This window comes from Falsiroseomonas algicola, from assembly GCF_011040385.1.
Taxonomy (GTDB): Bacteria; Pseudomonadota; Alphaproteobacteria; order Acetobacterales; family Acetobacteraceae; genus Falsiroseomonas; species Falsiroseomonas algicola.
Map to the genome: position 1 here is coordinate 332,727 of NZ_JAAIKB010000004.1, position 111,784 is coordinate 444,510.

Annotated in this window: 107 protein-coding genes and 1 tRNA gene (1 of these 108 running past the window's edge); 49 read left to right on the top strand and 59 right to left on the bottom strand. The window is 71.4% G+C overall.

What is annotated here, in order from left to right; translation table 11 throughout:
- Positions 1–822 carry the 3' portion of an Hsp70 family protein gene (locus G3576_RS12930; RefSeq protein ID WP_164694810.1) on the top strand. The gene continues 423 nt to the left of window position 1, outside the view, so 822 of the gene's 1,245 nt are visible here — the last part of the coding sequence; its start codon lies off the left edge, out of view; its stop codon occupies positions 820–822.
- Positions 822–1,580 carry a sulfite exporter TauE/SafE family protein gene (locus tag G3576_RS12935; RefSeq protein WP_164694811.1) on the top strand — a complete coding sequence of 253 codons (759 nt, stop codon included), beginning with the start codon at positions 822–824 and terminating at the stop codon, positions 1,578–1,580. The genes G3576_RS12930 and G3576_RS12935 overlap by 1 nt, the downstream gene beginning before the upstream one ends.
- A 55-nt stretch (positions 1,581–1,635) precedes the next feature.
- Here the strand turns inward: G3576_RS12935 and G3576_RS12940 are convergent, their stop codons facing one another.
- Positions 1,636–2,694 (bottom strand): isocitrate/isopropylmalate dehydrogenase family protein, encoded by a 1,059-nt coding sequence (locus tag G3576_RS12940; RefSeq protein ID WP_164694812.1) that lies wholly within the window; start codon positions 2,692–2,694, stop codon positions 1,636–1,638.
- 118 nt (positions 2,695–2,812) lie between these two features.
- Between G3576_RS12940 and G3576_RS12945 the strand changes: the two genes are divergently transcribed.
- From G3576_RS12945 to G3576_RS12965, 5 genes are read left to right on the top strand one after another with little or no spacing between them, the layout of a single operon-like run.
- On the top strand, positions 2,813–4,039 hold the full coding sequence (locus G3576_RS12945; protein ID WP_164694813.1) for a CoA transferase: 1,227 nt from the start codon (positions 2,813–2,815) through the stop codon (positions 4,037–4,039).
- A 1-nt stretch (position 4,040) separates the two neighbouring features.
- The gene (locus tag G3576_RS12950; RefSeq protein ID WP_164694814.1) at positions 4,041–5,708 is read left to right on the top strand and encodes an acyl-CoA dehydrogenase family protein; all 1,668 of its coding nucleotides are present in this window, start codon (positions 4,041–4,043) and stop codon (positions 5,706–5,708) included.
- Between the two features lie 10 nt (positions 5,709–5,718).
- Positions 5,719–6,669 carry an aldo/keto reductase gene (locus tag G3576_RS12955; protein ID WP_164694815.1) on the top strand — a complete coding sequence of 317 codons (951 nt, stop codon included), beginning with the start codon at positions 5,719–5,721 and terminating at the stop codon, positions 6,667–6,669.
- Entirely contained in the window at positions 6,666–7,577 is a 912-nt protein-coding gene (locus tag G3576_RS12960; RefSeq protein ID WP_164694816.1) for an alpha/beta fold hydrolase, read from the top strand. Before G3576_RS12955 ends, G3576_RS12960 begins: the two co-directional genes overlap by 4 nt.
- Before the next feature lie 31 nt (positions 7,578–7,608).
- Positions 7,609–9,000: an amidohydrolase family protein gene (locus tag G3576_RS12965; RefSeq protein WP_164694817.1), complete on the top strand. Its 1,392-nt coding sequence runs from the start codon at positions 7,609–7,611 to the stop codon at positions 8,998–9,000.
- On the opposite strand, the gene G3576_RS12970 is transcribed toward G3576_RS12965, so the two are convergent.
- The 3 genes from G3576_RS12970 to G3576_RS12980 form a co-directional block, all read right to left on the bottom strand.
- Complete coding sequence (locus tag G3576_RS12970) at positions 8,993–10,021, bottom strand: ABC transporter substrate-binding protein (protein ID WP_164694818.1); 1,029 nt, start codon at positions 10,019–10,021, stop codon at positions 8,993–8,995. The genes G3576_RS12965 and G3576_RS12970 overlap by 8 nt on opposite strands.
- Before the next feature lie 125 nt (positions 10,022–10,146).
- Positions 10,147–11,118: a Bug family tripartite tricarboxylate transporter substrate binding protein gene (locus G3576_RS12975; RefSeq protein ID WP_164694819.1), complete on the bottom strand. Its 972-nt coding sequence runs from the start codon at positions 11,116–11,118 to the stop codon at positions 10,147–10,149.
- Positions 11,115–12,746 (bottom strand): FAD-dependent oxidoreductase, encoded by a 1,632-nt coding sequence (locus G3576_RS12980; protein ID WP_164694820.1) that lies wholly within the window; start codon positions 12,744–12,746, stop codon positions 11,115–11,117. The genes G3576_RS12975 and G3576_RS12980 overlap by 4 nt, the downstream gene beginning before the upstream one ends.
- Before the next feature lie 86 nt (positions 12,747–12,832).
- Between G3576_RS12980 and G3576_RS12985 the strand changes: the two genes are divergently transcribed.
- From G3576_RS12985 to G3576_RS13000, 4 genes are all read left to right on the top strand, one after another.
- Positions 12,833–14,839: an oxidoreductase gene (locus tag G3576_RS12985; protein WP_164694821.1), complete on the top strand. Its 2,007-nt coding sequence runs from the start codon at positions 12,833–12,835 to the stop codon at positions 14,837–14,839.
- A 73-nt stretch (positions 14,840–14,912) separates the two neighbouring features.
- Entirely contained in the window at positions 14,913–15,944 is a 1,032-nt protein-coding gene (locus G3576_RS12990) for an ABC transporter substrate-binding protein (protein ID WP_164694822.1), read from the top strand.
- Between the two features lie 44 nt (positions 15,945–15,988).
- On the top strand, positions 15,989–17,524 hold the full coding sequence (locus tag G3576_RS12995) for an amidohydrolase family protein (protein WP_164694823.1): 1,536 nt from the start codon (positions 15,989–15,991) through the stop codon (positions 17,522–17,524).
- A gap of 42 nt (positions 17,525–17,566) precedes the next feature.
- Positions 17,567–18,571 (top strand): aldo/keto reductase, encoded by a 1,005-nt coding sequence (locus tag G3576_RS13000; protein ID WP_164694824.1) that lies wholly within the window; start codon positions 17,567–17,569, stop codon positions 18,569–18,571.
- Positions 18,572–18,643: 72 nt separating this feature from the next.
- Here G3576_RS13000 and acnA read toward each other — a convergent pair whose 3' ends face one another.
- From acnA to G3576_RS13040, 8 genes are all read right to left on the bottom strand, one after another.
- On the bottom strand, positions 18,644–21,232 hold the full coding sequence (gene acnA, locus G3576_RS13005) for an aconitate hydratase AcnA (RefSeq protein ID WP_166250565.1): 2,589 nt from the start codon (positions 21,230–21,232) through the stop codon (positions 18,644–18,646).
- Between the two features lie 49 nt (positions 21,233–21,281).
- Positions 21,282–22,349 (bottom strand): NAD(P)H-dependent flavin oxidoreductase, encoded by a 1,068-nt coding sequence (locus G3576_RS13010; RefSeq protein WP_164694826.1) that lies wholly within the window; start codon positions 22,347–22,349, stop codon positions 21,282–21,284.
- Complete coding sequence (locus G3576_RS13015) at positions 22,346–22,954, bottom strand: 2-hydroxychromene-2-carboxylate isomerase (RefSeq protein WP_207622799.1); 609 nt, start codon at positions 22,952–22,954, stop codon at positions 22,346–22,348. The genes G3576_RS13010 and G3576_RS13015 overlap by 4 nt, the downstream gene beginning before the upstream one ends.
- 10 nt (positions 22,955–22,964) lie before the next feature.
- Positions 22,965–25,340, bottom strand: coding sequence for a hybrid sensor histidine kinase/response regulator (locus tag G3576_RS32575; RefSeq protein ID WP_207622800.1), 2,376 nt, complete (start codon positions 25,338–25,340; stop codon positions 22,965–22,967).
- A gap of 132 nt (positions 25,341–25,472) precedes the next feature.
- The gene (locus tag G3576_RS13025) at positions 25,473–26,384 is read right to left on the bottom strand and encodes an alpha/beta fold hydrolase (protein WP_164694828.1); all 912 of its coding nucleotides are present in this window, start codon (positions 26,382–26,384) and stop codon (positions 25,473–25,475) included.
- Positions 26,385–26,448: 64 nt separating this feature from the next.
- Positions 26,449–27,999 carry a 2,3-bisphosphoglycerate-independent phosphoglycerate mutase gene (gene gpmI / locus G3576_RS13030; RefSeq protein WP_235951844.1) on the bottom strand — a complete coding sequence of 517 codons (1,551 nt, stop codon included), beginning with the start codon at positions 27,997–27,999 and terminating at the stop codon, positions 26,449–26,451.
- A gap of 54 nt (positions 28,000–28,053) precedes the next feature.
- Positions 28,054–28,911, bottom strand: a complete 858-nt coding sequence (locus tag G3576_RS13035) for an ion transporter (protein WP_164694829.1) — start codon at positions 28,909–28,911, stop codon at positions 28,054–28,056.
- Positions 28,912–28,977: 66 nt separating this feature from the next.
- Complete coding sequence (locus tag G3576_RS13040; RefSeq protein ID WP_164694830.1) at positions 28,978–29,658, bottom strand: NnrU family protein; 681 nt, start codon at positions 29,656–29,658, stop codon at positions 28,978–28,980.
- Positions 29,659–29,747: 89 nt separating this feature from the next.
- Here G3576_RS13040 and G3576_RS13045 point away from each other — a divergent pair, with 89 nt between their 5' ends.
- Positions 29,748–30,122 carry a VOC family protein gene (locus G3576_RS13045; protein WP_164694831.1) on the top strand — a complete coding sequence of 125 codons (375 nt, stop codon included), beginning with the start codon at positions 29,748–29,750 and terminating at the stop codon, positions 30,120–30,122.
- On the opposite strand, the gene G3576_RS13050 is transcribed toward G3576_RS13045, so the two are convergent.
- The 6 genes from G3576_RS13050 to G3576_RS13075 all read right to left on the bottom strand — a co-directional run bounded on the left by G3576_RS13050 (position 30,119) and on the right by G3576_RS13075 (position 35,503).
- Positions 30,119–30,589 carry a 23S rRNA (pseudouridine(1915)-N(3))-methyltransferase RlmH gene (locus tag G3576_RS13050; RefSeq protein ID WP_328729065.1) on the bottom strand — a complete coding sequence of 157 codons (471 nt, stop codon included), beginning with the start codon at positions 30,587–30,589 and terminating at the stop codon, positions 30,119–30,121. The genes G3576_RS13045 and G3576_RS13050 overlap by 4 nt on opposite strands.
- Positions 30,586–31,602: a ribosome silencing factor gene (gene rsfS, locus G3576_RS13055; RefSeq protein WP_164694945.1), complete on the bottom strand. Its 1,017-nt coding sequence runs from the start codon at positions 31,600–31,602 to the stop codon at positions 30,586–30,588. Before rsfS ends, G3576_RS13050 begins: the two co-directional genes overlap by 4 nt.
- Positions 31,602–32,204 (bottom strand): nicotinate-nucleotide adenylyltransferase, encoded by a 603-nt coding sequence (locus tag G3576_RS13060; RefSeq protein ID WP_207622801.1) that lies wholly within the window; start codon positions 32,202–32,204, stop codon positions 31,602–31,604. Before G3576_RS13060 ends, rsfS begins: the two co-directional genes overlap by 1 nt.
- A complete protein-coding gene (locus tag G3576_RS13065; RefSeq protein WP_164694832.1) occupies positions 32,201–33,058 on the bottom strand; it encodes a 2-keto-4-pentenoate hydratase in 858 nt (285 codons plus the stop codon). Before G3576_RS13065 ends, G3576_RS13060 begins: the two co-directional genes overlap by 4 nt.
- Positions 33,059–33,125: 67 nt before the next feature.
- Positions 33,126–34,142, bottom strand: a complete 1,017-nt coding sequence (locus G3576_RS13070; RefSeq protein WP_164694833.1) for an SDR family oxidoreductase — start codon at positions 34,140–34,142, stop codon at positions 33,126–33,128.
- A 95-nt stretch (positions 34,143–34,237) separates the two neighbouring features.
- The gene (locus G3576_RS13075) at positions 34,238–35,503 is read right to left on the bottom strand and encodes a glutamate-5-semialdehyde dehydrogenase (protein WP_164694834.1); all 1,266 of its coding nucleotides are present in this window, start codon (positions 35,501–35,503) and stop codon (positions 34,238–34,240) included.
- A 212-nt stretch (positions 35,504–35,715) separates the two neighbouring features.
- On the opposite strand from G3576_RS13075, the gene G3576_RS13080 reads away from it, so the two are divergent.
- Complete coding sequence (locus G3576_RS13080; RefSeq protein ID WP_164694835.1) at positions 35,716–36,072, top strand: hypothetical protein; 357 nt, start codon at positions 35,716–35,718, stop codon at positions 36,070–36,072.
- A 220-nt stretch (positions 36,073–36,292) separates the two neighbouring features.
- Here the strand turns inward: G3576_RS13080 and G3576_RS13085 are convergent, their stop codons facing one another.
- The 3 genes from G3576_RS13085 to G3576_RS13095 form a co-directional block, all read right to left on the bottom strand.
- Positions 36,293–37,792 carry an ABC transporter substrate-binding protein gene (locus tag G3576_RS13085; RefSeq protein ID WP_164694836.1) on the bottom strand — a complete coding sequence of 500 codons (1,500 nt, stop codon included), beginning with the start codon at positions 37,790–37,792 and terminating at the stop codon, positions 36,293–36,295.
- Between the two features lie 64 nt (positions 37,793–37,856).
- Positions 37,857–38,825, bottom strand: coding sequence for a Bug family tripartite tricarboxylate transporter substrate binding protein (locus G3576_RS13090; protein WP_164694837.1), 969 nt, complete (start codon positions 38,823–38,825; stop codon positions 37,857–37,859).
- Between the two features lie 56 nt (positions 38,826–38,881).
- On the bottom strand, positions 38,882–39,307 hold the full coding sequence (locus G3576_RS13095; protein WP_164694838.1) for an organic hydroperoxide resistance protein: 426 nt from the start codon (positions 39,305–39,307) through the stop codon (positions 38,882–38,884).
- Positions 39,308–39,402: 95 nt separating this feature from the next.
- Here G3576_RS13095 and G3576_RS13100 point away from each other — a divergent pair, with 95 nt between their 5' ends.
- Positions 39,403–39,837: a MarR family winged helix-turn-helix transcriptional regulator gene (locus tag G3576_RS13100; protein ID WP_164694839.1), complete on the top strand. Its 435-nt coding sequence runs from the start codon at positions 39,403–39,405 to the stop codon at positions 39,835–39,837.
- On the opposite strand, the gene proB is transcribed toward G3576_RS13100, so the two are convergent.
- The 6 genes from proB to rplU form a co-directional block, all read right to left on the bottom strand.
- On the bottom strand, positions 39,827–40,969 hold the full coding sequence (proB, locus tag G3576_RS13105; RefSeq protein ID WP_164694840.1) for a glutamate 5-kinase: 1,143 nt from the start codon (positions 40,967–40,969) through the stop codon (positions 39,827–39,829). The genes G3576_RS13100 and proB overlap by 11 nt on opposite strands.
- A 53-nt stretch (positions 40,970–41,022) precedes the next feature.
- A complete protein-coding gene (locus tag G3576_RS31715; RefSeq protein WP_328729084.1) occupies positions 41,023–41,385 on the bottom strand; it encodes a septal ring lytic transglycosylase RlpA family protein in 363 nt (120 codons plus the stop codon).
- A gap of 167 nt (positions 41,386–41,552) precedes the next feature.
- Positions 41,553–43,655, bottom strand: a complete 2,103-nt coding sequence (locus tag G3576_RS32580) for a family 16 glycosylhydrolase (RefSeq protein ID WP_207622802.1) — start codon at positions 43,653–43,655, stop codon at positions 41,553–41,555.
- 253 nt (positions 43,656–43,908) lie between these two features.
- On the bottom strand, positions 43,909–44,934 hold the full coding sequence (gene obgE / locus G3576_RS13130; protein ID WP_164694842.1) for a GTPase ObgE: 1,026 nt from the start codon (positions 44,932–44,934) through the stop codon (positions 43,909–43,911).
- A 118-nt stretch (positions 44,935–45,052) separates the two neighbouring features.
- A complete protein-coding gene (gene rpmA, locus G3576_RS13135; RefSeq protein WP_164694843.1) occupies positions 45,053–45,322 on the bottom strand; it encodes a 50S ribosomal protein L27 in 270 nt (89 codons plus the stop codon).
- 22 nt (positions 45,323–45,344) lie between these two features.
- A complete protein-coding gene (rplU, locus tag G3576_RS13140; protein WP_092963191.1) occupies positions 45,345–45,662 on the bottom strand; it encodes a 50S ribosomal protein L21 in 318 nt (105 codons plus the stop codon).
- A 218-nt stretch (positions 45,663–45,880) separates the two neighbouring features.
- Here rplU and G3576_RS13145 point away from each other — a divergent pair.
- Positions 45,881–45,970, top strand: a tRNA-Ser gene (locus G3576_RS13145).
- A gap of 549 nt (positions 45,971–46,519) precedes the next feature.
- Here G3576_RS13145 and G3576_RS13150 read toward each other — a convergent pair.
- A complete protein-coding gene (locus G3576_RS13150) occupies positions 46,520–47,440 on the bottom strand; it encodes a universal stress protein (RefSeq protein ID WP_164694844.1) in 921 nt (306 codons plus the stop codon).
- Between the two features lie 76 nt (positions 47,441–47,516).
- A complete protein-coding gene (locus tag G3576_RS13155; RefSeq protein ID WP_235951848.1) occupies positions 47,517–47,780 on the bottom strand; it encodes a helix-turn-helix domain-containing protein in 264 nt (87 codons plus the stop codon).
- 122 nt (positions 47,781–47,902) lie between these two features.
- On the opposite strand from G3576_RS13155, the gene G3576_RS13160 reads away from it, so the two are divergent.
- The 11 genes from G3576_RS13160 to G3576_RS13210 all read left to right on the top strand — a co-directional run bounded on the left by G3576_RS13160 (position 47,903) and on the right by G3576_RS13210 (position 60,646).
- Entirely contained in the window at positions 47,903–48,712 is an 810-nt protein-coding gene (locus G3576_RS13160; RefSeq protein WP_164694845.1) for an adenine nucleotide alpha hydrolase family protein, read from the top strand.
- A 144-nt stretch (positions 48,713–48,856) separates the two neighbouring features.
- The gene (locus G3576_RS13165) at positions 48,857–49,555 is read left to right on the top strand and encodes a CBS domain-containing protein (RefSeq protein ID WP_164694846.1); all 699 of its coding nucleotides are present in this window, start codon (positions 48,857–48,859) and stop codon (positions 49,553–49,555) included.
- Positions 49,555–52,293: a cation-transporting P-type ATPase gene (locus G3576_RS13170; RefSeq protein ID WP_164694847.1), complete on the top strand. Its 2,739-nt coding sequence runs from the start codon at positions 49,555–49,557 to the stop codon at positions 52,291–52,293. The genes G3576_RS13165 and G3576_RS13170 overlap by 1 nt, the downstream gene beginning before the upstream one ends.
- Before the next feature lie 18 nt (positions 52,294–52,311).
- Entirely contained in the window at positions 52,312–53,322 is a 1,011-nt protein-coding gene (locus G3576_RS13175) for a 2-hydroxyacid dehydrogenase (RefSeq protein WP_164694848.1), read from the top strand.
- A gap of 151 nt (positions 53,323–53,473) precedes the next feature.
- Entirely contained in the window at positions 53,474–54,991 is a 1,518-nt protein-coding gene (locus tag G3576_RS13180; RefSeq protein WP_164694849.1) for an ABC transporter substrate-binding protein, read from the top strand.
- Entirely contained in the window at positions 54,979–55,920 is a 942-nt protein-coding gene (locus tag G3576_RS13185) for an ABC transporter permease (protein ID WP_164694850.1), read from the top strand. The genes G3576_RS13180 and G3576_RS13185 overlap by 13 nt, the downstream gene beginning before the upstream one ends.
- Positions 55,917–56,729, top strand: coding sequence for an ABC transporter permease (locus tag G3576_RS13190; RefSeq protein ID WP_164694851.1), 813 nt, complete (start codon positions 55,917–55,919; stop codon positions 56,727–56,729). Before G3576_RS13185 ends, G3576_RS13190 begins: the two co-directional genes overlap by 4 nt.
- Complete coding sequence (locus tag G3576_RS13195; RefSeq protein ID WP_164694852.1) at positions 56,726–58,123, top strand: ABC transporter ATP-binding protein; 1,398 nt, start codon at positions 56,726–56,728, stop codon at positions 58,121–58,123. The genes G3576_RS13190 and G3576_RS13195 overlap by 4 nt, the downstream gene beginning before the upstream one ends.
- A 279-nt stretch (positions 58,124–58,402) precedes the next feature.
- Positions 58,403–59,068 carry an acrylate utilization transcriptional regulator AcuR gene (gene acuR / locus G3576_RS13200; protein WP_164694853.1) on the top strand — a complete coding sequence of 222 codons (666 nt, stop codon included), beginning with the start codon at positions 58,403–58,405 and terminating at the stop codon, positions 59,066–59,068.
- Positions 59,050–60,042 (top strand): acrylyl-CoA reductase (NADPH), encoded by a 993-nt coding sequence (gene acuI / locus G3576_RS13205; protein WP_164694854.1) that lies wholly within the window; start codon positions 59,050–59,052, stop codon positions 60,040–60,042. The genes acuR and acuI overlap by 19 nt, the downstream gene beginning before the upstream one ends.
- A 25-nt stretch (positions 60,043–60,067) precedes the next feature.
- A complete protein-coding gene (locus G3576_RS13210) occupies positions 60,068–60,646 on the top strand; it encodes a peroxidase-related enzyme (protein WP_164694855.1) in 579 nt (192 codons plus the stop codon).
- 78 nt (positions 60,647–60,724) lie between these two features.
- Here the strand turns inward: G3576_RS13210 and G3576_RS13215 are convergent, their stop codons facing one another.
- The 4 genes from G3576_RS13215 to G3576_RS13230 form a co-directional block, all read right to left on the bottom strand.
- Positions 60,725–61,888 (bottom strand): M20 aminoacylase family protein, encoded by a 1,164-nt coding sequence (locus G3576_RS13215; RefSeq protein WP_164694856.1) that lies wholly within the window; start codon positions 61,886–61,888, stop codon positions 60,725–60,727.
- Positions 61,879–62,493, bottom strand: a complete 615-nt coding sequence (locus G3576_RS13220) for an MORN repeat-containing protein (protein WP_164694857.1) — start codon at positions 62,491–62,493, stop codon at positions 61,879–61,881. Before G3576_RS13220 ends, G3576_RS13215 begins: the two co-directional genes overlap by 10 nt.
- A gap of 35 nt (positions 62,494–62,528) precedes the next feature.
- Positions 62,529–63,482 carry a Bug family tripartite tricarboxylate transporter substrate binding protein gene (locus G3576_RS13225; RefSeq protein WP_164694858.1) on the bottom strand — a complete coding sequence of 318 codons (954 nt, stop codon included), beginning with the start codon at positions 63,480–63,482 and terminating at the stop codon, positions 62,529–62,531.
- A gap of 231 nt (positions 63,483–63,713) precedes the next feature.
- Positions 63,714–64,520 carry a DUF459 domain-containing protein gene (locus G3576_RS13230; RefSeq protein ID WP_164694859.1) on the bottom strand — a complete coding sequence of 269 codons (807 nt, stop codon included), beginning with the start codon at positions 64,518–64,520 and terminating at the stop codon, positions 63,714–63,716.
- Positions 64,521–64,619: 99 nt separating this feature from the next.
- Between G3576_RS13230 and G3576_RS13235 the strand changes: the two genes are divergently transcribed.
- From G3576_RS13235 to G3576_RS13250, 4 genes are all read left to right on the top strand, one after another.
- Positions 64,620–65,930 carry a GDSL-type esterase/lipase family protein gene (locus tag G3576_RS13235; protein ID WP_164694860.1) on the top strand — a complete coding sequence of 437 codons (1,311 nt, stop codon included), beginning with the start codon at positions 64,620–64,622 and terminating at the stop codon, positions 65,928–65,930.
- Positions 65,931–65,939: 9 nt separating this feature from the next.
- The gene (locus G3576_RS13240; protein WP_164694861.1) at positions 65,940–67,328 is read left to right on the top strand and encodes an MBOAT family O-acyltransferase; all 1,389 of its coding nucleotides are present in this window, start codon (positions 65,940–65,942) and stop codon (positions 67,326–67,328) included.
- Between the two features lie 110 nt (positions 67,329–67,438).
- Positions 67,439–67,741: a hypothetical protein gene (locus G3576_RS13245; protein WP_164694862.1), complete on the top strand. Its 303-nt coding sequence runs from the start codon at positions 67,439–67,441 to the stop codon at positions 67,739–67,741.
- A complete protein-coding gene (locus G3576_RS13250) occupies positions 67,738–68,406 on the top strand; it encodes a hypothetical protein (protein WP_164694863.1) in 669 nt (222 codons plus the stop codon). Before G3576_RS13245 ends, G3576_RS13250 begins: the two co-directional genes overlap by 4 nt.
- Positions 68,407–68,735: 329 nt before the next feature.
- Here the strand turns inward: G3576_RS13250 and G3576_RS13255 are convergent, their stop codons facing one another.
- Together G3576_RS13255 and G3576_RS13260 are read right to left on the bottom strand one after the other, a co-directional pair.
- The gene (locus tag G3576_RS13255) at positions 68,736–69,569 is read right to left on the bottom strand and encodes a hypothetical protein (protein WP_164694864.1); all 834 of its coding nucleotides are present in this window, start codon (positions 69,567–69,569) and stop codon (positions 68,736–68,738) included.
- Positions 69,570–69,770: 201 nt separating this feature from the next.
- The gene (locus tag G3576_RS13260; RefSeq protein ID WP_164694865.1) at positions 69,771–70,409 is read right to left on the bottom strand and encodes an SGNH/GDSL hydrolase family protein; all 639 of its coding nucleotides are present in this window, start codon (positions 70,407–70,409) and stop codon (positions 69,771–69,773) included.
- 474 nt (positions 70,410–70,883) lie between these two features.
- Between G3576_RS13260 and G3576_RS13265 the strand changes: the two genes are divergently transcribed.
- The 15 genes from G3576_RS13265 to rpsO all read left to right on the top strand — a co-directional run bounded on the left by G3576_RS13265 (position 70,884) and on the right by rpsO (position 85,342).
- Complete coding sequence (locus G3576_RS13265; protein WP_164694949.1) at positions 70,884–71,708, top strand: HesA/MoeB/ThiF family protein; 825 nt, start codon at positions 70,884–70,886, stop codon at positions 71,706–71,708.
- A complete protein-coding gene (locus G3576_RS13270; protein WP_164694866.1) occupies positions 71,705–72,079 on the top strand; it encodes a DsrE/DsrF/DrsH-like family protein in 375 nt (124 codons plus the stop codon). The genes G3576_RS13265 and G3576_RS13270 overlap by 4 nt, the downstream gene beginning before the upstream one ends.
- 58 nt (positions 72,080–72,137) lie before the next feature.
- Positions 72,138–72,911 carry a 4-hydroxy-tetrahydrodipicolinate reductase gene (dapB, locus tag G3576_RS13275; protein WP_164694867.1) on the top strand — a complete coding sequence of 258 codons (774 nt, stop codon included), beginning with the start codon at positions 72,138–72,140 and terminating at the stop codon, positions 72,909–72,911.
- Positions 72,911–73,531 (top strand): DUF7002 family protein, encoded by a 621-nt coding sequence (locus G3576_RS13280; protein ID WP_164694868.1) that lies wholly within the window; start codon positions 72,911–72,913, stop codon positions 73,529–73,531. The genes dapB and G3576_RS13280 overlap by 1 nt, the downstream gene beginning before the upstream one ends.
- A gap of 143 nt (positions 73,532–73,674) precedes the next feature.
- Positions 73,675–74,862 (top strand): methionine adenosyltransferase, encoded by a 1,188-nt coding sequence (gene metK, locus G3576_RS13285; protein WP_164694869.1) that lies wholly within the window; start codon positions 73,675–73,677, stop codon positions 74,860–74,862.
- Positions 74,863–74,933: 71 nt separating this feature from the next.
- Entirely contained in the window at positions 74,934–75,647 is a 714-nt protein-coding gene (gene trmB, locus G3576_RS13290; protein ID WP_164694870.1) for a tRNA (guanine(46)-N(7))-methyltransferase TrmB, read from the top strand.
- A gap of 82 nt (positions 75,648–75,729) precedes the next feature.
- On the top strand, positions 75,730–76,215 hold the full coding sequence (locus tag G3576_RS13295) for a hypothetical protein (RefSeq protein WP_164694871.1): 486 nt from the start codon (positions 75,730–75,732) through the stop codon (positions 76,213–76,215).
- A gap of 176 nt (positions 76,216–76,391) precedes the next feature.
- Positions 76,392–77,165 (top strand): imm11 family protein, encoded by a 774-nt coding sequence (locus G3576_RS13300; RefSeq protein WP_164694872.1) that lies wholly within the window; start codon positions 76,392–76,394, stop codon positions 77,163–77,165.
- A gap of 217 nt (positions 77,166–77,382) precedes the next feature.
- Positions 77,383–77,970: a ribosome maturation factor RimP gene (gene rimP / locus G3576_RS13305; protein WP_164694873.1), complete on the top strand. Its 588-nt coding sequence runs from the start codon at positions 77,383–77,385 to the stop codon at positions 77,968–77,970.
- 10 nt (positions 77,971–77,980) lie between these two features.
- On the top strand, positions 77,981–79,624 hold the full coding sequence (gene nusA, locus G3576_RS13310) for a transcription termination factor NusA (RefSeq protein WP_164694950.1): 1,644 nt from the start codon (positions 77,981–77,983) through the stop codon (positions 79,622–79,624).
- Positions 79,593–80,369 carry an RNA-binding protein gene (locus G3576_RS13315; protein WP_164694874.1) on the top strand — a complete coding sequence of 259 codons (777 nt, stop codon included), beginning with the start codon at positions 79,593–79,595 and terminating at the stop codon, positions 80,367–80,369. Before nusA ends, G3576_RS13315 begins: the two co-directional genes overlap by 32 nt.
- Before the next feature lie 123 nt (positions 80,370–80,492).
- Complete coding sequence (infB, locus tag G3576_RS13320; protein ID WP_164694875.1) at positions 80,493–83,480, top strand: translation initiation factor IF-2; 2,988 nt, start codon at positions 80,493–80,495, stop codon at positions 83,478–83,480.
- Between the two features lie 86 nt (positions 83,481–83,566).
- Positions 83,567–84,055 carry a 30S ribosome-binding factor RbfA gene (gene rbfA, locus G3576_RS13325; RefSeq protein WP_164694876.1) on the top strand — a complete coding sequence of 163 codons (489 nt, stop codon included), beginning with the start codon at positions 83,567–83,569 and terminating at the stop codon, positions 84,053–84,055.
- Positions 84,052–85,047, top strand: a complete 996-nt coding sequence (truB, locus tag G3576_RS13330; protein WP_164694877.1) for a tRNA pseudouridine(55) synthase TruB — start codon at positions 84,052–84,054, stop codon at positions 85,045–85,047. The genes rbfA and truB overlap by 4 nt, the downstream gene beginning before the upstream one ends.
- A 22-nt stretch (positions 85,048–85,069) precedes the next feature.
- On the top strand, positions 85,070–85,342 hold the full coding sequence (gene rpsO / locus G3576_RS13335) for a 30S ribosomal protein S15 (protein ID WP_164694951.1): 273 nt from the start codon (positions 85,070–85,072) through the stop codon (positions 85,340–85,342).
- Between the two features lie 165 nt (positions 85,343–85,507).
- Here rpsO and G3576_RS13340 read toward each other — a convergent pair whose 3' ends face one another.
- The 14 genes from G3576_RS13340 to G3576_RS13405 form a co-directional block, all read right to left on the bottom strand.
- Positions 85,508–85,702, bottom strand: coding sequence for a CsbD family protein (locus G3576_RS13340; protein WP_164694878.1), 195 nt, complete (start codon positions 85,700–85,702; stop codon positions 85,508–85,510).
- 84 nt (positions 85,703–85,786) lie between these two features.
- Entirely contained in the window at positions 85,787–87,133 is a 1,347-nt protein-coding gene (locus G3576_RS13345) for an aspartate aminotransferase family protein (protein ID WP_207622803.1), read from the bottom strand.
- A 32-nt stretch (positions 87,134–87,165) separates the two neighbouring features.
- Entirely contained in the window at positions 87,166–88,242 is a 1,077-nt protein-coding gene (locus G3576_RS13350) for a hypothetical protein (protein WP_164694880.1), read from the bottom strand.
- A 26-nt stretch (positions 88,243–88,268) separates the two neighbouring features.
- Positions 88,269–88,649, bottom strand: coding sequence for a RidA family protein (locus G3576_RS13355; RefSeq protein WP_164694881.1), 381 nt, complete (start codon positions 88,647–88,649; stop codon positions 88,269–88,271).
- Entirely contained in the window at positions 88,646–89,776 is a 1,131-nt protein-coding gene (locus tag G3576_RS13360; RefSeq protein ID WP_164694882.1) for a hypothetical protein, read from the bottom strand. The genes G3576_RS13355 and G3576_RS13360 overlap by 4 nt, the downstream gene beginning before the upstream one ends.
- Positions 89,773–91,023, bottom strand: coding sequence for a NupC/NupG family nucleoside CNT transporter (locus G3576_RS13365; RefSeq protein WP_164694883.1), 1,251 nt, complete (start codon positions 91,021–91,023; stop codon positions 89,773–89,775). The genes G3576_RS13360 and G3576_RS13365 overlap by 4 nt, the downstream gene beginning before the upstream one ends.
- The gene (locus G3576_RS13370; protein ID WP_328729074.1) at positions 91,020–92,048 is read right to left on the bottom strand and encodes a DNA recombination protein RmuC; all 1,029 of its coding nucleotides are present in this window, start codon (positions 92,046–92,048) and stop codon (positions 91,020–91,022) included. The genes G3576_RS13365 and G3576_RS13370 overlap by 4 nt, the downstream gene beginning before the upstream one ends.
- 40 nt (positions 92,049–92,088) lie before the next feature.
- A complete protein-coding gene (locus G3576_RS13375; RefSeq protein WP_164694884.1) occupies positions 92,089–92,697 on the bottom strand; it encodes a carbonic anhydrase in 609 nt (202 codons plus the stop codon).
- 63 nt (positions 92,698–92,760) lie between these two features.
- Positions 92,761–94,335, bottom strand: a complete 1,575-nt coding sequence (purH, locus tag G3576_RS13380) for a bifunctional phosphoribosylaminoimidazolecarboxamide formyltransferase/IMP cyclohydrolase (protein WP_164694885.1) — start codon at positions 94,333–94,335, stop codon at positions 92,761–92,763.
- Positions 94,336–94,367: 32 nt separating this feature from the next.
- On the bottom strand, positions 94,368–95,483 hold the full coding sequence (locus tag G3576_RS13385) for a glycosyltransferase family 4 protein (RefSeq protein ID WP_164694886.1): 1,116 nt from the start codon (positions 95,481–95,483) through the stop codon (positions 94,368–94,370).
- 213 nt (positions 95,484–95,696) lie between these two features.
- Positions 95,697–97,367 (bottom strand): heparinase II/III family protein, encoded by a 1,671-nt coding sequence (locus tag G3576_RS13390; RefSeq protein ID WP_164694887.1) that lies wholly within the window; start codon positions 97,365–97,367, stop codon positions 95,697–95,699.
- 10 nt (positions 97,368–97,377) lie between these two features.
- The gene (rpe, locus tag G3576_RS13395; RefSeq protein ID WP_164694888.1) at positions 97,378–98,037 is read right to left on the bottom strand and encodes a ribulose-phosphate 3-epimerase; all 660 of its coding nucleotides are present in this window, start codon (positions 98,035–98,037) and stop codon (positions 97,378–97,380) included.
- A 63-nt stretch (positions 98,038–98,100) separates the two neighbouring features.
- Positions 98,101–98,568, bottom strand: a complete 468-nt coding sequence (locus tag G3576_RS13400) for an Lrp/AsnC family transcriptional regulator (protein ID WP_164694889.1) — start codon at positions 98,566–98,568, stop codon at positions 98,101–98,103.
- Positions 98,569–98,666: 98 nt separating this feature from the next.
- Positions 98,667–99,971 carry an RsmB/NOP family class I SAM-dependent RNA methyltransferase gene (locus tag G3576_RS13405; RefSeq protein ID WP_164694890.1) on the bottom strand — a complete coding sequence of 435 codons (1,305 nt, stop codon included), beginning with the start codon at positions 99,969–99,971 and terminating at the stop codon, positions 98,667–98,669.
- Between the two features lie 48 nt (positions 99,972–100,019).
- Here G3576_RS13405 and G3576_RS32305 point away from each other — a divergent pair, with 48 nt between their 5' ends.
- Both G3576_RS32305 and G3576_RS13415 read left to right on the top strand, forming a co-directional pair.
- Complete coding sequence (locus G3576_RS32305) at positions 100,020–101,699, top strand: ArnT family glycosyltransferase (protein WP_268888534.1); 1,680 nt, start codon at positions 100,020–100,022, stop codon at positions 101,697–101,699.
- Positions 101,696–102,301 carry a DedA family protein gene (locus tag G3576_RS13415; protein ID WP_164694891.1) on the top strand — a complete coding sequence of 202 codons (606 nt, stop codon included), beginning with the start codon at positions 101,696–101,698 and terminating at the stop codon, positions 102,299–102,301. Before G3576_RS32305 ends, G3576_RS13415 begins: the two co-directional genes overlap by 4 nt.
- Positions 102,302–102,468: 167 nt before the next feature.
- Here G3576_RS13415 and G3576_RS13420 read toward each other — a convergent pair whose 3' ends face one another.
- Positions 102,469–102,795 (bottom strand): hypothetical protein, encoded by a 327-nt coding sequence (locus G3576_RS13420; protein WP_164694892.1) that lies wholly within the window; start codon positions 102,793–102,795, stop codon positions 102,469–102,471.
- 41 nt (positions 102,796–102,836) lie between these two features.
- Positions 102,837–103,817 carry a zinc metalloprotease HtpX gene (gene htpX, locus G3576_RS13425; protein ID WP_164694893.1) on the bottom strand — a complete coding sequence of 327 codons (981 nt, stop codon included), beginning with the start codon at positions 103,815–103,817 and terminating at the stop codon, positions 102,837–102,839.
- Between the two features lie 73 nt (positions 103,818–103,890).
- Here htpX and G3576_RS32710 point away from each other — a divergent pair, with 73 nt between their 5' ends.
- A complete protein-coding gene (locus G3576_RS32710; protein WP_407926117.1) occupies positions 103,891–104,187 on the top strand; it encodes a DUF1674 domain-containing protein in 297 nt (98 codons plus the stop codon).
- A gap of 219 nt (positions 104,188–104,406) precedes the next feature.
- On the opposite strand, the gene G3576_RS13435 is transcribed toward G3576_RS32710, so the two are convergent.
- The gene (locus G3576_RS13435; RefSeq protein WP_164694894.1) at positions 104,407–105,579 is read right to left on the bottom strand and encodes an MFS transporter; all 1,173 of its coding nucleotides are present in this window, start codon (positions 105,577–105,579) and stop codon (positions 104,407–104,409) included.
- Positions 105,580–105,684: 105 nt separating this feature from the next.
- Between G3576_RS13435 and G3576_RS13440 the strand changes: the two genes are divergently transcribed.
- Positions 105,685–106,404: an EAL domain-containing protein gene (locus G3576_RS13440; RefSeq protein ID WP_164694895.1), complete on the top strand. Its 720-nt coding sequence runs from the start codon at positions 105,685–105,687 to the stop codon at positions 106,402–106,404.
- Between the two features lie 195 nt (positions 106,405–106,599).
- Here G3576_RS13440 and G3576_RS13445 read toward each other — a convergent pair whose 3' ends face one another.
- The 7 genes from G3576_RS13445 to G3576_RS13475 form a co-directional block, all read right to left on the bottom strand.
- Positions 106,600–106,809, bottom strand: a complete 210-nt coding sequence (locus tag G3576_RS13445; protein WP_164694896.1) for a hypothetical protein — start codon at positions 106,807–106,809, stop codon at positions 106,600–106,602.
- A 102-nt stretch (positions 106,810–106,911) separates the two neighbouring features.
- Positions 106,912–107,499: an alpha/beta family hydrolase gene (locus G3576_RS13450; protein ID WP_164694897.1), complete on the bottom strand. Its 588-nt coding sequence runs from the start codon at positions 107,497–107,499 to the stop codon at positions 106,912–106,914.
- Positions 107,500–107,534: 35 nt separating this feature from the next.
- On the bottom strand, positions 107,535–109,394 hold the full coding sequence (gene ptsP, locus G3576_RS13455) for a phosphoenolpyruvate--protein phosphotransferase (protein ID WP_328729079.1): 1,860 nt from the start codon (positions 109,392–109,394) through the stop codon (positions 107,535–107,537).
- Positions 109,395–109,538: 144 nt separating this feature from the next.
- On the bottom strand, positions 109,539–109,802 hold the full coding sequence (locus G3576_RS13460) for an HPr family phosphocarrier protein (RefSeq protein ID WP_164694956.1): 264 nt from the start codon (positions 109,800–109,802) through the stop codon (positions 109,539–109,541).
- A 107-nt stretch (positions 109,803–109,909) separates the two neighbouring features.
- The gene (locus tag G3576_RS13465; protein WP_164694898.1) at positions 109,910–110,365 is read right to left on the bottom strand and encodes a PTS sugar transporter subunit IIA; all 456 of its coding nucleotides are present in this window, start codon (positions 110,363–110,365) and stop codon (positions 109,910–109,912) included.
- Entirely contained in the window at positions 110,362–111,324 is a 963-nt protein-coding gene (gene rapZ, locus G3576_RS13470; protein ID WP_164694899.1) for an RNase adapter RapZ, read from the bottom strand. The genes G3576_RS13465 and rapZ overlap by 4 nt, the downstream gene beginning before the upstream one ends.
- Positions 111,325–111,326: 2 nt before the next feature.
- A complete protein-coding gene (locus G3576_RS13475; RefSeq protein WP_164694900.1) occupies positions 111,327–111,782 on the bottom strand; it encodes an HPr kinase/phosphorylase in 456 nt (151 codons plus the stop codon).
- Positions 111,783–111,784 lie beyond the last annotated feature (2 nt).

Genomic DNA, 111,784 nt, shown 5'->3' on the forward strand with positions numbered 1-111,784 from the left:
CTGCGCGCCGCCTTCGCCGCGGCCGGGCTGCCGGATGTGCAGGTCGCGCTGGAACCCGCGGCGGCCGGGCAGCGCTTCGCCGCGGGGCTCGACCACCCCGCCACCGTGCTGGTGGCCGATTTCGGCGGCGGCACCAGCGACTTCTCCCTGCTGCGCTTCGACCCAGGCCCGCCGAAGCGCGTCACCGCACTCGGCCATGCCGGCGTGGGCGTCGCCGGCGACGCCTTCGACTACCGCATCATCGACAACGTCATCTCCCCCCTGCTCGGCAAGGGCGGCACCTATCGAGTCATGGGCAAACCCCTGCCCATCCCGCCCGCCTGGTTCACCAGCTTCGCCCGCTGGCACCTGCTCTCCCTGATGCGGGCGCCGAAGACGATGCGCGACATCGAACAGGTGATGCGTACGGCGGACCATCCCGAGCAGCTGGAACATCTGGTGCGGCTGGTGAAGGACGAGGCCGGCTACGCCCTCTACCGCGCCGTCTCCGCCGCCAAGGCCGCGCTTTCCGGCGAGGAGGACGTGGTGCTTCGCTTCAGCCATGACGATCTCGACATCGCCGCCCCCATCCATCGCGCGGATTTCGAGCGCTGGATCACGCCGGAACTGACGCGCATCGCCACGGCGGTCGATGCCGCGCTGGTGGATGCGCGCATCGCGCCCGGGGAGGTGGACCGCGTCTTCCTGACCGGCGGCACCTCCCTCGTGCCTGCGGTGCGGCGGTTGTTCGCGGAGCGCTTCGGGGAGGAGAAGCTGGTGACTGGCGGCGAATTCGTCTCGGTGGCGGAGGGCCTGGCGCTGCTGGGTCGGGAAGCCGCGTGATGGATCCCGCCGCGATGCTGCTGCTCGCGGCGGGCGGCGCGGCCATCGGCGCGGTGGGCGGGTTGCTCGGCATCGGCGGCGGCGTCATCGCCGTGCCGCTGCTGCTGGAAGTGCTGGCCGCGCGTGGCCTGCCGCCGGATGCCGCGACGCCGATCGCCATCGGCACGGCGCAGGCAGTGATCCTGCTGTCCTCGGTCTCCGCCGCGCTGGCGCATCACCGCCGCGGCAGCGTGGACGCGGGCCTGCTGCGTGCCTGGCTGCCCGCGGTGGCGCTGGGTGGGCTGGCCGGGCTGGCGCTGTCGCCCCTCCTGCCCGTGACCTTGTCCCTCGCCAGCTTCGCCCTGGTCAGCCTGGCGCTGGCGATCAGCCTCTTGCGACCCGCGGCTGCCGCGACCGGGACCGAAATCCCCCGCGGCCCCCTCCCCCCCGCCGCCATCGGCCTGCTGTCCTCGGCACTCGGCGTCGGCGCGGGCACGCTGAGCGGGCCTGTGCTGGGGATGCTGGGCGTGCCGCTCACCAGGGCCATCGGCGCCGGTGCGGTCTTCAACCTGGCCGTCGCCACGCCGGCCGCCATCGGCTTCGGCGCCATGGGGATGGTGGACATCCCCGCCACGCTGCTGCTGGCCCTGCCCGCCATGGCGACGGCGCCCGGCTTCGCGAAACTCGCCGCCCGCCTGCCCGTCGGACGGCTGCGCCTGGCCTTCGCGCTGTGCCTGCTGGCGATCGCGGCGCGCGTGGGGATGCGGCTGCTGGGGTGAAGGCGCGCGGCTTCGTGGAAAGGGGCGGAGCCCTTTCCCCCGAAGCGACCTGCCCTCACCCCTTCAGTCGCGACGCCACCGCCGCGCCCGCGGCCGCCGTGCCCAGGCCGCCGCCGATGTCGCGCGTGCATTGGCCGGCGGCGATGGCATCGGCCATGGCCTGTTCGATGGCCGTGCCGGCTTCGACGAAGCGCGGCGCGTCGTGGCGACGGCCGTGCCAGGAGAGCAGGAGCGCGGCCGAGAGGATGAGGGAGGCGGGGTTGGCGATGCCCTGGCCGGCGATGTCGGGGGCGGAGCCATGCGCGGCCTGGGCCATGGCGGTTTCCGCGCCGGCGTTGAGCGATCCGCCGAGGCCGAGGCTGCCCGACATCTCCGCGGTGAGGTCGGAGAGGATATCGCCGAACATGTTGGTGGTGACGATGACGTCGAAGCGCGCGGGGTTGCGCACGACATGCGCCATCATCGCATCGACGATGATTTCCTCGAGTTCGATCCCGGGGTACTCCTGGCCGACTTCCCGGCAGCACTGAAGAAACATGCCGTCGCCGACGCTCAGCACATTCGCCTTGTGCACCGCAGTCACCTTCTTCCGGCGCCGCGCAGCGAGTTCGAAGGCGCTACGCGCGATGCGCAGGCAGGCCGGGCGGGTGATCTTGCGCATGGAGACCACGACATCGGGCGTGACGAGGATCTCGGCGTTGCCCGCTTCCATGTTCCGGTCGGCGTAGAAGCCCTCCGTGTTCTCCCGCACCACCACCAGGTCGAACTGCCCGAGCCGCGCGGGCATCCCCGCATAGGTGCGCGCGGGGCGGATATTGGCGTAGAGGTCGAGCCCCTTGCGGAAGAAGGCAGAGGGCCCGACCTGCTTCGCATCGCCCTTCTTGTAGTCGAGCGTCGAGGTCGGCCCCATCACGAAGCCATCGGCGGCCTTCACGCGGTCCAGCAGTTCCGGCTTCACCGTCGTGCCGTGCAGGCGGAAGCTTTCCAGCCCCACCACGTCATGCTCCATCTCGATGCCGAGCTGGAAGGCCTCGGAGGCCGCGCGCAGCACGCCGGTGGTGGCTTCCGTGATCTCGGGGCCGATGCCGTCGCCGGGCAGCACGATGATTTTCATGGGGGCCTTCCTTCTTGCCTGGCCCCGGGTCCATCACGGGCGGCTGGCGGGGTCAAGGGTGGGCGGCCGCGGGCGGCGCGCTATACTGGCGGGTAGGAACACGCCCGGGGCCCATCGCATGACCAGTGACGCCATCCTTGCCGATCTCAGCGTGGTGGAGGTCTCGGCCTTCGTCGCGGCGCCGATGGGCGGCATGACGCTGGCGCAGATGGGGGCGGAGGTGATCCGCATCGACCCGATCGGCGGCAACATCGACCATGGCCGCTGGCCGCTCGCGCCGAACGGCAACAGCCTCTACTGGGCCAGCCTCAACAAGGGCAAGCGATCCGTCTGCCTGGCGCTGAACACGCCGGAGGGGAGGGAGATCGCGACTGCGCTGATCACGCAGCCCGGCGAGGGCCGCGGCATCCTGCTGACCAACCTGCCCGCCAGCGGCTGGATGAGCCATGCGGCGCTGTCGGCCAAGCGCGCCGACCTCATCATGCTGAAGCTGACGGGCAACCATGACGGCTCCGGCGCCGTTGACTACACCGTGAATTGCGCCAGCGGCTTCCCCATGGCGACCGGGGAAGGCGCCAGCCCCGTCAACCATGTGCTGCCCGCCTGGGATGTCGCGGCCGGTCTCTACCTCTCGACCGGGCTGCTGGCGGCGGAGCGGGCGCGGAAGAAGGATGGCCAGGGGCGGGAAGTGACGCTCGCGCTGTCCGACGTGATGCTCGCGACCGTCGCGAACCTCGGCTACGTCGCGGATGTGCAGGTGAATGGCGCGGTGCGCCCTGCCATGGGCAACGACCTCTACGGCGCCTATGGCAAGGATTTCCCGACAAGCGACGGGCGCCGGATCATGATCGCCGCCATCTCCAACCGGCAATGGAAGGCGATCGGCAAGGCGACGGGCCTCAGCGACAAGATCGCGATGATCGGTCCCATGCTCGACGTGGACCTCGACGACGAGGGCGGGCGCTTCGAGGCGCGGCACGCCATCTCCGCCGTGCTCGCACCCTGGTTCGCCAAGCGCACGCTGGCCGAGATCACCACGGCCTTCGAGGGCAGCGGCATCCTTTGGGGCCCCTACCAGGATTTCGGGCAGCTGGTGCGGGAGGATGCGCGATGCTCCACCGCGAACCCGCTATTCGCGGAGATCGAGCAGCCCGGCATCGGCCGCCTGCTGGCGCCCGCCATCCCGCTGAGCTTCGGCGGCCCCGCGGTGCGCCTGCCGCCGGTGCCGGCGCCGCGGCTTGGCGAGCATACCGACATGGTGCTGGCGGAACGCCTCGGCCTCACCATGTCGGCGATCGGGAAACTGCATGATGCCGGCATCGTCGCCGGGGCCAAGGATCACTGACATGGACGCGATGGTACGGATCGAGGCGCGGGACCTGCTGACGCAGGCCGGCGCCGGGCTGGCGGCGGCGGAACGCCTGGCCGATGTGGCGCGCCGCCAGGTGGCCGCGCTGGTCGCCCCCGGCGGGAAGGTCGATGCCGCGGCGCTGGAGCGCCACCAATTCGCCGCCCATGGCCTGGCCTGGTATGCCACCTATGTCGAGGCGCTGCGGGAGACGCTGCGCTGGGCCGAACGCCTGCAGGAAGCCGGCCGCTTCACGCCGGTGGAGCAGGGCATCCTGCATCTCGGCTTCGCCGAATACCTCGCGCAGCTCGCCGGCGGCATCCCGATGAGCCAGGTGGAGATGGTCCGCCCGCGCGACCTCGGCGTGCCCGCCGAGGATGTGGCGCGCTTCCTGGCGGAACCCGCGCTGGCCGCGCTCTCCGATCCCCGCGCGCTGGAAGCGGTGCGGCATGATTTGGCGCTGTCGGCCGCCGAGGGCCTGTATGGCGCGCCGCATCTGCAGGATGAGTTGCTGGAAGCCACCTGGGACCAGTTCGTGAAGTTCGCCGCCGCCGAGGTCACGCCCTTCGCGCAGGGCTGGCACCAGCGGAACGAGCTGATCCCGCTGGACCTCATCGCCAAGCTCTCGGAGATGGGCGTCTTCGGGCTGACGGTGCCGGAGGAATTCGGCGGCCTCGGCCTCGGCAAGGTCGCGATGTGCCTGGTGTCGGAGGCGCTGAGCGCGGGCTATATCGGCGTCGGCTCGCTCGGCACGCGCTCCGAGATCGCCGCCGAGCTGATCCGCCTGGCCGGCACGCCGGAGCAGCAGCAGAAATTCCTGCCGGGGATCGCATCGGGCGAGATCCTGCCGACGGCGGTGTTCACGGAGCCCGATACGGGATCGGACCTCGGCAGCCTGCGCACCCGCGCGGTGCGGGATGGCGACATCTACCGCGTGTACGGCGCCAAGACCTGGATCACGCATGGGTCGCGATCCGACGTCATGACGCTGCTGGTGCGCACGGACCCGGCCTCCACCGGCTACCAGGGCCTCTCGATGTTCCTCGCGGAAAAGCCCCGTGGAACCGACGACAACCTGTTCCCGGCGAAGGGCATGGCGGGGACGGAAATCCACGTCCTCGGCTATCGCGGCATGCGGGAATACGAGATCACCTTCGATGGCTTCGAGGTCCCCGCCTCCGCCCTGCTCGGCGGCGTCGAGGGCCGCGGCTTCAAGCAGCTGATGGAAACCTTCGAAAGCGCGCGCATCCAGACCGCGGCGCGCGCCCTCGGCGTCGGGCAGAACGCGCTGGAACTCGCGGTGTCCTACGCGCGTGACCGCAGGCAGTTCGGCAAGGCGACGCTCCACTTCCCCCGCGTCCACGGCAAGATCGCCTGGATGATGGCGGAGACGATGATGGCGCGGCAGCTCACCTACTTCTCCGGCCGCCAGAAGGATGCCGGCCGCCGCTGCGACATCGAGGCCGGCATGGCCAAGCTGCTCGCCGCCCGCGTCGCCTGGTCCAATGCCGACAACGCGCTGCAGGTGCATGGCGGCAATGGCTACGCCATCGAATACCCGATCAGCCGCGTGCTCTGCGACAGCCGCATCCTGAACATCTTCGAGGGTGCGGCGGAAATCCAGGCGCAGGTCATCGTCCGCGGCCTGCTCGGCCGCATCAACTGAGGGGATGGGCATGGAACGCGTGACGCTGGGCGGAACGGGCCTCTCCATCGCGCCGCTGATGTTCGGCGGCAATGTCTTCGGCTGGACGGCGGATGAGGCGATGTCCTTCCGCCTGCTCGACGCCTTCGTCGATGCCGGCTTCAACGCGATCGACACCGCCGATGTCTATTCCCGCTGGGTGCCCGGCCATGTCGGTGGGGAATCGGAGACGATCATCGGCGCCTGGATGAAGGCGCGCGGTGCCCGCCACCGCGTCGTCATCGCGACCAAAGTCGGTATGGAACTCGGCCCGGACCGCACGGGGCTGTCGCCGCGCTGGATCGCGCAATCCGTCGAGGATTCGCTGAAGCGGCTCGGCACCGACCACATCGATCTCTACCAGGCGCATCGTCCCGATCCTTCCGTCCCCATCGCGGAAACGCTCGGCGCCTTCCAGCGGCTGATCGAGCAGGGGAAGGTCCGCGCCATCGGCGCCTCCAACTACGACGTCACGCAGCTGGCGGAAGCGCTGGACGTGGCGGAGGCGCAGGGCCTGCCGCGCTACGCCACCTTGCAGCCGAAGTACAACCTCATGGACCGCGCGGAGTTCGAGGCCGCGCTGCAGCCCCTCTGCGTCGCGCGCAACGTCGCCGTCATCCCCTTCTATGGCGTCGCTGCGGGGTTCCTGACGGGCAAGTATCGCAGCGCCTCTGACATCGAGGGCCGCCCGCGCGCCAAGGCGCTGGCGGCCTATGCGAATGACCGCGGCTGGCGCGTGATCGCGGCGCTGGACGCGGTGGCGGCGCGCTTCCGCGCGACGCCGGTGGAGGTCGCCATCGCCTGGCTGCGCACGCGCCCCGCCCTCGCCGCGCCCATCGCCTCCGCGACCTCGCCCGACCAGTTGGCAGCCCTGCTGCGCGGCGCGACGCTGTCGCTGGATGCGGAGGCGCTGGCCGCGCTGGAGGCCGCCAGCGCCGAATGACCGCCGCCGCGATCATCGCGCTGCTGGTCCTGCTGCTCGGCGGCGGCTGGCTCTACACGCCCGACAAGCCGCGCGCGGAGCTGGAGGCGCAGTATGCGCGGCCCGGCGACTTCCAGCCCGTGGCCGGGCTGCGCCTGCATGTGCGGGACACCGGCCCGCGCACGGCGCCACCCGTCATCTTCCTGCACGGCTTCGCCTCCTCCCTCCATACCTGGGAGGATTGGGCGCGGTCCCTGGAAGGCGAATTCCGCGTCATCCGCTTCGACCTGCCAGGCTTCGGCCTGACCGGCCCCGATCCCAGCGGCGACTACACCGATGCGCGCAGCATGGCGGTGATCCTCTCGCTGATGGACCGCCTGGAGCTGCCGCGCGCGAGCCTGGTCGGCAGTTCCATGGGCGGGCGCATCGCCTGGACCTTCGCGGCGACGCATCCCGCGCGCGTCGATCGCCTGGTGCTGATGGCGCCGGATGGCTTCGCGAGCCCGGGCCGCGGCTATGGCACCACGCCCTCCGTGCCCCTGCTGGCGCGCGTGCTGCCCTACACGCTGCCGGCCAGCCTGCTGCGATCCAGCCTCGCCCCCGCCTATGCCAACCCCGCGGTGCTGACGCAGGCGACGCTGGCGCGCTATCGCGACATGCTGCTGGTGCCCGGCAACCGCCAGGCGATCCTGGTCCGGATGGCGCAGGGCGCGCTGGTGGATCCCGTGCCGCTGCTCCGCCGCATCGAGGCGCCGACCCTGCTGCTCTGGGGCCAGGCGGATGCGATGGTGCCCGTCGCCAACGCCGCCGACTACACCGCGGCCTTGCGCGACAGCCGCGTCGTGACACTCCCCGGCATCGGCCATGTGCCGATGGAGGAAGCGCCGGCCGAGACCGTCATCCCGTTGCGGGATTTCCTGCGCCGCTGATACGCTTCCGCAACCCCAGCCGGAGCCGCGCATGACCGACACGCTGATCATCGAGCCGCGCTGGATCTGGGACGCCGCGGGCGGGCTGCGCGGCGACCATTACGTGGTGGTGCAGGGCAACCGCATCGCGGATGTCACGCGCGAACGCCCGACGATGGAAGCGGAGCGCATCACGCTGCCTGACGGGCTGCTCATCCCGGGCTTCGTGAACCTGCACAACCACGCCTTCTCCGCACCGCTCTTCCGCGGCCTGGCGGACGACATCGGCAATGGCGACCTGCCCGGCGACATCGTCTATTCCCTGCTGATGCCGATGGGCGACATCGCGGCGGAGACGCTGTCGCCGGAGGAGATCGGCGATGTCGCGGAGATGGCGCTGCTGGAAACGCTCAAGGGCGGCTCCACGACGATCATGGATGTCTGGCGCCTGCAGCAGGCACCCTTTATCGAACGTGGCCGCCGGCTCGGCCTGCGCACCTATTCCTGTCCCTACCTCTTCTCCACGCCGAAGATGGACATGACGCCCGACGGCAAGCCGATCACGGCCCCGCCCGCCGCCGATACCGGCTTCGACACCGTGCTATCGCTATTTCGGCAATACGACGAAGGGCCCATGGGCCGCACCCGCGTGGGATACGGCCCGCATGGGCTGGACACCTGCACGCCCGAACTCCTGACGCAGATCGGCCGCACGGCGGAAGAGATCGGCTGCCCGCTGACGATCCATGCGGCGCAGAGCCAGGTGGAGCTCGACATCGTGCGCGAGCGCTACGGCAAATCCCCCATCGAGCACCTCCGTGACCTCGGCCTGCTCAAGCCCGGCACGGTGCTCGCGCATTGCGTCATGGCGACGGACGAGGAACTCGCGATCATCAAGGAATACGGCGCCGCCGTCGCCTCCTGCCCCTATGCCTTCGCGCGCAGCGGGCTCGGCGTTCCCTTCGCGCGCTTCCTCGACAGCGGCATCCGCCTCGGCGTCGGCACGGATGGCGTCGGGCTCGACATGGTGGCGGAACTCCGCGCGGCGCAGATGCTGGCGAAGGTCCAGTCCGGCCGTGCGGGCATCGCCTCCGCGGAACGCATGCTGCGCGCAGCGACGGCGGATGGCGCGGCGGCGATCGGGCGCGGAGACCTGGGCCGCATCGCACCTGGCGCCACCGCCGACCTGCTGCTGTTCGACCTCGCGGGCGCACGCTACCAGCCCGTCTGGAACCCCTTGCAGGCGCTGCTGACCAATGGCGTGGCCGCCGACCTGCACAGCCTCTTCGTCGATGGCGTGGCGCTGCTCAGCGACCACCGCGTGGTGGTGGCGGACGAAGCCGCGGTGGTGAAGCGCGGCGCGGCCGCCATCCGGCGCGTCTGGGACACGGCCCGCGCGATGGGCCGCATCCCCAAGGGCGTCGCCGAACGCGGCGCTATATGATCCTGCGATCCGCCGGCAGGAACCGATCCGTATAGGTGAAGTCCATCGCCGGGCGGATCGGGATGCCGAAGGCCTCCGCCACCTGCGCGGCCGACGACTCGAACCGCGCGCGATCCACGGTGGAGACACCATTCGCGCGCACATTCGGCGTCAGCAGCGCGACCTCGTTGATCAGCTCGTTGCGGCTGATCTCGAGTGCCTCATCCACCAGCGCCTCCCGTCGCTTAAGCGAGGCCATCGCCGCCGCCGGCTCCGCCAGCATGGCGCGCAGCCCGCGGATGGTGGCGGCGATGAAGGCGGAGACCGCCTCCGGATTGCGCTCCGCAAAATCCTTCCGCACGACGAGGCCGGAGGAATAGAGCGCCACCCCCCAGCTGTTGTATTGCAGCCAGCCGATATCGCCGCGTGGCACGCCGGCCCCCACCATGTTCAGCGCCGTCGTCGTCAGGAAGCCGAGCGTCGCATCCGCGCGGCGCTGCACCACCATCGTGTCTCGCAACTGCGCCGTCACCGACAGCAGCTCGATCTTCGACATGTCGAGCTGGTTGGCCCGCGCGAAGATCGGGAAGAGAAGCCGCGTCCCCTCCCCATCCGTCACGCTGATCTTGCGGCCCTCCAGATCCTTCGGCTTGGTGATGCCGCTCGACTTCAGGAAGATCGCCGCGTTGGGTGAGGCGTCGTAGAGGACGAAGACGGAGGTGAGCTGCGCCGTCGGGTTCTCGTGGTTGAACTTCAGCAGCAGGTTGGTGTCGGCGAAGCCGATGTCGTAGGTACCGGCGGCCACCTTCGTCATCGTATCGCCGGACCCGAAGCCGCGGTCGATCTGCACGTCGAGCCCGGCCTCGGCGAAGAAGTTGCGGTCCGCCGCCAGCGTCCAGGCGGAATGCGCGCTCTGCCAGGTCCAGTCGAGGCAGAAGCGCACGCGCCGCCGCGCGGCCTGGGCGCGGACGCCGGGCGCGGCGAGCAACCCCGCCGCCAAGCCCGTGGAGAGCACGCTACGCCGTGTCGGTGCACGCATCATGGGCATCCTCCTGCTGTATACGCCGAAGCCGCGACCCTGCGGCACGGAAGCGTGCCGTTGCGATCGCGTTCGGAGCAAGAGGTTTGCAATCCGCGTGCCGCGGTCGGTAAACGGCGTGCCGCGCGTCAGTCCGCCGTCGCGCCCGTCGCCCGCACCACCTCGCCCCACACGCGCACCTCCTCCTCGATGAAGGCCGCGTACTGCGCGGGCGACATGTCCGGCGCATCGGCGGTGAGTTCGTTGTAGCGCTGCCGCACCGCAGGCAGCTGCAGGATGGCGCGGATCTCCGTGTTCAGCCGCTCCACCACCGCGGGCGCCATGCCCTTCGGCCCCGACACGCCGAACCAGGAATAGGACGTCATGTTGGGCAGCCCCTGCTCCCCCAGCGTCGGTACGTTCGGCAAATGCCGGTTGCGCTGCGCATCCGCCACCGCAATGGCCTTCAGCGTGCCGTCGCGCAGATGCGGGATGGAGGAGGGCAGCCCATCGACGAAAAGCCCGACCGTGCCGGCGATGACATCGATCAGCGCCGGCCCTGCGCCGCGATAGAGGATCGGGTTCATCCTGATCCCCGTGGCCAGCCCGATACGCATGCCCAGCAGATGCGTCGTCGTGCCATGGCCCGAAATCGCGAAGTCCAGCCCATCCGGCCTGGCGCGGCCGATGCGGATCAGGTCCGCGATCGACTGCGCCTCATACCGCGGGTTCACGACGATGGCGGTGGAGGTGGTGGCGGCCAGCGCGATATGTGTGAAGTCCGTCATCGAATCATAGCGCACGTTGCGGAACAGCGTGGGCGAGATGCCGTGCGAGGCGCTGTTGGAGACGACCAGCGTGTAGCCATCCGGCGCCGCCTGCGCGACCTGTGCGGAAGCGAGCGTGGCGCCCGCGCCGGGCCTGTTCTCCGACACCACGGGCTGTCCGAGCCGTTCCTGGAGGTTGGCCGCCAGGATGCGGGCCACGATGTCCGTTGTGCCGCCCGGCGCGAAGGGCACCACCAGCCGGATCGGCCGCGCGGGCCAGGCCCCCTGCGCCAGCGCCGGCAGGGGCAGCACCGCGCTCGCCGCCAGAAGGGTGCGGCGCTTGATCACCGTCATGGTTCGTCTCCTTGTGAAGCCTGTGTCGAAGCGTGGCGCGCGGCGAGCCAGCCGAAGGTGACGCCGCGCATGAGCGAGACGCCCGCCTGGTAGCCCGCGCCGGATTCCGTCGGCGCCGCGGCATTGCCGCAGGCATAGAGGCCGGGGATCGGCCGGCCGCGCACATGCTGCACGCGCGCCTGGTCATCCGTCAGCAGCCCCGCGGCGGAAATGCCGCCGAGCCGTATGCGCACGGCGCAGAAGGGCGCCTGCGACAGCGTGCCGAGATTGGGATGCGCGGCATTCGGATCGCCGGCCGTCGATCGCGCAAAGGCCGAGGAGCCGCGGCCATGCTCGGGATCCTCGCCCCTCGCCGCACCCGCGTTGAATCGCGCGACCGTCGCTTCCAGCGCGTCCCCATCGACACCAATCTTCGCACCCAGCTCGCGCAGTGTCGGCGCCTGCGTCACCCAGTCCGGGATCGGCGCGCCAGGCGGCCGCCGCGCGAAGCTGTATCTCGAAAAATACTGGGCATCGAAGAGCATCCAGGCCGGCAGGTTGGGGTGGCGATGCTGGCCGAGGTCGAAGCGCGTCAGCCCCGCCACCACATGCTGGAACTGGCTCTCGTCGCAGAAGCGCTGCGCGGCATCGTTCACGACGATGCTGTGGGGATAGGAGAGGCCGCGCAGCCCCGCGCTGAAGAAGACCTCGCCCTCCATCGGCGCGGGCGCCGGGATCGCGTAGCCCACCAGCATCGCGAGGTTGTTCGGCACGCGCCAGGTGGCGGCGCCGATCTCGCTGCCCATCACCAACCCATCGCCCTCGATGCTGCGCGGGAAGATGTTCATCCAGTCCGGCAGGCCCTCGAAGCGATTGACCAGCGCGTCATTGCCCTCATAGCCACCGGTCGCGAGCACGACGCCGCGGCGCGCGATGATGCGCGTGCCCGCGCCCTCCACGCCCGTCACGCGTCCGCCTTCCACCAGCAGGCGTTCGGCGCGAAAGCCCGCCAGAATCGGCACGCCGGCCGCCATCAGCCGTGCCAGAAACTGCCCGACCAGTGCCGGCCCCGCGGCCAGCAACTGGCCAGCGCGCCGCGCCTCCAGCTCCGCCTCCGGCCAGGTGTTGCGCGCGCCGAGCCCGCCCCAGGCGATCGCATCGCCCCAGCTGACGCCCGCCTCGTTGTAGACGCCTTCCTCCAGCCGATCGCCCCATTCGCCGAGCGCCGCACGCGTGATGGGTGCCGCCTCCACCATGCGCCCGTCGCGGGATGATCCTTCGGCACTCGGGAAGTAGTGATCGGGCAGGCCTCGCAGCAGCCGCAATGCCACGCCGGCATCGGCGAATTCGCGCAACGCGATGCGTGACGCCGTCAGGTAGGCCTCCGTCATCGGCGCCAGCGCATAGCCACCCGACAGGAAGCGCATGTAGCGCCGCGCCTCCTCCAGCGTGTCGGACAGCCCGGCATCGGCCATCAGGTGGTTGTCCGGCACCCAGAGCCCGCCCAGCGACGATGCCGTGGCGCCACCCAACCGATCCGATTTCTCGATGACAGCAACGCGCATCCCGCGCATCACGCCGGCCAGCGCGGCGCCCATGCCGGCGGCACCCGTGCCTGCGACCACCCAATCGACGTCGAGTTCCGACACTCCGCCGTTCCTGTCGTTCCCGGCGATAGTCTTGACGCGCCTCCGCGCGCTGGCAAGGCTCAAGGCAACCAGGAAAGCGAAACGCCATGACCGCGACACCCTACCCGACGCTGTTCAGCCCTCTGCGCCTCGGCCCGAAGGTGGCGCGGAACCGAACCTGGATGAGCGCTCATGCGACGCTGCTGGTGAAGGACAACGTCTTCACCGACGAACACGTCGCCTACTACGCGGAGCGCGCCAAGCACGGCGTCGCCGTCATCACCATGGAAGCGATGGCGGTGCACGAGACCTCCCTCCCCTATCGCGGCAAGGCGCTGTCCTTCGACCCGCGCATGGTGCCGCAGTACCGCAAGATCGCCGACGCCGTGCATGAACACGGCGCACTGCTGCTGGCGCAGCCCTGGCATCGGGGGCGGGAGACGAATTCCGTCGCCTCCGGCCATCCCGTCTGGGCGCCCTCCGCCGTGCCCTGCGCGGTGTACCGGGAGATGCCGCATGTCATGACGGTGCAGGACATCGACGCCATCCGCGAAGGCTATCGCCTGTCGGCGCGGCATGCGCGCGACGGCGGCCTCGATGGCGTCGAGGTGCATTCGATGTCGCATGGCTACCTGCTGAACCAGTTCCTCTCCCCCGCAACGAACCATCGCGACGACGCCTTCGGCGGCAGCCTGGAAAATCGCCTGCGCCTGGTCATGGAGATCATCCAGGCGACGCGGGAGGAGGTTGGCGCCGACATGATCGTCGGTGTGCGCATCAACAGCGATGACGGACATGAGGGTGGGCTGCGCCCCGACGATTGGGCGGAGATCGCCGCGCGCATGACGGCCTCGGGCCTCATCGACTACGTCTCCTGCAGCCACGGTACCTATCTCAACCGGATGCTGATCTACCCGACCTCCCCGGAAAGCCACGGCTTCCAGATGGCGGCGACGCGCAAGGTGAAGCAGGCGGTGGACAAGCCCGTCGTCGGGGTGGGGCGCATCGTGACGCCCGCCGAGGCGGAGAAGCACCTCTCCAACGGCGATTGCGACTTCGTCGCCATGGCGCGCGCGCTGATCGCCGATCCCGAATGGGTGGCCAAGGCGCAGCGCGGGGAGGCCGAGGACATCCGCCCCTGTGTCGGCGCGAACTGGTGCATGTCTTCCATCTTCGCCCAGGCCCCCATCGCCTGCATCCACAACCCCGCCGCGGGGCAGGAACGCGAACTCGGCGCGGGCACACTGAAGCGCGCCGACCGCGCGAAGAAAGTCGCCGTGGTCGGCGGTGGCCCCGGCGGGATGCGCGCGGCGCTGACGGCGCGGCAGCGCGGCCATGACGTGACGCTGTTCGAACGCGGGCAGGAACTCGGCGGGCAGGTGCGGCTCTGGTCCCGCGCGCCCTCGCGCACCGAACTCGCCGGCGTCGCGGATTGGCTGGAGCGGCAGGTGGTGAAGGCCGGCGTGCAGATCCGGCTGCAGACCATCGCCACGGAGGAATCGCTGCTGGCCGATGGCTATGACAGCATCGTCGTCGCGACGGGATCGAAGGGCCTCCGCCATGGCTGGACGCCGCTGCGGCCGGAGAAGTGGAATGGCGCCCCCGTCCCCGGCACGGACCAGCCCCATGTGGTGTCCTACATGGAGGCGCTGCGCGACCGCATCGCGCCCGGCCAGCGCGCGCTTATCTATGACGGCCTCGGCGGGCGCCAGGCCGTCGTCACGGCGGAATACCTCGCCAGCCAGGGCGCGCAGGTGGAATTCGTCACCTGGCTCGGCCAGCCGGCGCCGGACCTCGCCGCCAGCCGCGACTGGGGCAAGACCTATGGCATGCTGAAGCGCATGGGCATGCGCTTCGCGACCGACCTCGAACTGGTGGCGATCGAGGGCCCGGTCGTCCGCCTCCGCGATGTCTATACGAAGGAGGAGGTGGTGCGCGACGGCATCGACACCGTGGTGCTGGCGCTGGGGGCGGAGGCGCAGGACAGCCTGTTCCACGCCCTCGCCCCCCGCCGCGCCGCCGGGCTCGACCTGCGGCTGATCGGCGATGCGCTGGCCCCCCGCCGGGCCGACAGCGCGATCCGGGAGGGGGAGGCCGCGGGGCGGGCGATCTGAACATTACCGGGCGGCAATTTTTGGCCCATCTCTTGCATACCGGGCGGGTCACCAACCCCGAAGGACCCGCCCCATGGCCCTTTCCCGTCGCACCCTGCTGGCCGCCGCCCCGGTGGCGCTGGCGGCCCCCGCTTTCGCCCAAGCGCTGACTCCCATCCGCTTCACGCTGGACTGGCGCTTCCAGGGCATCCATTCCTGGTACTACCTGGCGCGGGAGCGTGGCTGGTTTCGGGAGGCCGGGCTCGACGTGACCATCGACCAGGGCGACGGGTCGGCCAACACCATCACCCGCATCATGTCGAATGCCTATGAAGCGGGCTTCGGCGACATGAACGCGATCATCCAGCAGGCAGCCAACCGGCCGGGCGAGGCGCCGGTGATGGTCTACCAGATCTACAACAAGGCGCCCTTCGCCCTGCTGGTGAAGAATTCGTCGGGCATCCGCAGCATCCAGGACCTGCAGGGAAGGCGCATCGGCGGCTCCACGGGTTCGCCGGCGCTCCGCCTCATCCCGATCTTCGCGCGGCTCAACAACCTCGACATGGCGCGGAACGAGGTGATGAACATCGCCCCCGCGATGCAGGAGCCGATGCTGCTGCGCGACCAGTTCGACATCGGCGCCGTCTTCACCGTCACCGCCTATATCAACCTGCTGGCGCTGGGGCAGAATCCGGACCGGGACTACCGCTTCTTCCTCTTCGCCGACCACGGCATCGACATCTATTCAAACGGCGTCATGGTCTCCCAGCGCATGATCCGCGACCGGCCGCAGCAGGTGCGCGGCATGGTCGCCGCCATCAACCGCGCGATGCTGGAGACGGTGCGCAATCCCGCCGTCGGCGTGCAGGCCATGCAGCGCGTCGATCCCACCTTCAACCAGGAGATGGAGCGCCAGCGGATCGAATTCGCCTGGCGTACCATCATCGCGACGGAGGAAGCGGCGCGCGTCGGCGCCGGCGACCTCGATGATGCGCGCCTGGCCCGCGCCATCGCGCAGGTGGTCGAGGTCTTCGAACTTCCCCGCACGCCGCGACCGGATGAGGTCTTCAACCGTTCCTTCCTGCCGCCGGCGGCAGAGCGCGTGGTGACGCCGGTACGCGCCTGACGCGGCGCGCGGCTTGCAGGGCCTGACGGAGAGGAGGCCCTGCCATGCCCATCGCCCCCGCGCTGCTGATCCGCGGCGCCCGTGCCCTCACCCCGGGATCGGATCCGCATCGCCCGGCGGTGCGGGACGTGCTGGTGGTGGCGGACCGCATCGCCGCCATCGGCGACCCCGATGGCCCGCCCCTGGTCCCGCCGCCGGGCGCCGAGATCATCGATGCGCGCGACAGGCTGCTGATGCCGGGCCTCGTCAGCGCGCATTACCACTCCTACGACGCGCTGCTGAAGGGCCGCTTCGAGGACATGCCCTTCGATGTCTGGGCGCTGCATTCGCAGCCCGCCTATTGGGGCCGGCGCAGCAAGGCGGAGATCAGGGCGCGCACCCTGCTCGGCGCGATGGAATGCCTGCGCAACGGCATCACCACCATCCAGGACATGAACAGCCTGGTGCCGCAGGATGAGGAGACGCTGGACACGATCCTCGCGGCCTATGCGGAGATCGGCATCCGCGTCGTCTTCTCCATCGCGCTGCGCGACCTGCCGGACCTCGACATCGCGCCCTTCATGGCGCCCGACCTATCGGCGGAAGCGGCCGCCATCATCGGCGGCAAGCCCGGCGATCCTGCCGCCGACCTCGCCTTCGTGGAAGCGCAGTTGCGCCGCCTGCGCCCGCTGCCGCCGCGGCTGCACTGGGCGCTCAGCCCCTCCGGCCCCCAGCGATCCTCGACGGCGCTGCTGGAAGGCATCGCGGATCTGTCGGAACGCCACGGCTTGCCGGTCTTCACCCATGTCTACGAAACCCGCGCGCAGCTCGCCAAGGCGCGGCGCGTCTATGGCGCCAGTGGCGGGTCGATGGTGCGGCACATGGCCGCGGTCGGGCTGCTGACACCACGCACCACCCTCGCCCATGCCGTCTACATCACGGAGGAGGAGATCGCGCTGGTCGCGCAATCCGGCGCGGGTGTCGTGCACAACCCCCTCGCCAACCTGAAACTGAAGAATGGCGTCGCGCCCGTCGCCGCCATGAAGCGCGCGGGCGTCCGCGTGGCGCTGGGCTGCGACAATAATTCCTGCAGCGACTGCCAGAACCTGTTCCAGGCCATGAAGATGATGAGCCTGCTCGCCGCCGGCAGCGATGCCGAACCCGCCGGCGTGCTGGCCTGCGATGCGGTGGAGGCCGCGACGACCGGTGGCGCGAAGGCCGTCGGCCTGGCCGAGGAGATCGGCACCATCGCCCCTGGCATGAAGGCGGATCTGCTGCTGCTCGACCTCCACGACCCCGCCTGGCTGCCCTTCACCAGCGCCACGCGCCAGCTCGTCTTCAGCGAGACCGGCCGCGGCGTGGACACCGTGCTGGTCGATGGCCGCGTCGTGGTCCGCCACGGCCGCCTCACCACGTTGGACGAGGCCAGCTACCGCGCCGAACTGGCGGAGGTGATGGAGCAGGTAGAGGCCGACTACGCCCGGCTGGTGCCCCGCCAGGCCCCCGCCATCGCGCCGCTGCTCGACGCCAATGCGCGCCTGGCGGCGCAGGATCTGGGGCTGGACCGCCTCGCCGGCGGCGGATTGCGCCGCGGCCGCTGAGCCACCATCCTGCCCGCCACAACACCGGGCAGGAAGCAACCCATGGACTATCGCAAGCTCGGCCGCAGCGGCCTCAAGGTCTCGCCCTTGTGCCTCGGCGCCATGATGTTCGGCGACGCCACGACGGAAGCCGACAGCCACGCCATCATCGCCCGCGCCAAGGAGCAGGGCGTGAACTTCATCGACACCGCCGATACCTACAATGGCGGCAGGTCGGAGGAAGTCGTCGGCCGCGCCATCGCGAAGGATCGCGGCTGGTGGGTGCTGGCCACCAAGATGGCGAACCCGATGGAGCCCGGCCCCAACGGCCGCGGCCTGTCCCGCTACCACGCCATGCGCGCCGTCGACGCCAGCCTGAAGCGGCTCAACACCGACGTCATCGACATCCTCTATCTGCACAAGGAGGATCACGACACGCCGCTGGCGGAGACGGTCCGCGCGCTGGCCGACATGATCCGCGCGGGCAAGATCCGCTATTTCGGCGTCTCCAACCACCGCGCCTGGCGCGTCGCGGAAATCTGCCGCCTCTGCGACGAGGCCGGCATCGACCGCCCCGTGGTCAGCCAGCCCCTCTACAACGCGCTGAACCGCATGGTGGAGGTGGAGCACCTGCCCGCCTGCGCGCATTTCGGCCTCGGCGTCTTCCCCTACTCGCCCCTCGCGCGCGGCGTGCTGACGGGCAAGTACCGCGCGAATGTCGCGCCGCCGGAGGGCACGCGCGCCGCGCGGCGCGACAAGCGCATGATGGAGACGGAATGGCGGCCGGAAAGCCTGAACATCGCCGCCGACATCGCCGCCCACGCGACGACGCGCGGCGTCTCCGCCGCGCAATTCGCCCTCGCCTGGGTGCTGAACAACAAGCTCATCACCGGCGTCATTGGCGGGCCCCGCACGATGGAGCAGTGGGAGGAGTATGTCGGCGCGCTCGACTACCGATTCACGAGCGAGGATGAGGCGCTGGTCGATGGGCTGGTGACGGCGGGACATCCCTCGACGCCGGGGTACAACGATCCGGCCTATCCGCTGGAAGGGCGCGTCGCGCGCTGAGCCACAGCAGGGGGACGCCGTCCCCCTGCACCCCCTCTGCCAGGGTCCAACCGGACCCTGGACCGGGAGAACTCAAGCCACGGCCTCCAGCGCGGCGTGCAGCACGCCGCCGGCACACATCCAGGCGACCTCGCGCAGCGTGTCCACGCGGCAGGTCAACCCAGCCTCCACGACGGAGCCATCGCGACGCGTCGCGCGCAGCGTCACCGCCATGCCAGGGCGCAGGCCCTCCGCCAGGCCGACCACGTCGAAGCGCTCGCTGCCATCAAGCCCCAGAGTCTGCCGCGTCACGCCCGGCGCGAATTGCAGCGGCAGCACACCCATCCCGACCAGGTTCGACCGGTGGATGCGCTCGAACCCCTCCGCCACCACGGCGCGGATGCCAAGCAGGCTGGTGCCCTTCGCCGCCCAGTCGCGCGACGATCCCGTGCCGTAGTCCTGGCCCGCAACGACGATCATCGGCGTGCCTTCCGCGCGGTAGCGCGCCGCCGTCTCGAACACCGTCGCCACCGAGCCACCCGGCTCATGCCGCGCGAAGCCACCCTCCCGCTCCACCATCGCATTCCGGATGCGCGGATTGGCGAAATGGCCGCGCAGCATCACCTCGTGATTCACCCGCCGCGCGACGAAACTCGAGAAATCCCTGTCCGCCACACCAATCCCGCGCAGATAGTCCGCCACCTCGCCCTTGCGCGGAATGGTCCCGCCCGGGGAGATGTGGTCGGTCGTGATGCCATCGCCCAGCAGCAGCAGCGCCCGCGCGCCCAGGATGTCACCCGTCACCGGCACGGCACCATCGAAGAAGGGCGGCCTCCGGATATAGGTGCTGGCCTCGTCCCAGGTGAAAACCGGGCCGCTGCCGCCGGTGATGGCGCGCCAGGCAGCATCGCCCGCGATATCGGCATAGCCGCGCCGGAAGGACTCCGCCGTGACGAAGCGCGCCATCATCGCCGCCAGTTCCGCCGGATCGGGCCACAGGTCACGCAGGAACACCGGCATTCCGTCGAGATCCTCGCCCAGCGGATCACGCTCGAGATCGCGCAGCACGGACCCCGCGATGGCGCTGGCCACCACCAGCGCCGGCGATCCGATATAGGCAGCGCGCACCTGCGGATGGATGCGGCCTTCGAAGTTGCGGTTGGAAGACAGCACCGCCGCCGCCACCAGCCCGTCCCGCTCGATCGCCACGGAGGCCTGGTCGAGCAGCGGGCCGGAGAAGCCCGCGCAGGTCATGCAGCCGAAGCCTGTCAGATGGAAGCCCAGCGCATCCAGGCTGTCCTGCAGCCCGGACTCGCGAAGGTACTCCGCCACCACGCGCGACCCCGGACTCAAGGACGTCTTCACCCAGGGCTTCGCCCGCAGCCCCCGCCGCACCGCGTTCCGCGCCAGCAGCGCCGCGCCGATCATGGCGGCGGGGTTGGAGGTGTTGGTGCAACTCGTGATCGCCGCGATGGCGACATCGCCATGCTGCATCGGCCGGTTCTCACCGAGTCCCGGCACCGGCGTGTCCGCAACCTGCGGAAACCCCTGGCGCAGACTGGAAGGAATGTCGCGCAGCGCGCGCCGGTCCTGCGGCCGCTTCGGCCCGGCCAAGGCGGGCTCGATCGCCGCCAGGTCGATCACCACCTCCTCGCTGAAGACGACGCCCGCGCGGTCGCTCCCCCACAGCCCCTGCGCCTTCGCATAGGCCTCGGCCAGTGCCACGTCGCGCTCGTCCCGCCCCGTCAGGCGCAGGAAGCGGATCGTCTCCTCGTCGATCGCGAAGAAGCCCATGGTGGCGCCGTATTCCGGCGCCATGTTCGCGATGGTGGCGCGGTCCGGCAGCGGCAGCGTCGCCACGCCGGGGCCGTGGAACTCCACCAGGCAGCCCACGACGCCGACAGCGCGCAGCCGCTGCGTGACGGCGAGTGCCAGGTCCGTCGCCATCACGCCTGGGCGCAGCGCGCCGTCCAGCCGGCAGCCCACCACGCGCGGGATGGGCATGAAGATCGGCTCGCCGAGCATCGCGGCCCCGGCCTCGATCCCGCCCACGCCCCAGCCCAGCACGCCGAGCGCATTCACCATCGGCGTATGGCTGTCCATGCCCACCAGCGTGTCCGGGAAGGCGTGCCACGCGCCGTCCCGCTCCACGCTCCACACCGGCCGCGCCAGGTATTCCAGGTTCACCTGGTGGACGATGCCCGTCCCCGGCGGCAGCACACGGAAATTGTCATAGGCCTGCTGCGCCCAGCGGATCAGCGCGTAGCGTTCCGCGTTGCGTTCGTATTCCAAAGCGAGGTTGCGCGCGAAGGCCTGCGGCGATCCGCTCTCATCCGTCGCGACGGAATGGTCGATGACCAGGTCCACGGGAATGCGCGGGTTGATGCGCCTGGGGTCCGCGCCGCGCGCCACCATCGCATCCCGCATCGCGGCGAGGTCCGCCAGCAGCGGCACGCCGGAACTGTCGGGCATCAGCACGCGCACGGGGTGGTAGGCGATCTCGCCCTCGCCGAAGTCGGGCCAGGCGGAGAGCGACGCGATATCGGCCGCCGTCACGCTCTCCCCATCCTCATGCCGAAGCAGATTCTCCAGCAGCACCCTGATGGAGACCGGAAGCTTGGTCAGCGCGGGGTCGAGCGCCCGGATCGCATAGGCACGATCCCCCACGCACAACTCGGCCATGGCACGCTTCCCCCAACCCGTTGGGAGAAGCCTAGGACCGGCCCGGCCGTCAGGCCAGCAGGCGGCGCGCATCCTCCCACAAGGTCCGCGCCAGTTCGGCGGCGGGCTCCGCGCGGGCCAGCATGGCGGATTGCCCGGCCCAGGCCTGCATGCGGTCGATGTCGCCTGCCTTGGTCGCGGCGTCGCGCATCGCCTGGGTCAGCCCGCGCTGCACGGGGTAGGGCGCGGGCGGCGGTGCCTCCGGCGCGGCGGCCGCCTTCACATAGGCGGTGGCAATCCCCCGCCCCGCGCGGCCGCTGAAGGCGCGCGTCACGGCCGTGCCTTCCGGCGGCGTCGCCGCCAGGGCATCGGCCCAGGGGGCGGGGATGCGCGCTTCGGGGCAGCGCAGGAAGCCGGTGCCGACCTGCACGGCGGAGGCACCCAACGCCAGCGCCGCCGCCACGCCCCGCCCATCCGCGATGCCGCCCGTCGCCACCACCGGCACGCGGACCGCATCCGCCACCGCGGGCAGCAGCGCCATCAGCCCGACCATGGCGGCTTCGGCGCGGCCGGCTTCGAAGGCGCCGCGATGGCCACCGGCCTCCATGCCCTGCGCCACGATCACATCGGCCCCGGCCGCCTCGGCCTCACGCGCCTCCGCCACTGTGCTCGCCGTGGCCCACCAGGCGATGCCGCGCTGCTTCAGCCGCGCGACGAAATCTGCGGGATAGACGCCCATGATCGAACTCACGACCGCCGGCGCCGCCTGCAGCAGCGCCTCGCATTGCGCGGCGAAATCGGGCGGCGCGGCGTCGCCCGCTTCCGCCGGCACCGCCGGGCCCCAGCCGCCGAGAAAATCGCGCAGCGCCGCTTCCCGCGCCGGATCTCGCACCGGCGGCGGGTCGGGGATCCAGAGGTTCATCTGGAAGGCGCCATTCGTTGCGGATCGCACGGTCCGTGCCCAGTCCAGGATGGCCTCCGGCCCCATCAGCAGGGCGCCGCAGGCCCCCATGCCGCCGGCCTGCGCCACGGCGATGGACAGGCTGGGCGGGCAGGCCCCCGCCATCGGCGCCAGCAGGATCGGGATGCGCAGGCCGAAGCGGGTGCAGAAACGCTCGACGCGGGCGGTCACGCTCATCGCTTCACTCGCTCCACGCCCATGGGCAGGGCATCCAGGCGTCGCATCTCGGGATCATCGAACAGGCCGGGGTCGCGGAGGAAGGCCTCCGCCATCGGCATGGCATCCGCCCCCCAGAACAGCTCGTCCCCGATCGCCAGCGTCGGCACGCCGAAGACGCCGCGGGCGATCGCCGCCTCCGTCGCGGCGCGCAGCCGGTCCTTGGCGCCCGTCCCCGCGATCAGCGCGGCGGGGTCCGTCACGCCGAGATGCGCGGCGAAGGCCTCGGCCTCCACCACCGGGTCCCTCCCCTGCCCCCAGATGAAGCCGAAGGCCGCCGTCACCGCCGCTTCCGTCGCCCCCAGCGCCGTCACCAGGCGCAGCGCCTCCAGCGACCGGAAGGGGTGTGCGGGCGGGAAGCGCAGCGCGCCGCCGCCCTGGAACTGCACCTGGCGATAGGTCTGCCGCCGCTTCGGCGCGATCTCGGCGGGGCCGAGTTGCCCCCAATGCGCCAGCACCGCCCCCAGCACGATGGGCTCCAGCCTCACCTTCCGTCCCAGCGCCAGCACCCGCGGCAGCGCCAGATGCGCGAAGGGGGAGACGAGGTCGAAATACCAGGTGAGCATCGCGCCCCCTTCAGCGGCCGTCGGGACCATCCAGCAGGGCCATCACCTTCGCCACCAGCGCCGCCGCTGCATAGGGCTTGCCCAGCAGATGCACCCCCTCGTCCAGCCTGCCGTGGTGGATGATGGCGTTGCGGGTATAGCCGGTGGTGAACAGCACGGGCAGGCCCGGGCGGCGTTCCAGCACGGCGTTTGCCAGCTGCCGGCCGTTCATCGGCCCCGTCAGCACCACATCGGTGAACATCAGCGCGATGTCGGGATGGGCCTCCAGCGCCGCCAGGGCCGAAGGGCCATCGGCAGCGGCCACCACGCGGCAGCCGCCTTCCTCCAGCGCCGTCACCGCGAAGTCCCGCACCAGCGCATCATCCTCCACCACCAGGATGGTGCGGCCGGCGCCATCCCGCGGCGCTTCCGGCACCGTCACCACCGTCGGCGCATCCGCCGGCAGGTCGCTGTCCCGCAGCCTCGGAATATAGAGCTTCACCGTCGTGCCATGGCCGGGTTCGCTGTAGATGGCAGCGTGGCCACCGGACTGCTTGGCGAAGCCATAGACCTGGCTCAGCCCGAGCCCCGTCCCCTTGCCCACGGGCTTGGTCGTGAAGAAGGGCTCGAAGGCGCGGGCGACGATCTCGGCCGGCATGCCGCCGCCGGTGTCGGAGACGCAGATCGCGACATACTGGCCGGGCTTCACCTCCTCCCGCCCCGCCGCATAGGCCTCGTCGAGATAGGTGTTGGCGGTCTCGATCGTCAGCTTGCCACCGCCCGGCATGGCGTCCCGCGCATTGACCGCGAGGTTGAGCAGCGAGGATTCGAGCTGGTTCGGATCAGCATGGGCGCGCCAGAGGCCGCCGGCCAGCACCGTCTCCACCGCCACATCCTCCCCCAGCGTCCGCCGCAGCAGGTCCGACATGCCGGCCACCAGCCGGTTCACATCCACCGCTTCCGGCGCCAAAGGCTGCTGGCGGGAGAAGGCGAGGAGGCGGGCGGTGAGGCTGGCGGCGCGCTGCGCGCCCTCCATCGCGCCGTCGATGCCGCGGCGGATGCGCTCATCCATCCCCGCATCGAGCCGGCGCTTCACCAGCGCCAGGTTGCCCAGCACCACGGTCAGCAGGTTGTTGAAGTCATGCGCCACGCCGCCGGTCAGGCGGCCCACGGCTTCCATCTTCTGCGCCTGGCGCAGCTGTTCCTCCGCCCGCTCCCGCCCCGTGGCGGCGGCAACCAGGCGGGCATTGGTCTCCGCCAGGTCGCGCGTGCGCTCCATCACGCGCATCTCCAGCGCCTCGTTCAGGCGCTTCAGTTCCTCCTCCCGCGCATGCAGGGTGGCGGAGGTGCTGGCCAGCGCATCGCCGATCTGCGCCACCTCCCGGATGCCGCTCGGCACCGCGGGGACGATGGCGCCATCCCCCATGGCGCGGGCGCTGGCCGCCACCTCCTGCAAAGGCGCGGCGATGCGCCGCCCGAAGGCCAGCGCCAGCAGCAGGGAGATCAGGGCGAGCAGCGCGCCGGTCGCGACCAGCAGCAGCAGCGAACGCCGCAGCGGCTCCGCCAGGGCATTGTCCGGCACGCCGACCGCGACGCGCCAATCCGCGAGCGCGGAGCGCGCATAGGTGCCGAGCACGGGACGGCCATCGGCGGTGGTGCCGCGCCAGGTGCCCTCCGTCCCCCGCGTATTGTCCTGCAGGTCGCGCGTGGCCTGGCGGCCGACGAAATCCTCATGCCGCTGGCTGCGGGCCAGGATCATGCCCTGGTCATCCACCACCGCGATGGTCCAGTCCGGCGGGAGGCGCTCGCTCGCCAGCACCTGGCGGATGCGCGTGACGGGCAGGCTGAGGCTGAGGAAGGCCGGGCCCTCGCCCGCCCGCAGCGGCGCGACCTGGATCTCCATGGCGAAGAGCGCCTCGCCCGCCGCCGCCCCCTGGAACAGGCCGGAGATCATGGTCTGCCGCGGCCGCGCGCCATCGGCCAGCGGCGCGGGCAGCGACGTCATCAGCTGCGGTGACCCGAAGGGCACCCGCGCATTCACCAGGCGCCGCCCGGCCGCATCCCGCAGCACGGCGGTGACGCCGAGGCGTTCCTGCAACTCCACCACCTGCGCGTGGAAGCGTTCGAGATCGCCGCTGCGCAGCGGCTGGGACAGGCTGAGCAGGTTGAGCATGGCGGAGAGCCCCGCCAATTCGCGGTCCACCGCGACCGCGGCGCTGCGGGCGGCGTTCAACGCCTCCCCCTCCAGCCGCGCGCGCTCCACATTGCCGACGCGCCACAGCAGGCCCGCCACGAAGACCAGGATGGGCAGCGCCAGCACGGCGGCGAAGAGTGCCAGGTGCCATTGCACCGGCCGGCCCGGCGGCTCGATCCGGGCCGTTGATCGCGCCGATGGCGATGTCGTCACGGCCAGCCCCCGGGGATGGAAGGGTTCATGCGCAGCGGCGCCTCCATGCCTCGCCGCCGGGACGGCGGCAAGGACGGGGAAGCGCCCCTCGTATCGAAACAACGCCCCTTCACCCGGGCGTGATGCAACAGGTCAGGTTGCGAAGAAGGGCAGGATCTCCGCCAGAACCTCCTCCGGCGCATGCTCCGCCAGATAGTGGCCGCTGCGCACCGCGCGGCCGGAAAGCGGGCCCGTCACGTAGTCCCGCCACACCGGCAGCACGTCATCGAACACCGCCTGGGTGTGGGACAGGCGGCCCCACAGGACATGGACGGGGCAGGCCAGGCGCCTGCCCGCCTCGTAATCCGCATTGTCCATGGCGAGGTCGAGCGTCGCGCAGGCGCGGTAGTCGGCGCAGGAGGCGCGGATGGTCTTGGGCGTGAAGCAGCGCACGTATTCCGCGACGGCGCGCGGGTCGAAGATCGACATGCCCATGCCCTTCTTGCCGATCTTGCGCGCCATGAACCAGTCGGCGGGCACGGATTCCATCATCCGCTCCGGCAGCCCTTCCTCCTGCGGCATGAAGACCCAGTGCCAGGACTTCATCGCCCAGTCCTTGGTGACATTCGCATAGACGTGGCGCTGCGGCAGGATGTCGAGGATCGCGGCGCGGATCACGGCATCGGGGTGGTCGAGCCCCAGCCGATGCGTCACGCGCCCGCCGCGGTCGTGGCCGCAGACGTTGAAGCGCGTGTGGCCGAACTGGGCCATGACGGCGACGGCGTCCTCCGCCATGGCGCGGAAGGTGTAGTCGGCGGGGTCGTAATACGGCAGGGAGAGGTCGCCCGGCCCGGTGCTGTCCCCATAGCCGCGCAGGTCGATCGCCACGCAGTCGAAGTGCTTTGTGAGGTCCGGCGCCATGCGGTGCCAGATGACGTGGGTCTGCGGGTTGCCGTGCATCAGCAGCAGGGGCGGGCCGGAGCCGCCTCGGCGGGCGCGGATGCGGGCGCCGCCCGGTGTTTCCACGACCTGGTCGGACCAGCCGGGCAGGAGATCGTCGCTCATGGTGTTTCCCCCCGCCGCGTCGGGCGCGGCGCGGGGGAATGCTGCACCCGCGGCGACGGGCGCGCTACCGCAGCAGCGAGACGCCCGTCATCGCCGCGGGCTGGGGCAGGCCGAGCAGCGCCAGCAGCGTCGGCGCCAGGTCGGCCAGCCGACCTTCCGCCAGCGTCGCCCCTTCCGGCGCGCCCATCAGCAGCACGGGCACGACATTGGTGGTGTGGGCGGTGTGCGGGCCGCCCGTGACGGGGTCCCGCATCATCTCCGCATTGCCATGGTCGGCCGTGACCAGCAGGCAGCCGCCCGCCTCCCGGATGGCACCGGCGATGCGCGCGAGCCCCGCATCCACCGCCTCGCAGGCCTTGATCGCGGCGGGCAGGCTGCCGGTATGGCCCACCATGTCGGCATTGGCGAAGTTGAGCACGATGAGGTCATAGGCGCCGGATTCGATGGCCGTGACCGCCTTCTCCGCCAGTTCCGGCGCCGACATCTGCGGCTGGAGGTCATAGGTCGCGACCTTGGGGGAGGCGACCATGACGCGATCCTCCCCGGGATAGGCCGCTTCCTCGCCGCCATTCAGGAAGTAGGTGACATGCGGATACTTCTCCGTCTCCGCCATGTGCAGCTGCTTCAGGCCCGCCTTGCTGACGACCGAGGCCAGGATGTCCTCCATGGATTGCGGCGGGAACAGCGCGGCCATGAAGGGGTTTAGCGCGTTGCTGTATTCCGTGAGGCCCGCTGCCCCCACGAAGCGCACCGTGGGGTCGGGCGTGAAGCCGGTAAAGGCGGGATCGACCAGCGCCGTCATGATCTCCCGCACCCGGTCCGCGCGGAAGTTGAAGCAGAGAGCCGCATCCCCGTGGCGCATCCCGTCCCGGTCGCCATCGGCGCGAAGGCCGTAGTCACCGATGGCAGCGGCGGGGATGAACTCATCCGTCTTGCCCGCTGCATGGGCCGCGGCGATGGCGGCCTGGGCGGTCGGGTGCCGCGCGCCCTTGCCCGTGACCATCACGTCATAGGCCTGGGAGACGCGTTCCCAGCGATTGTCGCGGTCCATCGCGAAGTACCGGCCGCAGATCGTCGCGATGGTCGCACCCGCCGGCAGCGCGGCCTCGAAGGCCTGGAGGAAGCCCGCGGCGCTGTCGGGTGCGGTGTCACGGCCATCGGTCCAGGCATGGACCAGCACGGTGATGCCCTGCGCCGTCGCGGCCTTGGCCAGCGCCACGGCATGGTCCTGGTGGCTGTGCACGCCGCCCGTGGACAGCAGCCCCATCAGGTGCAGCCGCCCGCCACTTGCCTTCAGCTTGCCGAACAGCGCGGTCAGCGCCGGCAGGGTCGCGATCGAGCCATCGGCGCAGGCCGCGTCGATGCGCACCAGGTCCTGCATCACCACGCGCCCGGCGCCGATGTTGAGGTGCCCGACTTCCGAATTGCCCATCTGCCCCTTGGGCAGGCCGACATCGAGCCCGGAGGTATGCAGGAAGTTGCGCGGCCCGGCCTGCCACAGCGCGTCGAAGCAGGGGGTGGCGGCCTGGCGCACGGCATTGTCCGCCACCTCCTCCCTCCAGCCCCAGCCATCAAGGATGGCGAGCATCACGGGGCGGCGGGCGGGGGTCGGCATGGGGCGCGGTCTCCGGCGGGGGTGGCCGTGCCTACCCTCCCGCGGCGCGGCTGGTCAATTCAGCCGCCCCCGCAGCGCCGCCACTTCCGCGCGCAGGCCGCGGATTTCCTGCAGCAGCATCTGGGTATCCAGATGCGCCTCGCTTCGCGCCGCTTCCGTCGCCACCTGCGCGGCGCGGGCATCGGCGCTCTCCCGCTGCTCCCGCAGCGTCTGGATGCTCTCCACGATCACGCCGATGAACAGGTTCAGCACCACGAAGGTGGCCAGGATGGTGAAGGGGAAGAAGAACAGCCAGGCCAGCGGCACATGCTCCATCGCCTGGCGCACGACATTGCCGAAATCATCCATCGCCATCAGCTGGAACAGGGTGAAGAGCGCGGTCGGCAGGTCCCCGAACTGCTCCGGCATCACGTCGCCGAAGAGCTTCGTGGCCATCACGCCGAAGACGTAGAAGATCAGCAGCATCAGCAGCACGATGCTGCCCATGCCCGGCAGCGCGGCCAGCATCGCCTCCACCACGTTGCGGAGCGACGGCACCACGCTGACCAGCCGCAGCACCCGCAGCACGCGCAGCGCCCGCAGCACGGAAAGCGGGCCGGTGGTCGGCAGCCAGGCGATGCCCACCACGATCAGGTCGAAGATGCCCCAGGGGTCGCGGAAAAAGCGGCCGCGGAAGGCGTAGATGCGAAGCGCGAGTTCCGCGGTGAAGATCCAGAGCAGGATGTGGTCCACCGCGACCAGCAGCCCGCCCCAGGCTGCCATGACGCTGTCCGAGGTCTCGAGCCCCAGCGTCACGGCGTTCAGCAGGATCAGCGCGGTGACGCTGTGCTGGAAGCCGCTGGATAGGATCAGGCGCGCCAGGCGCGCGCGCGGCGAAGCATCGGCGTCAGCCGCCGTCAGGACTTCCTGCATCGAATCGATCACCCCCGGTTGCCGCAGGGAATGGCGGCAGCACGGGGCGATTTCAAGGCATCGTGATCAACCGCCGATCAGCAGCGCCGGCACGCCGAAGATGCCGCGGTGGAAATGCAGCAGCGCCGCCCAGATCAGCAGCCCGACCAGCGGCGGCATCAGCCCGATCTCCTTCAGCACCAGCCGGTTCCGGCCCGCCGCGATGGCGCCGAAGGGCAGAATGGAGGTCTGCTGCGCGAAGCCCGGCCAGCGGTCCGGGTGGCGCGCCGCCAGCTTGGCATCGATGGAGGGCATGCCGACGAAGGCCGTGACCGCGAAGGCGCCGAAGAAGACCAGCGCGGCGGTGTCGCCATTGGCGATCATGTGGATCACCGCCCAGCCGCCGAAGGACCACAGCATCGGGTGGCGGGTGATGCGCTGGATGCCGCGCGCCTCCTCCCCCAGCCCCTTGTTGCCGAAGGCCGTCGGGTTCCGCTTGTGGCTGGCCATGAACAGGATGAAGACCGGCAGCATCAGGAAGGCCAGCACCCAGCGCAGTTCAGCCGGCGCAGCCCAGAGAAAGGTCGTCTCCGACCGCCGCCAGGCGAAGACCATGGCGAAGATCAGCACGAAGGACAGGATGGAATAGACCAGGACGAACCGCTTCTCCCCCATCGCGGCGACGAGGCGGCCCCGCATGGTGGTGCCTGCGATGCCGACATGGACTCCGACCCAGGCGATGGCGAGAAGGATCAGCAGGACGAACATGCGGGCGGCTCCGACGCGGTGTCGCCGCGGAGGGTAGCCGAAGCGCGGCGCCGCGGGCAGGTTGAACCGCAACAGCGGGGCCGAAAGCCATGGATGACGAGACGATGCGCCCCTTCGCCTATGTGCTGGCGGTGAAGGACCTGGACGCCAGCGCCGCCTATGCCCGGGATGCGCTGGGCTTCACGCTCGGCTGGGCGGAGATGAAAGGCTGGCGCCTGCTGACGCGGGGGTCCGTGCGGCTGATGATGGGCCATTGCCCGGACGCCTTGCCGGCCGCGGAGACCGGCGACCACAGCTGGTTCGGCTACCTGGAGGTCGATGACATCGACGCGCTGCATGCCGAGTTCTCGGCCAAGGGCGCCCTGATCCTGAACCCGCCGAGCGACCGCCCGCACGGAATGCGGGAGATGGTGGTGGCCTTCCCGGAGGGCCACCGGCTGATGCTGGCGCAGGCCCTCGATTAGGGCCGCCAGGCCCGGTGGTAGGGGTGGTTCGTCCGGATCGCCTGGGCCCGGAACAGCTGCTCCGCCAGCAGGCCGCGGACCAGGAAATGCGGCCAGGTCAGGGGGCCGAGGGACAGGCGGTGGTCGGCGCGGGCCAGCACGGCGGGGTCCAGCCCCTCCGCGCCGCCGATCAGGAAGGTGATGGGCCGGGCCAGGCCCTCCCACTTCTCGACCAGCGCGGCCAGCGCCTCGCTGGTCGGTGCCTGGCCGCCGAGGTCCATGGCCACCGCGAAGGCCTGGGCGGGGAGAGCGGACAGGATGGCCTGCCCCTCCCGCCGCCGGATCTCGGCGGCATTCGCCCCCTGTCCTTCCGGCAGTTCCGTCACGGCCATCGCCGGGCGCAGCCGCGCGGCATGCTGGTCGAACAGCGCCTTCTCCGGCCCGGGCTTGATGCGCCCGATGGCGACGAGCGAGACGCCCCGGCTCACTCTTCGTCGTCGTCCTCGATGCCGGGTTCCGGCACGCTGCCGTCATCCGGCAGCGGCGTACGATCCAGCGTGGAGGCGCCGGGGCTGTCCGGACCCCACATTCGCTCCAGCGCGTAGAGCTGCCGCGCCTCCGGCTTGAAGAGGTGGATGACCAGGTCGCCGGCATCGATCAGCACCCAGTCGGGGGAGGCCTGGGTGGCATCGCGGCGGAGCTTCAGGCCCTCCTTCTCGAAGGCGTCCTCCAGGTGGCTGGCCATGGCCTGGATCTGGCGGTCGGACAGGCCGGTCGCGATCACCAGGCGGTCGGCGTAGTCGGCGCGGCCGGTGACGTCGAGAACGGCGATGTCCTCCGCCTTGTCCTCGTCGAGCGACTTGCGCGCCGCCTCCACCAGCCGGTCGAGCAGCGCCAGCGGCACCTTCTCCCGCTTCGCGGCCTTGGCGCGGGCGGGGCGGGGTGCCTTGGGGGCGGCGGCCTTGGCCGGGGCCTTCGCAGCGGTGGCCTTGGGCTTCGCGGCCGCCTTCGCCGGGGCTTTCTCAACCGCCGCCTTGGGCTTCGCAGCCGCCTTCGCCGGCGCCTTCTCAGCCGCGGCCTTGGGCTTCGCAGCGGCCTTCGCCGGCGCCTTCTCAGCCGCGGCCTTGGGCTTCGCGGCAGCCTTGGCGGGCGCCTTCGTGGCCGTCGCCTTGGGCGTCGCGCTCGCCTTGGCCGGGGCCTTCTCGGCGGTCGCCTTGGGCTTCGCAGCAGCCTTGGCGGGTGCCTTTGCCGCCGTGGCCTTGGGCGCCGCGGCGGCCTTGGCCGGGGCCTTCGCGGCGGTCGCCTTGGGCTTCGCGCTCGCTTTGGCGGGCGCCTTCTCGGCCTTCGGCTTCGCCGCGGTCTTCGTCGTCGCGGCCGCCTTGGCAGCGCGCTTCGGCTTCACATCCTCCTCGGCGGGCGCCGCGGGGGTCTTGGGCGTGCGGGCGATGGCCGCCTCCTCTCCAGAACAGGTTTCAACAGCACCTAGCACATCGGCCACCATCACGCCGCGCGCATCGCCGCCCGGATCGCGGTGGCGGAGGCAGCGTGCTCGGTCGCCGGCACGAAGGACCAGGGGGCATGCGCCGGGCGAGGCCCCGACAGTAACGCCGCGGGGCGGCGCCGGTGGCGCGCCATCCGATGCGCCGCCTTGCCCGCCAGCGCCACTCTTGTCCAGCCCGGCCGCGGCAGCACGGCGATCGGCGTGCGCGACACCAGCGCTTCCCACCCCCGCCAGCGCGGCAGTTGCACCAGATTGTCCGCGCCGATGACGAAGACGAAGCGGGACCGCGGAAAGCGCCGCCGCAGCGCCGCCAGCGTCGCGATGCTGTAGCGCGTGCCGAGCCGCGCCTCGATATCCGTCGCCACGATCCGCCGCCCATCGGCGATCCGCCGCGCGCTGGCCAGGCGCTGCGCGAAGGGTGCCATCCCCGCGCGCGGCTTCAGCGGATTGCCCGGGGAGACCAGCAGCCAGACCTCATCCAGCCGCAGTGCCCGGCGTACCACCCGGGCGACATGGGCGTGCCCCTCATGCGCCGGGTTGAAGCTGCCGCCCAGCAGCCCGATCCGCCGGCACCGCCGGTCGCCCCAGGCATTGATCGTCAACGGATGCGCACCGTCACGCTGACCGGCTGGCCCGCCAGCCCCGCATAGGTCGCCGTGTAGGTCCGCCCCGCCTGCACCGGCAGCGCGGGGGAGAAGCCGCCCAGCGAGACGATGTCCCCGGCCCGCAGCCGCCGGCCCTGTTCGCGCAGGTCCTTCACCAGCCAGGCCAGCGCGTTCAGGGGATGGCCGAGCAGCGCGCTACCCGGCGCGCGGGACAATTCGCGCGTGTCATCCGCCAGCGTCACGGTCATGGAGGCCATCGCCGCGGCGAACTCCGGCGTGGCCTGCGCGGGAATCTCCTCCCCCACCACGCCGAAGCGGGCGCCGACATTGATGGAGATCAGCAGCGGCCCGGACCAGGGCGCGTTGCCGCCATGGACCAGGTCCGGCAGTTCGATGAAGGGGATCACGGCATCGAGGTGGCGGAGCAGCGCGACGGGATCCTCCCCCGCCTCGTTCACCCCCTCATCCCGCACCCGCACCAGCAGGTCGCTTTCCACCGCGGGCACGATCCCGAAATTCGCCGGGAACTCGGCGCCGGAGCGGGCACGCAGCGTGCCATGGAAGATGGCGCCGGCGACGGGATGCGGCACGCCGAAGCGCGCCTGGGCGGCGGGGTTCGTCAGGCCGACCTTCCAGCCCACCTGGTCGCCCCAGGGCTGCGCCAGCACCGCCACCAGCCGGTCCCGGCCGCAGAGCGCATCGGCCATGGTGAGCGGCCCCTCCGGCAGCGGCGCCGGCCGGCGGTCCAGGATGGCGGAGGCCAGCCGCGCCACGCTCGGCACGTCCGGGCAGGCGGCCAGCGCCGCGCCCGGCAGAAGGGCAAGGGCCAGGGCAGCCAGGCTGCGGAACATCGCGCGTCTCTCCCCGACAGGATGGTTGGCGCCATCCTAGCGGGGATCCGACGCGCCTTGCAGCCTGTTAGCTGCTCGGGCGACCGCCGGTGGCACCCTGCACGTCGCCCGTCGTGTAGCTCGCCTCCGCGGAGGCGAGCAGCACGAAGGTCGGCGCCAGTTCGGCCGGCTGGCCCGGGCGGCCCATCGGGGCCTCCGCGCCGAATTGCGGCAGTGCCTCCGGCTGCTGACCGCCGGAGGGCTGGAGCGGCGTCCAGAACGGCCCCGGCGCCACGGCATTCACCCGGATGCCCTGCGCCGCCAGCTGCTTCGCCAGCGACCGCGTGAAGGCGATGATGGCGGCCTTGGTGCCGGAATAGTCGAACAGCGCCGCCGGCGGGTCATAGGCGACGACGGAGGCGGTGTTGATGATCGCCGATCCGGGCCTGAGATGCGGCAGCGCCGCCTTGGTCAGCCAGAACAGCGCGTAGAGGTTGGTCTTCATCGTGCTGTCGAACTGCTCGGTCGTGATGTCCGCGATCGAGGTCTGCGCCGTCTGCCGCGCCGCATTGTTCACCAGGATGTCGAGCCCGCCGAGATCCCGCGCCGCCTGCTCCACCAGCCGCGCGCAGAACTCCTCCTGCCGGAGGTCACCGGGGATCGCGACGGCCTTGCGACCGGCCTCGCGGATCAGGCGCACCACCTCCCGCGCATCCTCCTCCTCGGCCTCGAGGTAGTTGATCGCCACATCCGCGCCTTCCCGCGCATAGGCGATGGCGGCCGCGCGGCCGATGCCGCTGTCGCCGCCGGTGATCAGCGCGCGGCGTCCCGCCAGGCGGTTGCTGCCGCGGTAGCTGGTCTCCCCGTGGTCCGGCTTCGGGTCCATGCGGGAGGCGAGGCCCGGCCAGGGCTGTTCCTGCCGCGGGAAGGGCGGGCGCGGGTATTTCTGGCGCGGATCGGCCAGCACCGCGGGCCCGGTCTGGGTCGGCGTCGCCGGCTGGCCCTGTTGCGCCTGGCCTTGGGCCTGCGCCAGCGTCAGCGGCACCGCCGCACCGGCGGCGCCGAGCACGAGGCGTCGGGCGAGGCTTCTCTGTTCGTCGGTCATGCGGGCTTCCCCCCTGTGTGTCAGGGCAAGAAGACCGTGGCGCCCGAAGGGTTCTGATCGACAGCGAGACTGTCGGCCGCGTTACGGTCGCGCCGCTACGGTCGCGTCTGGCCCGAGCCGATCACCTGGTACCGCCAGGTGCAGAGCTGCTCCGGCCCCACGGGCCCGCGCGCATGCAGGCGGCCGGTGGCGATGCCGATCTCCGCGCCGAAGCCGAATTCGCCGCCATCGCAGAACTGGGTCGAGGCATTCCACATGCCGACCGCGGAGGCGAGGCCGTTGAGGAAATGCGTGGCGACGCCTTCATCCTGCGTGACGATCGCCTCCGTATGCTCGCTGCCGTAGCGCCGGATGTGGTCGAGCGCCTGCTCGACGCCCTCCACGACCTTCACGGACAGGATCGCATCCAGCCACTCCGTGCGGAAATCCTCGTCGCTCGCCGGCGGCAAATCCGCGACGATGGCGCGCGCGCGGTCATCGGCGCGGAAATCGCAGCCCAGCGCGCGAAGATCGGCCACCAGCAGCGGCAGCAGGGATGGCGCGATGGCGGCATCGATCAGCAGCGTCTCCGTCGCGCCACACACGCCGGTGCGGCGCATCTTCGCATTCGCGAGGATCGTCCGCGCCATGGCGGGATCGGCGGCTGCGTGGATGTAGGTGTGGCAGAGCCCCTCCGCATGCGCGAGCACGGGCACGCGCGCTTCCTGCTGCACGCGCGTCACCAGCCCCTTACCACCACGCGGGATGATGAGGTCGATGAGGCCCGCGGCGCGCAGCATCGCGGCCACGAAGGCGCGGTCCGCCGTCGGCGCGATCTGCACCGCGGCCTCCGGCAGCCCCGCCGCGCGCAGCCCTTCCACCATGCAGCCATGGATCGCCGCGGCGCTGCGCGTGCTTTCGCTGCCGCCGCGCAGGATCACCGCGCTGCCGGCCTTGAGGCACAGCGCGGCGGCGTCCGCACCGACATTCGGACGGCTTTCATAGATCATGCCGATGACGCCGAGCGGCTGCGTCACGCGCTTGATCACCAGGCCATTCGGCCGCGTCCATTCCGCCAGCACGCGGCCCACGGGATCGGGCAGGTCGGCCACCTCCTCCACCGCGCGCGCCATCGCCTCCACCCGCGCGGGATTCAGCAGCAGGCGATCACGGAAAGCGGCGGAAAGGCCGGGCGCACCCTCCACATCGACAGCGTTGGCGGCAATCACCACATCAGCGCGCGCCCGCAGCGCGGCGGCTGCGGCCCTCAGCGCATCATCGCGTTGCGGTCGCGGCGCGGTCGCCAGCACGGCCGAAGCCTCGCGCGCAGCGCGGGCAGCGGTATCGAGCAGCTGGGCAACGTCGTCGGCGATCGCGTTCATGCGGATGACCCTCCGCGCGCATGGATAGCGCTTCCGACCCCTGCAAGGGAAGCGCACGGAAGCGTGCCATCAGCATGGCGAATATCGGCGATGCGGTTGTGCGATTGGCGTGAAGGACGGGCCGGAACCATCTTGGGCTCAACAACGAAGCCCTGGATGACGGACCCAACGATCCGCCCCGCTTCGTCGATAGCAAGTAAGGATAGAGTATCATGAGCACCATCAACCGCATCGCTGCCGCCGTGATCGCCGTGGGCGCCATCGCCGCCTCCCCCGTTCTGGCGCAGGATGTCTCCTACCCCCGCAGCGTCGGGACCGGCGAGAACTCCTCGGTCGAGTACGGCCCTGCCGGCAGCAGCAACATCGTCGGCGGCGGCCGCGTGGCCGTGCAGTACAACAGCCGTGGCGAGGGCAGCGTGAGCTATCTCGACCAGACCACGGCGCAGGCGCCGCGGGCGGGCCAGGTGCCGGTGCAGGTCGGCACGGGCGAGAACTCGGAGACGGTGTGGGTGCCGGCGACGGGCAACGCCTACATGACGCGGCTCCAGGCCTTCGGCGCGCGTGGCTGACGCGGGCGGTCACTGGAGAGGGGCTGCTCGCCCCTCTCCAGACCTCACCCCAGCCAGGGTCCAACGGGACCCTGGACCGCGGGCATAACGACGATGGGGAGGGGGCTCAGGCCCCCTCCCCATCGTCGTTCTATCTCAAAGGGTTCCCAAGCGCCCGCTGGCCCTTGGCAGGGTTGGGGTATCGGGGAAGGGACGGCGTCCCTTCCCCGGGCCACCCGCGCTACCGCGGCAGCCGTAGCCCCGCCAGCCGGATGATGCCGTCCGGGCTGGATTCGAAGCCTTCCATGCCCGCGCGCATGGCCCAGAACCAGCGGTAGTGGAACAGCATCATGTGCGGCCGCTCCGCCATCCAGATCGTCGCGGCCTCGCGGTAGAGCGCCTGGCGCTGCGCTGTCTCCGTCACGCCGCGCGCACGCGCGAAGAGCGTGTCGAGGCGCGGGTTGCTGTACTTGCCCCAGTTGAGGAAACCGTCGGAGGCCAGCCAGAAGCTGATGTTGCCGTCGGGGTCGGGGCGTCCCGACCAGATCGCCATCGCGGCCTCGTAGTCGCCGCGCACCGTGCTCGCGACCATCGTGCTGGCCTCGAGGGTTTCGATGCGCATGTCGAAGCCGCCTTCCGCCGCCATGGACTGGATGATGGTGGCGATCTGCGTTTCCATTGGCTGGTTGGCGACCTTCAGCGTGAAGGCCACGCGGTCATGCCCCGCCGCACGCAGCAGCGCGCGGGCGCGGGCGGGATCGCGCGCGGGCGCCGCGAGGTCGGCGAAGTGGTAGGGCGTACCGGGCGCTTCCGGCTGGTTGTTCGGCGTGAAGCGCCCTTCCATCGCGACCTGGTTGATGATGGCACGATCGATGCTGAGTTCGAAGGCTTCGCGCACGCGCGGATCGCTGCCGATCGGCCGCTGCGCCAGCGGGCCGCCAGCGACGTTGAAGCTGATGGTCTGGTAGGCGATCGAAGGCCCCACCACCACGCGGATGCGCCGATCGCGCTCCGCCGCGGGAAGATCGGAGGGCGCCACGCGCTCGATCAGATCGAGCTGCCCGCCGCGGAGGTTCAGCAGGCGGACATTGTTGTCGGGGATCGGCAGGAAGACGAGGCGATCGGCGTGCATGTTCGCCGCGTTCCAGTGCCCCGCATGCTTCTCCATCTCGATCCGGTCCTGCGCCACGCGACGTGTCAGTCGATAGGGGCCGGAGCAGACGGGATTTTCTCCAATTCGCTCCGCCAGGGGGAGCACGGAGGGTGCGAGCATCATCCCCGCGCGGTCCGACAGCACGGAGAGCAGCGGCGCGAAAGGCTCGCTGAGCACGAGGCGTACGGTGCGGGGATCGACGACGACCACCTCGCCCACCTGGCGCAACTCCGTCCGGCGGCGGCTTTCGCGCGCCGTGCGGTAGCGATCGAGATTCGCCTTCACCGCCGCCGCATCGATGACGCTGCCATCATGGAAGCGCGCGCCGTCGCGCAGCGTGAGCGTCAGCGCCAACCCATCCGCGGACCAGGCCCAGGCGGTGGCGAGTTCCGCGCGGAAGGAGAGGTCGGGCGCGACATCGACCAGCTTGTCGCAGAGTGCCGAGAAGACCACGCGCTCCACGAAGCTGCCGCTCTGCGCGGGATCCAGCACATTCGGATCGGCGCCGATGCCGATGCGCAGCGTGGTCTGCGCGAAGGCGGGCGCGGCCAGCAGTGACAGCGCGGCAGCGAGGTGAAGTGGGCGCATCGGCATTCTCCCGTCCAGGCGCGGGATGGTCGCGCCACGGGCCGGGCTGCGCAAGGCGATGCGCCTATTCGATCCGGATGTTGCCGGACCGGATGATCGGCTCCCACTTCACGCGCTCCGCCTCCCACGCCGCGGCGAATTGCGCCGGCGTCGTCGGCATCGGCTCCAGCCCGTTGCGGTTCAGCGTCGCCGTCACCTCCGCATCCGCCAGCGCCTGGCGCATCGCCTCCGACAGCCGGTTCACGATCGGCTCCGGCGTGCCGCGCGGCGCGGTGATGGCGTACCAGGACGCGACATCGAAGCCGGGCACGCCGCCTTCCGCCACCGTCGGCACGTTCGGCAGCAGGCGGGACCGCTGCGCCGTCGGCACGGCGAGTGCGCGCAGCCGCCCCGTCTCCACCTGCTGCATCACGGAAGGCGCCGTCGCGAAGGAATAGTCGATGCGGCCGGAGAGCAGATCCGTCGCCACCTGCGCGCCGCCGCGATAGGAGACACCGATCGTCTCGATCCCGCCGAGCCGATCCAGCATCAGCCCCGAAAGATGTGGCGATCCCCCGATGCCGCTATGGCCCCAGGACAGCGTGCCGGGCGCCGTCTTCGCCGCGGCGACGAGGTCCGCGACGCTGCGCCAGGGCCGGTCCATCGGCACGACGAGGATGTTGAAGAGATCAACCGCGATCGAGACCGGCATCAGGTCCCTCAACGGATCGACCGGCATGCGCATGACCATCGGGTTGATCACCAGCGTGCCGATGGTGCCAAGCAGCAGCGTGTGGCCATCCGCGGGGGCGCGCGCCACCGCCTCCATCGCGATGTTGCCGCCCGCGCCGGGCCGGTTCTCCACCACGATGGACTGGCCGAGGATCTCCCCCATGCGCGGGCCGAAGGCGCGCACCGCGATATCCGTGGCGCCACCGGGCGTGAAGCCGACGACGATGCGGATGGGACGGTTCGGGAAGCCGTCCTGCGCCAAGGCGGGCATTGCCAGCGGCAGGCTGGCGGCAATCAGGGCACGGCGCGTCAGGCCCGGCATGGTCGTTCACTCCCTTGGTTGCCTCCCTTGTAGGGGAGGCAACCAACGGGATGAAGTCAGGCGACGGTCAGCCCCACATCCACATTGCCGCGCGTGGCGTTGGAATAGGGGCACACCTGGTGCGCCTTGGCGACCAGCGCCTCGACATCCGCCTTGTCCCAGCCCGGGATGCTGATGGCAAGGTCGGCCGTGATGCCGAAGCCACCCTCGCTGCGCGGGCCGATGCCGACCTTGGCCGTCACGGTCGCATCATCCGGCACCTTCCTGCGGTCCTGCGCCGCCACGAACTTCATCGCGCCGAGGAAGCAGGCGGCGTAGCCGGCCGCGAAAAGCTGCTCCGGGTTGTTGCCCGGGCCACCCGCGCCGCCGAGTTCCTTCGGCGTCGCCAGCGTCACGTCCAGCGCACCATCGGCAGTGCGCGAACGGCCGTCTCGGCCGCCATTGGCGGTGGCTTCGGTGCGGTACTTCACATCGACGGGCATGGGGCCCTCCTTGCTGTTGCCATATTCATAGCGTCCTATTTGATCGTGCACAATAGAATTGGACGCGAAAAATCTGCCATGGTAGAGGGATCGTGATGACGGACCCCAAGCGTTGCCGGCGGCTGGAGGAGAATCTCTGCTTTGCCGTCTACCAGGCGAACCACGCCTTCACCGCGGCCTATCGCCCGCTGCTGGAGCCGCTCGGCCTGACCTATCCGCAGTATCTCGTGCTGCTGCTGCTCTGGGAGCGCGATGGCCTGGCGGTGAAGGAGATCGGGGCGCGGCTCGGCCTCGATTCCGGCACGTTGACGCCGCTGCTGAAGCGGCTGGAGGGTGCGGGCCTCGTGGCACGCGCGCGGAATGCGGCGGATGAACGTCAAGTACAGGTCACGCTGACGCCGAAGGGCCGCGCGATGGAGGCCGAGGCCGCCGCGATCTTCCCCGCCCTCGCCTGCCGCGCCGGCGATGACGCGGCGGCGCTGCGGGACAGGCTGCTGGAACTGGCGGAGCGGCTGCGCCCTACGCCGTAGGCGCCAGCACCACGAGGTCGTCCCGGTGGATGATCTCGTCGCGCCCCCGCCAGCCCAGGATCTTCTCCAGATCCTCGCTGCGGTGGCCGGCGATCAGCCTTGCCGCGTCCACGTCATAGGCGGAGAGGCCGCGGGCGAGTTCGTGCCCCGCCTCGTCGCGGACGGAGACAGGGTCGCCGCGGCCGAAGCTGCCTTCCACGGCGCGCACGCCGGCCGGCAGCAGGGAGGAGCCGCGCGCGAGCGCCCGCGCTGCGCCAGCATCCACCACCAGCACCCCGAGCGGCGCCAGGCTGCCGGCGATCCAGCGCTTGCGGGCGGAACGGCCCTCGCCTTCCGGAAGGAACCAGGTGCAGCGCGCGCCCTGTTCCATGGCGGCGAGCGGGCGGTCCTGCTTGCCGAGCGCGATCGCCATGGCGCAGCCTGCCCCCGTCGCGATCTTTGCGGCGATCAGCTTGGTGCGCATGCCGCCGGAGGAATAGCCGGGTGGCGGCTCCCCCCCCATGGCCATGATCTCCTCCGTGATGTGGGGGACCACGGGCAGGTGGGCGGCGTCCGGGTTGCTGCGCGGATCGGCGGTGTAGAGGCCATCGATATCCGACAGCAGCACCAGCGCATCGGCCTCCACCATCTCCGCGACGCGCGCGGCCAGGCGGTCATTGTCGCCGAAGCGGATCTCGGCCGTCGCCACCGTGTCGTTCTCGTTGATCACGGGAATGCAGCCGAGCGAGAGCAGCGTGCCGAGCGTGGCCCGCGCATTCAGGTAGCGGCGGCGATCCTCGCTATCCTCCAGCGTCAGCAGCAGCTGCGCGGCATTCAGCCCGACGGCCGACAGCGCCTCCGCCCAGGCGCCGGCGAGCCTGATCTGCCCGACGGCGGCGGCGGCCTGCTTCTCCTCCAGCCGCAGCTTCTTGCGCGTCAGGCCGAGCGCCCGGCGTGCCAGTGCGATGGCGCCGGAGGAGACGAGGATCACCTCCACGCCCCGCGCCCGCAGCGCCGCGACATCCTGCGCGACGCCCGAGAGCCAGGCCGTGCGCGGCGCGGCGGTGCGGTCATCGACGACGAGGGCGGAGCCGATCTTGACCACGACGCGACGCGCGGCGCGGAGATCAGGAGCGTGGGGTGCGGCCTGCATGGTGGCCTTCGCCTAGCATGGGCGCCGCGGGGCGGGGAGGTCCCGCCCCTTCCTCAGCGCTGCGCGACCCGCGTATTGCCCACGGGGCGGATTTCCACCGGCACCACGCCCGTCTGGAAGCCGATCTCCCGCGCCGCGCGGGGGGAGAGGTCGATGATGCGGCCGCGCGTATGCGGCCCGCGATCAGTGATGGTGACGGTCGTGGTCGCGCCCGTGCGCAGGTTCGTCACCTGGGCGCGGGTGCCGAGAGGCAGGTGCAGATGCGCGGCCGTGGGGGCCTGGGTGTCGAATCGGGCGCCATTGGCCATCGGCCGGCCCTGGAAGCGCGTTGAATAAACTGCCGCGTCCCCGCGCTGAGGCTCGAAGGCCTGGGCGTTGAGGGGGACGAAACATGCGAGGGCCAGGGCCGCCGGCAGGAGCCGGAACCCGAGGATCGATGTCGTCATGCCCCCACCAAAGACCCGGATCGGGGCGCTTGGCAACCCCGACAGTGGCAGAGCGAGGGGCCCTCTTCGCACGGGCCAAGGGCGTGGGAGCGCCCTCGGCCCGGCTTTTCAGGGGCTTTCGCCGCCCCGCTGCGGCGTCACGCGAAGACCATATCGGCGGCGGCGAGCTTGGAGGTGACGCCCTGGAGGAACATCTCGTCCCCCCCGCCGAGCTGCACCGCCAACCCCGCCATGCCCCAGCGCGTCTCCAGCACCTGCGTCACGTCCCCGGGCGCATAGCCTTCCAGCCACAGCCGGTCCTCGCCCCGGGTGAAGTCCACCACCCAGTCCTGCCCATCGCCGCGCGCGAAGGCGAAGACATCCGCCCCCGCGCCCCCCGTCAGCCCGTCATCGCCGCGGCCGCCGCGCAGCACGTCGTTCCCCGCGCCGCCCTGCAGGTCGTCCGAGCCCGCGCCGCCGTTCAGGTAGTCCGCACCCGCGCCTCCCTTCAGCCAGTCATCCCCGGCCGTGCCGGTGATCGTCGCCGTCGTCGCCGGCAGCACCGGCGTGCCGCCCGCGGCGAAGCTGCCCGACATGCCAAGCTGCTTCGCCGTCGCCGCGCCGACGCCTTCGAGGAACAGCGAGGTGCCATCCGTCATCGTCAGCATCAGCCCGGAGATACCGGACACCGCCATGACCTTCGCCGTGATCTCCGCCGCCGTGACGCCGGACAGCACGACCTTGTCCACGCCGAGTTCGAAATCCGTCACCCGGTCATTGCCATCGCCCTTGGCGATGTAGACGCGGTCCTTGCCGGCGCCCGTGGTGATGACGTCGTTGCCCGCGTGGCCGCGCAACTGGTCGTCCCCGTCCCCGCCCAGCAACACGTCATTGCCATCATTGCCCAGCAGGACGTCGTTGCCTGGCCCGCCGGCCAAAGTGTCGTGCCCGGCGAAGCCTTGCAGGTAATCGTTCCCCGAGCCGCCGGAGAGGCTATCCGCCAGCGCCGCGCCCTTCAGCGTGTCGTCGCCCGCCGTGCCGGCCAGCACCCGACCAGGCACCGCCGGCACCGTCACCGGCACATCGAGCAGCACCATGTCGGCGGTGCCGAGCTTGCTGACACCCTGGAGGAAGATCTTCTCGCCATTCGGCAGCAGGACATCGAGCCCGGCCATGCCCCAATAGGTGGCGGCCTTGGTCGTGACCTCGCTGGCAGCGAAACCGCGCAGTTCCAGCTTGTCCGTGCCCGGCGTGAAATCCACCACCCAGTCCTGGCCATCGCCCTTGCGGAAGACGACCGTGTCCGCGCCGTCGCCGAGCGTCAGGCCATCATTGCCGCGGCCACCCTCCATACGGTCATTGCCGGCGCCGCCATGCAGGTCGTCATCGCCCGCGCCGCCGGTGACGGTGTCTGCGCCCGCGCCGCCGACCAAGGTGTCATTCGCGGCCGTGCCGGCCAGCGTCAGGTTCGTCACCGGCGTGGGCGTCGTTGGCTTGGGCTGCGTCGGCGTGGTCGTCGTGCCGCCGGTGTATTGGGACACGCGCACCCAATCGACGCTGATGTCGACGCTGTTGATGCCCGACCCGTTCGGCGACCCGTACCAGCCATCATAGGCCGTGCCGACATGGCCCTGCAGGCCGACCGACATCGGGATGTTCGGGATGTTCGACTTGGTCTCCGCGACCTTCACGCCGTCCACATAGAGCGTCAGGCGATCGGGGAGCCAGTCCAGCGTGTAGGTGTGCCACTGGCTGTGGTCGAGGTTGAAGAACTGGCTGTCATAGCCACGCCCGTCCTCGCCGCCGCCCGGGCCGGGCCAATGGACGGTGAACATGCCCTGGCCGCCGGCGGGCGTCTCAAGGATGTCCACCTCGGGCGGCCAGCTGTTGTCGGACGGCCAGAGCAGGAAGCAGGGCCCGGCGCCCTCCACCTCGACCGAGGTCTTGGCGCGGATCTCGACGCGACCATAGGTGAAGCTGTGACCATGGCCGGCCGGCGCGCCCTCATAAGGCATGGTGGTAAGGCCGCCGACGGACCAGATGCCGTTGGACTGCTTGTCCATGCCGATGGTCAGTTCGCCGTTGCCGACCGAGATCTGGCTGCCATCCCAGTAGAAGGCGTTGTTCCAGTACATGGAGCCGCCATAGGTGACCGGCCACTTCTGCCAATCCAGCTGCGAGCCATTGAACCCGTCGAAGAAAACGGTGTTCCAGCCCGTCATGTCGAGCGGCGTCGGATTGATGTCGGTGGTCGTGCCCATCGGGTGGTCCTCATCCTCTCACGGCGGCGTGATCTGCTCGCGGGAGTGTGAGGCCACAACTCACGGTAGTGTGTCTAGTATAAAAGTATGCAATGTAAGTTTGCGCGATTATCCAATAGGTTGCGCATCGCTGTTAAGGTATCAAACCGGCCCTGTTCCATCATAAACGGCGCCGCCAACGGCGGCTGAAGCGCCATACGGCGCCTCCGTGAGCCACGGCTTGCACCGCTGCAGCCGCAGGCTTAGGCGCCGTTCAGCGCTGGCGATGCGCCTGGATGGCATCGAACAGCGCCTTCAGCACCGCCGGAACACCATCGCCGGTTGCACCGGAGACCAGCAGGGCGGGTCTGCCCGCCGCGCGCGACAACGCCTTCAGCCGCGACGCCGTCGCCTGCGGGGTCATGGCATCGGTCTTGTTCAGCGCCACCACCTCCGGCTTCTCCGCCAGGCCGCCGCCATAGCCCGCCAACTCCCGCCGGATGGTGCGGTAGGCGCGTGCAGGATCGGCCGCGGTGCCATCCACCAGGTGCAGCAGCACCGCGCAGCGCTCCACATGGCCCAGGAAGCGGTCGCCGAGCCCCGCCCCCTCATGCGCGCCCTCGATCAGGCCGGGGATGTCCGCCAGCACGAATTCCAGTGATCCGTCCGGCGTCGGCCGCCCATCCGGCTGCAGCCGCACCACGCCGAGCTGCGGGTGCAGCGTGGTGAAGGGATAGTCGGCGATTTTGGGCCTGGCGGCCGAGACGACGGAGAGGAAGGTGGATTTGCCCGCATTGGGCAGCCCGACCAGGCCGCTATCTGCGATCAGCTTGAGGCGCAGCCAGATCGACCGCTCCTCCCCCGGCCAGCCCTTGTCGGCGCGGCGGGGAGCGCGGTTGGTGGAGGTCTTGAACATGGCGTTGCCATGCCCCCCATCGCCGCCGCGGGCGATGACCACGCGCTGGCCGACCTCCGTCAGGTCCGCCAGCAGCGTCTCCTTGTCCTCATCCAGGATCTGGGTGCCTACCGGCACCTTCATGATGACGTCGTCGGAGCCCGCGCCGGTGCGGTCGCTGCCCGCGCCATTGCCGCCCTTGCGCGCCTTGAAGTGCTGGGCGTAGCGGTAGTCGATCAGGGTGTTGAGGCCGTCCACCGCCTCGATGATCACGTCCCCGCCCTTGCCGCCATTGCCGCCGTCGGGGCCGCCGAATTCGATGTACTTCTCGCGCCGGAAGGCGATGACGCCATCGCCCCCGTCACCGGCCTTCACGTGAACCTTGGCTTCGTCGAGGAACTTCATGGCGGTTCTTCCCGGCGCCTGGCCTGATCAGCCGGCGCCGTGCGGCCGCCATCCCCCGGACATGCGAACGGGGGCCGTCAGGCCCCCGTCCAGAACCTCGCCGGGATGGCGGGGGTGATTACTCGGCGGCGACCGCGAGCGGCGTGACGGAGATCTGCACGCGGCCTTCGGCCTTGCGTTCGAACTTCACGTGGCCGTCGACGATGGCGTGCAGCGAATGCGTGCGGCCGACGATGACGTTGGTGCCGGCCAGCATCTTCGTGCCGCGCTGCGTCACCAGGATGTTGCCGGCCTGGACAAGCTGGCCGTCGCCCCGCTTCACGCCGAGGCGCTTGCCGGCGGAGTCGCGACCGTTGCGGGACGAACCGCCTGCCTTCTTGTGTGCCATGAGGGTGCTTCCTGTCTCTTGCTCAGGCCGCGGCGATCGCGGAGATGCGGAGCACGGTCTGCATCTGGCGGTGGCCGTTCTTCCGCCGGCTGTTCTTCCGGCGGCGCTTCTTGAAGATGATCACCTTGTCGCCGCGGGTCTGGGCTTCGACCACCGCGGTCACGGTGGCGCCCGGCACGGTCGGCGCGCCGACGGTCAGGCCGGCATCGGTGCCCAGCGCCAGAACGTCGTGGAAGGTGATGGTGGCGCCCGGCTCGGCCTCGAGCTTCTCGACGGTCAGGACGGCGTCAGGGGTGACGCGGTACTGCTTGCCGCCGGTGCGGATCACTGCATAGGTCATGTTCGCGCTCGGGCTTTCGGGGTCCGGTGCTTCTGGGCGGTGACGCCCGGAGAGGTGGTGACGCTGCGGCCATGTCTGACCGCCGGCGGCCCTGGGGTGTGACCCGGAACGCCGGAGGGCGCAGCGTATAGCGGCGTGTCCGGCGGAGAGTCAACGGGAAGGCGCAGGCCGGGTGTTGCGCGCCGCGCCCATGCTGACTATAGGGCGCCACCGCCTGCGGAGAGGTGGCGGAGTGGTCGATCGCGTCGGTCTCGAAAACCGAAGTAGGTGCAAGCCTACCGTGGGTTCGAATCCCACCCTCTCCGCCAGAACCCGCACCCTGCATCCCAGATCCTTCGCCACCGCCCCGAAGGTCGTTCGTTTTCCCTTCGATAGCCATGTCTTCCGCCAGGCAGACCCCTGCCTGCGCCCGAACCTGTTCACCGGCCTCCACGCCGCGCTGTGGGGAGGATTGGCGGTGCCTCGACCATCCCGGCAGGGATGTCGGGACGGACGGCCAAGCTGGCGGCAGGGCTGACGGCCCCGGCCTTACGCCCCTCGTGGAAAAGGCGGGCACCGCCGCCTCGATCCTGCAACAGCAGCGTGACCGGGAGCGGCGCGACATGGGCCTGCGCGCCAGCCGCAGGGCGCAGAACACAGCGCCTCGCGCCCCGCCCGACATTGTCCTGCCACGGCACTCAGCATCCGAGCGAGCCGTGCCAGGTCCACGCGAAGGTCGGGCAGGCGTCGGACACGCGGCGGAGTGGCCGCACCGAGTCCTCGACGCCGATGTGCACGTCGCGGCCGAAGCCTGGTCCATGGCGCCATCCGCCGTCACCAACCGACCGCGTGTCGCGGCTTCCCTCAGAGCGCCGTCGTCACGCCGGCGCACCGCGCGTGGCGCGCAGGGCCGGAAGGGAGCGTGGCTCGCGCACGACCAGCACGTCACAGGGCAGGGTCTCCAGCAGACGCTCCGCCGTGCTGCCGATCAGGATGTCGAAGGCACCGCTGCTGCCATGCGTCCCGACGACGGCAAGATCAACCTCCTTGTCCCAGACATAGGTGCCGACCAGCTCGTCGGGCGATCCGTATTCGATGAGGCACTCCAGGCGATCGCGCTGCTCCTTCGCAACGGGCATCGCCGCCAGGAAGGCAGCGCATTGGCGCTCCGCCTCGCCCTGGATCTCGCCGCGGTTGGCCTCCTTGCTGATGAAGCCTTCGAAGGGCACCCGGTACGCGTGCAGCAGCGTCATGCGCGCATCCGGAAAAAGCCGGAGCGCCTGCTGGGCCGCCTGCGCCGACGATGGAGAGAAGTCGGATGCCAGCACGACGTGATCATAGGCGCGACCGGCGCGGTTCTTGACGACCAGCACCGGCATGCGCGCGCGGTGGATGAGCCGGTCCACGGTGGTTCCCAGCAAAGCCCGGGTCAGCGTCTCGTCCCGCGCGATCCCGGTGACAATCAGGTCGCTGCCCAGTTCCTCGGCGGCCTGCAGGATCTCATCGGCCGCGCTTCCGCGCCGCAGAACCACCTCCGCTTCGACAGCACGGTCCTGGATAGTGGCGCGCAGCTGCCGTTCTGCGAGCAACTCCCGGGCGGAACGCCCGCGCTGCCAGGATGAACCTCCCTCCTCCTGCCCGTGCTCCAGCACATGCAGCAGATGCAGCGTCGCTCCCCATCGCTCGGCAAGCCATACGGCGCGGTCCTGCGCGCGGTCGCAACGGCAACTGAGGTCCGTCGCCAGCAGGATCCGTCGCGGCATGGTGCCCGGGCCGACCGCCTGGTTCCGATCACTCATCGTCTCTCTCGCCTTCCACGAATACGCGTGCATCTGGACTGCAGCCGGTCGCCGGTGGCTCTGCGGCGCGAGGGGATCAGCGTGTCCCTGGTTCGCCAGCGGCTTCCGCAGGCGGTACGGCAGGCGGGAATGTTGCATGACGCTCGAGGAACGCCTCGAGGTCGCGCGGAATGATCCGCCATTCGCGCCCGACATCGATCGCGCGCAAATCGCCATCCTTGATCCAGTGGCGCACCGTCGCCTCGCCCACCTGCGCGAGCTCGGCCACCTCGCGCACCGTCATGAACTTCCGTGTGAGCATGTCTGCCTCAACCCAGCCTCGCACATCGCTGTCGAGCATAGCTGAGCGTGGTTCGGCGCAGATTGACGCAAATCAATGTGCGCGAGATCGGCGAAAGGCAGTCTGCAGACAAGGACGGCCGGTGATCGAACCGAGCTGGACCAAAGCCGGGAAAGACATCGATGACGATCACGACGATCACGACTCAGATCGAGCCTGCTGATCCTGAGGCGCTCGACGCGGCGCTGGAGCTGCCCTTCGCGCTGGCGGAGACCCACGCTGCGCAGCTCACCGTCCTCGTGTTCCCCGTCGAGACGGCGCTTGCGGAAGCCTCCACTCCAGGTTGGGAATTGGCGGAGCGGGAGGAGGCCTCGGTCGCGCGGGTTCGCGCGGCCGCGCAGCGGCGCGGCATCCGGTGCGAGGTGCGGGCGCGCAGCAGCTTCGCCTACGGTGCCGGCGAGGTGATGGCGGACCATCTGCGCGTGAGCGACCTGGGGCTGCTGGCCCTGCAGGGCGCCGCTGGCGCAGGGCAGCGCATGATGGTCGGCGCCGCCGTGTTCGACAGCGGGCGTCCCGTGCTGCTCATTCCTGCCCGCGCGCCGCTGGCGGTGCCGCCGGCCCGTGTCGTCGTGGCATGGGATGCGACGCCGGCCGCGGTCCGCGCGGTGCATGGGGCCCTGCCCTTCATCCGTGACGCGGCAGAGACGCTCGTGGTCACCGTCACCGACGACAAGGACCTCCGGTCCGGCCAGTCAGGCATCGAGCTTGTCCACCTGCTCGCGCGTCACGGCGCGCGTGCGAGCTTCGCTGCCGTGCCGCGGGCCGGGCGAAGCGTGCTCCAGGCACTTGCCGCGAAGGCCGGAGAGGTCGAGGGCGCCATGATCGTGATGGGCGCGGTCCGCCACGCGCCGATCCACAACATCGTCTTCGGCAGCGCGACGAGCGACCTGCTCGACGCACGCCCTCGGGTGCCGGTGCTGCTCGCGGCCTGAAGGCCGCACCGCTCCATCGCCGACGGCAAATCGTCCCGCGGCCAGCACGGCCACGGCGCGACGCGGCTTGACCGCGTCGTGATCCCGGCACGCCGGCCGGCCGCGCAGTTTCGGATGCTTCTTGAGAACGAGGGAGAGAGGGCCATGCGAGCCAAGGACCTGATGACCACCACGGTCGTGACCGTCGCGCCGGAGGCGCGCCTCGCGGATGTCGCGCACCTGTTGGCCGACCGCGGCATCTCCGCCGTGCCCGTGCTGGGTCCCGGGGGCGAGGTGCAGGGCATCGTGACCGAGGCCGACCTGGTACGGCAGCTGGCGAGTGAGCCGGCGGGCCGACCGCGCGGCTGGTTCCGCGCCCTGCTCACCCAACGCGCGGCCGACACCGCCAAGGGCTTCGCCCGGCTGCATGGCCAACGGGCCAGGGACGTCATGACCACCGAACTCGTCGCGGTGGAGGAGGATACGCCAAGCGAGCAGATCGCGCAGCTGATGGAGGAGCGCGGGGTCAAGCGTGTCCCGGTGCTGCGCGATGGCAAGCTCGTCGGCGTCGTCTCCCGCGCCGACCTGCTCGGCCTCGCCTTCGGCACCGCCGCGCCGCCGGACGTGGCCGTGTCGGACGCCCGCCTCTTGCGGGACGTCGAGCGCGCGATGCGCGAGCAGCCCTGGGCCGACGCCTATCTGGTCTTCCCCTCGGTCGAGGACGGCGTGGTCACCTTCCACGGCTGGTGCCGCTCGCCGGACGTGCCGCGCGCGCTGCGCGTGCTGGCCGAAAGCCTTCCAGGCGTGAAGGACGTGCAGATGGACCTGCGCGAGCCGCCCGGCTTCCTGCTGGGGGTCCCCTGATGCCGGAAGCGCGGGACGGGGCGGTCTCCGCGCAAGGGGCGGTCACTGGCACGGCCTGGCATGCCCTGCCGGCCGAGGCGGCGCTGCAAAGCCTCGCCTCCACGGCGTCGGGCCTCGCTGCCGGCGAAGCCGCCCGGCGTCTGGCGGCGCACGGGCCGAACCGCCTTCCGGCCGCCGCGCCGCGCAGCGCCCTGCGGCGCTTCCTGGCCCAGTTCGCCAACCTGCTGATCTACGTCCTGCTCGGCGCCGCGGGCATCACGGCGCTCCTCGGCCATCCGACCGACGCCGCCGTGATCCTCGGCGTGGTGGTGGTGAACGCGATCGTCGGCTTCGTGCAGGAAGGCCGGGCCGAGCAGGCGCTGGACGCCATCCGCGACATGCTGACCCCGCACGCCTCGGTGCTGCGCGATGGCAGGCGCCTGACCGTGGACGCGGCCGACCTGGTCCCGGGCGACATCGTCCTCCTCGAGGCCGGGGATCGGGTGCCGGCCGACCTTCGCCTCACGCGCGCCCGCGGTCTTCGGCTCGAGGAAGCCGCCCTCACCGGCGAGTCCGTGCCGGTGGAGAAGTCCGTCGCTCCCGTCGCCGCGGAAGCCGCCCTCGGCGACCGCACGTCGCTCGCCTTCTCCGGCACGCTGGTCGCCGCCGGCCAGGGAATGGGCGTTGTCGTCGCCACGGGCACGGCGACGGAGCTCGGCCGGATCAGCGGGCTGATCGGCGGCGTGCAGCAGCTGGCCACCCCGCTGCTGCGCCAGATGGATGGCTTCGCGCGCCGCCTGACCGGCGTCATCCTGGGTCTTGCGGCGGCCATCTTCGCCTTCGCCTGGCTGGTCCGCGCCTATGACGCCGAGGATGCGTTCATGGCCGTGGTGGGCATTGCCGTCGCCGCCATCCCGGAGGGCCTGCCCGCCGTGCTGACCATCACGCTGGCGATCGGGGTGCGCCGCATGGCCGCGCGGCGCGCCATCGTGCGGCGCCTGCCGGCGGTGGAGACGCTCGGCGCCGTCTCGGTGATCTGCTCGGACAAGACCGGCACCCTGACGCGCAACGAGATGACGGTCGCCGCGGTGGAGACCGGCTTCGGCCGCTTCGCGGTCGCCGGCGCCGGCTACGCCCCGCAGGGCAGCGTGACGCGGCACGGCGAGCCCGCCGGCGCGGAGGGCGCAGCCCTGCTCTCCGCGCTCGCGCGCGCTGCCGCGCTCTGCAACGACGCGGCGCTGAGAGACGAGCCGGAGACCGGCTGGATGGTCGCCGGCGATCCCATGGAGGGCGCGCTGCTCGCCTTCGCCGCGCGGGCGGGCGTGCCGCCCGAGACGGTCCGGCTGCGCCATCCACGCCGCGACGAGATCCCCTTCGACTCACGCCACCGGTTCATGGCGACGCTGCACGCCGGGCACGACAGGGCCTTTGCCTGCGTCAAGGGCGCCCCCGAGCGCCTGATCGGCATGTGCGACCACCAATGCGGGCCGGCGGGCGAGGAGCGCCTGGACGCAGCCGCCTGGCATGCGCGCGCGGAGGCGCTCGCGGCGGACGGGATGCGGGTGCTCGCCGTCGCCACGCGCGACCTGCCGCACGGCGCCGGGACGCTGGCGCCAGCCGATGTGGAGCACGGCCTGGTGCTGCTGGGCCTGCTCGGGCTGATCGACCCGCCGCGGGAGGAAGCCGTGGCCGCCGTGGCGGAGTGCCAGGCCGCGGGCATCCGCGTGAAGATGATCACCGGCGACCACGCCGCGACGGCGGGCGCCATCGCGCGCCAGGTGGGGCTGCGGGGCGCCGCCTCCGTCGTCACGGGCGCGGAGCTGGATACGCTGGACGATGCCGCGCTCTGCGCACGCGCGCGCGAAAGCGACGTCTTCGCCCGCACCAGCCCGGAGCACAAGCTGCGCCTCGTGGAAGCCCTGCAGGCCGATGGCGCCGTGGTCGCCATGACCGGCGACGGCGTGAACGATGCCCCTGCCCTGAAGCGCGCCGATGTCGGCGTGGCCATGGGGCAGAAGGGCACGGAGGCAGCCAAGGAGGCTGCGGAGATGGTCCTGGCCGACGACAACTTCGCCACCATCACCGCGGCGGTGCGCGAAGGGCGGACGGTCTACGACAACGTCCAGAAGGTGATCGCCTGGACGCTGCCGACCAATGGCGGCGAGGCGCTGATCGTCGTCGCGGCCATCCTGCTCGGCCTGACGCTGCCGCTGACGCCGGTGCAGATCCTCTGGATCAACATGGTCACGGCGGTGACGCTCGGCCTGGTGCTCGCCTTCGAGCCGCCGGAGGCCGACCTCATGCGCCGCCCGCCCCGCGCGCCGTCGGAGCCGCTGCTGTCGGGCTTCCTGGTCTGGCGCGTGCTCCTCGTCTCCGTGCTGTTCACCCTCGGCGCCTTCGCGATCTTCGCCTGGTCCGAATGGCGCGGCCTGCCGCTGGAGGCCGCGCGGACCGCGGTGGTGAATGGCATCGTGGTGCTGGAGATCGCCTACCTCTTCAGCGTTCGCTACCAGCGGAGCACCTCCTTCACCTGGCGCGGCGCGCTGGGGACCCGGCCGGTGCTGATCGGCGTGGGGTCGGTGGCGCTCCTGCAGGTCGCCTTCACCTACGCCCCGCCGATGCAGGGGCTGTTCGCGACGCGCGCCCTGGACCCGGTCGCGGACGGGCTGCCGATCCTGCTCGCGGGCGTCGGGCTGATGCTGGTGCTGGAAGGGGAGAAGGCGCTGCGACGCCGCCTCGCGGCCGGCCGGCGCGGGTGAATGGCAAGGAGCAACGAGATGCAGGTCGCCGTCTTCAGCACCAAGCCCTATGACCGCCGCTTCCTTGACGCCGCGAACGCTGCGGCCGGCGGGCACCACCGCCTGCTCTACCTGGAACCGCGGCTCTCGGCCGAAACGGCGGTGCTGGCGCGGGGCGCGGGCGCGGTCTGCGCCTTCGTCAATGACGTGGCGGACGCCGCCGTGCTCGGCGCACTGGCCGGGATGGGCGTGCGGCTGCTCGCCCTGCGTTCGGCCGGCTTCAACAACGTGGATCTCGTCGAGGCGCGGCGGCTCGGCATCACGGTCGCGCGCGTGCCCGCCTATTCGCCGGAGTCGGTGGCGGAGCACACGGTCGCCATGATCCTCGCGCTGAACCGCCGGATCCACCGCGCCTACAACCGCGTGCGGGAGGGCAATTTCGCGCTCGACGGGCTGATCGGCTTCGACATGAAGGGGCGGACGGTCGGCGTGGTCGGCACGGGGCGCATCGGCGTTGCGCTGGCGCGCATCATGCTGGGCTTCGGCTGCCAGGTGCTGGCCCACGATCCGCGGCCGGATGCGGCGCTGCAAGCCGCCGGCGCGGCCTATGTGTCGCTCGACACGCTGCTCGCGGCATCCGACATCATCTCCCTGCACTGCCCGCTGACGCCGGAGACGCATCACCTGATCGATGCGGCCGCCGTGGCGCGCATGCGGCCCGGCGCGATGCTGATCAACACCAGCCGTGGCGCCATCGTCGACACGCTCGCGGTCATCGCGGGGCTGAAGGCGGGGCGCATCGGGCTGCTCGGCCTCGACGTCTACGAGGAGGAGGCGGACCTCTTCTTCGAGGACCTCTCCGGCCGGGTGATCCATGACGACGTCTTCGCGCGGCTGCTGACCTTCCCGAACGTCCTGGTCACCGCGCACCAGGCCTTCTTCACCGAGGAAGCGCTGACCGCCATCGCCGAGACCACCGTTGCGAACATCACCGCCTTCGAGGCGACGGGCCAGGCATTGCATGAGGTCTCGACGGAACGGATCGCGTGACGCCGGCGGACCGGTCACTTGACCGGTCCAGGCGCCTGGATGGAAGCCGCGACAGCTGCGTCACGCCCCGGGCGCGCCTCCGGCAGGCCGGGTTGCCGCGAACGAATGCAACGTTATAACGTCACTCATCGAACCCCAAGGCCAAGCCACGATGCGCCGACCCCCACTGCTGCTCCTCGCCCTGACGCTCTGGCCCGGACTCACCCTGGCCCAGCAGCCGCTGCGCGTGGTGGCGCCCTTTCACGTCGAGTCGATGGAGCCGAGCCGCGACGGCTTCAACTTCACCCGCATGCGCGTCGCGGAAACCCTGGTCGGCGCCGACGATGGCGGGCTGCCCGTGCCGCAGCTGGCCTCCGGCTGGACCCTTTCCGACGACCGGCTGACCTGGCGCATGACGCTGCGCGCCGGCGCCACCTTCCATGACGGCAGCCCCGTGACCGCGGAGGCGGTGGCGGCTTCGCTGCGGCGCGCCCGGGCGCAGCCCGGCCCGCTGGCCAACGCGCCGCTGACGAGCATCACGGCCGACGGGCCTGGCGTGGTGGAACTGCGCACCTCCGCCCCCTTCACGCCGCTGCTGGCCTTCCTGGCCGAATCCTCCAGCCAGATCCTCGCCCCCGGCTCCTGGGACGAGACCGGTGCCGTGCGGCGGCTGATCGCGACCGGCCCCTACCGCCTCGTCGGCTTCCAGCCGCCCTTCCGCTTCGAGGTCGAGCGCTTCGAGGCCTGGAACGGTGGCCCGGCGCCGGCCATCGCGCGCGCCGTCTACGAATCGGTGGCCCGCGGCGAAACCCGCGCCCTGATGGCGGAAAGCGGTCGCGCCGACCTCGTCTTCACCCTCGATCCCGCCGGCACCGACCGTCTGCGCCGCTCGCCGCGCGTCGAGGTGCGGGTGATGCCCATCCCGCGCACCCAGACCCTGAAGCTGAATGCCGGCCTGCCCCAGTTCTCCGACCTTCGCACGCGGCAGGCGGTGAGCCTCGCCATCGACCGCGACGGCATCGCGCGCGGCATCCTGCGATCGCCCGCGGCGGCCGCGACGCAGCTCTTCCCGCCGACACTCGCGGAATGGCATGTCGCCGGCCTGGCACCGCTGCGGCGTGATCCGGCGGCGGCGCGGCGATTGCTGGCCGAGGCCGGCTGGACCAGCGGCCCCGATGGCATCCTGACGCGAGAGGGGCGGCCGTTCCGCTTCACGCTGCGCACCTTCTCGACGCGCCCGGAACTGCCGGTCGTCGCGGCGGCCATCCAGGAATCCCTGCGCGAGGTCGGCATCGACATGCAGGTCGCGGTGGTGGTGTCGAGCGAGATCCCCGCCGGCCATCGCGACGGCACGCTCGAGGCCGCGTTGATGGCGCGCAACTTCTCCCTGGTGCCCGATCCCATCGGCACCCTGCTGGCCGATTTCGGCCCGCGCGGCGGCGACTGGGGTGCGATGGGCTGGGCCTCGCCCGAGCTGATCGAGATCCTGGCCACGCTCGGCCGCAGCACCGAAGCGGCGGAGCGCGCGGCGCTGCGCGGCCGGGCCTCCACGATCCTCCAGGCGGAGCTGCCGGTGATCCCGGTCGTCTGGTACGACCACCGCGTGGCCATCTCGCGCCGCCTGGCAAATGTCAGCGTGGACCCGCTGGAACTCTCCTACCGGATCGAGGCGATGCGATGGGCGGAGTAGTGCGCGCCCTGCTGCGGCGGGCCGTGCAGGCGGTGCTGGTGACGGTGCTCGTCAGCGGCTTGTGCTTCACGCTCGTCCGCCTGCTGCCGGGCGACCAGGCGCTGCGCGTCGCGGAAGGCCGCTACGGCTATGACCGCGTGACCACGGCCAGCGCCGACGCCGTGCGCGCCGAGCTCGGCCTGGATCGCCCGGCGGCGGAGCAGTTCATGGCCTGGGTCGCCCGGCTGGCGCAGGGCGATCTCGGCGTCTCGCTCGTCACCGGCGACAGGGTGGTGGAGGAGGTCGCCTATCAGCTCGGCCACACGCTGCTGCTCTCCCTCGCCGCGCTGTCGCTCGCGCTGCTCGCGGGGCCGGCGCTGGGCCTTTTCGCGGGGCTGCGGCCGGGGGGCGTGCTGGACCAGGCGGGCATGGTCGGCGCCGCGGCGCTGCGCGCGCTGCCGGTCTTCGCGCTCGGCATCGGGCTGATGCTGCTGTTCGGCGTGACGCTGGGCTGGCTGCCCGTCGCCGGCTTCCATGCGACGGAGAACCTCGTCCTGCCGGCGCTGGCGCTCGGGCTTGGCCTCGCCGCCGCCTCGGCGCGGGTGGCGCGGGACGCCACCGTCGCGGCCACCAGCGCGCCCTTCTTCGGCTTCGCGCTGCTGCGCGGGCTGACCCGCGCCCAGGCGGTCCGGCAACACGTGCCGCGCAACGCCGCGGTGCCCGTGCTCGCCTATCTCGGCGTCAATCTCGCCCTGCTGGTCGAAGGGGTCGTGGTGGTGGAAAGCCTGTTCGGCTGGCCTGGCATCGGCCACGCCCTGTCGCATGCGATCGCCGCGCGCGACGTGCCGATGCTGCAGGGCACGGCGCTGTCCCTCGGGCTGATCTTCGTGGCGCTGAACGCCTTCACCGATCTGGCGATCCTGGCCGCGGATCCGAGGCGGCGCGGATGAGGGGCCTGCGGCGGATTGCCGCGCGCGGTCATTCACCCGCGCGGCTGATGGGCGGCACCCTGGTCGGCCTGGTCGTCCTAATGGCGATCCTCGGGCCGCTCCTCGTGGAGGGCAGCCCGACGCGCCAGGATCTCTCGGCGGTGCTCGACCCCCCTTCGGCCGATGCGCTGCTCGGCCGCGACCATCTCGGCCGATCGGTGCTGGTGCGGCTCGTGCACGCGGCGCGGCTGTCGGTCTCGCTCGGCGCCGCGACGGTGGTGGCGGCCGCGGTGCCCGGCATCCTGCTGGGCCTGCTGGCCGCCTGGGCCGGCGGGTGGACCGACCGCGTGCTGTCGGGCCTGGGCGATGCCGTGCTGGCGCTGCCCGGGCTGCTGCTGGTGCTGCTGGTCGTGGCACTCGCCCCCGGCGCCTTCTGGCCGCTGTTCCTCGGCCTGTCCCTGGCCATGTGGGTGGAGTGGTTCCGCGTGACCCGCGCCGCATCCGGCGCGTTGCTCGCCTCGCCCGCGGTCGAGGCCGCGCGCCTGCTCGGTTTCGGGCCCTGGCATGTGCTGCGCCGGCATGTGCTGCCGGAGATGGCGCCGCTGTTCGGCACCCTCGCGGCCTTCGGCTTCGCCGGCGCGGTGCTGGCGGTCGGCGCGCTGGGCTTCATCGGCATCGGCCTGCGCCCGCCCACGGCGGAATGGGGCCTGATGATGGTGGAGCTGCTGCCCCATTACGACGAGGCGCCGCTTGCGATGCTGGCGCCGGCGCTCTGCCTCTTCGCGCTGGTGCTCGGTCTGCAATTGCTGGCGGGACGCGACCCCCGATGACCCCATCCCTGACCATCGAGGATCTGCGCGTCAGCGCCGGCGGCGTCGCCCTGGTGCGGGGCGTGTCCATCCGCGTGGCCCCCGGCGTGCCCCTGACGATCGTGGGCGAGACCGGCTCGGGCAAGACGCTGGTGGCGGAAGCCGCGATGGGCACGCTGGCGCCGGAACTGGTCGCCTCCGGCCGGGTCGTGCTGGGGGACGCGGCATCCGAAGCGGGTGACCGCGCCGCGCGGCGGCATCTCTGGGGCCGGGGCATCGCCATGCTGCCGCAGGAACCCTGGCTCGCGCTCGATCCCACCATGCGCGTCCTGCCGCAGGTCGCGCAGGGCCACCGCTTCGTGCGAGGCCTGAGCATGGCGGAGGCCACCGCCCGCGCGCGGGAGGATCTTGCGGCGCTCGGCCTGTCGGGTGCCGCCACCCGCTTCCCGCACCAGCTTTCCGGCGGCATGGCGCAACGCGTGGCGGTGGCTGCGGCGCGCGCCGGCGGAGCGCCCCTGCTGCTGGCCGATGAACCGACCAAGGGGCTCGACTCCGATCTGCGCAGCGCCGTCGTCGCCTTGCTGCGCGGTGCCCTGCTGGCGGGTGGATCGCTGCTCTGCATCACCCATGACGTCGCCGTCGCCCGGGCGCTGGGCGGGGAGGTGATGGTGATGCTGGATGGCGAGGTGGTGGAGCACGGTCCCGCGGAGACGGTGCTGACCGCGCCGTCGCACGCCTATACCCGGCGCCTGCTGGCGGCTGAGCCGGAAGCCTGGGCCAATGACGCAATCCCCGGCGCGGGCGAGGAACTCCTGTCCGCCACCAGCCTCGCCGCCGAGCGCGGCGGGCGCCGCCTGTTCGAGGCGCTGGACCTGGCGGTGGGTGCCGGCGAGTGGGTCGCGGTCACCGGCCCCAGCGGCTGCGGCAAGACCACGCTCGGCAATGTTCTGCTGGGGCTGCTGCGCCCCGCGGCCGGGCAGGTCCGACGTCGCGCCGGCCTGGCGCGCACGCGCTACCAGAAGCTCTACCAGGACCCCGTCGCCACCTTCGCGCCGCGCCTCGACCTCCGCACCGCGCTGGCCGAGGCGGCGGCGCTGCATGGCGTGCCCTGGTCGCAGCTGGCGGCGATGCTCGCCCGGCTGCGCGTGCCCGATGCACTGCTCGACCGGCGTCCGGACCAAGTCTCGGGGGGCGAATTGCAGCGCATCGCCATCGCGCGGGCGCTGCTGGCCGATCCGGTCTTCCTGTTCGCCGATGAGCCCACCTCCCGGCTCGACCCCATCACGCAGCAGGAGACGATGGCGGCGCTGCGCGAGGTGTCGCGCGAGCGGGGGCTGGCGGTGCTGCTGGTGACGCATGACCAGGCGATGGCGCGCAAGGTGGCCGGGCGGCAGATCGCGCTGCGCGCCGCATAGCGGCCATGGGCCCTATACCGCCGCGCCCATGTCGTGACCTGCGGCCCACACTGTCGGCCGAGGCCGCGAATGCGGCCCGCCGCTCATGCGGCGAGCCAAGGCGGCGGATGCCGCCGCCCGTCACGCCGCAGGCGTGCCTTCGGCACGACGCGCCTGAGGGCGGAAATGCGTCAGCATTTCTGCAAATCGGCATGAGGCGAGGCCACGTCGCCCGGTGCCTTCCTGGCCCGTCCCGGCCCCGCCTTGCCTTATCGGAGACAACCGGTCTAAATTCACCCCATGGATCTTCCCGTCGCCGCACCCCGCCGTCGCGGTCGCCCGCCGCGGGATGGCCGCGCGCTGGCGGATACGCGCGAAAGGCTGGTCCGCGCCGGCGTCGCCATCCTGACGGAAAAGGGCTTCGCATCCGTGGGGCTCGAGGAAATCCTCGCCGCCACCGGCATCCCCAAGGGATCCTTCTACCACTACTTCCCGGGCAAGGACGCCTTCGGCCTGGCGCTGATCGACGCCTATGCCGCCTATTTCGCCGCGAAGCTCGATCGCCATTTCGCGGATGAGACCCGCGCCCCGCTGCAGCGCCTCATCGACTTCATCGCCGATGCCCGCGCCGGCATGGCCCGCCACGGCTACCGCCGCGGCTGCCTGGTCGGCAATCTGGGGCAGGAGATGGGCGTGCTGCCCGAAGCCTTCCGCGCGGCGCTGCACGGCGTCTTCCTCGACTGGCAGGCGCGCACCGCCCGCTGCCTGGAAGCCGCGCGCGAGAAGCGTGAGATCGCCACCGACACGGATTGCACGGCAATGGCCGCCTTCTTCTGGATCGGCTGGGAAGGCGCGGTGCTGCGCGCCAAGCTGGAACGCGCGCCCGAGCCCCTCGACCTCTTCGCGCGCGGCTTCCTCGCCGCGCTGCAACCCGGAAGGAACCCCGGATGTTCGACGCCATCCTGATCGAGAAGACGGAGCAGGGCTCCCGCGCCACGCTCACGCAACTCGATGACAGCCGCCTGCCCGCCGGGGACGTCACCATCCGCGTCGCCTGGTCGACGCTGAACTACAAGGACGGCCTCGCCATCACCGGCAAGGGGCCGGTGGTGCGCAGCTTCCCCATGGTGCCGGGCATCGACCTCGCCGGCGTGGTGGAACACTCCGACAGCCCCGCCTATGCGCCCGGCGACAAGGTGGTGCTGAATGGCTGGGGCGTGGGGGAAGCGCATTGGGGCGGCCTCGCCGGCAAGGCGCGGCTCAAGGCCGAGTGGCTCGTGCCGCTGCAGGCGCCCTTCACGCTGCGCCAGGCCATGGCGATCGGCACCGCGGGCTATACCGCCATGCTCTGCGTCATGGCGCTCGAACGCCATGGCGTCACGCCCGGCAGCGGCGATGTGCTGGTCACCGGTGCCGCGGGTGGCGTCGGCAGCGTCGCCGTGGCGATCCTGTCGAAGCTCGGCTACCGCGTCACCGCCATGACCGGCCGGGCGGAGGAAGCGCCCTTCCTCACCGCGCTCGGCGCCGCCGCCATCATGGACCGCGCGGAATACGCGCAGCCCGGCAAGCCGCTGGCGCGCGAACGCTGGGCCGGCGCCATCGATGTCGCGGGCGGCCATGTGCTGGCGAATGTCTGCGCCGCCATGAAGTATCGCGGCACCGTCGCCGCCTGCGGGCTCGCCGCCGGCATGGCGCTGCCCGCCACCGTCGCGCCCTTCATCCTCCGCGGCGTCACCCTCGCCGGCGTGGACAGCGTCATGTGCCCGAAGGAGGATCGGCTGGAGGCCTGGCGCCGCCTGGCGCGGGACCTCGACCCCGCCATGCTGGAAAGCCTGACGCAGGAAATCCCGTTGGCGGAAGTGATCCCCGCCGCCGGGCGCCTGATGGAAGGCCAGGTGCGCGGCCGCCTGCTCGTGCCGCTCGATCCCACCATCGCCTGAACGAACAACGACGAAAGCCAGTCCCATGTCCACCACGACGACGCCGCCCCTCGGCCGCTTCCCCGTGCCCACCTTGGAGGAGATGCCGGAAGACATCCGCGCCCGCCTGCTGACGGTGCAGGAGAAGGCCGGCTTCATCCCCAACGTCTTCCTCGTGCTCGCGCACCGGCCCGACGAATTCCGCGCCTTCATGGCCTATCACGACGCGCTGATGGACAAGCCCGGCGTGCTGACCAAGGCGGAGCGGGAAATGATCGTCGTCGCCACCAGCAACGCCAACCAGTGCCAGTATTGCGTGGTCGCCCACGGCGCCATCCTGCGCATCCGCGCGAAGAACCCGCTGGTCGCGGACCAGGTCGCGATCAACTACCGCAAGGCCGACATCACGGCCCGGCAGAAGGCGATGCTGGACTTCGCGATGAAGGTGGCCTTCGAAGCCTTCGCCGTCGGCGACACGGATTTCGCGACGCTGGCGGAACACGGCTTCACGCTGGAGGATGCCTGGGACATCGCCGCCATCGCCTCCTTCTTCGGCATGTCGAACCGCATGGCGAACGTCACCAGCATGCGGCCGAACGACCAGTTCTATACGATGGGGCGGTGAGCCTCGGGGAAGGCCTTGCCTTCCCCGGACCCCATCCCCCCCAAGGGTCCATGGGCCCGGGACGGGCCTGGACCGTCTTCAGGCCCGGGCCTCCGGCAGCCGGTCCCGCACCAGCCGCACGAAATACGCGACGCCATGCGGCAGCGCCGCGTCGTTGAAGTCGTAGCCGGGATTGTGCAGCGGCGCCGATGCCTTGCCATTGCCGATGAAGGCGAAGCAGCCGGGCGCGTGATGCAGGAAGCGCGCGAAATCCTCGGACCCCGTATGCGGCGCCGCAAGCTCCGCCACCTGCGCCTCCCCCATCACGGCACGCGCCGCCTGCATGGCGGCGGCGGTGGCCTCGGCGTCGTTGAGGGTGGGGATGAATTCGCGCGAGTAGGTCACGTCGCATGCCAGCCCGTAGCTGGCTGCGGTCCCGGCGGCGATGCGGCGCATCTCGGCCTCGATGGTCGCGCTCACGGCAGGGTCGAAGCTCCGCGCATCGCCCAGGATGCGCGCCAGGCCGGGCAGCGCATTGCGCGTGCCATCCGTCAGCAGTTCGGTCACGGAAACCACCGCCGTCTCCGTCGGCGCCACGCGCCGCGCGACGATGGTCTGCAGGTTCATCACCAGCGCGCAGGCCGCGACCAGCGCCTCCCGCCCCTCCTGCGGGCGGGAGGCATGGCCGCCCAGCCCGCGCAGCACGATCTCGAAATTGTCTTCCGCCGACATCACCGCGCCCGCGCGGGTGCGGAATTCGCCGACCGGGAGGCCCGGCAGGTTGTGCAGGCCGTGGATCTCCTCGAAGGGGAAGCGCTCCATCAGCCCGTCACCCAGCATGGCGAGCGCGCCGCGCCCCCATTCCTCCGCGGGCTGGAAGATGAAGCGCACCGTGCCCTCGAAGCCGCCCTCCGCCGCCAGGATGCGCGCCGCGCCCAGCAGCATGGTGGTATGCCCGTCATGCCCGCAGGCATGCATCACGCCGGGGCTGCTTGAGGCGTAGGGAAGCCCCGTCGCCTCGGTGATCCGCAGCGCGTCCATGTCGGCCCGCAGCGCGATGGAGCGGTTGCCGCTGCCGCGCGTCAGCGTCGCCACCACGCCGGTGCCGCCGACGCCCTCCGTCACCTCCGTGATGCCGAAGCCGCGCAGCTTTTCCGCCACCAGCCGCGCGGTCCGCCGCTCCTCGAAGCCGAATTCGGGATGGGCGTGGAAGTCGCGTCGCCAGGCGCGCAACTCGGCCTGGAAGCCATCCCCTACCGGCATGCGCCCTCCGTCCAGCCCAGCGCCACTGCCTCCCCCCAGGGGTCCCGGAAGCACCCCGCGGTCCAGAGGCCGCTCCGCACCACGCCCCCCAGCACGGCGCGGCCATAGCCATGCGGCTGGTCGTCCTGCCAGCCTCCCTCGAAGCGGTCGCCATTGGACAGTGTCTGCGTGCCGAGCCCGCGGCGCCGGCCATCCCGCCACTCGCCCTCGAAATGGTCGCCATTGGCGGCGGTCAGGATGCCGAAGCCATGCGGCAGCCCGTTCCGCCATTCCCCGGCATAGCCATCGCCCGCGCTGGCGCGGGCCTGGCCGAAGCCGTCCGGCCGCCCGTCCCGCATCATGCCGATGTAGCGCAGCGCGGTGCCGTCGGGCGCCAGGAACTCGGCGCTGCCGCGGCCTTCCGCCGGGCCTTCGGGGCAGGCGCCGAACCAGCTGGCCGTCTCGCCCTCCCGCGGTGCCGGGTTCCACAGCCAGCAGCCCTGCCGCGTCTCCACCATCCAGCCGGGCCGGCCGGGCGCCGCCAGCGCCTCGGGCGAGGGCAGGCGGGGTTGCGCCCCCGCCGGCATCGCCGCCAGCAGCATCACCGCCCCGATGAGTGACCGCATGGTCATCCCCCTGTCCCGGCAGCCTGGCCAGCCGCCTATTGCGGCTGCAGCCCCGCGAGCCGCACGGCCTCCGCATATTGCGCGCGTTCGTTGCGCAGGAAGTTGCCGAAGGCCGCCGCGTCCTGCCCCGTCGGCTCGATCCACAGCTCCCCGAAGCGCGCCCGGACCGCGGGCTGCTCCAGCGGTGCCCGCACCGCCGCCTCCAGCCGCGCGCGCTGCGCCTCCGGCACCGCGGCATTGGTGAAGAAGCCGAACCAGGAGTTGGAGGCGAAGTCCGCCATGCCGAGTTCCGCGAAGCTCGGCACCTCCGGCGCTGCCGCCACACGCCCGGCATGCGCCACCGCGATGGGTGTCAGCCGCCCTTCCCGCACCGGCGGCACCACCTCCGCCAGGATGCCCAGCACCATGTGGACGCGGCCCTCCAGCAGGTCCGGCAGCCACTGCCCCGATCCGCGATAGGGCACATGGGTGAAGTCCCCCCCCGTCCGCGCCTTCAGCAATTCCGTGCTCAGGTGGTTCGACGTCCCGGTGCCATAGGTGGCGTAGCTGAGCCCGCCGGGCCTGCGCTTCGATGCCGCGACCAGCCCCGCCAGATCCCGCGCGCCGACGGAGGGATGCACCACCAGCATGTGCGGCAGCACCGCCACATGCGCGAGCGGCGCGAAGTCCCGTTCCCCGTCATAGGGGAGGTTGCGCTGGATGAAGGGGTTGATGGTGAAGGAGTTGGAGGCCATCAGCAGCGTCGTGCCATCCGGCGCCGACCGTGCGGCTTCCTGCGTCGCGATCACGGTGCCGCCGCCCGGCCGGTTGTCGATGACGATGGGCGCGCCGAGCTGCTGCCCGATGGTCGGCGCGAAGAGCCGCGCCACCAGATCCATCGTCCCGCCGCCGGGGAAGGGCACCAGGATCCGCACCGGCCGCGCCGTCTGCGCGATCGCCGCCACGGGCAGGCAGGACGCCGCCGCCAACAGGCTCCGTCGCCGCATCATCGTCCCTGCTCCCTCATGCTGTTCAGGCAATGATGGGAGCCCGCCGGATCAGCGGCAAGCGCGTGTTCAGAGACCGTTTGAGAATGCCGGCGGCTGAGGATCCGCAGGGGATTTTTCGTTGCTGCCAGGAAGCGGACGCGGCCGATGCTGGTTGCATCGGCAAGTTCGCTGACGCCGCAGCGGCGGAAAAGACCCGCGGAGCCGACCCGTCCGGTGTTCTCAGGCGGTCTCTCAGGCCTCGCTGACGCGGCCCAGGCAGGGGGCGAGTTCGGGGAAGCGCTGGCCGGCGGCATCGAAGAGCAGGCTGGCGATGCGGCGATAGCCGAAATGGGTGAAGTGCACCCCATCCTCCGCCCGCATCGTCTGGGTCGATCGTTCCAGCGCCACCGCCGGCATGTAGCGGCCCTGCGCGTCGCTGGTCGCTTCCCAGGTCGGCAGGAACACCGCGCCCGCCGCTTCGGCCGCCGCCTGCTGGATCGCGTTCAGCTGCCGCGCCGCGCCCGCGAACTGCGTCTCCCGCATGTTGGGCAGGCCGAGCCAGACCGCCCGCGCGCCGCCCTGCACCGCGTTCCCCACCATTTCCGCCACGCGCTGGCCGTAGAGTTCCGCGAAGGCCGCGGTGCCGAAGGGGTGGCGGGCGCGCAGCGCGCGGACCACCATCGGCCGGAAGTCGTTGGCGCCGATCCAGAACACGACCAGGTGCGGCTGGTGCCGCTGCACCAGGTCCCGCGACACGGCGGTCCAGTCATATTCGTCGCCGCGGGTCACGCCGGTGGCGTGAAGGGTGCCGTTGATGATGCGAAGCCGCTCCCGCCGCCGCATGGCGGGTTGCAGCGACAGGAACATCCCCTGCGCCAGGCTGTCGCCGCAGAACAGCAGGTCCACCCGCTGCGGCGCGCTGCGTTCGCTTCCCTCCGCCGGCGCGGCGCCTTCGGTCGCCGCCGCGCGCGCAAGGCCCGGCAGCGAAACCAGCCCTGCCGCCGCGCCGAACAGGACATCACGCCGCGAGGTGAAAACCCGGCACCGACCAGCCCGCATGCAGGCACTCCGAATTCGCAGGAATCGGATTCGGGTATATCATGCAGAGGGTTAATGGGTAAGGACCAGCCAACCGCAATGTTCGCCCGACGGCGCCTGATGACGACCTTCGGCCTCGGCGCGATGCTGGCCGCCTGCGGCCGGGACGGGGCCGAACGCCCCCCCTCCCCGGCCGAGACCGCGCGCTGGGCCGAAGGCCTCGCCCTGCCCCCCGACCCGGCCTTCGAGGCCCTGCTGCCCGCCTCGGCCGGCCCCGATCCGTTCGCCCCCATCGGCACCGCGCTCCGCGCCCTGGAAGGCGGCGCGGAGGGTCGCGCCCTGGTCCTGCTGCTGGGCGACAGCCACAGCGCCGGCCCCATCCTGGCGGAGCGGCTGCGGGAGTTGTTCCAGTCCCGCTACGGTGCCATCGGCCCCGGCCGCCTGCCCCCCGCCCGCGCCCAGCGCTTCTGGAACCCCTCCGGCCTCTTCATCGCGCAGAACGGGGAATGGGAGGCGCGGAACGCGCTCCGCAGCACCAGCCCCGGCCCCTTCGGCCTGACGGGCTACCGCCTGACCGGCGCGCGCGCCGGCGACACGCTGACGCTCCGCACCACCGACCCGCGCGGCTTCGACCGCATCAGCCTGACCGTCGCCACCGGCCCCTCCTCCGGCAGTTTCCGCCTGCTTGCCGCCGGCACGCCGGATACAGCCCATGCCACCGCGACGCCGGCGCCCGATCTCCGCCAGATGCGCTACCTCGTCTCCCCCGGCACCAGGGAGATGGCGCTGGAACTGGTGGGCGACGGGCCCATCGACCTGCTGGGCTGGGGGATCGAGCGCCGCGGCCGCGGCGTGCTGGTGGAGGCCTTCGGCATCAACGGCGCGACGCTCGCCACCCTCGACAACCGCGACCCTTCCATCCTCGCCCGCGAGCTTGCCGTGGCGCCGCCCGCCTTGGTGATCCTGGAATACGGGACCAACGAGGCGACGGACCGAGACCTGGATGCGGACGCCTACGCCGCCGCGCTCACCCGCCGCATCCGGACGCTGCGCGCCGCCCTGCCGCGCAGCGGGATCATGCTGATGGGCGTCCCCGATGCCGGCCGCCCCACCCGCCCGGCGCCCGCCCGCCGCGGCCAGCCCGCCCGCGCGCCCTCGGGCTGCGGGGGCGTGACGCCGCTCGTGTCGCTGGCCACGGTCAAGGCCGCGCAGCGCCGCGCGGTGGCGGAAACCAGGGTCGGCTTCTTCGACTGGTCGGCGGAGGTGACGCAGGATGTCTGCCGCCTGCCCGGCCTGGCCGCCGGCGCCCAGCCCCTGATGCAGCGGGACCTCGTGCACTTCACCGCCGAGGGCTACCGCCTGACGGCCGAGCGGCTGCACGCCGCCATCCTGCGCGGTGCCGGCCTGGCCGGCGCCTCCCCCGGAGCCTGACCACCCGCCATGCTCTTCCCCACGGGCGTCTTCGCCCTGTTCTTCGCCGCGGTCTTCGCGATCCACTGGACGCTGGTCCGCCTGGCCCCCGCCGCTACCCGGCCCTTCCTGCTGCTCGCCAGCCTCTGCTTCTACGCCTTCTGGAGCATCCCCTTCTGCGCGGCGCTCCTGGCCGTGGGCCTCTTCGCCTGGGCCATCGGCCTCAAGGTGCGGAGCGACGAAGGTTGGCTGATCGCAGGCGTCGGCGGGATGCTCGGCTGGCTCGCCTACTTCAAATACACCGGCTTCCTGCTGCGGGAGGCGACGCCACTCGCGGTCGCCATCGGCCTGCCGCCCCTGCCCGCGCCGGAGATCCTGCTGCCCGTCGGCATCAGCTTCTACTGCTTCCAGGCCATCTCCTACATGGTGGATGTCAGGCGGGGCGATGTCGCGGTCGAACGCTCGCCGCTCAACGTCCTCGTCTACCTCACCTTCTTCCCGCACCTCGCCGCCGGCCCCATCGTCCGCGCGGCCCACTTCCTGCCCCAGGTCGCGGCACTGCCGGACCGCTGGCGGGTGCCGCTCGCCATGGGCGGGCTGCTGATCCTGGGCGGCCTCTTCAAGAAGATGGTGCTGGCGAACGAGATCGCGACGGGCATCGTGGACCCGGTCTTCCGCGATCCCGCCTCCTACGGCGCGCTCGACATCGCCCTCGCGGCCTATGGCTACACCATCCAGATCTGGTGCGACTTCTCCGGCTATTCGGACATGGCGATCGGCCTCGCGGCGCTGCTCGGCTACCACTTCCCCAAGAATTTCGACCAGCCCTTCCGCGCCCTCTCCCTCTCGGACTTCTGGCGGCGCTGGCACATCTCCCTGTCCACCTGGCTGCGGGACTACCTCTACAAGCCGCTCGGCGGCAGCCGGGGCACGGAAGCGCGCACCGCCCGCAACCTGATGCTGACCATGGTGCTGGGCGGCATCTGGCACGGCGCGGCCTGGACCTTCGTTGCCTGGGGCGCCCTGCACGGCGCGGCACTGGTCATCGAAAGGGCGCTGGGATTGCGGGATTCACCGACCAGTTGGGCCGGCCGCCTGCTGCGCTGGGCCATCACCTTCCACATCGTCGTCGCCGCCTTCGTGCTGTTCCGCGCGCCGGACCTGGCGACGGTGGGCGCCATGGCGTCCGGGCTGATCGACCTGGAGACGCCGAGCGAGGCCTGGACCTGGCGGCTGGTGGCCTTCGTCGGCCTCGGTCTCGGCCTGCACTTCCTGCCGGCCGACCTCCGCCAGCGCAGCGAAGCGGCGCTGGCGCTGCTGCACCCGATGGTGCTCGGCCTGGTCTTCGGGGCGCTGCTGCTGGGCATCCTGCTGGCGGCGCCGGAAGGCGTGGCGCCGTTCATCTATTTCCAGTTCTGATGCAGGCCGCCGAGCCAGACGACATGGCAGGAGGGCTCCGCCCCCCTGCACCCCCCGCCAGGGGCCTCGGGCCCCTGGACCGCGAGGTTTTGGGACCGATGGAGTAAGCGATGCGCCAGCCCTGGCTCCAGCCCGCCGACACCCCCCCGCCCCGCGGCGTGCCGGACGACTTCTCACCCCGCAGCGCCACGCGCACCGCAGGCGGCGCCGCGCTGGCCCTCGCCCTCGCCCTGCTGGTCATGGCCGCCGGCCGATCCGCCGAAATCCTGGACGCGGCCTACGGCCTACCCGTCGTGACCGGCACCGAAACCCTGATCGCGGTCGCGGAAGCCTGGGACGGGGCGATGCAGGCCATCGGCGTGCCGGCCGCGGTGGACGCCGTCCGCGCCATCCTCTCGGCAGGCCGCGCATGACGACCGGGCCGCGGGGGATGCTGGCCATCTGGAGCGACGTCGCGCCCGAGGCGGCGACGGACTACCTCCACTGGCTGACCCGCGAACATACGGAGGAACGCGTCTCCACACCCGGCTTCGTCGGCGTCCGGGTCCTTCAGGCCGGGATACCCGGCACGAACCGCTTCCTGATGCTCTACGACCTGGCCAGCCCCGCCGTGGTCGGCAGCGCGGCCTACCTCGCCAGGCTGAACGCCCCCACGCCCTGGACGCGGCGCATCATGGCCGGGGTCACCAATGTCGCCCGCGGCGGCGGCGCGGTGGTGGCTGAGGCCGGGCGCGGCCAGGGCAGCTGCGTCATGGCCCTGCGGCTGGACGAGCCACCCCGCCCGGACCAGGACTCGCTGCGCTCCCTCATCGCCGGGGACCGCATCTGCGCCGCGCGCCTGATCGAGGTCGATGCCGCCGGCACCGGCGTCGCCACGGCGGAAAAGGCGCTACGCCGCGGCGATGGACGCTTCGCCGGGCTGCTGCTGCTGGAGGGGCTGAATGTCCCCGCCCTGGAGGCCGCGCTGGCGACAAACCGCCCGGCCCTCGCGGCCCTCGGCGCGGCGGATGCGGAGGCGGTCCCTCACCGCGTCATCTTCGCGCTGACGGGGGCGGAACTGGCCAGCGGTGCCTGTTGACCTCCGAGAGGCCAGCGCGACCCGGGATGCTGATCGGGTTGGCTTGGCGCTTGCCATGGCATAGACGCCAGGCCCGACCGTGGAGCGACCGGCATACCCGACGGCTTGGCGGTCGTCGTCAATCGCCGTAGCCTGCTACCCGCGCTTCAGTAGGCTCTCAACGCCACGAATCTTCCGAGCGACCTGCATCAGCGGCGGTGTCAGGGCGGTCGTCAGAATGGTGGCCAGCGCTTTCTCAGGCGATGCTGGCGTGGTGGCCACCGGAGCAGCAGGCGAAGCGGCTGGCGCAGCCGGTGGCCGCCCTCCGCCGGAAGCGGGCTCAGCCATCCCTAAGGTCCTCCTTCTCGAGAACCGCTGCCAGGACTCGGCTCTCGGTCGTGCCGCTCCACCAGCCCTTCTTCACGACGCGCATCGCCGGAGGTTGCACCTGGGCTGGGTAGGCGCGGTTGCTGGGTGGCGACACCTCCGTGCTCCCCCTCTTCTGGCCGGACGGTTCGCCCGTCATCCCGCCGTCGCGGTTCGGGGTGGATGCCATGGGACTGGGCTCCTGCGTGGTCGTTATCCGCGACGCTGATATGGGCATGCACAGTAACGCCAACCAGTATGAGCGTGGCAAGGACAGACGCCAGCATGCAGAGGCCCGCCCAGGCACGGCGGGTCGCCCGCCGCTGGTTGATCAGCCGGTTGTTATGCGTCGCGACGGCATATTGCCGTGCCATTTCGTTCTTCAGGACCGTCAGGCCATCGGGCGGGGGTGGGCCCGCTTCCGTCTGGCCTGTCGCCGCGCGCTGCGCCGCCTCCGCCGCGGCCAGGCTGAGCGCGTAGGTACGAAGATCGGGCTCCGGGGCAAGGTAGCGGAACCTGGCTGGGGCGATCGACGCCGCGAGGAAGCCGATCGTGGCAAGGCTGGAGAGTGCGACACAGCCGAGCAGGGTTGCGACGGCCCACCACAGCGCGGCGGTCAATGCGGGAAGGTTGCTCGCCAAGCCAACGATCGCAGCAAGCTGCAGGGCAAGGCTCGCCGCGAAGAACGGCAGCGATCGCCAGATATTCTCCTCCTGGTCGATCTCCTTCCGGTAGTTGTCCCCGAACGCCTTTTCGACATGATCGAGCAGCTTGTCCGTCAACAACCCTGATGCCGGATCGCCGGAATCGCTCGCCATGGTGCCAAGGAGCCTCCGACACGCCACAACTCGTTTCGTATCGAATACCGCATGGGCATTCGGAACTCGACTGCTTTTCCCGCTGTCCGCATCGCGGGCGGCGGACCGGTCGACCAGGCAAGGGCCCGATCGGTCACGCAACCGCGCCGACGGCCTTGCACCTGGTTCCGCGAGGACACTCCCTCGCGGAACCAAGCCTCCCTACCGCACCCCGGCGACCTGCGTCCGCTCCATCGACCGCATCAGCCCGGTCCACCAGTTGCGGTACCACTCCGCCGTCGGGTGGACGCCGTCATGCGAGTCATAGGTGCAACGCGCCTCCCGCCCGCGATTGATCGCGGGCAGGTGGCGCAGCGCGTCATCGGCCTGGTTCACGCGGCGCGCCAGCATCCGGTCCAGCGCCGTGCTGCCCTGTTCCAGCTGGGCGTCGCGGTTGAAGCAGCCGGGCGTCGCCCAGATGATGCGCGCGGCCGGCCAGCGTTCCATCACCGCGCTGATCTGGCGGAGATAGGAATCCGCCTCCTCGTTCCGCATGCCGCGGAGGTCATTGGTCCCGAAGACCAGCACCAGGCGACGGGCGCAGCGGGGTTCCTGCTGGCGCAGCCAGGTGATGCCGGCACCGCCACGGGCGATCACCTGGAATCCCTGGGCCTGGGCGAAGGGCGCCATGCCGACCGCCAGGCTGTCGCCCAGCAGCACGTCCGGGCAGCCATTCTGGGCGGCGGCGGGCGCGGGCGCGCCCATCAGCCCGGCCAGCAGCGGCAGCAGCAGCGTCCAGCGACCATGGCTCCGCACGCGGCCCATCGAGAATCGGCCGTCCAGCCCAAGGCGCTTCCGCATGCGCATGCTCCGCCATCACCTCCTGCGATCGCCGGCGCATGTGGCGCCGGGGTTGCTACCATGGCGTTAACCCAGGACGGGCCGTGCCGTTCAGGACCTGCGGTCCCAGCCGCGCCGGCGGGGCCGGGGCGCGCAACCCCCGCGGGCCCTGTTGGCGCGCGGCGGGGGAGCCCGTCCGAGGGGGCGGGGCCGGGGGCATAACCCGCGCGGCGCAGCGCGCCAACCCCGGCAGGGGTTTTCGAGCTTTCACGAAAATGATGGCGCAACGGAATATGTTCGCGGTATGTTCGACAGATCAGGCGCCCGGACTCCGCGCGCCCTGGATCGCCCATCCCGCCCAACCACCCCGTGAAAACGGTGCTAAACGTGCATAAGAGGGTAAATCGGCTTTAGATTTATGTGACCTGAAGGCCACAGCCCGCCCACGCAGGCCCCAGCTTGCAGCCGGCCCCGACCCGCGCCCATATCACCCGCATGGACCTCGACTTCACGGATGCGGAGCTCCGCCGCTACTCCCGGCACATATTGCTGGAGGAAGTGGGCGCCATCGGCCAGTCGCGGCTGCGATCGGCCCGCGTGCTGCTGGTCGGCGCCGGGGGGCTCGGCTCGCCGCTCGCCCTCTACCTGGCCGCGGCGGGCGTCGGCACGCTCGGCATCATCGATGATGACCGGCTGGAACTGTCCAACCTCCAGCGCCAGGTCGCCCATGTCACCGCCCGCATCGGCCGCAACAAGGCGGACAGCGCGGCGGAGACGATCGGCGCCCTGAACCCCGAGGTGAAGGTGGAGGTCCATGCCAGGCGGCTGGATGCCGCCTGGGCGTGGGAGAACGTGCCGAAATACGACCTCGTCTGCGACGGCACCGACAATTTCGCCACCCGCTTCCTGCTGGGCGATGCCTGCCACCTGCTCGGCCGGCCGCTGGTCTCGGCAGCCGTGCTGCGGTTCGAGGGCCAGCTCTCCGTCTTCAAGTCGCATCTCGGGCATCCGCATCCCTGCCACCGCTGCCTGCATCCGGAACCGCCGCCGGAAGGGCTCGTGCCGACCTGTTCGGAGGCGGGCGTGCTCGGCGCTGTCACCGGCGTCATGGGCACGCTGCAGGCGACGGAGGCGCTGAAGCTCATCCTCGGCATCGGGGAGGATCTGTCCGGCCGCCTGCTGCTCTGGGATGCGCTGGATGCGCGCTTCCGCGCCGTGAAGCTGAAGCGCGACCCCGCCTGCGCCCTGTGCGGGGAGGCGGCGACGATCCACGACCTCTCGGCCCATGCCGAGACCACCGCCCCGGCCTGCGCGATTTGACCCAGCCCCTCGGCATCCTGCTGCGGCACGGCGACCATGAGGCCGCGCATTACGCCCTGGTGCTGGCCACCGGCGCCGCGGCGGTCGGGCGCGACGTCACCCTCTTCGCCACCAATGGTGGCTGCCGCCTGTTCCTGGCGACCGCGCCCCTGGTGGAGGAGGCGCGGGAGGCCCTGCTGGAATCCCGTGGCGTCGCCGGCATCGCCCCCCTGATGGAGGCCGCCCGCGAGCTCGGCATCCGCCTCATCGCCTGCGAGGCCGGGCTCAAGGCCGAAGGATTGGCCGCTGCCTCCCTCGCCCCGGGGGTGGAGGTGGCGGGGGTCATCACCTTCCTGGCGGCCATCGGCGCGGGGCAGGTCATCAGCCTGTAAACCTTGACCCCTCCCCCGGCGCGGGCGAAGCCTGTGCGATCGGGAAACGGGGGTTCGCATGGTCCGCATCGGCATCTGTGGCATCGCCGGCCGCATGGGGCGGCTGCTGGCGGAGGAAGCGGTGCAGGCCGGCGCGACGCTCGCCGGGGGCATCGACCGTCCGGGCGCCGACCCCGCCGGCCTGCCCGCCCCCCTGCTGCCGGATGCGAGCGCGCTGTTCGCCGCCAGCGACGTGGTGATCGACTTCACCCACGCCTCCGCCGCCGCCGGCCACGCCGCCGCCGCCGCCGCCGCGGGCCGCGCCTATGTGCTGGGCACCACCGGCCTGACCTTGGAGGAGGAGGCCGCCGTCACCGCCGCCGCCGGGCGCGCGCCGATCTGCTACGCCGCCAACTACTCCACCGGCGTGAATCTGGTGCTCGCCATCGCGGAACGCATGGGCGCCACCCTGCCGCCCGAGCAATACGACGCCGAGATCCTGGAGATGCATCACCGCCAGAAGGTGGATGCCCCGTCGGGCACCGCCATCGCCATGGGCCGCGCCGTCGCCAAGGGGCGGGGGAAGACCCTGGAGGAGGTCGGGATCGAGTCCGGCCGGGATGGCCATACCGGCGCCCGCAAGACCGGCCCGATCGGCTTCGCCGCGCTGCGCGGAGGCCAGGTGGTGGGGGAGCACACCCTTCTCTTTGCCAGCGGGACGGAGCAGATCGCCCTCACCCATCGCAGCTTCGACCGGCGTTCCTACGCGACGGGCGCGATCCGCGCGGCGCTCTGGCTGCAGGACAAGCCCGCCGGCCTCTATTCCATGATGGATGTGCTCGGCATGCGCTGATGCCGGGCAATTGGGACGCTGCGGCGCTGGTGGCCGAGACCGGCGGCGTGGCCTGGCACCTGACAAGCCGCGCCGCCCTGCCGATGCTCCGCCGCCACGGCCTGCTCAGCGCCCAGGCCCTGGTCGCGCTGTTCGAGGTGGCGGAACCGGCGGCCACCGAATTGCTGGAAGCCAATCGCGACCGCTTCGTTGCCCTGCACCACCCGCGCCATGGCACAGTCGAATTGCGGCGGCAGCAGATGTGGGACAGCAAGCTGGTCCCGGCACTGGAAGGCAGTGGCAGCACGGCCGCGCAATGGCGTCGTCATATCAACGGCCATGTCTTCTTCTGGCTCGACCCCACGCGGCTGGAAGGCCTTCGCAACGCGGATCCGGCCCGCCCGCAGGTGGCGCTGCGGATTGACTTGCGGCGCCTGCTGGATCGCCACGGCGCGGCTGCACGGCTGACCCCCATCAACACCGGCGCCGTCCGTCATCCCCGCCACCGGCGAAGCCTGGCGGATTGGCACCCCATCGGCGCCTACGCCGATCCGCGCGGCAGGCCGCCGGTGGAACTCGCCATCCCGGGCGCGGTGCCTGACCTTCAAGGGCTGCTGCTCGACCCCTGGCCACAACCCTGACGCGATCGAAACCCCTCGCGGCTGCCCAACTGCCTTGACCCCGCCATCTTGCACTGCGATACGCGCCCGTCCCGGATCCGCCGGGCCAATCTTGCCAGGCCGGGGCAATCCGGCTCTCCCGCGACAAGAGGCCGAACCAAGCCATGCGCGATAAGGGCGAATATCTCTTCACGTCTGAAAGCGTTTCCGAAGGCCACCCCGACAAGGTGGCGGACCGCATCTCGGACACCGTGCTCGACGCCTACCTCTCGGCCGATCCCTATTCCCGCGTGGCCTGCGAGACGCTCTGCACCACCAACCGCGTGGTGCTGGCCGGCGAGACCCGCGGCCCCGGCAGCGTGACGCCGGAGCTGCTGATCCACCTGGCCCGCATGGCGATCCATGACATCGGCTATGAGCAGGACGGCTTCCACTGGAAGAACGCCCAGATCGAGTGCCACCTGCATGCCCAGTCCGCGCATATCGCGCAGGGCGTCGACGCCGCCGGCAACAAGGACGAAGGCGCCGGCGACCAGGGCATCATGTTCGGCTATGCCTGCCGCGAGACGCCGGAGCTGATGCCCGCGCCGCTCTACTACGCGCACCTGATCCTGCGCCGCGTGAGCGAGCTGCGCCGCGCCGGCGACGTCTCCGTCAAGGGCCTGCTGCCGGACGCCAAGTCCCAGGTCACGCTGCGCTACGTCGATGGCAAGCCGGTGGGCGCCACCTCCATCGTCGTCTCCACGCAGCATGAGGAGCAGCTGGACCAGGCCGAGATCAAGCGCATCCTGCGCCCGATCGTGGAGTCCAGCCTGCCGAAGGGCTGGATGTGCCCGGACAACGAGTTCTACGTGAACCCGACCGGCACCTTCGTCATCGGCGGGCCGGACGGCGACTGCGGCCTGACGGGCCGCAAGATCATCGTGGACACCTATGGCGGCGCGGCGCCCCATGGCGGCGGCGCCTTCTCGGGCAAGGACCCGACCAAGGTCGACCGTTCCGCCGCCTATGCCGCGCGCTACGTGGCGAAGAACGTCGTGGCCTCCGGCCTCGCGGATCGCTGCACCATCCAGGTCTCCTACGCCATCGGCGTCTCCAAGCCGCTCTCGGTCTATTTCGACCTTCACGGCACGGGCAAGGACGTGGATGAGGCGAAGCTGGCCAAGGTGATCGACGGCATGGTGAACCTCTCCCCGCGCGGGATCCGGGAGCACCTGCACCTGAACCGCCCGATCTACGTGCCGACCTCCGCCTATGGCCATTTCGGCCGCACGCCGGATGCGGAGAAGGGCACCTTCACCTGGGAGAAGACGGACCTCGCCGACGAGATCCGCCGCGCCTTCGGCCGCTGATTCCAGGCCTTGCTTGACTTGGGGGCGGTGGGCGCAGGCCCGCCGCCCCCTTTTTCGTTCAGGAACCACCGATGACCGCCGACCGTCCGCCGCTTGCCGAGGGCGTGCCCGACCGCCTCTATGGCCGCCGCCGCGGCCACCCGCTGCGGCCGCGCCAGCAGCGCCTGCTGGACGTGACCCTGCCGCGGCTGCGCCTCTCCCCCGACCAGGCGCGGGACCCGCTCTCGGCCTTCGGCATGCCGGGCGCGAAGCTCTGGCTGGAAGTGGGCTTCGGCGGCGGCGAGCACGCGCTGGAACAGGTCGCGGCGCATCCGGAGGTCGCCTACATCGCCTCCGAGGTGTTCGAGAACGGCCTCTGCTCCCTGCTGACGCGCCTGGTGGCGGAGGGGGAGGAGGGCACGGGCGCGCTGCCCGCCAATCTCCGCCTCTGGCCGACCGATGCCCGGCACCTGGTGCAGGCGCTGCCGGAGGGCTGCCTCGACCGGCTGATGCTGATGTTCCCGGACCCCTGGCCGAAGTCCCGCCACGCCAAGCGCCGCTTCGTGCATCCGGAACTGCTGACCCTCGTCGCCCGCGCGCTGCGGCCGGGCGGCGAATGGCGTATCGCCAGCGACGACCCGACCTACCAGGCCTGGGTGGAGGAGGTTTTCGCCGGCACCAGCCTCTTCACCCAGGCCGAGCGCCATGCGGCAGAGCGCCCCGCCGGCTGGCCGGGGACGCGGTACGAGGCCAAGGCAAGGCGGGAAGGCCGGCAGCCGATCTGGTGGATTTTCCGCAAGGTCTGATCGCGCGTCCCGCGCCAGATCGCGATTGTGTGATTGTATAATTCACGCTATCGTGAGGCCCTCGCCATTCGGGGCCCCTGCCATGTTGCCGCCGCCCGCCAATGATCTTCGCCCGCGCCGCCTGCGCCGCCCGGAGGATTTCGCCGGTGAGCGCGGCGGTTATGCCCCCTGGTGCGGCCCGACCGCCGTCGCGACCGCCGCGGGCCTCGACTATGCCAGCGCCTGCGACCTGCTGGCCCGGGTGGCGCCGGATCGCTACCCGCCGGGGCGGGAGGTGGTGACGGCCTGGTGGCGCGACCTGGTCGGCGCGCTGGACCTCGCCGGCGTGACTGCCGAGCCCCATCCGGTCGAGGGCCGCAAGACGCTCACCCGCGCGGTGCGGGAGGGCCTGCCCGAGGGCTGGTGGCTGGCCCGCGTCACCGGGCATTTCTGCCTGGTGGAAGTCGCCCGCGGCGGCGCGAGGGTCTTCGACAACCGCCTGCATGGGGAGAAGCTCTCCCCCCGCGCCCATGGCCGCCGCCGCGTGACGCATCTGGCCCGGGTGCCGACGCCGCCCGGCGCGGAGTAGCGCGCGCCCGCCCGCCGATGGTTCCGATACGGCATCGGATGTCGTAGGGAGTCGTCAGCAGACAGGGGCGGAGGGTGCATGTCTCGGCTGATGGCGATGGTGATCCTGGCCGACAGGGCCGCCCGCATCCCAGCGCTCCAATGGGCGGTCGAGGCTGCCACGCCGGGGAACGCCACATGAGCATCGCCAAAGACGCCTATGAGGAATTGTGCCGCGCCCGTGACGCCCTCGATGCCGGGCCCGATGAGGGGGAGGAGCGCGGCGAATTGTTCCGCCGGTACCTCAAGACCCGGATCACGCAGTACAATCGCGCAGAGAGCGTGCGTCCGGTCATTGATCCGGTCCCAGCGATGAACCGCCGTTTCTTCGTCATGCAGCGAAGGGTGACGTCGCAGGTCGTATTCGCACCGGGCGAGGCCTCCCCAGCTTACGACGCCGGGGATGGCAGAGGGTGGGAGCCCATGCGGTCCCGCCCGGCCCCCCGCTTGATGTTGGGCCCCGGGCTCTCCTTTCGTCGCATGACCACGGTGCTCGATTGCCCGTGCTATTACGGCACCCACATCCTGCCCCGCTCGCTGCTGGACATCTGGCTGCGCTTCGATGCCGCAGCCCTGGACGTCCTGCCCATTCATCTCGAAGGCCGCCGCAAGCAACCGGCACCGCAGGACTATTTCTACGTCGACATCATCCGCCGCCTCCCGGCCTTTGACCTGGATGCCATGGGTGTCTTCCTGTTCCGTCAGCCGAAGCCGTATGCCAACAGCGTCGAAATCTTCCCCACACCCCGCGCCTTCGCACTCCGGGACGATCTGCCGGTTGACGGCGTGCATTTGTTCCGCGACGCGAACTGGCGAGAGACCTACTTCGTCTCCACGCAGCTTCACCAAGCCTGCCTTGACGCAGGCTTCACCGACCTTCCGCTCGCAGCGCCGGAAGCGCCAGAGCGGTGATGGCCCGTGACAAATCGGACACTGGCCCACCTCGGCCGCGTCATCGGCCGGATGCGCTGATGGCCCGCTGCACGCCCAGCTTGCAGCCGCCACGGCCCAGGTCTATATGACATCCGAGAGATCGCTTTCCGACGAGACCGGGAGGTGGCCCCGAAACGGGCCGCCTTTTTTGTTGGCCGCTTCCTGTGGCCCCGGGCGCGTCGGCCTGGAACGCGCAATGGACGAAGACCTTCCGCATCATGAGGGCCTGGAGGCCCGCATCGCCACGGCGATCCTGCCGACGCTGGGTCAGCTCGGCTACGAACTCGTGCGGGTGCAGGTCAGCGGCAAGGAACGGCCGGTGGTGCAGATCATGGCCGACCGGGCCGACCAGGCACCCTTCACCGTCGATGACTGCGAGACCATCAGCCATTCCGTCGGCGCCGTGCTGGACGTGGAAGACCCGATCAAGGGCGAATGGATGCTGGAGGTGTCCTCCGCCGGCATCGACCGCCCGCTGACCCGCGCCAAGGACTGGAACCGCTTCGCCGGCCACCTGGCGACCGTCGAGCTGGTCGTGCCGCAGGATGGCCGCAAGCGCTTCCGCGGCCTGGCGCTGGGTGCGGATGCGGAGACGGCGCGGCTGCGGCTGGAGGATGGCACGCAGCTCGACCTGCCGCGCGGCAATATCCGCCGCGCCAAGCTGGTGCTGACCGATGAGTTGATTGCGGCGACCACCGTGCCGGCCGAGGATGCCGAGCCGGAGGCCGTCGAGGAAAAGGCCGAAGGGGCGCCCCCCCGCGGCCGCAAACCCAAGAGGAACTGACGCCATGGCGATGGATGTCGCGATCGCGCGCCCGGAACTCCTGCAGGTGGCCGATGCGGTCGCGCGGGAGAAGATGATCGAGCGGGACGAGGTGCTCGAGGCGATGGAGCAGGCCATCCAGAAGGCCGGCCGCGCCAAATACGGGCATGAGAAGGACATCCGCGCCACCATCGACCGCAAGAGCGGGGAGGTCCGCCTCTCCCGCTGGACGGAGGTGGTGGAAGCCGAGCCCGTGGAGAACGAGGCGACGCAGCTCTCCTTCCGCATCGCCCAGAAGATCAAGCCCGGCATCCAGATCGGCGAATTCATCGTCGATCCGCTGCCGCCGATCGATTTCGGCCGCATCGCCGCCCAGACCGCCAAGCAGGTCATCGTGCAGCGCGTCCGTGAGGTCGAGCGCAGCAAGCAGTACCACGAGTACAAGGACCGCGTCGGCGAGATCATCAACGGCGTCGTCAAGCGGACCGAATACGGGAACCTGATGGTCGATCTCGGCCGCGCGGAGGCCCTGCTGCGCCGCGACGAGACCATCCCGCGCGAAGCCTTCCGCAACGGCGACCGCGTGCGCGCCTACATCTACGACGTGCGGGAGGAACCGCGCGGCCCGCAGATCTTCCTCAGCCGCACCCATCCGGGTTTCCTCGCGAAGCTTTTCGCGCAGGAAGTGCCGGAAATCTATGACGGCATCATCGAGATCAAGGCGGTGGCGCGCGACCCCGGTTCCCGCGCCAAGATGGCCGTGATCTCCCGCGACAGCTCCATCGACCCCGTCGGCGCCTGCGTCGGCATGCGCGGATCGCGCGTGCAGGCGGTGGTGCAGGAACTGCAGGGCGAGAAGATCGACATCATCCCCTGGTCGCAGGACCAGGCGACCTTCATCGTCAACGCCCTCGCCCCCGCCGAGGTCACCAAGGTGGTGCTGGACGACGATGCGCGGCGCGTGGAAGTCGTGGTGCCGGACGACCAGCTCAGCCTGGCCATCGGCCGCCGCGGCCAGAACGTCCGCCTGGCCTCCCAGCTGACGCGCTATGACGTGGACATCCTGACGGAGGCCGAGGAATCCGAGCGCCGGCAGGAGGATTTCCGCAAGCGCTCCGGCCTCTTCGTCGAGGGCCTGGACGTCGATGACGTCATCGCCGGCCTGCTGGTGACCGAGGGCTTCGGCTCCATCGAGGACATCATCAACGTCGATGACGAGGAACTCGCGGGGATCGAAGGCTTCGACGAGAATGTCGCGGCCGAGTTGAAGCGCCGCGCGCAGGCCTTCCTCGACAAGCGCGACCTTGAACTGGACGAGAAGCGTCGCGAGATGGGGGTGGAGGACGCGGTCGCCGAGGTCGGCGGCTTCTCCCCCGCCATGCTGGTGGCGCTGGGCGAGAAGGGCGTGAAGTCGCTCGACGACCTGGCCGACCTGGCAGGCGACGAGCTGATCGAGATCCTGGGCACGGATGCGGTGGACGAGGATACGGCCAATGCCGTGATCCTGGCCGCCCGCCAGTCCGCTGGCTGGTTCGGCGACGAGGATGTGGTCGGCGCCATGGCGGCGCAGGCGGAAGCCGAGGGGGCTGACGCCGAGGCGGATGCCGAAGGCGCCGAGGAAGGTGCCGAAGAAGGCGCCGCGGATGAGGAGCAGGGCGACGAGCGCAACGCCTGACACGACGCCGCAGCCGATCGAGGACGCGGCGCCGGCTCGGCTGATCGAGGATCAGCCCGCCCTGGCGGCGACCGAACCCGGCGAGGACGGGGCGGATGACGCGGAGGAGCCCGAGAAGGGCCCGCTGCGCCGCTGCCTCGTGACGCGGGAGCGGTTGCCGAAGGAAGCGATGCTGCGCTTCGTGCTGTCGCCGGACCGGCTTGTCGTCTGCGACCTCGCGGGACGGCTGCCGGGCCGGGGAATGTGGTTGAGCGCGAAGGCCGATGTGATAGAACGGGCCGCGACCCGTGGGGCCTTCGCCAAGGCCGCGCGTGGTTCGGTGCACGTGCCCCCCGACCTTCGCGCGCGGATCGAGGACGGCCTTCGGGGGCGCGTCCGCGACCTCATCGGCTTCGCCCGTCGCGCCGGGCAGGCCGTCAGCGGCTGGCAGGCGGCGCGGGAGATGTTGCAGGCCGGCAATGCCGGCCTGGTGGTCCAGGCTTCCGATGGCAGCCTGGCGGAACGTGAGAGGCTCGTCGGCTTGCGGCGGGTCGCCTCGGTGGCGCCGCTGAACGCGGCGGAGCTGGGGGCGCTGTTCGGGCGGGACCGGGCGGTGCATGTTGTGATTGCGCCAGGGAAGCTGGCGGACGGGATCGCGGCGGAAGCCGCACGGCTCGTGGGCGTTGCCGCCGCGGGGCCAAGACAGGGGGACGCGCCGGGCGCGCCGCCCGAGGCAACACCCCCCCCGGCCAAGGCCGGGGACTGAATACCGCGTCCCGGGTTGCCGGGGCGGGGACCGACTTCACCCGCGCTTGCGCGGACTGCACAGGGTGCCGCGTTCAACACGCGGCGAGACATGACGGACGAGAGATCGGGTTCGGATCGGCGGATGAGCGACCAGAACGACCAGGATGCGGCAAAGGGCCGGCTTTCCCTACGGCCCGGCGGCCGCCTGGAGCTGGGCAAGACGGTGGACGCTGGCAGCGTGCGCCAGTCCTTCAGCCATGGCCGCAGCAAGGTGGTGCAGGTGGAGGTGCTGAAGAAGCGCGCCCCCACCGCACCCGTGGCCCCGGCCAAGCCGGGTGCGACGCCAGCGGCGGCCGCGCCGGCCGGCGCCCAGCCCGGCGGGCCTCGCCCCGCCGTGGGCGGGCCGCCGCGCACCGGCAATGCCACGCCGGCGGGCAAGCCGCCCGCCGCGGCCGGCCGCCCGCTGACGCAGGCGGAAGTCGCCATGCGCCAGCGCGTGCTGGAGGAGCAGCGCCGCGTCGAGGCGCAGCGCCAGCGGGAGGAGCGGGAGCGCCAGGCGCTCCAGCTGCGCTCCGCCGCCGAGGAAGCGGCCCGCCGCGCCGAGGAGGAGCGTCGCCGCGCCGAGGATGAGGAGCGCCTGGCCGCCGAGGAGGCGCGCCGCGCCGCCGAGGAAGCGCGCCGTGCGCCGCCGCCCGCCCCGGTCGAGGAAAGCGCGCCCGTGGCCGCCGCCCCGCAGGCGCCGGCCCCGGCACCGGCCCAGCCCGTGGCTCCCCCCCGCCCGCAGGCCCCGCCCGCGCCGATGGCGCGCCGGCCGGAGCCCTCCGGCCCCGCGCCCCGCCGCGATGGCCCGCCGCCCCGCCAGGGTGATGGCCCGTCCCGCGACGGCGGCCCGCGCCCGGGTTTCGGCGCTCGCCCCGGCTATGGCGACCGCGCCGGTGGCCCGCCGCGCCCGATGGCGCCGCCGCTGCGCACCGGCCGCCCCGGCCCGGTGCCGACCTCCATCGGCCCGCGCCGCCCGGCCGGCCCGCCCGGCGCCCCGCCGAACGTGCCGCCCAACGTGCCGCCGCCGGATGCGCCCGCCGCCAAGCTGACGCTGAAGGCGCGCTCGCCGCGGGAGGATGACGAGGAATCGCGCCCCGTCCGCCGCCCCGGCATGGTCGGCCCGCCCGGCGCCAAGAAGCCCGTCGCGCCGCCGCCGAAGAAGACCCTCGCACCGTCCGACCGGCGCCGCGAAGGCCGCATCGACGTCAATGCGGCGATCGAGGGCGAGGATGAGCGCACGCGCTCCATCGCCTCCGTCCGCCGCGCCCGTGAGCGTGAGCGGCGGCAGCAGGAACTGGCGCGCCTGCGCTCCGGCGCCGAGCGCGTGGTCCGCGACGTGGTGGTGCCGGAAACCATCACCGTGCAGGAACTGGCGAACCGCATGGCCGCGCGTGGCGGCGAGGTGGTGAAGGCCCTGTTCCGCATGGGCGTGATGGCGACGCTGACGCAGTCCATCGACGCCGACACGGCGGAGCTGATCGTCCAGGAATTCGGCCACCGCGTGAAGCGCGTGGCGGAAGGCGATGTCGAGATCGGCATCGAGGGCGACGAGGACACGGATGTCGACCTGGAGCCGCGCGCGCCGGTCGTCACCATCATGGGCCATGTCGACCACGGCAAGACCAGCCTGCTGGACGCGCTGCGCCGCGCCGATGTGGCGGCGCACGAGGCCGGCGGCATCACCCAGCATATCGGCGCCTACCAGGTGACGATCCCGACCGGCGAGAAGGTGACCTTCATCGACACGCCGGGCCACGCGGCCTTCACCGCCATGCGCGCCCGCGGCGCCAGCGTGACCGACATGGTCGTGCTGGTCGTGGCGGCGGATGACGGCGTGATGCCGCAGACGATCGAGGCGATCAGCCACGCCAAGGCGGCCGACGTGCCGATCATCGTGGCCATCAACAAGATCGACAAGCCGGGCGTGCGCCCCGAGCGCGTGAAGCAGGAACTGCTGCAGCACGAGATCGTGGTGGAAAGCCTGGGCGGCGAGACGCAGGAGATCGAGGTCTCCGCCACGCAGAAGCTCAACCTCGACAAGCTGCTCGAGGCCATCACGCTGCAGGCGGAAATCCTGGACCTGCGCGCCAATCCGGACCGCGCGGCCGAAGGCACCGTGATCGAAAGCCGCCTCGACCGCGGCCGCGGTCCGGTGGCGACCGTGCTGGTCCAGAAGGGTACGCTGAAGACGGGCGACATCGTCGTGGCCGGCGCCGAATGGGGCCGGGTGCGCGCGATGCTGGACGACAAGGCACGCCAGGTGAAGGAAGCCGGCCCATCCCTGCCGGTCGAGATCCTGGGCCTCTCGGGCGTCCCCACCGCCGGCGAGAACTTCGTCGCGGTGAAGGACGAGACGCAGGCGCGCGAGATCTCCGAATTCCGCACGCGCAAGCTGCGGGAGAAGCAGGTGGCGGCGATCAGCGCCGGCCGCGGCAGCCTGACCGACATGCTGGCGCGCATCCAGGCGGGGCAGCAGAAGGAAGTGGCCGTCGTCTGCAAGGCGGACGTGCAGGGCAGCGCGGAAGCCATCGGCGTCACCCTCGGCAAGCTCGGCAACGACGAGGTGCGGGTCCGTGTCCTGCACAGCGCCGTCGGCCAGATCACCGAGAGCGACATCCAGCTCGCCAAGGCTTCCAACGCCGTCATCGTCGCCTTCAACGTCCGCGCCACCACCCAGGCGCGGGAGATGGCGCAGCGCGACGGCGTCGAGATCCGCTACTACTCCATCATCTACGAGGTGGCGGACGACATCGAGGAGCTGGTGCGCGGCAAGCTGGCGCCGGTGCAGCGGGAGAAGTTCCTGGGCTACGCCCAGATCCTGCAGGTCTTCGAGGTCAAGCGCATCGGCAACGTGGCGGGCTGCCGCGTAACCGAAGGCGTGGTCAAGCGCGGCTGCGGCGTCCGCCTGCTGCGCGACGGCACTGTCATCCACCAGGGCGAGCTCAGCACGCTGCGCCGCTTCAAGGATGACGTGAAGGAAGTGACCAACGGCTACGAATGCGGCATGTCCTTCGTGAACTACAACGACATCCGCGTCGGCGACCAGATCGAGTGCTACGAGACCGAGACGGTCGCCGGCACGCTCTGACGCCCTAACGGCTCGGCAGCAGGGGGCGCGGCGGAGACGCCGCGCCCCCTTTGCGTTGGCCGAGACTTCTTGAAGGAATGACCAGCATGGCCCGCCGATCCGGGAATGCACCGCCCACCGAGGCGCGGCGCGAGAGCCGCCCCTCCCCCCGCCGCGAGGGCCCGCAGGGCCCCTCCCAGCGCCAGCTCCGCGTGGCGGAGGAGGTGCGCCACGCGCTCGCCGCCGTCTTCGCGCGGGAGGAATTCCGCGACCCGGACCTGCACGGGCTGCATGTGACGGTGACGGAGGTCCGCGCCTCCCCCGACCTCAAGCACATGACGGCCTTCGTCAGCGGGCTCGGCAAGGATTTGACGCCGGCGCAGTTCGCCGGCCTCAGGCGCGTCTCGCCCTTCCTCCGCACCCAGGTCAGCCGCGCGGTGCGGCTGAAATTCGCCCCCGACCTGCATTTCCAGCCGGACACCGCGCTCGACTACGCCATGCACATCAGCAAGGTCATGCAGCGGCCGGAGGTGCAGCAGGATCTGCAGCCGAAGCCCGCCACGACCCCCGAACGCCAGGACGACGACGCAACGTGAGCCCGCCCAACCGCCACCGCCCCAACAGGAAGCCCAAGGGCAGGCCGCTCGATGGCTGGCTGATCGTGGACAAGCCGTCGGGCATCGGCTCCACGGATGTCGTCAACAAGGTGAAGCGCGCCTTCCAGGCGCAGAAGGCGGGCCATGGCGGCACGCTCGATCCGCTGGCCACCGGCCTGCTGCCGGTCGCCTTCGGCGCCGCGACCAAGACCGTCCCCTATGTGATGGACGGCACCAAGAGCTACCACTTCACCCTGAAGTTCGGGGAGGCGCGGGACACCGACGACGCCGATGGCAAGGTGACCGCCACCAGCGACGTCCGCCCCACGGATGCCGAGATCGAGGCCGTGCTGCCGCGCTTCCGCGGCGACATCATGCAGGTTCCGCCCGCCTATTCCGCCATCAAGATCGGCGGCGAGCGCGCCTATGACCTGGCTCGCGAGGGTCAGCTGGTGGAGATCGCGCCGCGCCCCGCGCGGATCGACCGCTTCGACCTGATCGCGCGGCCGGACATCGACACCGCCATCTTCCATGTCGAGAGCGGCAAAGGCGTCTATATGCGCTCCCTCGCGCGCGACGTGGCGCAGGCCGTGGGCTCGGTCGGCCATATCACAGCCCTGCGCCGGCTGCGGGTCGGACCCTTCCGGGAAGCGCATGCGATTTCCCTGGACAGCCTGCTCGGAACCGGCGATACGCCGTCCCCTTCCCCGGACCTCCTTCTTCCCGTGACGACCGCGCTGGCCGACATCCCGGCACTGGCCGTCAATGGAGAGGAGGCCACCCGCCTCATGCAGGGCCAGGCGATCAGCCTGGTGGACCTGATGGGCAGGATTCCCCGCGAGGCGGACCCCGAAGGGGGCCTGCTGCGCGCGATGGCGGGGGAGCGTCTCCTCGGCCTGTGCCGGCTGGAAGGCGGTTGGATGCAGCCCGAGCGGCTGATCCAGCTCGGCCATCCCGACGGCCCTTGGATCCAGGTCAGGGACGAAGCTTAACCCACACCTGGAAGGATCGATGATGTCGACCATGACGGCAGAGGCCCGCGCGGCCCTGATCAAGGAATACGCCACCAAGCCGGGCGACACCGGCAGCCCGGAGGTCCAGGTCGCCCTGATCTCCGCGCGCGTCGCCATGCTGACGGAACACCTGAAGGCCCACCCGAAGGACTTCCACAGCCGGCGCGGCCTGCTGGTGCTGGTCGGCCAGCGCCGTGGCCTGCTGGACTATGTGAAGCGGAAGGATGTGAAGCGCTACGAGAGCCTGATCGGGCGCCTCGGCCTGCGCCGCTGAGTCGTGCCGTAAGGCGCGCGAACAGCAATTTCCGCCGCGAGGCGGGCATGAGAAAGGCCCGGGGAGGAAACTCCCCGGGCCTTTTTCGTGGAAAGGAAACGGGGAAGGCGCTGCCTTCCCCGGGCCCCATCCGCCAGGCCCGAGACGGGCCTGGACCGTCATCGGTCAGACGCGGTCCTTGCCGTCAACGGCATCGCGCGCCGCATCCTTGGCGCCGCCCACGGCGCTCTGCGCCTTGCCCTTCGCCTTGTCGGCCATGCCCTCGGCCTGCAGCTTCGCGTCGCCGGTCAGCTCACCGACGCCCTGCTTGATGCTGCCCTTCACCTGGTTGCCGGCACCGGCGATACGATCCTTGTCCATGGTCGCGTTCTCCTCTTGCCCGACCACGATGGCCGGTTCGGGGGCAAAAACGCGCGTTGAAGCGGGCGGTTCCGGCGTTACAAATCAACCACCAGGAGGCAAGCTGGCGATGGCGGCATCAACCGCATCGCCGAAGCGCGCAACGATCGCCTCGATATCCGCCGCCGTCGCGATGTAGGGCGGCGAGAGGATGACATGGTCGCCCCGCTTGCCGTCGATCGTGCCGGCCATGGGGTAGCAGGCGAGGCCCCTCTCATAGGCCTCCCGCTTGATGCGCTCGTTCAGCTTGAGCGCGGGGTCGAAGACCGCCTTGCTGGCGCGGTCGGCGACGAACTCCGCGCACCAGAACAGCCCGCGGCCGCGGATGTCGCCGACATGGCGATGGTTGCCGAGCCGCTCCGTCAGCCGCTGTTCTAGCAGCGCGCCCATGGCGCGGACGTTGTCGAGCAGCCCCTCCTCCCGGATCACCTGCTGCACGGCCAGCGCGGCGGCGCTGGCGATGGGATGCGCCTGGTAGGTGTGGCCATGCATGAAGCCGCCGGAGCCATCCCGCAGCGCCTCGATGATGCGCCCGCCGATCATGATGCCGCCGATCGGCTGGTAGCCCCCGCCGAGACCCTTGGCGACGACCTGGATGTCAGGGGGCACGCCCTCCTGCTCCCACGCATGCATGGTGCCGGTGCGGCCCATGCCTGACATCACCTCGTCCAATATGAGCAGCGCGCCGTGGCGGTCGCAGATGGCACGGACGGCCTGGAAATAGCCGGGCAGCGCCGCGACGCAGCCGAGCGTGGCGCCCACCACCGGCTCCGCGATGAAGGCGGCGACGGTATCGGGGCCGAGCGTCTGGAACTCCGCCTCCAGCTCCGCCGCCAGGCGCGCGACATACTGCGCATCGCTCTCATCGTCGCGCCGGTCGCGATAGGCGTAGCAGGGCGAGACGTGGTGGAAGGCGTCCGACAGGATCGGCTGGTAGATCGCGCGCCGCATCATGTTCCCCCCGGCCGCCAGCGCGCCGAGGGTGTTGCCGTGGTAGCTCTGCCGCCGCGCGATGAACTTTCTTCGGTTCGGCTGGCCGATCTCGACGAAATACTGGCGCGCCAGCTTCAGCGCGGCCTCGACGCCTTCGGAGCCTGACGAGCACAGGTACAAATGGGTCAGGCCGCCCGGCTCGCCTTCCAGCACCAGGTCCGCCAGCTGCTCCGCGGGCTCGCAGGAATAGAGGGCGGTGTGCGCGTAGCTCAGGCGGTCCATCTGCGCTCGCATCGCCTCCAGCACGCGGGGATGACCATGGCCGAGGCACGCGACGGCGGCGCCGCCGGAGCCGTCGATGACGGCGCGGCCGTTGGAATCGTGGATGAACATCCCCTGCCCCGTCAGGGCCAGCGGCGGATCGACGCGCAGATTGCGCTGGAGGAGGCGGGAACGCATGGCGGCATGTGACGCCGCGCAGCCGCCAGGCGTCAAGCCGACCGGGCTTGCGACTCCCATACCACGAAGAACGCCGCCTGCGCGGCCTGGGGATCACGGAGGCCCGTCAGGCCCAGGCGGACGGGCCGGCCATTCTCGACATCCACGTCCCACAGATGCTCGAGGATCAGACCACCCCCTGGATAGGCACCACGAAGGCTCACGCTGGCGATGGCGCCGATCGGCCAGGCCCAGAAGACGCCCACAAGCGGTGCGCGGCTGGGGGCCAGGACGCGGCGGTCAGTGATGGCGTAGGCGCCCCGCCGCGCCCGCAGCCACACCATGAAGGGGGTCAGCAGGAGAAAGGCAGCAAAGACCAGGGCGGAAGGGTCGGCCGTCCCGCCACCGCGGAGTTCCGCCAGCAGCGGCGCGGCCATGAGCAGGCCGAGGAGCGATACGGGCGCGCTCGACCACAGCAGCGCGCCACCGATCGGCCGGGCTGCCCAGATCACGCGCTCCCCAGGCTGGAGCCTGTCCTGCAGCGGCGCGACGGCCGAGGGATCGGGTGACACCGCCGGACCACCTGGCTGCAACGACCGCGGCGCGGCGCGCAGCGCCTCGATCGCGTCGCGCGCGGCGGCGGCGGCCTCGAAAATGCAGGATATCTCCGCCAGCGGGTGGGCACCTCGGTCGCCGTCATCCGAGGGAAGGCGACGCAGCAGGCGCAGCGTTGCGAGAGGGCGATCGTCAGAGTGCACGGCAATGCTGGCGATGCGGTCCGCCGGCACTGTCGTGACGCCACCCAGCCAGGACCAGCGATGAACCTGGATCACGCGCTGGTCGGTCACGGCCGTCAGGGGCCAGCGCGCCGCCAGCAACGCGATGGGGAACAGGGACATCAAGCCGATGCCGAACAGCAGGGGCAGCAGCGTGACCAGAAGCTGCGCGAGCGGATCCTGGACCGGGACGTCATTGATGGTGACGCCACCATGACGGCCAGTGACGATCCTGGTGACCATGACACAGGTAATGAAGGCGCCAAAGGCGACGATGACCCAGCCGATCACGCCGATGCCACCACCACCGGCGGGAGCCCCGTGCCATCGCACCGTCTCGCCGGGCAGCAGCACGCGGCGGAGTTCCTCCGGCAGCGGCGTCACGCACCGGCCAGGGCGATGCAGGAGAAGGCGACGCGCGCCTCGGTCGGCACGCCGAAGCGGGCGGTGTGACGCGCGGGCAGGCCGTTCGGGAAGTGCTTCACATATTCCGCGTTGAGCGCGGCGTAGTCGGCGGGGTCGGTGATCAGCATTGTCACCTGCACCACGCGGTCGAGGCTGGACCCGGCCTCCGCCAGGATGCGCGCCACCTCGGCCAGCGCGTTCCGCACCTCCTCCGCCGGCGTCGCGCCGCGATGCACCCCGCGGGCGGGGTCATGCGGCGCGGAATGGCCGGAGACGAAGACCAGGCCGCCGGCGCGCGTGGCGCGGCTGAAGGGGCGCGGGCTGCCGGGTTCGGGCTGTTCGATAAAGGAGATCATGCCAGGGCATCCTGGCGCGATCGCGCGGCCTCGTCACGCCTTGGTCCGTCGAGCGCCACGAACAGCGCGGCCTCGGCCGCCGCGGCATCGGGCAGGGCGCGCAGCACCAGCCTGGCGGGATGGCCATCATGATCCGGCCGCCGCCCGTCGCGCAGCGCCAGGCTGCCGCTGCGCCCCTTTGGCGGGCTTCGATGGATGCTCTCGATCGCCGCCAGCGGCCACGCCACCTCGCCCGTCCGACGCTTCCGCCGCTGCTGGATGATGACGCGCTCCGTCGTGATAGCGAAGACGAGGCGAGCCGCGTCACGCCAGGCCAGGACGGGCCCGGCGGCCACGACGGCGGCGAGGATGAGCATGAAGGGATCGAAAACCGACCCCGTGAGGAAGGCGACGACGAAGGGCGCGAGGAACAGCGCCATCACAAGGGCAGGCACCAGCGCACCCAGCGCATAGCGCGCCCGGTCGGGCTCCGCCGCCCAGACAAGCCGCTCGCCAGGCCGCAGGCTCCAGTGCAGGGACGCAGCCAGGCCCTCTGGCCGGACGATGGCGGCAGGCCGGTGGCCGATGAGCGCGCGAGGCGCCGCGACCAGCCCATTGATGGCGGCCTGCGCGCCGATGTCGTCGCGGATCTCGGAGAACTCCACCAGCCATTCAACCGCCCTGTCCCGCTTCTGCCGCGGCTTCGCGCGCAGGATCAGCAGGCGGCCGATGGCATCGGCGCTCGGCTTGTCCGGCCGCTCCGTGCCCCAGATGCTCCGGGGCGGAAAGCTCTGCACGCTCGGCGGAAGGCCGATGCCAGCCAGCACCAGAACGCGGCGATCGGTGACGGCGTAGATGGTGCTGAGCCGCCGCAGTACCCTGTACGGAAAGAACAGGGTCGTCGCCGTCGCGACGGCCATGAACAGCAGCCGCATCGTCCACCGCGTCGCCGGATCATGGACGGGCACGTCGTTCATCGTCATCGCGGCGGTGCCACCCGACCTGGCGATGAGCAGCAGCAGCAGAAGGCCGAACAGCGACACGAAAACAGTCCAGCCGATCCCCGCGATCGGATGGGGACGGCCGTGCCACAGGACCTCCTCCCCCGCCAGCAGCGCCTGGCGGAGCGCGGCCGGTGGCTCCGTCACGGCGCCACCAGCATCCCCACCACGGCCCCCGTCATGCAACAGGCGATGAAGGCCGCGACCAGCGATGGCAGCCCCAGCCGCACGATATCCGCCCGGCGTTCCGGCACCATCGCCGTCATGCCCCCCAGCATGATGCCGACGGAGCCGAAGCTGGTGAAGCCGCACAGCGCATAGGTCAGGATCAGGCGCGACCGCGCATCCAGCCCCTGCCCGCCACTCGTCGCGAGCTGGAGATAGGAGACGAATTCGTTCACGACGACCTTGATGCCGAGCGACTGCGCGACGGTCGGGACGTGGTCCAGCGGCACGCCCATGGCGAAGGCGACGGGCCAGAACAGCCAGCCGGCGATCACCTGCAGGGTCAGGCCCGTGATGGGCTCCACCACCATGTTCACCAGCGCCACCAGCGCCACGAAGACGATCAGCATGGCCATGATGCCGAACAGCAATTGCAGCCCGTCCATCGTGCCGCGGACCACCGCCTCCATCGCGCTGTCATAGAGGCGGGGCGCGTCGGCGGCCTCGGCCTCGTCCGGCACCTCCCCCGGCCTTGGCGGGATCATCAGCAGGGCGGCCACGATGGATGCCGGCGCGGCCACCAGGGACGCCACCAGCAACTGCCCCGCCGCATCCGGCACCACGGGCGCGATCATCAGCGCATAGACCACCAGCATGTTGCCGCTGATGGTGGCGAGCCCCGCCGTCATCACCACGAACATCTCGCTGGTCGTCAGCCGTGCCAGCCAGGGGCGGATCAGCAGCGGCGCCTCCACCATGCCGACGAAGACATTGGCGGCGACGGAAAAGCCGGTGGCGCCACCGATGCCGAGGGTGCGCGTCAGCACCCGCGCCATCCCCGCCACCACCACCGGCAGGATGCGCCAGTGGTAGAAGAGGGCGGAGAGCGCGCCGACCACCAGCACCAGCGGCAGGCCCTGGAAGAACAGGATGAAGCCGGCGCCGGGGAAGGGTTCTGCGAAGGGCAGCGGCCCGCCGCCGAGATAGCCGAAGACGAGCGAGGTGCCCTGCCGTGTCGCGGCCGCCAGCGCATCGACGACGCGGCCGAGCAGCGCGAAGGCCTCGCGCAGCGGCGGGATGTGCAGCAGCGCCGCCGCCAGCACGATCTGCAGCGCGAGGCCCGCCAGGATCACCCGCCACGGCACGCCGCGCCGGCACCCGCCCAGCACCCAGGCGAGCAGCGCGAGCGCCAGCAGCCCGACGCCTGATTGGATCTGCAAGGCACTCATTCCGCGGCCTTTCGGGGAATCTCGTCGGGGATGTCGAGGGCGCGGATCGCGTCGCCGCGGCGGGCGATCTTCTCCGCCGTCACCTCGATATCGCGCATGTCCTGCGCCATGGCGGCGTAGTGGCCGCGCAGCGCGCCGACGCGGCGTTCAAGGCGCGAAGTCTCCTCCGCCAGTGCCTCCACCTGCTGGCGGATGCGCCGCGCCTCGTCCTGCAGCCGCGCGTCGCGCAGCAGGCCGCGCATGGTGTTGAGCACGGCCCAGAAGGAGGAGGGACCCACGATGTGCACGCCGCGCCGCGCGGCGTCCGCGAAGAGGTCGCCGTGGTTCGCGAGAAGCGCCGCGTGGATCGCTTCGGACGGCAGGAACATCAGCGCGCCCTCCGCCGTCTCCCCGGGGATCAGGTATTTGCGCGCGATATCGTCCACGTGCCGGCGGATGTCGGCGGCGAAGCGCCGGGCAGCGAGGTTGCGCGCCGCGGCGTCCGGCGCCTCCTGCATCGCGGCCCAGGCTTCCAGCGGGAACTTGCTGTCCACCGCGATCGGGCCCGGCGGGAAGGGCAGGCGGATCAGGCAGTCGCAGCGCGTGCCGTTGGACAGGGTGTGCTGCCAGGCGAAGCCCGAGGGCGGCAGCCGGTCCTGCACCAGTTCCCGCAGCTGCACCTCGCCCAGTGCCCCGCGCGCCTGCTTGTTGCCGAGCACGGCGGCGAGCGAGGTGACCTGCCCGCCCAGCGCCTCGATGTTCTGCCGCGCACTGTCGATGACGGAGAGCCGCTGCTGGATGGCACTCGCGGTCGCCTGGGTGCGTTCGGCGGCGACGTCGAGCCGCTGGCCGAGCGCCCTCTCCTGCTCCCGCAGCCTTTCATCGGTGCGGGCGGCCAGGCGTTCCTGCGCGGCGGTGATGGCATCGAGGGTCGCGGCAATGCGGTCCATGCGCTCCGCCGCGCGGCCGCGCAGCGCCAGCATCAGCAGCAGCGCCGCGAGCGCGGCGACGCCGGCGATCAGCGCGATGGGCAGCCAGTCCGGCACGGGATCCCCTCGATTCGGGCGTGCCAGTCTCGCATGCCGGTCACGCCGGCAGGAATCGTCCTTCGCGGTCCATCAGCACCAGCCGGCCGGTGGCGACGCCGAAATGCGCGCCGTGCAGCGCCAAGCGCCCGCCTGCCACCGCCTCCGCCACCCAGGGGAAGGTCATGAGGTTGGCGATGGAGATGCGCACGGCCTCATGCTCGCAGGCCTCCTGCGCAGCCTCCGGCGTGTCGCAGGACAGGCCCGCGAGGCGCGCCCGGGCGGCGATGTTGATCCAGCCCGCGATGAAGTCCCCGGCTTCCGGCGGCACGCCTTCCCGCAGCGCGCGGATGCCGCCGCAAAGCGCATGGCCCATCACCACCAGGTCCCGCACCTGCAGCACGCGCACCGCGAATTCCACCGCGGCACTGGTGCCGTGGAAGGCGGCGTCCGGCATGTAGGGCGGCACGAGGTTGGCCACGTTGCGGACGATGAACAACTCCCCGGGCCCGGCCGAGAAGATCATCTGCGGGTCCACGCGGCTGTCGGAGCAGGCGATGATCATGGTGCGCGGGCGCTGGCCCTGCGCGGCCAACTCCTCGAACCGCGCGCGCTGCTGGGGCCAGGTATCCTCCCGGAACCGGTGGTAGCCATCGAGGAGGCGCTGCATCCCGCAATCCCTGCTGCTGATCCCCCCGGTTGGGAATCCCCGTCGCATGACGGGGACGGGTGATCAATGCCGGAAGTGGCGCATCCCCGTGAACACCATCGCGAGCCCGGCCTTGTCGGCGGCCGCGATCACCTCGGCATCCCGCATGGACCCGCCGGGCTGGATGACGGCGGTCGCCCCTGCCGCCGCCGCCGTCTCCAGCCCATCCGCGAAGGGGAAGAAGGCGTCGGAGGCGACGACGGAGCCCTGCGCCAGCGGCGCATCGAGCCCCGCCGCCTTGGCCGCCGCTTCCGACTTCCACGCCGCAATGCGGGAGCTCTCCACGCGGTTCATCTGCCCCGCGCCGATGCCGACCGTCGCCAGGTCCTTGGCATAGACGATGGCGTTCGACTTCACATGCTTGCAGACGCGGAAGGCGAAGAGCAGATCGCGCAGCTCCTGCGCGCTCGGCGCGCGCTGCGTGACGACGCGCAGCCCCGCCTCCGTCACGCGGCCATTGTCGCGGGACTGCGCGAGGAAGCCGCCGGCCACGGACTTGATGAGCCGCCCGGGCGCGGCCGGATCGGGCATCGCGCCCGTCAGCAGCAGGCGAAGGTTCTTCTTGCGGGCGAAGACGGCCTTCGCGGCGTCATCGGCATCCGGCGCCACGACGACTTCCGTGAAGATGGCGGCGATCTTCTCGGCGGCCGCGGCGTCCAGCGCGCGGTTGGCGGCGACGATGCCGCCGAAGGCGGAGACGGGGTCGCAGAGCAGCGCGCGGTCCCAGGCCTCCGCCAGCGTCGCCGCCGTGGCCACGCCGCAGGGATTGGCGTGCTTGACGATGACGATGCTGGGCTCGTCGAATTCGGCGACGCATTCGAAGGCGGCGTCGGTGTCGTTCAGGTTGTTGTAGGACAGCTCCTTGCCCTGCACCTGCTTCGCCGTCGCCAAGCCCGGGCGATCCGTGCCATCGGTGTAGAAGGCCGCCTGCTGGTGCGGATTCTCGCCATAGCGGAGCCCTTGGCGTAGGACGCCGGCGACCGCCAGGCGCTGCGGGAAGACCTCCCTGTTCTCGCCCGCGAACCAGGTGCTGATCGCCGTGTCATAGGCGGCCGTGCGGGCATAGGCGGCCTGGGCGAGGCGCCGGCGCAGCGCCAGCGTCGTGCCGCCCTCCTCCAATTCCACCCGCACCTCCGCGAGCTGGTCAGGTTCGGTGATCACCACCACGGACGCGAAGTTTTTCGCGGCGCTGCGGATCATCGCGGGGCCGCCGATGTCGATGTTCTCGATGCAATCCTCGAACGCGGCGCCCTTCGCGACTGTCGCCTCGAAGGGGTAGAGGTTCACCGCCACCAGGTCGATGGGGGCGATGCCGTGCTGTTCCATCTGCGCGAGGTGATCCGCCAAGTCCCGCCGGCCGAGCAGCCCGCCATGCACCTGCGGCACCAGCGTCTTCACGCGCCCGTCCAGGATCTCCGGGAAGCCGGTGTGCTCCGACACGTCCTTCACCGGGATGCCCGCCGCGCGGATGGCGCTGGCGGTGCCGCCGGTGGAGAGGATCTCGGCGCCCTGGGCGACGAGGAAGCGGGCGAACTCCACGATGCCCGTCTTGTCGGAGACGGAGAGGAGCGCGCGGCGGACGGGGAGGGTCTGGCTCATGCGGCGCGGCATAGACCCCTCCCCCCGCGCCATCAACCGCGTTGCGTGCCTTCCAGCAATGCAATGGTGCGGGACACGACCTTGGCCTCGTCGAAGAGGTCGAGCGCGCGGGCCCGCCCGGCTTCGCCCATCGAGGCGCGCAGCGCGGGATCGGCGGCGAGGCGCGCCAGCGCCTCGGCCAGCGGCGCCACCGTCGCGGGCGGCACCAGCAGGCCGGTCTGCCCCTCCACCACCTGTTCCCGCGGGCCGCGGATGTCGGTCGCGACGACAGGCAGGCCGGTCAGCATCGCCTCGATGATGGACATGGGCAGGCCCTCGAAGTGGGAGGGCAGGCAGAAGACATCGGCGGCCGCCATCAGCGCCGGGATGTCGTGGCGGTAGCCGAGGCGCCTCAGCCGCGGGCCCAGGACGTCCGCCGCGCGGGCGAAATGCGGCTCGAGGTCCTCCCCGTGGTCGGAGGGCAGGCGTTCGCCGACGATCCAGAGCGTGCAGCCCGGCGGCGCCGCTTCCAGCAATTCGGGGATGCCCTTGTGGCGGACGAGGCGGGAGACGGCGATGACGACGCAGTCCTCGGGCCCCGCGCCGAGTTCGGCCCGCAGCCGCGCGCGCGCTTCGGCGTCCGGGTGGAAGCGGGCGGGATCGCGCCCGTTCAGCACGGCGGTGGCGCGTGGATGGATGCCGAGCCGCCGCGCATCCTCCGCCTCCTCCGCGCTCACGGTGAGGAAGGTGTCGGTGATGCGGCCGGCGGCGCGTTCCAGGTTGAGCGCGAGGGCACCGCGCCACCACGGCCCCGGCTGGTTGAAGAGGAAGCCGTGGCAGGTATAGGCGATGCGGGGCACGCCGGTGATGCGCGCCGCCGTACGGGCCAGCAGGCCGCTGATCGGCATATGGGCATGCACCAGGTCCGGCTTCTCCGCCCGCATCAGCGCGACCAGCGCGGAGAGTGCGCGCGCCTGCGCCACCGGGTTCAGGCTGCGGGCCATGGGGACGGGCGCGATGCGGAAACCCTCGGCGCGGGGCAGGTCAAGCAGCGGACCCTCGGCGCAGACGCCGACCACCTCGTGCCCCCGCTCCCGCAGGCCGCGCATCAGCGGCAGCAGGAAGTGCCGCAGCGAGAAATCGACGTTGGTGACTTCAAGGATTTTCATCGGCCAACAGCCTGTGGCACGGCTCCCTCCCCCGCGCTTGCGGGGGTAGGGGTCGGTGGAACCCCGGCAAGACCCTAAAGGCCCTGGTGACCGAGGGATTGCGTAGCTCGGCAGGATTGGCGCTACCCCCACCCCGACCAGCCCTTGGCGTTGCGGCAGTGCCGCAACCCCCCGCAAGCGCGGGGGAGGGAGAAGCGGGCGCCCCGCATGTCCCTACTCCTCCTCCGCCTCCGCCCCGCCCGGCTGGCCCATGCTGACCCGCACGATCGCCCATTGCAGGCTGTTCGCGCCGGGCTCGGCATAGAGCGCCACCTGCTGGCTGCGGCGCGGCTCCGCGGCCAGGTAGATGCTCTCCTCGATCGCCACGCGGGCGCCCTTCACCCGCAGCCGCCAGCCCACACCCGATGGCAGGCGCAGCAGCACGCCCTGCTCATCCTGCTGCAGGCTCGCCACCACCGCGGGGTGCAGGTGGAAGCGCACCGCGAAGCCGGGGACGGAGACGTCGCGCTCCGCCTCCAGCACATCCTCGCCGCGCAGATCGTCGCCGGATTCCGAGAGGTACAGGCGCCGGCGGTGGCGCAGGCCGAATTGCCGGACCCAGCCATCATGGCTCGCTTCCAGCCATTGCGCGCCATTGGCCTCCTGCCGGTCGGCCTCCACCTGCTCCACGCGGCGGCCGAGGCCCTCGGGCTTCAGCTCGCTGGAGTTGGTGTCGGCGAGAACCAGGGTGGAATGGGCAGCGGTGGCGCGCAGCGCGTCGCGCCATTCGCCCTCGGCCGCCGGGGCGGCGCCGCAATTGACGATCAGGCGGTCGCGGCCCACCGACATCTCGAAGGCCAGCGTCCCGGCATGGGCGTGGCGATCGGCGCCGCGCGGCAGCCCGCCCGGTGCGGCATCCCGCCGCGCGGCCGGCGGCGCGCCGCAATCCACGATCACCAGCGTGCGGCTGGCGGTCAGGCGCTGGAAGCCCGTCTCCGGCAGGTGGCTCGGCGCGCGGCCGCGGGACTGGCCCTGGGTCAGCACCAGATCGATGATCGCCGCCTGCTCCTCCCGCGTCCCGTTGAAGGAAGCGAGGCCGCCATCGGCGTGGCGCAACAGCCGCAGCGCCGGCGCGGCGCGATCCAGCGTGCCGGCGAGTTGCGGTGGCGCCTCGATCCCCGCGCCATGCAGCAGGTTGCGGATCTCGATCAGGTCCTGCAGCGCCTGGAGCTGCGCGCCCGGGCTGCGCTCCACATGGCCGCCATCCGGGTTGAACTGGCGTTCCAGCTCCTGCGGCAGGAAGCGGACGCAGCGGGCGAGCCAGGTCTCCTCCTCCAGCGCCACCGCCGCCGCCATGCCGCCCTTCAGCGCCACCAGCGCGCCGCGATGCGCGGCCTCCGCCGGCAGGCCGGCGACGACGCCGCGCGCATCCTGCGCCAGCCGCTGCATCAGCTGCTTGCGGAACCCGTCCTCCGCCGTGGCCGCCAGGAAGTCCCAATGCCCGAGCCAGGCGGAGATGCGCGCACCAGCGACTTCCGGCGCCTCCGCCAGCGCCTCATGGCTGGCGAGTGCCAGCCAGTCGGCCGTCAGCGCGCGGCCGCGCAGCCGGGCGGCATCGGTGCCGAGCGCCCGCAAATCCCGCAGCCAGGCAAAGCCATGCGCCGCGGCGCGCCAGGTCGGCGATCCGCCGCCGCCGCCCCAGTCGCCGGGGCCGCCCTCGGCTTCCTGCGGGCGGAGGGGACGGACCGTGCCCATCACCTCGAACTCGCCCCGCAGCAGCCGCGCCCCGCGGGCGGCGTCGCCCGGCCAGAGGTCGCGGAAGGACCGCGCCGGGCCATCCGGCACCTTGATCGGTTTCAGATTCGCCAGGATGCGGCGCGCGCCGCGAAGGACCCCCCCGATCATGGCGTCTCCCTTATCCCCGCAGGCCGGCGATGGCGGCAGCGTAGTCCGTCGTGCCGAAGACCGCGGTGCCAGCCACCAGCACATCGGCGCCGGCCGCGATGCAATCCTTCGCCGTCACGGCGGTGACGCCGCCATCCACCTGCAGCGCGATGTCGTGGCCGGAGGCCTCGATCATGGCGCGCAGCGTCGCAATCTTGTTGAGCTGGCTGCGGATGAAGGATTGGCCCCCGAAGCCGGGGTTCACCGACATGACCAGCACCAGGTCCACCAGGTCGATCACCTCCGCCACCACCGCGACCGGCGTCGCCGGGTTCAGCACCACGCCGGCCTTCTTGCCGAGGCCCCGGATCGTCTGCAGCGAGCGATGGAGGTGCGGCCCGGCCTCGGGATGCAGGCTGATCAGGTCCGCGCCGGCTTCCGCGAAGGCGGCGAGGTAGGGATCGGCCGGCGCGATCATCAGGTGCACGTCGAAGGGCATGCGGGCGTGCCTGCGCAGCGCCTTCACCACCGAGGGCCCGAAGGAGATGTTGGGGACGAAATGGCCGTCCATGATGTCGAGGTGGAGCCAATCGGCACCGGCGGCCTCGATGGCAGCCACTTCCTGCCCCAGCCGCGCGAAATCGGCGGCGAGGAGGGAGGGCGCGATGCGGATGGGGCGTGAAGCGGGCATGACAGTCCCGCTTCTACCCGCCACGGCCCCGCGGGGAAACCGGGCGCGGCCCGCCGATCACGGTCAAATCGGCAGGGCGGTCGTGCTTTTCACGCGTTCCATGGCGAAGCGGCCGGTCACTTTGCGAAGCGATGGCACGGCGGCAACGAAACGGCGGTAGAACGCATCATAGCCCGCCATGTCCGGCACCACGACGCGCAGCAGGTAGTCGACATCGCCGCCGAGCCGCCAGCACTCCACGATCTCCGGCAGGCTCTCCACCGCCGCGGCGAAGCGGGCGATCCAGTCGGCGGAATGGTCGCCGGTCTCGACCGAGACGAAGACGGAGATCGGCAGGCCGACCGCCGTCGCATCCACCAGCGCGACGCGGCCGGTGATGACGCCCGCCTCCTCCATCCGCTTGATGCGCTTCCAGCAGGGCGTGGGCGTCAGCCCCACCTCCTGCGCGATCTCCGCCAGCGAACGGGCGGCGTCCTGCATCAGCAGGCGGAGGATCTCACGGTCGATGCGGTCGAGTTCGGCGGCGGCCATGCCTAGGGTGTCCCGGGTAACGCTGCCGGAACTTAGAACAAATTTTTTCTGCCCGCGCCAGAGGGCGGGGCAATGAGAAAGATTTTCCGCCCTGGAGACTAAAGGCGCCGGAACCTTGCCGCGAAGAAGCCATCGAGCCCGCCCCGGTCGGCCCAGAGGTCGGGGCGCGTGCGCAGCGTCCCGCGGGGCGTCACCGCCTCCTCCAGCCCCGGCAGCTCGGTGGGTGCGATCGGGTCCGGCACCAGGCCCAGCGCCTCCGCCCGCGCCAGATGCGCCTCCCCCTCCTCCGGCTGGAGGGAGCAGGTGGCGAGCACCATGCGCCCGCCGGGTCGCAGCAGGCGGATCGCCTGTTCCAGCAGCCGCGCCTGCGTCTCCGCCAGGGAGGTGATGTCGGATTGCCGCTTGAGATGCGGGATGTCGGGGTGGCGGCGGATGATGCCGGTGGCGGAGCAGGGGGCGTCCAGCAGCACCGCGTCGAAGCCCGCGCCATCGGGCTGCCAGGTCGCGGCATCCGTCTCCAGCACCACGGCATCCAGGCCGAGCCGCGCCAGATTCTCCCGCAGCCTTGCGGCGCGGCGGGGGTCGCGTTCCACCGCCGTGACGGCGGCGCCGGCGGCGGCCAGCTGCGCGGTCTTGCCGCCGGGCGCGGCGCAGAGGTCGGCCACGCGCTCCCCGGGCTTCACGGCCAGCAGCTTGGCCGGCAGGGCGGCGGCGGCGTCCTGCACCCAGAACTGGCCCTCCGCCAGGCCGGGCAGGTCCGCGGCGCGGGTGCCAGCGGGCAGGCGCCAGCTGCCGGTGGGCAGCTCGACCGCCCCTTCAGGCGGCGTCACGCCGGGCTTCAAGGAAATGTCGAGCGGCGCCGGCACTTGGTGGGCGCGGGCGATGGCGCGGACCGCAGGGCCATAGGCGGCGTGCCAGGCCGACCAGAGCCAGGGCGGCGTGTCCAGCCGCTCGGCGTCCAGGCCTTCCAGCGAGCCCTCCGCCGCGACCTTGCGCAGCACGGCGTTGACCAGCCCCGCGAAGGGGCGCGGCACCACCTCCACCGTCGCGGCGACGGCGGCATGGGCCGGGGTGCCAAGCAGCAGCAGTTCCGCCGCCCCCATGCGCAGCGCGGCCCGCACCACCGGCGGCGGCTCCCGCCGCAGGAAGGGCTCCAGCACCGCGTCCAGGCTGCCGGCGCGGCGCAGCACGGCGGCGGCGATGCGGTGGGCGGCGCCACGGTCCCGCGCCTCCAGCGTGGAGGGCAGGGCATCCAGCGCCTCCTCGATCGGGCGGCGGCGTTCGAACACGGCGGCGAGCAGCGCCAGCGCGGCATTGCGCGTCAGCACGCCCGGCGCCTGGCGGCCGGGGCTGGCGCGTTGCGGGCTTCGTTGCAGTGCGGCAGTCGGGGGACGGGGGGGCATGAGCGCCGCTTTATGGCCCCCCGGCCCTCGCCGTGCTAGGGCCGCGCCATGCAAGCGCTGCGCGATTTCCTCGACAGGCTGCCGGAGACGCGCCGCCCGCTTCCCTGGCTCGCGCTGCTGTGTCTGCTGCTCTGGCTGCCCGGCTTCTTCACCCTGCCTGCCGGGGACCGGGACGAAAGCCGCTTCGCCCAGGCCAGCCGACAGATGGTGGAAAGCGGCGACTATGTCCGCATCCGCTTCGGGGAGGTGGAGCGCAACAAGAAACCCGCCGGCATCCACTGGGCGCAGGCGACGGCGGTGCATGTGGTGGAGGGGCTCCGCCTCGGCACGCGGGCCGATATCTGGGCCTATCGCATCCCCTCGCTGCTCGGTGCGCTGCTGGCGGTGCTGGCGACGGCGCATTTCGGGCGGTCCCTCGTCGGGCGTCGCGCGGCCTTCCTCGGCGCGGCCATGCTGGCGGGGTGCTTCGTCCTCGGGGTGGAGACGCATATCGCCAAGACCGATGCCGCTTTGCTCGGCACCATCGTCGTCGCGATGGGGCTGATGGGGCGGGCCTATCTGGCGCCGGGGCAGTTCACGGCGAAGCAGGCCGCCGGCTTCTGGCTGGTGCTGGGCGGCGCGGTGCTGCTGAAGGGGCCGATCGGCCCGGCGGTACCGCTGCTGGCGGGAGTCACCCTGTTTGCCGCGGATCGCGGCTGGCAGGGCGGCGCGCCCTGGCTGCGGGCGCTGCGTCCGGGCTGGGGCATCCCCCTCCTGGTGCTGGCCGCCGCGCCCTGGTTCATCGCCGTCACCATCGCGACGGAGGGCCGCTTCCTGGCCGAGGCCCTGGGCGGCGACATGCTGTCCAAGGTCGGCGGCGCGGATGAGAACCACTGGGGCCCGCCCGGCTACTACTTCCTCAGCTTCGGCGTCGCCGCCTTCCCCGCCGCCTTCCTGGTGCTGCGCGCCGCGCCCGGTGCCTGGATGGACCGGCTGCAGCCGGCGACGCGCTTCCTCTTCGCCTGGGCCGTGCCGGTCTGGCTGATGTTCGAGGCGGTGACGACCAAGCTGCCGCACTACGCCATGCCGGCCTACCCCGCGCTGATGCTGCTGGCCGCGGCCTGGGCGCTGGACCCGCTGCGCCGGCAGCCGCCGCGCTGGCTGTCCCTCTTCTCCCTCGTCGTCGCCATCGCCGTGGCCTTCGGACTGGCGGCGGTGGCGGTGGCGCTGCCGGTGCTGGCGGATGGGCGCATCTCCCTTGTCGCCCTGCTGGCGCTGCCGGCGGCGGCGCTGTTCTCGGCCGGCGTCTTCCTGATGCTGCGGGATGGCGCGCCGGCGCGGGCCGCGCTGCTGGCGGTGCTGCTGGCCGTGCCCCTGCAGGCCGTGGTGCTGGGCGGCGTGCTGCCGCGGATGACGGCGCCCTGGATCTCCCCCCGCCTGGCGGCGCTGGTGAACCAGGCGGCGCCCGGCCTGCCGGATGAACGCTTCGGCATCGCCGGCTACCACGAGCCCTCCCTGATGTTCGCGCTGGGCTCGGAAATCCGCCTGCTGCGGGGCGGCGAGGAAGCGGCGCGCTTCCTGGCCGGGGAACCCGGACGCCTCGCCGCCGTATCGGACCGGGAAGAAGCGCGCTTCCGGACGGAAGCCGCTTCGCTCGGCCTGGCGCTCCGCGAACGCGGGACGGTGGCGGGCTTCAACTATTCGCGCGGACGCCGCGTGGCGATCGTGCTGTATGGAGTGGGTGGATGATCGAGTGGGTGACGAACACGGTAGCCGCCGGCGGCTGGCCCGGCGTGCTGTTCCTGATGTTCCTGGAGAATCTGTTCCCGCCCATCCCGTCGGAGGTGATCATGCCCCTGGCCGGCTTCGCCGCCGCCCGCGGGCAGATGTCCTTCACCCTCGCGCTGATCGCCGGCATCGTCGGCACGCTGCTCGGCAACGTCTTCTGGTATGAGCTGTCGCGCGCCATCGGCGCGGACCGCATCCGCCCGCTGGTCGGCCGCTATGGCCGCTGGTTCGCGGTGGGGGAGGAGGATCTCCGCAAGGCCGAGGATACGCTGCGGAAATACGGCCCCTTCGCCCTGTCCTTCGGCCGGCTGCTGCCGGGCATCCGCACGGTGATCTCGATCCCCGCCGGGCTGATCCGCATCCCGCGCGGCCTGTTCTACTTCTACACCGCCATCGGCAGCACGGTCTGGACGACCTTCCTGATCTGCGCCGGGTACTTCATGGAAGACCATTATGACCAGGTGGAAGGGTGGCTGGAGCCCTTCTCCTACGTCGTGGTCGCGGGCATCGTCGGCACCTATCTCTGGCACATCTGGTCGACCCGCATCCGCAAGCAGGGCTGAGAGACCCTTTGAGAATGCTGGCGGCTGAGGGTTCGCGAGGGATTTTTCGTCCCTGGCAGGAGCCGGGCGCGGCCGATGCTGGTTGCATCGGCAAGCCCGGCGACGAACCAGGGGCGGAAAAGCCCAGCGAAACCGACCCGCCAGTGTTCTCAAACGGTCTCTGAAGCTCAGCGCCGGACGGGCACCGGCACCAGGACAGCGGCGGGGGCGCGGTTGCCGCCGCCCGGGCGGCGCGGCTTCTCCGGCCGCTCCGCCAGCAGCATGGTCGCGGCGCCGATCTGCACGCTGCCAAAGGTGAGGCCCAGGAAGAACCACAGCACCACCACCGGCCACCAATGCCCGGCCGCGTTCAGCAGGATGCCACCCGCACCGTTGGGGTCCGCCAGCACGAAGGCCGCGGTGAAGACCGCCGAGATCCCGAAGCCGATCAGGGCGTGGGAGAGCAGGAAGCGCACCAGGATCGGCAGGCGGTTCCACCCTTCGCGGCTTGGCATGTCCGGCGATCCTTGGTCGGGATGCCGGGGCCAACGAAGGATCAGCCCCATGGGTTCCGCCGCCCACCGGGGTTGGACCAGGGCCCGGGCTGCACGGCCGGCCGGGGGCCGCCCGCCTGGGGCATCCGCCGCGGCGGTGCGGCCATGCCGCCGCCCCCCGGCGGCGGACCGATGCGCCCCGCCAGCGCCTGCAACGCCGCCACCCGGTTCGCCGTGCTGGGATGGGTGGAGAACAGCCCATCCATCCGCAGGCCTGACAGCGGGTTGATGATGAAGACATGGGCGGAGGCGGGGTTGGCCTCCGCCGCCTCGTTCACCCGCCCTTCCTTGTAGGCTTCCAGCCGCATCAGCGCATTGGCGAGGCCTTCAGCGTCTCCCGCGATCTCCGCGCCGACGCGGTCGGCCTCGTATTCCCGGGACCGGCTGATCGCCATCTGCACGATCATGGCGGCGATGGGCGCCAGCACCACCAGCAGGATGGCGCCGATCGGGCCGAAGGGATTCTGGCGGCCATCCTGCGTCCGCCCCCCGAACAGGAAGCCGAACTGCGCCAGCATGCCGATGGCGCCCGCGATGGTGGCCGTGATGGTCATGATCAGCGTGTCGCGGTTGCGGATATGGGCGAGTTCATGCGCGATGACGCCCGCCACCTCCCGCTCCGGCATCAGGTCGAGCAGGCCGGTGTTCACCGCGACCGCCGCGCGGTCCGGGCTGCGGCCGGTGGCGAAGGCGTTGGGCTGATCCTCATGGATCACGTAGAGCGCCGGCATGGGCAGCCCGGCGCGCGCCGCCAGCGCCTGTGTCATCGCAAACAGCCGCGGCGCATCCGCGGGGCCGATGGGCTGGGCGTTGTGCATGCCGAGCACGACTCGGTCGCTGTTCCACCAGGCGAAGACGTTCATGCCGCAGGCCACCAGGAAGGCGATGACCATGCCCTGCTGGCCGCCGATGACGAAGCCGACGCCCACGAAGATCGCCGTCATCGCCGCCAGCAGCAGCGCTGTCCGCACATATCCGCCCATGCGTCACCGATCCTTTCGCCTTTCGTCCGCGCCGCGCGTTCCAGGGGTCCGCATCAGCAGGAGGAGGTCCTACATGTGGGGCATGAGCAACGCCAATCACGGGCCGATGGCCCAGCAGCTTCCCATCCCGCCGAGCGAGCCGCCGGGGCCGCCGCCGGGCCAGCCACCCTCCCAGGACCCGCCGGTGATCCAGCCGCCGCCGGATGGCGACATGCCCCTGCCGGGCGAGCCGCCGCCCGCCCCGGTCGGCGACCCGCCGAGCGAGAAGCCCATCCGCATGACGCTGCCGAAGGAGATCGGCGGGCCGAAGGGGCCGGAGCCGACGCGCTTCGGCGACTGGGAGCAGAAGGGCCGCGCGACGGATTTCTGAGTCGCCTCAAGGCGTTCCGCGACTCGGGCCCGACTCGGGGAACGCGATTGTGCCGCGAATCGGAACGTGCCCCCCAGATGTTGGGGGGCGCGAACATCCGGCCCCGGTCAGCGATTCGTTCCGCCGACTCGGGTCAGCACATTGATTCCAGGACAGGTTCGATGGCCCTGCCCTGTTCCGATTCACCCTGTGTTCCGATCACGGGGCGAATCGCGAACCTCAGCGCGTTGTCGGGCGCCCCGACCGGGCCAGGAACAGGCCAAGACCGGCCAGGCCAGCGGCCGCGATGAACAGCGGCGGCTCCGCCCCCAGCGCCCCGCGGCCGAGCCCCATCACGGCGGGGCCCAGCGACTGGCCCATGAAGAAGCAGAAGGCATGCATGGCCACCGCGCTGCCGCGGGCCTGGGGTGCGACCTCCGTCACCCGCGTCTGGATGGCGCTGTGCATCATGTAGAAGCCGAGCCCCAGCACCAGGCACCCCGCCACCAGCACCCAGGCGCTGGGCGCCAGCGCCTGCGCCACCATCCCGGACGCCGCGACGAAGCCGCCGAAGCGGAGCGTCAGGCGCTGCCCGCCCCATCGCAGCATGGCGGGCGCCAGCGCGGCGAACAGGAAGCCGCCGCCGGCGAAGGCCGCGACGGCGAGGCCAGCCTCCCGCTGCCCGCCCAGGCCACGCTCGATCACCAGCGGCGCGATGAACGGGAAGATGCCGAAGACCAGCATCCCCTCCATGAACACGCTGCCATAGAGCACCCGTGCCGCCCGCAGCGACCAGAGCTGGCGGTAGCGCGCCAGCGCCTCCCCCAGGTTCAGCCGGCGCGGTGTCACCGGCGCCTCGCCGGCCTCCCGCCGCAGCACCAGCACCGCCCCCGCCGCGGCGACGGCGCAGACCAGGCTGACGCCTCGCCAACCGAGATAGGGCTCCAGCGCCGCGCCGAGCAGCGCGCCGGCCGCGGAGCCCGTTAGCCCCGCCACCAGCAGGCGGGAGAGCGCCAGCTGCCGGTCCTCGATCCGCACGCGGTCGCCGATGGTGGCGATGCAGAGCGGAAAGGTCCCGCCCGCGGCGCCGCCGGCGATCATCCGCAGCACGGCGAGCGTGGCGAGGTCCGTGACGAAGAGGTGCGCGACCAGCGCGAGGACCAGCACCACCAGGCAGGCGCGGATCACGCGGCGCTTGCCCACCGCATCGCCCACCGGCCCCAGCACCGGCTGCACCAGCGCATAGGGCAGCGAGAAGGCGGTGGAGAGCAGCGCCACCGTCTCCGGCGGCCGCAGGAACTCCCCGGCCAGCACGCCCACCAGCGGGTCGAGCGAGCGCATGGCCAGGTTGGCGGCGAAGCAGGCCAGGCCGAGGATCAGGATCAGTCGGCCGGTGCCGGCGGGGGATGCCATCGCCCGGATGTGCGGCGCGCGGCGACGATGCGCAACCCGGCGATACGGAAGCGCCGGCCGGGACGCTGGCGTGCCTGCACGATCTGTGGAACAGACTAGCGAATCGTGATTCCGCCCTTCGCCATCGCCTTCCAGCCCATCGTGGACGTGGAAACCGGCCTGACCATCGCGCAGGAAGCGCTGGTGCGTGGGCGAGAGGGGCAGTCCGCCGGCAGCGTGCTGGCGGCCGTGCCGGTGCCGGCCCGCTACCGGGTGGATGCGGAGATCCGCCGCGCGGCGCTGGAGGAGGCGCTGCGGCTCGGCCTGCCGGCCACGACGGCGGCGCTGACGCTCAACCTCTATCCCGGCTGCGTCGCCGACCCGGATTTCGGCGTCCGCCGCACGGCGGATGACGCGGCGGCGCTGGGTTTCCCGATGGACCGGCTGGTCTTCGAGATCAGCGAGCTGGAACCGGTGGAGGACCCCGAGGCCCTGGCGGTGGAGCTGACCGCCCTGCAGCGCCGGGGGCTTCGCATCGCCCTCGATGATGTCGGCACCGGCCATGCGCGGATGCCGCTGCTGATGGTCTGGCGGCCCGACGGCGCCAAGATCGCGCGGGAGGTCATCATGGGCCTCGACCTCGACCCCCAGCGGCAGGAGCAGGTGCGCCTGACCCTGGCGCAGCTCAACGCCTTCGGCCTGGTGCCGGTGGTGGAAGGGGTGGAGACGGTGGGCGAGATGCGGGCCCTGCGGGCCATGGGCGTGCGGGCCATGCAGGGCTACCTCTTCGCCCGCCCGGGGGTTGGCGTCCTGCCGGTGCCGGTGGTGCCGGACGGGGCGGCATGAGCCCGGCAATACTGCGGCTTTAGGACTACCAGGCCTTTAGCCGTTTAACCCGGTTTAGGACGTTTAGTCGCGATTCCGGGGCGCTTTGGGACAAATTCAGCCCCCGATCCGGGCGCCGGCCATCCGGACGGCATTCGCCCGATGACGACGCGAACATAGACGGAACATCCTGGCTGGCGCCAGCCGATTCAGCGCCTACTCCGTCCTGTCCGTCCCGGCGTCCCCGGCGGCGCCGGGGCTGCGGCGCTGGCGCTCCCGCCAGGCCTCCAACGGGGCCTGGCCGCGCGACTCCCCGGCCGGCAGGGCGGCTTCCGTCGGCGCGGTCGGGCCGCCGGCCTCGGCCGGCAGGGGCGAAAGCCACAGGGCGAGCAGCCCGGTGGCGGCGGCGCGGCGGATGGGCGGCATGGCGATCCCCTTTCCGTGGCAGTCCGCGAAGCCTCGCCATGGCGCGCGGCGCCGGGGAGGCATGATCGCGGCGGGAAAGCGGCGAAAGCCTCCGCCGGATCATCAACCCGTGAGGTCGTGCGGCGCGGCGGCGTGGGCGCAGAAATCCAGGATCAGCCGGCAGGCCGCGTCCCAGTCGGGCGCGGCGAGACGGAGCCGGTGGTCGGCCTCCAGCGCCTGGACCTGGATATGGGGTGACAGGGGATGGAAGCGCGCCGCCGTGGGGGTGCCATAGGCGTCGCTCGTGCCCTGCAGGATCAGGGTCGGCACCGCCAGCCCCGACAGATGCGCGAAGCGCGCCGGTTCCAACGGCCCGCCTGGCCGGCGGAAGGGGTAGCCAAGGCAGATCACCGCCTGCACCGGCCGGCGGCAGGCGACCTCCGTCACCACCCGCGCGCCGGAGGAACGGCCGATCAGTACCACGCGCCGCAGCGCCGGGCCCTCGGGCAATGCGGCTTCGAGCTGCGCGGCGCGGGCGGCAATGGCGGGGTCGAACCCGCCCGGGATGTCTGCCAGCGCCGCCTGGCCGACCCAGCCGTCGAAATGGGGGCCGAGACGCGGGGCGAGCGCGCGTTCGACACCGACATCGTCCGGGAAGGAATCACCGGCGAGGTAGAAGGCGGGCCCGGGGCGGCCGGCAGGAACGATCATGCGAAAGGTCGGCGCAACCTGGCAGGCGTTGACGGTCAGCCCCGCTCCGTCACCCCGGTCGCGAAGCCATCGACCAGTTCGCGGATACGGGCGGGGTCGGATTGCTCCATCACGCGGCGGGCGAAGCGGGCGCAATCGCCGATATCGAGCGACCGGACCGCCTGCTTCACGCGCGGAATCGCGCTGGCATTCATGGACAGGCAGCGGATGCCAAGCCCCAGCAGCAGCGGCACCAGGCGCGGATTGCCGCCCATCTCCCCGCAGACGGACACGGGCATGCGCAGCCGGAGCGCGGCTTCGGTCGCGAACTGCATCAGCCGCAGCACGGCGGGGTGCAGGGGGTCGTAGAGGTGGGCGACCTCGGCGTCGCCCCGGTCCACCGCCAGCGTGTACATCGCCAAATCGTTGGTGCCGATGGCGAAGAAATCGGCCTCCAGCGCGATGGCGTCGGCGGCCAGCGCGGCGCCCGGCGTCTCGATCATCGCGCCGAGTTCGGGCAGCTTCTCCGGTAGCTTCTCGCCGCGGCGGCGGAGACGCCGCGCCACGCGGTCATAGACCTCCCGCGCCGCCTTCACCTCGGTCGGGATGGTCACCATCGGCAGAAGGACGCGCACCGCGCCCTCGGGCGCCTTCCCGGCGACGCGGAGGATCGCGGCGAATTGCGCCTCCAGCAGTTCCGGGCGCTTCAGCAGCATGCGGATGCCGCGCAGGCCGAGCGCCGGGTTGGCGCTGGTCTGGGCGGGGACGCCGGCGGCCAGCGCCTCCATCTCCTTCTCGCCGCCCCAGTCGAGGACGCGGATGGTGATGGGGTCGCCGGCCATGGCCTCCACGATGGGCGCATAGGCGGCAACCTGCGCATCCTCGTCCGGCAAATCCTCCCGGTTCATGAACAGGAACTCGGTGCGCAGCAGGCCGATGCCCTGGGCGCCGGCCTGGGCGATCAGCGGCAGCTCCGCCGGGATCTCCATATTGGCCAGCAACTCCACCTCCTCCCCATCCGTGGTGATGGAGGGCAGGCGGCGCAGCTTGGCGAGCTTGGTGCGTTCGCGGGCATAGACGCCCACCTGGTCCTTGGCCCAGACCAGCGTCGCCGGGGTGGGGTGCAGCGCGATGGTGCCGGCGGCACCGTCCAGCACCATCTGGTCCCCGCGCCGCGCGGCTTCCGTCAGGCCATGGGCGCCAAGGACGGCCGGGATGCCGAGCGCGCGGAGCATGATGGCGGTATGGCCATCGGCGCCGCCTTCCTCCGTTGCGACGCCGGCGATCCGGGCGGGGTCGAGCAGCGCCGCATCGGCGGGCGTCAGCTCCTCCGCCACCAGGATCGCGCCCTCCGGCACGTCCTTGAAGCTGCGGAAGGGGTTTTCCGTCAGGTTGCGGGTCAGGCGGCGGGCGATCTCCCGCACCTCCCCGGCGCGGCGGCGTAGCCCGGCCTTGTCGTCATCCTTGGCGGAGAGGATGACGTCGGCGATGGCATCGGCCTCGTCCGCCACGGCGGTCTCGGCGGCCAGGAGATTGGCCTCGATGCGCTTGCGGGCGCCGCGGATCAGGCGACTGTCGCCCAGCATCATGGCGTAGGCGTCGAGGAGGGGTTCGAGTTCCTCCTGCGCTTCCTCCGGCAGCACGCCGAGCCGCATCTTGAGCTTGGCGACCTGCTTGCGGCTGGCGGCGACGGCGGCGGCCAGGCGCTGCTTCTCCGCATCCACGGCGGTTTCGGCGATGGTGCGGCGCGGCGCTTCGGCGGGCGGTTCGGTGGTGTCGAAGACCGGGCCGATGGCGATGCCGGGGGAGACGGCGATGCCGCGGATGACGGTTTCCTTGACCCGGCGCGCCGCACGCTTGTCGGCCGCCGGGGCGGGCTTCGCTTCCGTCTTCTCGGGCTTCTCCGCCTTCATCATCCGTTCTTCTTGGCGCCCTGTCCTGGTCCGGGCCGGCCCCGCCACGGGGCGGGAGGGAAGCCGGGACGGGGCTGATTGTGGTCACGCATCGCCGTGCTGGAAAGGGAAACCTGCCCGGCAGGGAACGGCACGGAAAGGCCGTGCTCAGTCCTCATGGAAGCCGGCCTCGATCAGGCCGGCGATCGCGTCCATGGCTTCCTTGGCGTCCCAGCCCTCGGCCTCCACCACCACTTCGCTGCCCTGGCCGGCGCCCAGCATCATGAGGCCCATGATGGAGCAGGCCGGCACGGTCTGGCCGTGGCGGGAGACATTGACGCATGCGGAGAAGCGTTCGGCAACCGTCACGAGCTTGGCGGCCGCCCGGGCGTGCAGGCCGCGGCTGTTGATGATCTTGAGCGTCTTGCGCATGGCCAATCCGCCGGAGGGGTCGCAGCCGCAGGGTCCGTCGCCCGGGATCAGCACGGCGCCGGGCTGGGGCCCGGCCTTGGCTTCCCCGGCTTCATCGGGCCACTCGTTCATGCATTTCCTCCGGCGTCACGCGCATGCGTGCCGTTTGGGGTGCCATTGGGTTTCGGGCCTTCGGGCATGTCGGCCGCGCAGGCGATGTACTTCCGGCCCGCGGCCGTCGCATGGGCCACGGCTTCCGCCAGCGGTTCGGAGCCGCGGATCTTCGCGAGCTTGACCAGTAGCGGCAGGTTCACGCCCGCGATGACTTCCACCGTCCGGTGGTCGCAGAGCTGGAAGGCGAGGTTGGAGGGGGTGCCGCCGAGGATGTCGGTCAGGACCACGACGCCATCGCCCTGGTCGACGCCGGCGATGGAGCTGCGGATATCCTCCCGCCGCGTCTCCAGCTTGTCCTCGGGATAGATGCAGACGGTCGCGACCGAGGCTTGCGGCCCTACCACATGTTCCATGGCGAGACGCAGTTCCTCGGCGAGGCGGCCGTGGGTGACGAGGACCAATCCGATCATGATGAGTGCGACAGGGCCTCCCGCCCCGCAACAGGAATGTCTCCGGCGGCCGCCCCCGGCGCGACGGGCGCGTGGGGGGTGGCCGGGGGAGTGAGTTCGCGGTGGATCAGGTCCACCCGCCAGCCCAGCGCCGTCAAATGGGATGCCATGCGCTCCGCCACAAGCACGGAGCGGTGACGCCCGCCGGTGCAGCCGAAGGCGAGCGTCAGGTACTTCTTCCCCTCCGCGACGTAGCGGGGCAACAGCAGGTCCAGCAGGCCCGTCATGCGATCCCAGAATGGGCGGAAGGCGGGATCGGCCTCGACAAATTCCGCGATCGGGGATTCGCGGCCGGTCATGGGGCGAAGCTGGGGGTCGTAATGCGGGTTGCGCAGGAAGCGCATATCCAGCACCAGGTCGGCTTCCCGCGGCAGGCCCTTGGGGAAGCCGAAGGAGAGGATGCCGATGCCGAGCCCGGCGGCATTGGCGGGGCGGAAGCGCCGTTCGATCTGGCGGCGGAGGTCGGGCAGCGGCAGGTCCGACGTGTCCAGCACCACATCGGCGGCGTCGAGCAGGGGCGCCAGCAGCGCGGCCTCACGCTCGATCCCCTGGTCCACGCGGCTGCCGAGCGCGCCGCCGGGCGCGAGGGGATGGCGGCGCCGCGTTTCCGAATAGCGGCGGAGCAGCACCGGCGCCTCGGCCGTGGCGAAGACCAGGCTGACATCGACATCAGGGCGCAGCCGGAGGCGGGAGATGGTGCGCAGCACCTCCGGCGCGTCGAAGCCGCGGGTGCGGGCATCGACGCCGATGGCGAGCGGCGTGGCGCCATCGCCCACCAGCTCCTCGATGATCGGCAGCGGCGGGTTGTCCACCGTCTCGAAGCCCAGATCCTCCAGCGTGCGGAGGATGGAGGCCTTGCCGGCCCCGGAAAGACCCGTGACGAGGACGACCGGGCGGGCCGGCGGAAGCGGCGTATCCATGGCTATTGAATCGCCCCGGCGGCCAGGGAGAGCCGGCCACACGCGGCTTTGAGGGCGAAGGCGACCTTGTCCGGCGTCGAGGGCTCCTTGCCCCGCAACGCGACGAGCGGCAGCGCCGCGCCCAGGGGAGGGCCGGGCGGGGTCCAGCTGGCGGGCTCCGGCAGGCGCGGCGGCGGCGTGTCGCGCAGCTGGATTGCCAGCCGCAGCCGGGCGCTGTCCATCGCCGGCAGGTCCCGCACCAGGCCGAGGCCGCGGATCTCCAGCATGCCGCGCAGCGCGGCGGGGGCGGAGGCGATGAGCGTGCCCTGTTCCGCCGCGACCTCCACCTGGTCATCGGCCACCAGGCTCCAGCCGAGGCCGATGAGGCGAAGCACGAGGTCGGATTTCCCGGTGCCCGAGGGACCCAGGATCAGCACGCCATCATCATCCAGGGCCACGCAGGACCCGTGCAGCGGCATAG

Excerpts from the sequence above, each read along its gene's own strand:
- G3576_RS12975 (WP_164694819.1), bottom strand. The coding sequence starts at position 11,118 with ATGACGGTGATCAAGCGCCGCACCCTTCTGGCGGCGAGCGCGGTGCTG.
- G3576_RS13075 (WP_164694834.1), bottom strand. The coding sequence starts at position 35,503 with ATGAACGCGATCGCCGACGACGTTGCCCAGCTGCTCGATACCGCTGCC.
- G3576_RS13230 (WP_164694859.1), bottom strand. The coding sequence starts at position 64,520 with ATGCGGGCTGGTCGGTGCCGGGTTTTCACCTCGCGGCGTGATGTCCTG.
- G3576_RS32305 (WP_268888534.1), top strand. The coding sequence starts at position 100,020 with ATGCAAGCGCTGCGCGATTTCCTCGACAGGCTGCCGGAGACGCGCCGC.
- G3576_RS13175 (WP_164694848.1), top strand. The coding sequence starts at position 52,312 with ATGCAGGTCGCCGTCTTCAGCACCAAGCCCTATGACCGCCGCTTCCTT.
- G3576_RS13190 (WP_164694851.1), top strand. The coding sequence starts at position 55,917 with ATGAGGGGCCTGCGGCGGATTGCCGCGCGCGGTCATTCACCCGCGCGG.
- G3576_RS13225 (WP_164694858.1), bottom strand. The coding sequence starts at position 63,482 with ATGATGCGGCGACGGAGCCTGTTGGCGGCGGCGTCCTGCCTGCCCGTG.
- G3576_RS12970 (WP_164694818.1), bottom strand. The coding sequence starts at position 10,021 with ATGATGCGTGCACCGACACGGCGTAGCGTGCTCTCCACGGGCTTGGCG.
- acuI (WP_164694854.1), top strand. The coding sequence starts at position 59,050 with ATGTTCGACGCCATCCTGATCGAGAAGACGGAGCAGGGCTCCCGCGCC.
- G3576_RS13355 (WP_164694881.1), bottom strand. The coding sequence starts at position 88,649 with ATGATCTCCTTTATCGAACAGCCCGAACCCGGCAGCCCGCGCCCCTTC.
- G3576_RS12935 (WP_164694811.1), top strand. The coding sequence starts at position 822 with ATGGATCCCGCCGCGATGCTGCTGCTCGCGGCGGGCGGCGCGGCCATC.
- G3576_RS13165 (WP_164694846.1), top strand. The coding sequence starts at position 48,857 with ATGCGAGCCAAGGACCTGATGACCACCACGGTCGTGACCGTCGCGCCG.
- G3576_RS12945 (WP_164694813.1), top strand. The coding sequence starts at position 2,813 with ATGACCAGTGACGCCATCCTTGCCGATCTCAGCGTGGTGGAGGTCTCG.
- G3576_RS13100 (WP_164694839.1), top strand. The coding sequence starts at position 39,403 with ATGACGGACCCCAAGCGTTGCCGGCGGCTGGAGGAGAATCTCTGCTTT.
- proB (WP_164694840.1), bottom strand. The coding sequence starts at position 40,969 with ATGCAGGCCGCACCCCACGCTCCTGATCTCCGCGCCGCGCGTCGCGTC.
- G3576_RS13160 (WP_164694845.1), top strand. The coding sequence starts at position 47,903 with ATGACGATCACGACGATCACGACTCAGATCGAGCCTGCTGATCCTGAG.
- G3576_RS13420 (WP_164694892.1), bottom strand. The coding sequence starts at position 102,795 with ATGCCAAGCCGCGAAGGGTGGAACCGCCTGCCGATCCTGGTGCGCTTC.
- G3576_RS13095 (WP_164694838.1), bottom strand. The coding sequence starts at position 39,307 with ATGCCCGTCGATGTGAAGTACCGCACCGAAGCCACCGCCAATGGCGGC.
- G3576_RS13170 (WP_164694847.1), top strand. The coding sequence starts at position 49,555 with ATGCCGGAAGCGCGGGACGGGGCGGTCTCCGCGCAAGGGGCGGTCACT.
- G3576_RS13085 (WP_164694836.1), bottom strand. The coding sequence starts at position 37,792 with ATGCGCCCACTTCACCTCGCTGCCGCGCTGTCACTGCTGGCCGCGCCC.
- G3576_RS13300 (WP_164694872.1), top strand. The coding sequence starts at position 76,392 with ATGAGCATCGCCAAAGACGCCTATGAGGAATTGTGCCGCGCCCGTGAC.
- G3576_RS13250 (WP_164694863.1), top strand. The coding sequence starts at position 67,738 with ATGACGACCGGGCCGCGGGGGATGCTGGCCATCTGGAGCGACGTCGCG.
- G3576_RS12940 (WP_164694812.1), bottom strand. The coding sequence starts at position 2,694 with ATGAAAATCATCGTGCTGCCCGGCGACGGCATCGGCCCCGAGATCACG.
- G3576_RS13070 (WP_164694833.1), bottom strand. The coding sequence starts at position 34,142 with ATGACCGACGAACAGAGAAGCCTCGCCCGACGCCTCGTGCTCGGCGCC.
- G3576_RS13240 (WP_164694861.1), top strand. The coding sequence starts at position 65,940 with ATGCTCTTCCCCACGGGCGTCTTCGCCCTGTTCTTCGCCGCGGTCTTC.
- G3576_RS13255 (WP_164694864.1), bottom strand. The coding sequence starts at position 69,569 with ATGGCGAGCGATTCCGGCGATCCGGCATCAGGGTTGTTGACGGACAAG.
- G3576_RS13080 (WP_164694835.1), top strand. The coding sequence starts at position 35,716 with ATGAGCACCATCAACCGCATCGCTGCCGCCGTGATCGCCGTGGGCGCC.
- G3576_RS13390 (WP_164694887.1), bottom strand. The coding sequence starts at position 97,367 with ATGATCGGGGGGGTCCTTCGCGGCGCGCGCCGCATCCTGGCGAATCTG.
- G3576_RS13415 (WP_164694891.1), top strand. The coding sequence starts at position 101,696 with ATGATCGAGTGGGTGACGAACACGGTAGCCGCCGGCGGCTGGCCCGGC.
- G3576_RS12960 (WP_164694816.1), top strand. The coding sequence starts at position 6,666 with ATGACCGCCGCCGCGATCATCGCGCTGCTGGTCCTGCTGCTCGGCGGC.
- G3576_RS13260 (WP_164694865.1), bottom strand. The coding sequence starts at position 70,409 with ATGCGGAAGCGCCTTGGGCTGGACGGCCGATTCTCGATGGGCCGCGTG.
- G3576_RS13365 (WP_164694883.1), bottom strand. The coding sequence starts at position 91,023 with ATGAGTGCCTTGCAGATCCAATCAGGCGTCGGGCTGCTGGCGCTCGCG.
- G3576_RS12985 (WP_164694821.1), top strand. The coding sequence starts at position 12,833 with ATGACCGCGACACCCTACCCGACGCTGTTCAGCCCTCTGCGCCTCGGC.
- G3576_RS13245 (WP_164694862.1), top strand. The coding sequence starts at position 67,439 with ATGCGCCAGCCCTGGCTCCAGCCCGCCGACACCCCCCCGCCCCGCGGC.
- G3576_RS13010 (WP_164694826.1), bottom strand. The coding sequence starts at position 22,349 with ATGAGCGTGACCGCCCGCGTCGAGCGTTTCTGCACCCGCTTCGGCCTG.
- G3576_RS13090 (WP_164694837.1), bottom strand. The coding sequence starts at position 38,825 with ATGCCGGGCCTGACGCGCCGTGCCCTGATTGCCGCCAGCCTGCCGCTG.
- G3576_RS13345 (WP_207622803.1), bottom strand. The coding sequence starts at position 87,133 with ATGCGTTCCCGCCTCCTCCAGCGCAATCTGCGCGTCGATCCGCCGCTG.
- G3576_RS12965 (WP_164694817.1), top strand. The coding sequence starts at position 7,609 with ATGACCGACACGCTGATCATCGAGCCGCGCTGGATCTGGGACGCCGCG.
- G3576_RS13450 (WP_164694897.1), bottom strand. The coding sequence starts at position 107,499 with ATGATCGTTCCTGCCGGCCGCCCCGGGCCCGCCTTCTACCTCGCCGGT.
- G3576_RS13460 (WP_164694956.1), bottom strand. The coding sequence starts at position 109,802 with ATGCGCAAGACGCTCAAGATCATCAACAGCCGCGGCCTGCACGCCCGG.
- G3576_RS32580 (WP_207622802.1), bottom strand. The coding sequence starts at position 43,655 with ATGGGCACGACCACCGACATCAATCCGACGCCGCTCGACATGACGGGC.
- G3576_RS13400 (WP_164694889.1), bottom strand. The coding sequence starts at position 98,568 with ATGGCCGCCGCCGAACTCGACCGCATCGACCGTGAGATCCTCCGCCTG.
- trmB (WP_164694870.1), top strand. The coding sequence starts at position 74,934 with ATGACCGCCGACCGTCCGCCGCTTGCCGAGGGCGTGCCCGACCGCCTC.
- G3576_RS13150 (WP_164694844.1), bottom strand. The coding sequence starts at position 47,440 with ATGAGTGATCGGAACCAGGCGGTCGGCCCGGGCACCATGCCGCGACGG.
- rpe (WP_164694888.1), bottom strand. The coding sequence starts at position 98,037 with ATGCCCGCTTCACGCCCCATCCGCATCGCGCCCTCCCTCCTCGCCGCC.
- gpmI (WP_235951844.1), bottom strand. The coding sequence starts at position 27,999 with ATGCCGACCCCCGCCCGCCGCCCCGTGATGCTCGCCATCCTTGATGGC.
- G3576_RS13155 (WP_235951848.1), bottom strand. The coding sequence starts at position 47,780 with ATGCTCGACAGCGATGTGCGAGGCTGGGTTGAGGCAGACATGCTCACA.
- G3576_RS13340 (WP_164694878.1), bottom strand. The coding sequence starts at position 85,702 with ATGGACAAGGATCGTATCGCCGGTGCCGGCAACCAGGTGAAGGGCAGC.
- G3576_RS13435 (WP_164694894.1), bottom strand. The coding sequence starts at position 105,579 with ATGGCATCCCCCGCCGGCACCGGCCGACTGATCCTGATCCTCGGCCTG.
- G3576_RS13045 (WP_164694831.1), top strand. The coding sequence starts at position 29,748 with ATGGATGACGAGACGATGCGCCCCTTCGCCTATGTGCTGGCGGTGAAG.
- G3576_RS13235 (WP_164694860.1), top strand. The coding sequence starts at position 64,620 with ATGACGACCTTCGGCCTCGGCGCGATGCTGGCCGCCTGCGGCCGGGAC.
- rpsO (WP_164694951.1), top strand. The coding sequence starts at position 85,070 with ATGTCGACCATGACGGCAGAGGCCCGCGCGGCCCTGATCAAGGAATAC.
- G3576_RS13000 (WP_164694824.1), top strand. The coding sequence starts at position 17,567 with ATGGACTATCGCAAGCTCGGCCGCAGCGGCCTCAAGGTCTCGCCCTTG.
- obgE (WP_164694842.1), bottom strand. The coding sequence starts at position 44,934 with ATGAAGTTCCTCGACGAAGCCAAGGTTCACGTGAAGGCCGGTGACGGG.
- htpX (WP_164694893.1), bottom strand. The coding sequence starts at position 103,817 with ATGGGCGGATATGTGCGGACAGCGCTGCTGCTGGCGGCGATGACGGCG.
- rplU (WP_092963191.1), bottom strand. The coding sequence starts at position 45,662 with ATGACCTATGCAGTGATCCGCACCGGCGGCAAGCAGTACCGCGTCACC.
- G3576_RS13465 (WP_164694898.1), bottom strand. The coding sequence starts at position 110,365 with ATGATCGGATTGGTCCTCGTCACCCACGGCCGCCTCGCCGAGGAACTG.
- G3576_RS13195 (WP_164694852.1), top strand. The coding sequence starts at position 56,726 with ATGACCCCATCCCTGACCATCGAGGATCTGCGCGTCAGCGCCGGCGGC.
- G3576_RS13210 (WP_164694855.1), top strand. The coding sequence starts at position 60,068 with ATGTCCACCACGACGACGCCGCCCCTCGGCCGCTTCCCCGTGCCCACC.
- G3576_RS12955 (WP_164694815.1), top strand. The coding sequence starts at position 5,719 with ATGGAACGCGTGACGCTGGGCGGAACGGGCCTCTCCATCGCGCCGCTG.
- G3576_RS12995 (WP_164694823.1), top strand. The coding sequence starts at position 15,989 with ATGCCCATCGCCCCCGCGCTGCTGATCCGCGGCGCCCGTGCCCTCACC.
- G3576_RS13220 (WP_164694857.1), bottom strand. The coding sequence starts at position 62,493 with ATGCGGTCACTCATCGGGGCGGTGATGCTGCTGGCGGCGATGCCGGCG.
- rsfS (WP_164694945.1), bottom strand. The coding sequence starts at position 31,602 with ATGGTGGCCGATGTGCTAGGTGCTGTTGAAACCTGTTCTGGAGAGGAG.
- G3576_RS13385 (WP_164694886.1), bottom strand. The coding sequence starts at position 95,483 with ATGAAAATCCTTGAAGTCACCAACGTCGATTTCTCGCTGCGGCACTTC.
- ptsP (WP_328729079.1), bottom strand. The coding sequence starts at position 109,394 with ATGATGAAGGCGGAGAAGCCCGAGAAGACGGAAGCGAAGCCCGCCCCG.
- G3576_RS12950 (WP_164694814.1), top strand. The coding sequence starts at position 4,041 with ATGGACGCGATGGTACGGATCGAGGCGCGGGACCTGCTGACGCAGGCC.
- infB (WP_164694875.1), top strand. The coding sequence starts at position 80,493 with ATGAGCGACCAGAACGACCAGGATGCGGCAAAGGGCCGGCTTTCCCTA.
- G3576_RS13315 (WP_164694874.1), top strand. The coding sequence starts at position 79,593 with ATGAGGAGCAGGGCGACGAGCGCAACGCCTGACACGACGCCGCAGCCG.
- purH (WP_164694885.1), bottom strand. The coding sequence starts at position 94,335 with ATGAGCCAGACCCTCCCCGTCCGCCGCGCGCTCCTCTCCGTCTCCGAC.
- G3576_RS13445 (WP_164694896.1), bottom strand. The coding sequence starts at position 106,809 with ATGCCGCCCATCCGCCGCGCCGCCGCCACCGGGCTGCTCGCCCTGTGG.
- G3576_RS13405 (WP_164694890.1), bottom strand. The coding sequence starts at position 99,971 with ATGCCCCCCCGTCCCCCGACTGCCGCACTGCAACGAAGCCCGCAACGC.
- metK (WP_164694869.1), top strand. The coding sequence starts at position 73,675 with ATGCGCGATAAGGGCGAATATCTCTTCACGTCTGAAAGCGTTTCCGAA.
- G3576_RS13185 (WP_164694850.1), top strand. The coding sequence starts at position 54,979 with ATGGGCGGAGTAGTGCGCGCCCTGCTGCGGCGGGCCGTGCAGGCGGTG.
- G3576_RS12990 (WP_164694822.1), top strand. The coding sequence starts at position 14,913 with ATGGCCCTTTCCCGTCGCACCCTGCTGGCCGCCGCCCCGGTGGCGCTG.
- G3576_RS32710 (WP_407926117.1), top strand. The coding sequence starts at position 103,891 with ATGTGGGGCATGAGCAACGCCAATCACGGGCCGATGGCCCAGCAGCTT.
- G3576_RS13265 (WP_164694949.1), top strand. The coding sequence starts at position 70,884 with ATGGACCTCGACTTCACGGATGCGGAGCTCCGCCGCTACTCCCGGCAC.
- G3576_RS13040 (WP_164694830.1), bottom strand. The coding sequence starts at position 29,658 with ATGTTCGTCCTGCTGATCCTTCTCGCCATCGCCTGGGTCGGAGTCCAT.
- G3576_RS13015 (WP_207622799.1), bottom strand. The coding sequence starts at position 22,954 with ATGCTCACCTGGTATTTCGACCTCGTCTCCCCCTTCGCGCATCTGGCG.
- rpmA (WP_164694843.1), bottom strand. The coding sequence starts at position 45,322 with ATGGCACACAAGAAGGCAGGCGGTTCGTCCCGCAACGGTCGCGACTCC.
- G3576_RS13035 (WP_164694829.1), bottom strand. The coding sequence starts at position 28,911 with ATGCAGGAAGTCCTGACGGCGGCTGACGCCGATGCTTCGCCGCGCGCG.
- G3576_RS13215 (WP_164694856.1), bottom strand. The coding sequence starts at position 61,888 with ATGCCGGTAGGGGATGGCTTCCAGGCCGAGTTGCGCGCCTGGCGACGC.
- G3576_RS13475 (WP_164694900.1), bottom strand. The coding sequence starts at position 111,782 with ATGCCGCTGCACGGGTCCTGCGTGGCCCTGGATGATGATGGCGTGCTG.
- G3576_RS13375 (WP_164694884.1), bottom strand. The coding sequence starts at position 92,697 with ATGCAGCGCCTCCTCGATGGCTACCACCGGTTCCGGGAGGATACCTGG.
- G3576_RS13180 (WP_164694849.1), top strand. The coding sequence starts at position 53,474 with ATGCGCCGACCCCCACTGCTGCTCCTCGCCCTGACGCTCTGGCCCGGA.
- G3576_RS13295 (WP_164694871.1), top strand. The coding sequence starts at position 75,730 with ATGTTGCCGCCGCCCGCCAATGATCTTCGCCCGCGCCGCCTGCGCCGC.
- G3576_RS13280 (WP_164694868.1), top strand. The coding sequence starts at position 72,911 with ATGCCGGGCAATTGGGACGCTGCGGCGCTGGTGGCCGAGACCGGCGGC.
- acnA (WP_166250565.1), bottom strand. The coding sequence starts at position 21,232 with ATGGCCGAGTTGTGCGTGGGGGATCGTGCCTATGCGATCCGGGCGCTC.
- G3576_RS13025 (WP_164694828.1), bottom strand. The coding sequence starts at position 26,384 with ATGAGCGACGATCTCCTGCCCGGCTGGTCCGACCAGGTCGTGGAAACA.
- rbfA (WP_164694876.1), top strand. The coding sequence starts at position 83,567 with ATGGCCCGCCGATCCGGGAATGCACCGCCCACCGAGGCGCGGCGCGAG.
- G3576_RS13065 (WP_164694832.1), bottom strand. The coding sequence starts at position 33,058 with ATGTTCCGCAGCCTGGCTGCCCTGGCCCTTGCCCTTCTGCCGGGCGCG.
- dapB (WP_164694867.1), top strand. The coding sequence starts at position 72,138 with ATGGTCCGCATCGGCATCTGTGGCATCGCCGGCCGCATGGGGCGGCTG.
- rimP (WP_164694873.1), top strand. The coding sequence starts at position 77,383 with ATGGACGAAGACCTTCCGCATCATGAGGGCCTGGAGGCCCGCATCGCC.
- nusA (WP_164694950.1), top strand. The coding sequence starts at position 77,981 with ATGGATGTCGCGATCGCGCGCCCGGAACTCCTGCAGGTGGCCGATGCG.
- acuR (WP_164694853.1), top strand. The coding sequence starts at position 58,403 with ATGGATCTTCCCGTCGCCGCACCCCGCCGTCGCGGTCGCCCGCCGCGG.
- rapZ (WP_164694899.1), bottom strand. The coding sequence starts at position 111,324 with ATGGATACGCCGCTTCCGCCGGCCCGCCCGGTCGTCCTCGTCACGGGT.